We start from the raw sequence: 87,713 nt of genomic DNA on the forward strand, positions 1-87,713 counted from the left end.
GGCAGACCGGTGGTGCTCTTCGGCCACTCCCGAGGAAGGGGACGGCTCCTGGTGGATCCGACCCTGGTCGGCGCTGGGTCGGCGTCGTGGCCCGCGGTGGGGCGGCAACCGGGGGTACCGGCCGGTACTCGCTGTGCGCGGTCGCGTTGCGACTGGTTGATCCCAGATACCGGAATGCCCGGATACCTCCGAAAGAGTGAACGGGTTCCGGGAACCCTGGGCCGTTCGGGTCCGTTGGCTGGATATGCGGGCGAACGCGGAACAGGTCCAGAGCCTCTTGGCTCAGCCGTGGACGCCGGTCGCCGGATCGCGACGCACCGCTGCTCGTCCGGTCGGATTGCGCCGTCGGGATGAACCGCGACGCGGACGATCGGGCGCGCCGTACCGGGCATGGCCCTGCGTGACCGCTGGGTTGTCGCTCGGTGTCACTCTGGGTCGCGAACGGATGTCGCCCGCCCCGGGGGCTGTTGTTCGAACCGAACCCGGGCTAGCGTTCTGCGCTATCACCGTTCCCGGTTGGCAGGGAGGAGGCGAGGAGCCCATGACCCTGGTGCCGGTGGAGCGCTGACCCGGCGGGGAATCCCCCGAGGTCACGTCCTGTCCTGGACTTGGAATCCAGACCAGCCCGGCGCCGAGGCTTCACATGTTGCGGAACCAGTACTCGCCGACAGCGAGGGAGGTCGTGTATGGACATCGTGGTTAAGGGCCGAAACGTGGAGGTTCCGGAGCACTACCGGATTCACGTCGAGGAGAAGCTGAGCCGTCTGGAGCGCTACGACCGCAAGGTCATCCGCTTCGACGTCGAGCTCTTCCATGAGCCCAACCGCAGGCAGTCGAAGAACTGCCAGCGGGTCGAGATCACCGGCATGGGCAAGGGTCCGGCGGTGCGCGCCGAGGCGTGCGCGGGCGACTTCTACGCCGCGCTGGACCTGGCGGTGACCAAGCTGGAGAACCGGCTGCGCAGGGTGCACGACCGCAGGCGCGTGCACCACGGACGCCGGACCCCGGCCTCGGTCGGCCAAGCGATATCCGCCGCGGCGGGCGGCGACCGCCGCACCGCGCTGACCACCGTGCTCGAAGCCCCCGACGCCGCCGACCTCGCCCACGACGGCGAGCTCAACGGCAGCAGCAGACTCCGCAACGGCAACGGGCACAACGGAAACCAGTACAACGGAAGCGAACTCGACGGCGACTTCGGCAGCGTGCGGCTGCCCGAGCAGCGGTGGGAGGAGGCCGAAGGGGACAGTGACAGCGACCTCCCGGGCCGTGTGGTGCGCCAGAAGGAGCACCCGGCCAAACCCATGACCGTCGACCAGGCCCTCTACGAGATGGAGCTCGTGGGCCACGACTTCTACCTGTTCGCCGACGCCGACACCGGCATCCCCAGCGTCGTCTACCGCCGCCGGGCCTTCGACTACGGCGTCATCAAACTCGTCTGACCGTCACCCGACCAACCCTTCCCCGGGCCCGCCCCCACGGCACCCGGGCACCAACCGACGACCAGCCCCGGAGGCCCAACGCCTCCGGGGCATCGTCCTGCCCGCCTGAGCCCCACGCACCTCGCGCGGCTCCGCTTCCCGCCTCCACTGCGTGATAGCCGAGCCGCCGCGCGTGTCATCTATGCCTACTGTCGGGGCATTGGTCTTGCCTGGCCTCGCCAGGTCGTCCGGCCCATCTCGCCCTGAGCCCGCGCGCCTCGCGCGGCTTCGCCTCCCATCCCCATTGCGGGCGGCCGCTGCCCCTGCCCCGCTACGCCCGAGTCACTGGCGCGAGCGACCACGCTGGGGGACCGGTGCTCGACGGTCGACGAAGGACGCGCCCGGCTCCGCGCAAGCGGTGGGCGCCACCTGGGAGCCCTGGTGGTCCGCGAGTGGTGGGCGCGGTGGTAGGCAGCGGGCGGGCGGAGGTGGAGCTGTCCGGGTCTGAACCACAGACGTCGAGTCGGCGACCGTCGCCCGATCGGGGGGATGCCGACCGGGACCGGCGCCCGCCCCGAACAGCCGGTCCCGCCTGGTCAGGGCACATCGAACCGCACCCGGTCCGGGGTCGGCGGACCCGCGACCTCGAGCGTTCCCATTTGCCAGGTCGGCCAAGGGCGGAACCCCACGCCACCGTGAACCGTTGACGCTGAGGTGTGGGTCACCCGGGTAGCCTGCGCGGCGCCCCAGGCGAGCGTCGGTGCACGGCGCGCGCCGGGTTGCCTACGATGACCTACAGGAGCGCCCGTGGCGGGTGCACGACTATCAGCTAGCGAGGTCGACTCGGATGGTGCTGTCCCGGATCCTGCGCGCGGGCGAGGGCAAGATGCTCAAGCGACTGCGCAACATCGCAGCGCACATCAACTCGCTGGAGGACGATGTCGTCGGGCTCAGCGACGAGGACCTGCGCGGCAAGACCGAAGAGTTCAAGAAGCGCTACGCCGGGGGCGAGTCCCTCGACGAGCTGCTCCCCGAGGCGTTCGCGGTGGCCCGCGAGGGCGCCAAGCGGGTGCTCGGCCAGCGGCACTTCGACGTCCAGCTGATGGGTGGCGCCGCGCTGCACCTCGGGCAGGTCGCCGAGATGCGCACCGGTGAGGGCAAGACGCTGACCGGTGTGCTGCCCGCCTACCTCAACGCCCTCTCCGGTGACGGCGTGCACGTCATCACCACCAACGACTACCTCGCCAAGCGCGACGCGGAGTGGATGGGGCGCATCCACCGCTTCCTCGGCCTGACCGTCGGCGTGATCCTGGCCGACATGACCCCGGCCCAGCGCCGCGAGGCCTACGCCTGCGACATCACGCACGGCACGAACAACGAGTTCGGCTTCGACTACCTGCGCGACAACATGGCCTGGTCGCTCGACGACATGGTGCAGCGCGGCCACAACTTCGCCGTGGTCGACGAGGTCGACTCCATCCTGATCGACGAGGCCCGCACGCCGCTGATCATCTCCGGCCCGGCCGACCAGTCGTCGCGCTGGTACCAGGAGTTCGCCCGGCTCTCCCCGATGCTGCGCCGCGACACCCACTACGAGGTCGACGAGCGCAAGCGGACGGTCGGCGTCACCGAGAAGGGCGTCGCGCTGGTCGAGGACCAGCTCGGCATCGAGAACCTGTACGAGGCGGCCAACACCCCGCTCGTCGGCTACCTCAACAACGCGCTCAAGGCCAAGGAGCTGTACAAGCGCGACAAGGACTACATCGTCCGCAACGGCGAGGTCCTGATCGTCGACGAGTTCACCGGTCGCGTGCTCTCCGGTCGCCGCTACAACGAGGGCATGCACCAGGCCATCGAGGCCAAGGAGAACGTGGAGATCAAGGCCGAGAACCAGACGCTGGCCACGATCACCCTGCAGAACTACTTCCGCCTCTACACCAAGCTCGCGGGCATGACCGGTACCGCGGAGACCGAGGCCGCGGAGTTCCACAACACCTACAAGCTCGGCGTCGTGCCCATCCCGACGAACCGGGACATGGTCCGCAAGGACCAGGCCGACCTGATCTACAAGACGGAGGAGGCGAAGTTCCTCGCCGTCGCCGAGGACATCGCCGAGCGGCACGAGGCGGGCCAGCCGGTGCTGGTCGGCACGACCAGCGTCGAGCGGTCGGAGTACCTGTCGAAGCTGCTGGTCAAGGCGGGCGTGCCGCACAACGTGCTCAACGCCAAGCACCACGAGAAGGAAGCCGCGATCATCGCGGGCGCCGGGCACAAGGGCGCGGTCACCGTGGCGACCAACATGGCCGGCCGCGGTACCGACATCGTGCTCGGCGGCAACCCGGAGCACATCGCCGAGGAGGTGCTGCGCGAGCGCGGCCTCGACCCGGAGGAGACCCCCGAGGAGTGGCGCGCCGCGCTGCCCGCCGCGCTGGAGAAGGCGCAGGAGGCGGTCAAGGCCGAGAAGATCGAGGTGCAGGCCGCGGGCGGGCTGTACGTGCTGGGCACCGAGCGGCACGAGTCGCGGCGCATCGACAACCAGCTGCGCGGTCGCTCCGGCCGCCAGGGCGACCCCGGCGAGTCGCGGTTCTACCTGTCGCTGGGCGACGAGCTGATGCGGCGGTTCAACGCGGGCATGGTCGAGCGGGTCATGACCGTGATGAACGTGCCCGAGGACCAGCCGATCGAGGCCAAGATGGTCACCCGCGCGATCAAGAGCGCGCAGACCCAGGTCGAGCAGCAGAACTACGAGATCCGCAAGAACGTCCTCAAGTACGACGAGGTCATGAACAAGCAGCGCCAGGTCATCTACGGCGAGCGCAGGCGCGTGCTCGAGGGCGAGGACCTCAGCGAGCAGATCCAGCACATGATCACCGACGTGGTCTCGGCGTACGTGGTCGGCGCCACCGCGGGCGGCTACGCCGAGGACTGGGACCACGTCAAGCTGTGGACCGCGCTCAAGACGCTGTACCCGATCTCCCTGGACTGGGAGCGCCTGGTCGAGGAGGCCGAGGCCGAGGGCAGCGACATGGACCACGAGTACCTGCACAGGGCCATCACCGATGACGCCCTCGCCGCCTACCAGGCGCGCGAGGCGGAGATCGACGGCCGGGTCGGCGAAGGCGCGATGCGGCAGGTGGAGCGGCAGGTCATGCTGTCGGTCCTGGACCGCAAGTGGCGCGAGCACCTCTACGAGATGGACTACCTCAAGGAGGGCATCGGCCTGCGCGCCATGGCCCAGCGCGACCCGCTGATCGAGTACCAGAAGGAAGGCTTCGACATGTTCGGCGCGATGCTCGACGCGCTGAAGGAGGAGACCGTCGGGTACCTGTTCAACGTGCCGGTCGAGCCCGCCGAGCCCGCGCCGCCGGTCCAGCTCGCGGCCCAGCCGACGGCGCTGCCGTCGGTGAGCGGGCCGAGCCCGGAGGAGCAGGCCAGGCAGGCCGAGTTGCGGGCCCGCCAGGCGCGCGCCGCCGAGCACCAGCGGCGCGCCCAGGCCGAGGAGGCCGCGGCCACCAACGCGGGGGAGAAGCTGCCGCCCGCGCTGCGCAGCAAGGGCTTCGGCGCGCCGCCGCAGCAGCCGCTGAGCTACACCGGCCCCGCCGAGGGCGGCGGCGTCGAGTCCCACTCCGAGTCCGCCGCCGACGGCGACGCGGGCAGCGGCACCCGTCGCGAGCGCAGGCAGCAGGCCCGCGACCAGGCCAAGAAGGGCCGCAAGGGCCCGCGCCGCTGACCCACCGAGTACGACTCCACTGGCCCGCGAGTACCCACTCGCGGGCCAGTGTCGTGTTTGGATCCTCCCGGTGCCCGGTGCCCGGTGCCCGGTGCCCGGTGCCCGGTGCCCGGTGCCCGGTGCCCGGTGCCCGGTGCCCGGTGCCCGGTGCCCGGTGCCCGGTGCCCGGTGCCCGGTGCCCGGTGCCCGGTGTGTGGCCTGTAGCCGGCATGGCATCCGGCAGCTGGCATCCGAAAGCTTGGCGGCCGGGCAGCCTGTGCGGCTCGTGGCCAGTGGCCTGCTGCCCAGCGGCGGCCCGTGGGCGTGGGCCGGATGATCATGGGCGGCCTCCGGCCCCCGGAATCGAGTTCACCGGCGGGGGCTGACAAAACCGGGGCCGTGAGTGGTGGGCTGTGGACAACTTGGTCGGGGCTGTGCACAACTCGGGCCAGGGAAGGGCCCCGGGTCGTGCGGTTTGCGGTCCACGGTCCCGCAGTCGGGTGGACGCGGAGCCGTGGGCTGCCTGCCCCGCGCCGGCCTGCCCGGCGAGTTCGGTGTGCGGCCGGTGGTCCGTGCCCGGTGCAGGGCACGTCAGAAGCCGACCGGGCGGAGGAGGGTGCAGATCCAGGTGCCGGAGGTTTGTTCCAGGCGGCCTGCCAGGGCTTGGAGGCGCCATTTCGTTGTTCGGTCCAGGGGGTGGACGCGGATGGTGGCTGCTATTTCGACGATGCCCGGTGCCGGTTCGAAGGTGTGCAGGGTGGAGAGGCGGTGGTGGGTGCGGGGGTTGTGGGTTCTGGTCAGCATGGCCTCGTACACCTGCGGCGCCAGCGACGCGTGCAGGTGGGCCAGGGGGCGTCTGCCGTCCAACGCCTCCAGGAGCATGGTCAGCATCCGCCAGGTGGTGTGGCGGGTGGGGGTGGCTATGGTCCAGCGCGGGCCCGGCACCCAGGCCGGGGGTGTGGTCCACCGCTCCTCGAAGGCCTCGGGGACGGGGGTGTCGTAGTCGGGGACGGGCTCGATCCGCAACCTGGGCTCCTTCCTGGGGTCACCAGGTCAGGGCGCCCGGGGGCGGCGGCTCGCGACAGCGCGCACCTCATGTGGTGAACGGTGTCCGGGTGCGGGGACAATCGGCGCTCGTGGAGTACGAAGCACTGGTGGTCGACTACGCCGGGGTGTTCACCGAGGCGGGTATCCCCGAGCTCGTGGCGCGGGTGCGGGCGTCGGGCAGGCGCACGGCGTTGTTGTCCAATGCGGACTCCGTGCCGCGCGGGCTGCCGGACGTCTTCGACGCCGTGGTCGTCTCCGGGGTCGTCGGCGTCGCCAAACCCGACCCCGGGATCTACCGCCGCGCCGCCGAAGCGCTCGGTGTCGAGCCCGGGGTCTGCGTCTTCGTCGACGACGTGGCGGCCTACGTGCGCGGGGCCGCCGCGGTCGGGATGACCGGGGTGCACCACATCAGTACTGAGTCCACAGTGGACGAGGTGGGCATCCTCCTCGGACTCAGCTGACCCGGCGGCGGACCAGTTCGAAGCACAGCACCGCCGCGGCCGAGGCCACGTTCAGCGACTCCACGCCGCCCGCCATCGGGATCGACACCCACCGGTTGACGTGGGCGCGCACGCCCTCGCTCACCCCGTCCGACTCGCTGCCCAGCACGAACGCCACCCGCTCCGGGACGTCCGCGTCGAACACCGACTTGCGGGCGCCCGCGTCCATCGCGTACAGCGGGTACCCGGCCGCGCGCAGCTCCGCCGCCGCCTCCTCCGCCGTCGCGCACCGCAGCACCGGGGCGGTGAACGCCACCCCGGCCGACGCCTTCACCACCAGCGGATCGATGCCCGCCACCCCGCGCCGGGGCACCACGATGCCGCCGATGCCCGCCGCCGTCGCGGTGCGCAGGATCATGCCGACGTTGGCCGGGGTGGTGATCCCGTCCAGCAGCAGCACGGTCGAAGGGCGCTTGCCCGCCAGCGCGTCGGTCAGCCTGCGCATCCGGGGCGCGACCACGTCGGCGAGCACGCCCTGGTCCTGCTTCCCGTTGCCCGCCAACACCTTCACCCGGTGCGGCGTGGCCCGCTGCACCGGCACCCCGCGGGCCCGCGCGGCGTCGAGGATCTCCCGGGCGGCCGGGCCGTGCGCGTTGTCGGCGAGCACCACCTTGTCCACCGACAGTCGGGTATCCGCCAAGGCCTCCAGGACGGGCTTGCGGCCGTATACCGTGACGAACCGGTCCTTGGGCGAGTCGGACCGGGGAGGGGCGAGGGGCTCACGTGACACGACACGCAGCATCCCACGTCCACCGGTCGCCCCCACCCGCTCACCCGTTCCGGGTGGCCCGCGTGTGCCAGGATCGGGCCATGCCCGACCGCCTGTCCGCCCTCGACGCCTCCTTCCTCTACCTGGAGGACCAGGCGACGCCGATGCACGTCGGCGGGGTCGCGGTGTTCCGCAGGCCGAAGGCGGGCTTCGACTACGACGGCCTGGTCGCGCTCATCGAGCAGCGCCTGCCGCTGGTCCCGCGCTACCGGCAGCGGGTTGCCCAGGTCCCCGGGCGGCTGGCCCGGCCGGTCTGGGTGGACGACCCGGGCTTCGACGTCACCTACCACGTCCGCCGCTCCGCGCTGCCCCGCCCGGGCAGCGACAGCCAGTTGTACGACCTGGTCGCGCGCCTGCTGGCCCGGCCGCTGGACCAGACCCGGCCGCTGTGGGAGGCGTACCTGGTCGAGGGCCTGGCGGGCGGGCACGTCGCGCTGATCACCAAGACCCACCTGGCCCTGGTCGACGGCATCCGCACGATCGACTTCGGCCAGGTCATCCTGGAACCCGACCCGCACCCCACCGAGCCGGACCCGGACGAGGAGCCGTGGGTGCCGCGCAGGCTCCCCGGGCCCACCCGGCTGCTGCTCGACGCGGTCACCGAGACCGTGCACCGGCCCGCCGAGGTGGTGGAGAACGTCCGGGCCGCCATCGCCGACGCCACGGCCACCACCCGCAAGGTCACCGGCGTGCTGGGCACCCTGGTATCCGCGATCGGGGTGGCCACCCGGCCCGCGCCCGCCGGGCCGCTCAGCGCCACCGTGGGCAAGGCCCGCCGCTACGCCGTGGCCCGGGCCCGGCTCGACGACCTGCGGGGCGTGCGCGCCCGGCACGGCGGCACGGTCAACGACGTGGTGCTGGCCGTGGTCTCCGGCGCCCTGCGGGCCTGGCTGCTGTCCCGGGGCGAGCAGCTGACCTCGGCCACCACCGTGCGCGCGCTGGTCCCGCTGGCGGTGCGCGACGGCGGCGCCGACGGCACCGTGCCCGGCATGCTCGGCAACCAGGTCAGCCCGCAGCTGGTCGACTTACCCGTGGGCGAACCCAACCCGTTCGTGCGGTTGCAGCACATCAGCCACGCGCTGCGCCCGCACGGTGACTCGGGCCGGTCGGTGGCCGCGTCGGCGCTGCTGCGGGTCGGTGGGTTCGCCCCGCCGACGCTGCACTCGCTGGGCGCGCGGGCCGCCGCCTCCGTCGCCGGGCGGATCTTCACCGTGGTGGTCACCAACGTGCCCGGCCCGCAGGTCCCGCTGTACGCGGGCACCGCGCGGATGACCGCGATGTTCCCCGCCATGCCGCTGACCAAGAACCAGGCGCTGGCCATCGGGGTCACCTCCTACGACGGCGGGGTGTTCTTCGGCCTGACCGGCGACCGCGCCGCGATGTCCGACGTGGACGCGCTGGCGCGGATGCTGGAAGAGTCCGTCGAGGAACTGCTGGCGGCGGTGAAGGCGTGACGGGCCCGGTGGCTGTGGGACCGTTGTCCAGGCGTGATGAGTTCGTCGACCGTGGGAACGTGATGAGTCCCATGACTGTGAGAGCGTGATGAGTTGAGGGTGTACATACCGGCCACGGTGGCCATGCTGCGCGAGCTGAGCGCCAACGGCGAGCTCGCCGCGATCGGCGGCACCGCGTTCGCGCTGACCCCGGCCCTGCGCGAGTCCTACGCGACCGGGGGCGACGAGGAGTTGGAGTACGCGGCCATGCTCGACGCCGCGCGGGCGTCGCTGCGCCTGCTGGGCGCCGAGCTGGAGCGCGACCCGGAGGCGCTGATGCGCCGCGCGGTGGTCTCCGCCGACGTCGACGGCGCCGAGCTGCGCTCCGACCTGGACTACGCGGTGGTGAAGCTGGCGGGCCCGGTGCAGCTCAAGGTGGTCGCCGCGATCCACCTGGACACCGAGGAGGCCCAGGACGCGGTGCGCGACGCCGTGGCCGCGGTGGACGCCGCCGACCTCGGCGACCCCGACGCGGAGTTCGTGCTCGGCGAGGCCGAGGACCACGAGCTGGCCTGGTACGCCGCCCAAGAGCTGCCGTTCGTGCTGGAGCTGCTGTAACCGCAGTTCATCCCATGACAGGATGTAGGCGAGTGCGTTGGCCACGAGCACGCCACCCGCCAGAGTGATCGACACCCCACCTCTTCCACACAGGAGGCGAGCCACACGATGGACGCCGTTTCGTCCGTTCCCGACCCGACCAACGAGCCGATCAACTCCTACGCGCCGGGCACCCCGGCCCGGGAGTCGTTGCGGCGCCGGATCGCGGAGCTGGAGGCCGAGCAGGCCGAGCTGACCATGACCATCGGCGGCGTCCAGCGGTTCGCGGGCGGTGACCGCGTGCACGTGGTCCAGCCGCACGACCACCAGCACGTCCTCGGTGTCACCGCGCAGGCCACCGCGGCCGACGTGACCGACGCCGTCGCCGCGGCCAAGTCCGCCGCCCCGGCCTGGCGCGAGCTGCCCTTCGACGAGCGCGCCGCGGTCCTGCTGCGCGCCGCCGACCTGCTCGCGGGCCCCTGGCGCGACACGATCAACGCCGCGACCGTCCTCGGCCAGTCCAAGTCGGCCCAGCAGGCGGAGATCGACAGCGCCTGCGAGCTGATCGACTTCTGGCGCTACAACGTGTCCTTCGCGCGCCGGTTGATCGAGGAGCAGCCCGCGTCGTCCCCGGGCATGTGGAACCGCTTCGACCACCGGCCGCTGGACGGGTTCGTCACCGCGATCACGCCGTTCAACTTCACCGCCATCGCGGGCAACCTGCCCACTGCCCCGGCGCTGATGGGCAACACGGTCGTGTGGAAGCCGTCGCCGACCCAGCAGCTCGCCGCGCACTACACGCTGCGCCTGCTCGAGGCCGCGGGCCTGCCCCCCGGTGTGATCAACATGGTCACCGGCGACGGCCAGGCGCTCTCCGAGGTCGCGCTGACCGACCCGGACTTCGCCGGCCTGCACTTCACCGGCTCGACCCGCACCTTCAAGCACCTGTGGCGGACCATCGGGGACAACCTCGACACGTACCGCTCGTACCCGCGCATCGTCGGCGAGACCGGCGGCAAGGACTTCGTCGTCGCGCACGCCTCCGCCGACCCGGCGGCCGTCGCCATCGGCCTGGTCCGCGGCGCGTTCGAGTACCAGGGCCAGAAGTGCTCGGCCGCGTCCCGCGCCTACATCGCCCGGTCCGTCTGGGAGGGCGGCGTCCGCGACCAGCTGGTCGACGTGACCAAGTCGCTGTCCTACGGCGACGTCACCGACTTCGACCACTTCGGCGGCGCGGTCATCGACGCCCGGGCCTTCGCCAAGCACAAGGACGCGCTGGCCGCCGCCGCGGCGAACTCGTCGATCGAGGTGCTCGCGGGCGGCACGGCCGACGACTCGGTGGGCTACTTCGTCCAGCCGACCGTCCTGCTCGGCAGCGACCCCCTCCAGGACGTGTTCACCACCGAGTACTTCGGCCCGATCCTCGCCGTGCACGTGTACGAGGACGCCGAGTACGCCAAGGTCCTGGAACTGGTCGACTCCTCGTCGCCCTACGCCCTCACCGGCGCCGTGTTCGCCACCGACCGCACCGCCGTCGAGCAGGCCCACAAGGCCCTGCGCTTCGCCGCGGGCAACTTCTACGTCAACGACAAGCCCACCGGCGCCGTCGTCGGCCAGCAGCCCTTCGGCGGCAGCCGCGCCTCCGGCACCAACGACAAGGCGGGCTCGATCTACAACCTCCAGCGGTGGGTGAGCCCCCGGTCGATCAAGGAGACCTTCGTCCCCCCGACCGACCACCGCTACCCGCACATGGGCTGATCAAGTGGACCTCGGGGGCCCGCCGACCCGTCGGCGGGCCCCCGAGCCGTTCCGGCCCGAACCGCGCCAAGGCTCCCCGCCGCGCACCACCGCGCCCGCGCCGTCGCCGTGCCGAACTGCTCTCGCCCCGAGTCGTTCCTGCCCTGAGGCGCTCCACCGCCCGCGCCAGCCCCGAGTCGTTCCTGCCCGAGGCGCTCCGCCGCCCGCGCCAGCCGCGAGTTGTGCACAGCCCCGGCCCGGGTTGTCCACAGCCCACCGCTCACGGCCCCGGTTTTGTCGGCCCCCGCCGGTAAACTCGATTCCGGGGGCCGGAGGCCGCCCATGATCACCCGAGGGTGGTCAGAGCCGAACCGCCGTGCCCGTGATGTGGATCCCCGAGGCGGGGTCCGACGGGATCGACACCGTGATCACTCCCGGCCGCCCCATGTCGTCGCCCTGGTGGATCGTCAGCGCCGCGGGCAGTTCGACCAGCCCCAGTTCCCGCAGGTACCCGCCCAGCGCCGCGGCGGACGCGCCCGTCGCCGGGTCCTCCACGACACCACCCGGCGGGAACGGGTTGCGGGAGTGGAAGACCACGTCGGACTCGCGGTGCACCAGCTGGATCGTCGTCCACTCCTCCCGCGCCATCAGCTCGCTCAGCGCGGCGAAGTCGTAGGCCAGGTCCGCCAAGCGCGCGCGGGTCCGGGTGACCAGGACCGGGTGCCAGGCACCGGCGTACGCCGCGCGCGGCGGGTAGTCCGGGTGCAGGTCGTCGGCCGACCAGCGCAGCGCGGCCAGCAGCTCGTCGAGCGCGCGCAGCTCCCCGGTCCGCGGCGCGACGCTGACCAGGGTCGCGGTGAAGACCTCCGGCTCGACCTCGGTCGTGGCGACCTCCACCAGCCCGGCGCGCGTGTGCAGCCGCAGCGGGCCCGGGCCGTGCGCGGCGGCGTGCGCGATCGTGGCGGCGATGGTGGCGTGGCCGCAGAACGGGATCTCGACCAGCGGGCTGAAGTAGCGCACGTCCAGGTCGCCGTCGGCGCGGGGCAGCAGGAACGCCGTCTCCGAGTAGCCGACGCGGGCCGCCGCTGCCTGCATCTCCTCGTCGGTCTCGCCGGTGGCGTCGAGGACGACACCGGCGGGGTTGCCGCCGTCGGGGTGGTCGGTGAAGGCGGTGTACCTGAGGATCTCCACGCCGCCATCATGTCATTCGTCGGCGCCCGCCTTCGACACCAACAGCCTGCGCAAGGACTCCAGCCGCCCCGCTGTGGCCTCGCCGCCCTCGACCACCGTGTCCAGGTAGCAGCCCGGGTCCTCCGGCGCCCCGAGGTGGCCGCAGCCCGGCGGGCACTCCTCGGCGGCGGCCACGAACTCCTCGAACGCGGCCACGATGTCGCCCGGTTCGATGTGCGCCAACCCGAACGAGCGGATCCCGGGCGTGTCCACCACCCACCCGCCGCCCGGCAGCGGCAGCGCCACGGCCGAGGTCGACGTGTGCCTGCCCTTGCCGACCCCGCTCACCGCGCCGATCGCCCGCGCCGCGTCCGGCACCAGCCGGTTGACCAAAGTGGACTTCCCCACCCCGGAGTGGCCGACCAGCGCCGAGACCCGGTCGGCGAGGTGCTCGCGCAGCACGTCCGGCTCCACGTCGTGCCGGGTGACCACGGCGGGCAGGTCCAGTTCCGCGTACCGGGCCAGCAGCGGCGCCGGGTCGGCCAGGTCCGCCTTGGTCAGGCACAGCAGCGGCGCCAGCCCACCCGCGAACGCCGCCACCAGGCAGCGGTCGATGAACCCCGTGCGCGGCTGCGGGTCGGCCAGCGCGCAGACGATCAGCAGCTGCTCGGCGTTGGCCACCACGACGCGCTCGAACGCGTCGGTGTCGTCGGCGGTGCGGCGCAGGACGCTGGTGCGGTCGGCCACCCGGACGATCCGCGCCAGCGTGTCCGACGCGCCGGTGGTGTCGCCGACGAGGTCGACCTGGTCGCCGACGACCACCGGCGTGCGGCCCAGTTCCCGCGCCCGCATCGCCACCACCAGGTGGCCCGGGTCGCGGTCGACCGCGCACGTCCAGCGGCCCCGGTCCTTGCCCACCACCATCGCGCCGACCGCGTCGGCGTGCTCCGGGCGGCGTTTGCTGCGCGGCCTGCTGCCCTTGCCGGGGCGGACGCGGACATCGGCCTCGTCGAGCCTGCTCCAGTCCCCGCGCCTGCCCGCCACGTCAGTTGCCTTCCGCGCCCGCCAGCATTCGCGACCACATCCCCGGGAAGTCCGGCATGGTCTTGGCCGTCGTGGCGATGTCGTCGACGGCGACACCGTCCACGACCAGGCCCACGATCGCGCCCGCGGTCGCCATCCGGTGGTCGGCGTAGGCCTTCCACGGGCCGCCGCGCAGCGCGGCGGGGCGGATCTCGATGCCGTCCGCGGTCTCGTTGGCGTCCCCGCCCAGCCCGGTGATCTCCGCGACCAGCGCGGCGAGCCGGTCGGTCTCGTGGCCGCGCAGGTGCGCGATGCCCCGCAGCCGCGACGGGCTGTCGGCCAGCGCGGCCAGCGCGGCGACCGTCGGGGTCAGCTCGCCGACGTCGCGCAGGTCGATGTCCACACCGGACAGCCTGCCCGGTCCGCGCACGGTCAGCGCGCCGTCGGCCAGCACGGCCTCGGCGCCCATCCGGGTGAGGATGTCCCGGATCGCGTCGCCGGGCTGGGTCGTCGCGGACGGCCACCCGGTGACGGTCACCTCGCCGCCGGTCACCGCCGCGGCGGCCAGGAACGGGGTGGCGTTGGACAGGTCCGGCTCGACCACCCAGTCGACCGCGCCGACCGGCCCCGGCTCGACCCGCCAGGTGTTCGGCTCGCTGTCGTCGACCACCACGCCCGCCCGGCGCAGCAGCTCGACGGTCATATCGATGTGCGGCATCGACGGCACGGGCGCGCCGTCGTGGTGCAGGGTGAGTCCCTTGTCGTAGCGGGCGCCGGAGAGCAGCAGCCCGGAGACGAACTGGGAGGAGGCCGAGGCGTCGATGGTGATCACGCCGCCCGGCAGCGCGCCGGTGCCCGCCAGGGTGAACGGCAGCGCGTCGCCCGCCACGTCCGCGCCGAGCGCGCGCAGGGCGCCCAGGATGGTGCCCATCGGCCGCTCCCGGGCCCGCGGGTCGCCGTCGAAGCGGACCTCGCCGTCGGCCAGCACCGCCGCGGGCGGCACGAACCGCATGACCGTGCCCGCGAGACCGCAGTCGATCTCGCCGCCGCCGCGGAAGCCGTCGTGCGCCCCCACCCGGACCGTCGAGCCGTCCGCCTCGACCGGCACGCCGAGCGCGCGCAGGGCCGCGACCATCAGCTCCGCGTCCCGCCCCTCGACCGCCCCGGTCACCGTGCTCGCGCGGCCGCTGAGCGCGGCCAGCACCAGCACGCGGTTGGTGATCGACTTGGATCCGGGGACGGTGACGGTGGCGTGCACGGGCGTGGCGGCGAGGGGCGCTGACCATGGCTGCGGCATGCGGCAATCCTCCCGCACCCACCGCCCGCGCGGGTTACCGGCTCGCACCTGTCAGTCTGGCATGTCACGATGCGCCCACGCCCTGGGCGCGGAGAGGGGAGGTGGATCGGCCGTGTGTGGAAGGTACGCGTCGGCCAAGGACCCCGCCACGCTCGCCGCGGAGTTCGACGCGGTCGACGCCATGGGGGACCAGGCGCCGGATCTGGACTACAACGTCGCCCCGACGAAGAACGTCGTCGCCGTCGTGCAGCGGCACCCCCGCGCGGAGGACGGCACGGTCGACGACTCCACCACCGAGCGCACCTTGCGGGTGATGAAGTGGGGTCTGGTGCCCGCGTGGTCCAAGGACGCGTCCGGCGGCGCCCGCATGATCAACGCCAGGTCGGAGAGCGCGGCCGAGAAGCCCGCCTTCAAGAAGTCCCTCGCCCAGCGCCGCTGCCTCATCCCCGCCGACGGCTGGTACGAGTGGCGCCGGGACAGGTCGGCCAAGCAGCCGTTCTACACCACCACCCGCGACGGCAGCAGCCTGGCGATGGCGGGCCTGTGGACCACCTGGCGGGACAAGACCGACCCGGCCGCCCCGGTGCTGATCACCTGCGCGGTGCTCACCACCGACGCCGTCGGCCCGATCGCCGAGATCCACGACCGGATGCCGCTGCTGCTCGGCCGCGACGCCTGGCCGGGCTGGCTGGACCCGGACGCCACCGAGGTGGCCGAGCTGCTGGCGCCGCCGTCGTGGGACATCGTGGACGCGCTGGAGATCCGGCCCGTGTCGCGGGCGGTCAACAGCGTGCGCAACAACGGCCCGGAGCTGCTCGCCCCGCTGGCCACCGACCTCGACCAAGCCGAACCCGACCTGTTCGAGGCCTGATGAACCGCACCGAGCTGGCGACCCCCCACGGCCCCGCGGTCGCCGAACTGCACTGCGCGCCGGAGGGCCGTGCGGGTCTGCTGCTCGGGCACGGCGCGGGTGGCGGCGTCGACGCCCCCGACCTGGTCGCGGCCACCCGCGGTGCCACCGCTGCGGGGGTGCACGTGGCGCTGGTGGAGCAGCCGTACCGGGTGGCCGGTCGGCGCGCGCCCGCCCCGGCCCGGCAGCTGGACACCGCCTGGCTGTCGGTGGTCGAGCAGCTGTCCACGCTGTGGTTCGACGGGTTGCCGCTGGTCTTCGGCGGTCGCTCGTCCGGCGCCCGGGTGGCCTGCCGCACCGCCGAGGCCGGGGAGGCCGTCGGTGTCGTGTGCCTGGCGTTCCCCGTGCACCCGCCGGGCAAGCCGGAGAAGACCCGGCAGCCGGAGTTGGACGCGGTGCGGGTGCCTACACTGGTCGTGCAAGGCTTGGCCGACCCGTTCGGCCAACCCGGCGCCGCGCACCTGCGCGACGTCGTGGGGTTGCCCGGCGACCACGCGCTGAAGCGGGACCTGCCCGCCGTCTCGCGGGCCGTCGAGGAGTGGCTGCACCGGGTCCTGCGGCCGCTCGACCAGCTCGACTGAAGCGATCTAGCCACGTCGATGCCGAGCTGAGACCTGGGGAACAGAACCGCGTCACGTAATGATGCGTCTATAGGTGCGTCGATACGTCAAAGCGCACCTGAATCATCTTCTGAGGGGAAGAAAACTTCATGGGCTTCACCAAGACGAAGCTGCTGGTCGCGGTCACCGCGTCCGCGCTCGTGCTCACCGCGTGCTCCGACTCGAACTCCGGTGGCGCGGGCGGGCTCGGCGCGGGCCCGGGTCTGGGGTCGGGCTCCGGCGCGGGCGCGCCCACGCCGGGCAAGGCGGGTGGCACCAACTCGCTCAAGGGCCTCGCCGACACGGTGAAGGACAAGAGCGCGGTCAAGCCCAGCGTCCACATGGAATACACCGTGAACGCCCAGGGCATGGAGATCACGGGCGAGGGCGACATGGACCTCGGGTCCGAGCTCGCCATGCAGATGAAGATGGACATGCCCACGGGCAGCGTCGAGGTCCGCCTGGTCGACCGCGTGATGTACGTCAAGATCCCGCAGGCCGCGCAGACCGGCAAGCCGTGGGTGAAGGTCGACCTCGACGGCACCAGCGCGACCGCCAAGCAGCTCTCGGGCATACTCGACAGCTCGCAGCAGACCAACCCGACCAAGATCCTCGAGCAGCTCGGCGACGCGGGCGAGATCACCTCCACCAAGGAGGAGACCGTCGACGGCGTGCAGACCACCCGCTACTCGATCACCGTGCAGGTGTCGAAGCTCAAGGACAAGGCCATGGGCATGAGCGAGGACGCGCTGTCCCAGCTCCAGGCCTCCGGCGTCAAGGAGCTGCCGGTCGACGTCTGGATCGACCAGGACGGCCTGCCGGTCAAGTACCAGGTCGAGATGACCATCGCCGGGCAGAAGGTCAAGACCGTCGCCACCTACAAGGACTGGGGCAAGCCGGTCACCATCAAGGCGCCGCCCGCCTCCCAGGTCGGCGAGCTGCCGGGCAGCTGACGCCCGCGCCAGGCTCGTGGAGCGCCCCCGCAGGGATGACCTGTGGGGGCGCTCCGCCGTTCGGGGGTGCATGATCTCGGCTGGGCCGCCCCACCCGGGGTGGTCGGAGGTGGAGGAGCGCGGTGGACGACGAGGACGAGGAAGACGAGCTGGACGAGGTCCCGGGCCGGTTGCAGACGATCTGCCCGTACTGCGGGGGTGGCGGCATGGTCGCCGACCCGAAGCTGACCATCGTCGGCGGTAGCCCGCGCACGGTGGACAACGGCCGGTCCTGCGGGCACTGCAAGACCGTGGGGCACTTCCCGGGGATCGTGCCCCCGCTCTAGCCGGGATGGTCGCTACCGCGCGGCGATGGCGGCCACGGTCGCGTCCGCCAAGGCGACCAGGTCGGCGGCGGCCAGTTCGATCTCCAGCCCGCGGCGCCCGCCGGAGCAGAACATCGTCGGGTGTTCCTGCGCCGAGGCGTCGACCACGGTGCGCAAGCGCTTGCGCTGGCCGAGTGGGGAGATGCCGCCCGCGACGTACCCGGTGGTCCGCTCCGCCAGCGCCACCTCGGCCATCTTGGCCTTCTTCCCGCCCACCGCGGCGGCAAGCGCCTTCAGGTCGAGCTGCGCGTCCACCGGTACGACCCCCACGGTGAGCACCCCGTCGACCTCGGCGAGCAGCGTCTTGAACACCCGCTCCGGGGCGACGCCCAGGGCCGCGGCGGCCTCCAGGCCGTAGGACTCGCGGGGGTCGTGCTCGTAGGAGTGCAGCTTGTGGGCGATCTTGCGCTTGGCCAGCAGCACGGTCGCCGGCGTTCCCTGTCCTGCCACCCGGGCAGCGTAGATGCCCCCCAACACACCCTTGGGAATGCCGCGCGGGCCGCGCGCGTTCTCCCGGGTGTGCTCACCCAGGAACTCCCCGAAGCGCGTCCGGCGGCGGCCCGTCCGGGTCGCGGCAGGGCCCGCTCGGGCCGCGTAAGCTCGACTACGACTTATGCGCACCCGAAGACGGGTGCGCGAGCACCTGGAAGGAGTGCGGTGCCCCGCAGCGGAACCCATGCGCCGGACGCGCCGGAGACCCCGGCCTCGCGGGCGGCGCGGTTCGAGCGCGACGCCATGCCGCTGCTCGACCAGCTGTACTCCGCGGCACTGCGGATGACGCGCAACCCGGCCGACGCCGAGGACCTGGTCCAGGAGACCTACCTGAAGGCCTTCGCCGCCTTCGAGTCCTTCTCGGCCGGGACCAACCTCAAGGCGTGGTTGTACCGCATCCTCACCAACACCTACATCAACTCGTACCGCAAGAAGCAGCGGCAGCCCGTGCAGGCGCCGACGGACGAGATCACCGACTGGCAGCTCGCGAAGGCCGAGAGCCACACCTCCACCGGGCTGCGCTCGGCCGAGGCGGAGGCCATGGACGCGCTGCCCGACGACGACGTCAAGCACGCGCTGCAACAGCTCCCGGAGGACTTCCGGCTCGCGGTGTACCTCGCCGACGTCGAGGGATTCGCCTACAAGGAGATCGCCGAGATCATGGGCACGCCGATCGGCACCGTGATGTCGCGCCTGCACCGCGGCAGGCGCCAGCTGCGCGAACTGCTCGCCGACGTCGCCCGCGACCGCGGGTTCGCCCGGGAGGTGACGGGTTCGTGAGCTGCGAGGGCAACCACGAGACCGACTGCTCGGACGTGCTCGCCGAGGTCTGGAGCTTCCTCGACCGCGAGTGCGACGTCGACCGCAGGGTGGCGCTGCAGCGCCACCTCGACGAGTGCAGCCCCTGCCTGGAGCAGTACGGGCTGGAGGAGCACCTGAAGCTGCTGCTGGCCCGCAAGTGCGGCGGCGACCAGGCACCGGACGAGTTCCGGGAGCGGCTGCGCGCCTCGATCCGGCAGACGGTCATCCAGCACCGCGGTGTCGAGATCGAGCTCACCCGCGCCACGGTCGAGCGCGGCGAGAACTGAGCCCGGTCGCCCACCGCCCGACCACGCCAAGAGGCCCCGGTACCCGTCAAGCGGGTCCACCGGGGCCTCTCTTCGTCGCTGATCGCTCAGGCGTTGGGGCGCTTGCCGTGGTTCGCGCCACCCTTCTTGCGGTCACGACGCTTGCGGGCGCGCTTCGACATCGGTGCCTCCTGTAGAGCGTTTGGCTTGAGCTGCTGATTTTGCCACGTCCGGGTTGTGGTCCCGACCTGGCCCGTGGTGCTCCGGCCGGTCGGGCCGCGCCGTGGGGGAGGATGGGGTTTCGAACCCGTCAACCGCAGCCCGGAGTGGAGTCGCGTGTCCACGCTCTCTGACCTGCTCGCCGAGCACACCGGTGTCTCCGGTGGCGCCGTCGACCACCTGCAGACCGTGGTGGCCGAGTGGCAGATGCTCTCCGACCTGTCCTTCGCCGACTTCCTGCTGTGGGTGCCCGAGGCCGCCGGGCACGACGCGCCGCCCGCGCCGGGCACCGAGGCGCGCTTCATCTGCGTCGCGCAGGCCCGCCCGACCACCGGGCCGACCGCGCACCCCGAGGACGTGGTGGCCAGCCACACGAGCGCCGAGGAGCACCCGCAGCTGCGCCGGGCGATCGTCGAGCGGCGGATCTGCCGCGAGGAGGATCCGCGCTGGTACCTGGGGGTACCGGTGCGCCGGGAGGCCATCCCGGTCAAGTTCGGCGGCGAGGTCGTCGCCGTGCTCTCGCGCGAGACGAACCTGGCCGTGCCGCGGGTGCCGAGCGCGCTGGAGATCGCGTACCTGGGCATCGCGGGCGACCTGTGCCAGATGGTGGCCGACGGCACGTTCCCGACCACCGAGCCGTCACCGGACGTGCACACCAGCCCGCGCGTCGGCGACGGCCTGATCCGGCTCGACACCTCGGGCGCGGTCGTGTTCGCCAGCCCGAACGCGCTGTCGGCCTACCACCGCATGGGCCACGCCTCGGACCTGGTCGGGGTGCGGCTGGCCCCGCTGACCCGGTCGCTGATCGCGGACCCGTTCGACGCGACCGAGGTGGCGCAGCGGATCCTGTCCGCGCTCGAGGGCCAGCCGGGCATGCGCACGGAGGCCGAGTCGCGGCGCGGCGCGGCGGTGCTGTTCCGCGCGCTGCCGCTGCGGCCCGGTGGGAAGGCGGCGGGCGCGCTGGTGCTGTGCCGCGACGTCACCGAGGTGCGTCGGCGCGACCGCGCGCTGCTGTCCAAGGACGCGACGATCCGCGAGATCCACCACCGGGTCAAGAACAACCTGCAGACCGTGGCCGCGCTGCTGCGGTTGCAGTCGCGGCGCACGAGCAGCCCCGAGGCCAAGGAGGCGCTGGCCGAATCGGTGCGCCGGGTGGCCGCCATCGCCATGGTGCACGAGACGCTGTCCACGGCGGTAGACGAACGCGTGGACCTGGATTCCTTGGTGGACAAGGTAATCCCGGTCGTGGGTGACGTCGCGGTGGCGGAGAGCCACGTGAAGGTCCGCAAGAGCGGGCAGTTCGGGGTGGTCGCCGCCGAGACCGCGACGCCGCTGGTGATGGTGCTGACGGAGCTGATCCAGAACGCCGTGGAGCACGCGTTCCCGCCGGGCAGCTCGGGCGAGGTGGTGGTCTCCGCCACCCGCTCGGCGCGCTGGCTCGACGTCGTGGTGGCCGACGACGGCCGCGGCCTGCCGAGCGGCTTCTCCCTCGAGCGGGCCAACGGCCTCGGCCTGCAGATCGTCCGCACGCTGGTCGAGTCGGAGCTGCGCGGCACGCTCTCGCTGCGCAGGCGCGAGCACACCGGTACCGAGGCGGTCCTGCGCGTACCGCTTTCGCACCGGCGGTAATCGCCGGAATTGGACAGTTTGCCGGTCACTGGCGAATTCCCATTGACGGGTGCTGCCCGAGAGGTTAACGGGAAAAGAACAAGGGCCCGTCGGCGCTTTCGCGCGACAGGCCCTTGTCCGGGTCGTTCCAGGCGATTTACGCGTTGCTGCGTGCCCGGGTACGCGCGTTGCGGCGCTTGAGCGCGCGACGCTCGTCCTCACTCATTCCGCCCCAAACGCCAGCGTCCTGGCCGCTCTCGAGTGCCCAGGACAGGCAGTTGGCAGCGACGGGGCAGCGGTGGCAAACGGCTTTCGCCTCGGAGACCTGCAGGATCGCCGGACCACTCGTTCCCACGGGGAAGAACAGTTCCGGGTCCTCGTCACGGCAGGCCGCGCGGTGGCGCCAGTCCATTTCTACTTGCTCCTCGCTCGGGCGCGGGTGGACGCGCCTCTAGTAGTCATCCGGTCGTCGGGGTGCTTGTGAATGCTTTCACGAACTGGGGAGATGTCAAGGGTTCTTCTCCACCCGGTGAGTGAACTCACCCGAAAGTGGCTGGTCAGCGACCTGTGCGCGCGGAGCGCAACGATTTGATCACGGACGTATCCGGATCATGTCGACCAGTCGGGCGCAGTCCCCTCACCCGTCGCGGCGCCGGTGTGACCGGGAGTGGAACTCGGGCAGCGGTGGGGGTCACACAGCACCGTCACCCACACGCGGGATCCGACCACGTGTCGGCGACACGTGACGGTTTCCCGCTCCGCTCTCCGTCAAACCCCCGGTGCACCGGATCGTCACCGGGCCGGTGTCACACCGCGACGGTGAGCGCGGACGGCACGGACGTGAACTCGACGCGCGTCCGCTCCCCGATGAGGTCGCCGTCGCACTGCAGGCGCACGGGTTCCGGCGCGCTGACCACGATCCGGGCCGCGTCGTCGCGGCGCACCAGCTTGCGCCCGCGCCGCACGCCGCGCTCGCCCATCGCCTGGCGGAGGTGCCGCAGCACCGTCGGCACGGCCAGTGAGCGCAGCGCGAACAGCCCGAGGCCGGATTCGAAGGTGCAGCCGGGGTTGAGGTGGATCGGCCGCGCGCCGAGGTAGGTCCACGGGTCCGTGTTGGACACGAACGCCAGCCGCAGCCCGGTGATCGGCTCCTCGCCGGGCAGTTCCACGGTCAGGTCCGGGCGACCGCGGCCCGGTCGGGCGTAGCGGGCGATGGCCGATCGCGCGTACAGCGACGGCCCGGTTCGCTTGCCGCGCTTGCGGTCCACGTCGGCGACCACGTCCGCGTCCCAGCCGAGGCCCGCGTTGAAGGTGAACCAGCGGTGACCGCCCGGCGCCGCGCTCGCGGCGGCCCCGGCCGGTTCGACCCGACCCAGTCCGACCCGCCGCGACCGCCCCTCCTCGATGGCGCGCAGCAGCACGTGCGTCGCCTCGACCGGGTTGCGCGGCAGGCCGAGCGCGCGGGCGAACACGTTCGCCGAGCCGCCGGGCACCACGCCGAGCATCGGTGTCGCCCCGGAGGGGCCGCGGGCCAGCAGGCCGTTGACCACCTCGTTGACCGTGCCGTCGCCGCCGTGCGCGACCACCAGGTCGGCACCGTCGACAGCGGCCTCCGCCGCCGCCGACGTGGCGTGGCCGCGGTAGTCGGTCTCCACCACGTCCAACTTCACCTGGCTGGCCAGGGCGTGGGCCAACACGTCCCGGCCCGCGGGGGTGGTGGCGGTTGCCTGCGGGTTAACCACGAGGACAGCGCGCATTACCCGAGGGTAAGCCGGCGCACGCGGTGCTCCGGTACCCCGAGCCCGGGATCGGGGCTCATCCGGTCGTGACAACGGCCACAGGCCGTCGTCTTCGTGGGTCGTCCGAAGTCGGTCTCCCTCCGCCTACGACCCCGCCGCGACAGGTGCACCCAGACGACCGTCTGTCCCGTCGATCCGCGAGGAACTGCCTAAGGCAGATCTTGCCCGCACACCTCGCCCGGCACGACCGGCCGTCCGGGTGGCATACGATCGGCGGTGTGCACGGAGGGTCATCGTGCGCTAAGTCCGGCCGCTCACGCGCCATGTCGACTTCCCGGGAAGGCCACCGTGCGTTTCACCTCAACCGCTCCGCGCACCGTGCTGGCCGCGGGCGCCCTGGTCGGCGTCCAGGGGCTCACCGCACTCGTGTTCACGGTGATGCTGCTGGTCAGGGGCTTGTCGGGGGAGTCGGAGCTGGGCAACAACGTCTTCGGCGAGGCCGCCTACTTCGCCGTGCTGGCCGCCGGGGTGCTCGCTTGCGCGGGCGGGCTGCTGATCGGCAAGACGTGGGCGCGCAGCCCTTCCGTCGTCGTGCAGCTGCTGCTCCTCGGCGTCGCCTGGTACGCCATCGGCCCGTCCGGTCGGCCCGAGTACGGCGTGCCGGTCGCGGTGCTGTGCGTGATCGTGCTCGTGCTGCTCTTCCGCTCCAGCACCACAGTGTGGGCGCAGGGCGGGGACGAGGACGTCGCGGAGTGAGCCCGGTCATCCGGCTCGCGGAACCGGGGGACTGGGCGCGGATCTGGCCGCTGTGGCACCGGGTTGTCGCGGCGGGCGAGACGTACATGTGGGACCCCGCCACCGACCGCGACACCGCCGAGCGCCTGTGGATGGCGGGCGAGGTGTTCGTCGTCGAGGACGGCGCGGACGTGGTCGCCACCGCGCTGCTCAAGCCGAACCAGCCCGGGTTGGGCGACCACATCGCCAACGCGGGTTTCATGGTCGACCCCGACCACGCGGGCCGCGGCATCGGCAGGCAGCTCGCGGTGGCGGTCGTCGAGCACGCGCGGGCGGCGGGCTACCGGGGCATGCAGTTCAACGCGGTGATCTCGACCAACACCGGCGCGGTCGCGCTGTGGACGTCGCTCGGGTTCGAGGTCGTCGCCACGATCCCCGACGCGTTCCGGCACCCGCGGCTCGGGCCGGTGCCGGTCCACATCATGTACCGGCGACTTTGAGCAGCGACTCGTCGGCGAGGCGGTACATGTACCAACCGCCGACCTGGTGCGCGCCCATGGCGTCGTAGAAGTCGATGGCGGGCTTGTTCCAGTCCAGGACGCCCCACTCGAGGCGCTGGTAGCCCTTGTCCGCGCACTCCCGCGCCAGCGTGACCAGCAGCGCGCGCCCCAGGCCGCTGCCGCGGTGGTCGGGGCGGACGTAGAGGTCTTCCAGGTGGATGCCGTGGGTGCCGCGCCAGGTGGAGAAGTTCAGGAACCACAGCGCGCAGCCGACGACCTCGCCGTCGACCTCGGCGACGTGGCAGAACAGCGCCGGGTCGGGGCAGAACAGCGCCTGCCGCAACTGCTCGGCGGTCATCCGGCTCTCGTGCAGCGCCTGCTCGTACTCGGCCAGGTCGCGCACGAGCTGGACGATGGTGTCCACATCGGACTCTTCGGCGCGGCGCACGCGGGGGTCGGGCACGCGGGGCTCCCTCAGCTCAGGTTCAGGTGGACCACCTGGGGGACGCCCCGCTCGAAGTCCAGCACGGTGACGCCACCCGGGGACAGTGCGAAGTGGACACCGAAGGCGGCCCCCTGCCCTATCCACGCCGAGATTACCGCGCGGCCGAAGTGCCCGTGCCCGACCAGGACGACGTCGCGGTCGCGGAACCGCTCGGTGACCGCCTTGGCGCGCACCGTCACCTGCTCGGCGCTCTCGCCGCCGGGGCACGGGTGGGTCCACACTGTCCACCCGGGGACGGTCTCCCGGATCTGCGGGGTGGTCAGGCCCTCGTAGTCGCCGTAGTCCCACTCGGCGAGGTCCTCGGTGATCTCCTCGACCTCAAGCCCGGCGAGTTCCGCGGTGCGCAGCGCGCGTTGCCGGGGACTGGAAACGGCCGGGGGCGGGTCGCCGACGAGTGTCCGCAACACGCCCCCGGCCCGCACGGCCTTGGCCTCGCCCGCCGCGGTGAGCGGGATGTCGGTGCGTCCGGTGTGCCGCCCGTTCTCGGACCACTCGGTGGTGCCGTGGCGCAGCAGGTACACGGTCATACCGCGGATCCTAGGCGCGCCACGGCTTTGCCACCGGGTCGGTGATCCAGTGCGTTAGGTCAACGGGCCTTCGTAGATCACCTTTTCGCTGTTGTCGCGCACCCGGAGCGTCATGGCACGCGGGTCGATGTTCGACTCCAGCAGCGCGGCGTAGGTGCCGCGCGCGGTGTTGGCCTGGATCGTGCCGCCGCCGGGGAGGATCAACTCGGCGCTCCTGCCACCGAGCGGGATCACGCCGGTCAGCAGGGGCTTGCCGCCGATGGACGGGATGATGCCCAACAGCATCGGCCTGCGCTCGGGTTCCGGCATCGCGTAGAAGTCCGTGTACGACTGCTGCTCGACGCAGGCGGCCACGCCACCGGAGTTGGTGGCCAGGATGATGCGGTCACCCCCGGCCCGCACCGTGGCGGCCGCGTCCCAGGAGTCGCTGTCGACGACGGTGGTCGAGTCCGTCGCCTTGCGCGCGCACTCGGTCAGTTCTGGCGAGGGGTAGCGGGCCTGGGAGGTGATCGAGAAGCCGGGGTCGGGCGGGTAGGGGACGGGGAGTGCGAGGCCGTCCGGTGTGGGTTGCACGGTGATGGTGCTGTTGATGGTGGACAACGCCGACCGGAAGATGAACAGGCCGTCCTTGTGCTTCACCGCTTCCCTTATGGTGTTCTTGCTGCGGGACGTCACGGAGAGGTAGGGATCGGCCCAGGTCGGGTCGAGCACACCCGCGATCGTGCCGTTGGGGGAGACCAGCAACGTCCCGGTGCCCGTGCCGGTGACCATCGACGGCTGCGCGTCGAGCTTGCTCAGGCGCACCCCCTTGGGCGTGGTCTCGCAGAAGATCGGCTTCCCGTCGACCCGCGCGGCGACGACGTTGACCTGCAACTGGCTGACGCGCAAGACCGGCACCACCCGCTCGCGCGGTGGCAGTTGCCCCGCGAACGGGGTTCCGCGCAACCCGGACCAACAGCGGTCCAGGTCCGCGTTGGCCGCGTCCGCCTCCGACGGTGCCGCGGGCTGCGCGGTCTCCCGCTTGCCGCTCGCGGGGGTGGTGCCGGAGTCCGACCCGACCACCGCGACCAACCCCACCGCCAGCGCGGCGGCCACCACGCCCGCTGCCACCGGCAGCGCGTACCGCCGCTTGGGGGGCTCCTGGATTTGCCGGAACACCTGGACGTGCACCCGGGCCCGCACGACGTCCGGGACCTCTCGGGCCGCCGGGATCTCGATGTCGTCCATCACTGCTCTCCCACCATCGTCCGCAGCCGGGCACGCGCCCGGGAAAGGTTGACCCGCACGGTCGTTTCGCTGACCCCCAACAACTCCGCCGCGGCGGCCGTGTCCACCTCGCCGACCAGGCACAGCTCGCTCACCCGCCGCAGCGCGGCCGGGAGCTTCCCGATCGCCTGGGCCACCGCGGCCACCCGGGCCCGCGCGTCCAGCCGCGCCACCACGTCGTCGGCGTGGTCGTCGACGCTGGTCGGCAACTGGGCCACGCGCCGGTGCACCCGCCCCCGCCGCCACAGGCTCCGCCGCTCCTCGCGGACCAGGTTGCCGACCACCGTCAACAGCCAGGGGACAACGCTGTCCCCCACCACGACCGCCGACTCCCGGCGCCGCCAGGCCACGAGGAACGCCCCCGAGGCCAAGTCCTCCGCCGCGTCCCAGGACCCGGTCAGCCGGTACCCGTGGTTCCAGACCACCCCCAGATGCCTCTGGAACAACACTTCGAAGGCCGCTTGATCACCCCCGACGACCCGTCCCCACAACTCCCGGTCCGACGCCCCCACTCGAGGATCCCCCCGACTCTCAAAACCCAGGTTCGCTGTCACAACAACCAATGGCCACGATCCCGGGGTTCGTTGCAGTGCGCTGCTGTTACCGTGGTCGATCTCGCGGACGGTGGGTAGGGGGCTGGGTGAGAGCTGGCCGGGCGTTGGCCGTGGTGATCGAGGTGGCCCTCGTGTTCGCCACCGGTCTGGTGATCAACGCGGCCAGCGAGCACCTGCCGTCGTGGCTGGGCGACCCGTGGCTCGTCTGGCCCGTGCTGGTGGCCTTGCTGGCGTTCACCATCGGTTTCACGCTCTGGATCGGCTCGTCACCATCGTCTGAACCCGGGTCGCGGGTGTGGAACGTGCCAGGCGCGAACCCCAACTTCACCGGTCGATACCAAGACCTCGCCAACCTGGCCAAGCTGCTGCGGTCCCGTTCACGGGTCGCGGTGCACGCCGTGCGCGGCATGGGCGGCGTCGGCAAAACCCAACTGGTTCTGGAGTTCTGCCACCGCCACCACAAGAAGTACGACGTCGTGTGGTGGGTAGCGGCCGAGAACCCGACCTTGGTCCCCGACCAGCTACGCGCGTTGGGTCGCGCACTCCAGGTGGACCTGCCGCAGGACGCCGGCGAGGCTGTGCGGGTCTTGCTGTCCCACCCCCTCAGCTCGTCGCGTTGGCTCCTCGTGTTCGACAACGCCGAATCGGCGGCCGACCTCAACCCTTTCCTCCCGTCGGGGGCCGGGCAGGTCCTGATCACCACCCGCCGGGCGGGCTTCGACGCCGTGGGCGGCGTGCTGGACCTGGACACCATGTCCCGCCGGGAATCGGTGGCCCTGCTGGCCCGACGAGCGCCGAAGCTCGGTGCCCGCGCCGATGAACTGGCCGAGCTGCTGGGCGACCTCCCCCTGGGGCTGGAACAGGCAGCCGCCTACCTCACCCAGTCGGCGATGCGACCGGACGAGTACCTGCACCTGTTGCGCACCAGCCCGGATTCGTTGGCGGACAAGGGCGAGGACGCCCACCGGCGCTCACCCGACAGGTCACTGCGCACGCTGTGGGACCTGAGCCTGAGCAGGCTCGACGAACACCACCCGGAGGCGGCCCGCCTACTGGCGACCTGCGCCTACCTGGCCCCGGACGCCATCCCGCTTGACCTGTTCACCCCCACTAGGGAAGCCACCGCCCTGAGTCACCAGGTCGGGGTGCTCGTCGACCACTCCCTGGTGAAGCGGGACGACGACCACATCGTTGCCCATCGCCTTGTGCAACTCGCCGTACGCGGCCACACCGACACCGAGAACGCGCCGACAAGTGCCGACGCGCTTACCGACGCCGTCAATGTGCTGCGGTATGGCGTTCCGGCGGAGGTGTTCAAAAATCCTGCGGTGTGGCCGCGCTGCAGGCAGCTGCTACCGCACGTCTTGGCGGTCGCCGTGCACGAGGACAGACTTCACGAACTCGCCCCGGACACCCTTGCCTGGTTGCTGGACCGCGCAGGCGCTTTCCTGCGTGAAACCGGTCTCCCGAACCAGGCCCGCCCGTTGCTGGAGCGCGCCCTCCGGATCGTCGAGGTGGCTTGTGGGCCGGAGCACCCCATCCTCGCCGGATATCTGAACAGCCTCGCCATGCTGTTGAAGGACCTGGATTCGCTCGACGCGGCTCGCTCTCTGCTGGAGCGTGCCGTGCGCATCGATGAGGCGGCCTACGGGCCGGACCACCCGGCTGTCACCATCCGCTTGAACAACCTCGCCATGGTCGCGCGAGACCGGGGGACTCGACCTGTCCCGCTCCCTGCTGGAACGCGTCCTGGCAGGCGACGAGGCGAATTACGGGCCCGACCACCCTGCCGTCGCACACAGCTTGAACAACCTCGGCGTGGTGCTGCAAGGACCTGGGCTCGCCCGGACCGGCCAAACAGCTGATGGAGCGAGCCCTCCACATCTTTGAGGCGACCTACGCACCGGACCATCCCCTGATCGTCACCCAGCAGGGGAACCTTGAGTCCGTGCAGCGCGACCTGGACGCTCTCGACGACAAACGGCGCTGACCTGCGGAATTGTCTCCGCTGGTCAGCGCCGCCCCGAGCGTCGCTAGCTTACGCCTTCTTGGTCTCCCAGAAGATCTTGTCGATCTCCGCGATCAGGTCCAGCAGCGCCTGGCCGGTGGCCGGGTCCATCGAGCCCTTCGTGCCGCTGGCCCCCGCCGCCTTCGTCGCCTGGTTGAACAGGTCGTGCAGGTTCGGGTACTTCTCGAAGTGCGGCGGCTTGAAGTAGTCGGTCCACAGCACCCACAGGTGGTGCTTGACGAGTTCGCTGCGCTGCTCGGCGATGAGGATCGCGCGGGTGCGGAACTCGGGGTCCTCGTTCGCCTGGTACTTCTCCTGGACTGCCTTCACCGACTCGGCCTCGATGCGCGCCTGGGCCGGGTCGTAGACGCCACAGGGGAGGTCGCAGTGCGCGGTGGCCTCCAACCTCGGGGCGAAGAAACGCGACAGCAGTCGCATGGGTCCTCCATGGGTACAGCGGGATGCTCCGACGAAATCGACCCTACTCCGGGGGTACCTTGTGGGCAGGCGGGAGGTGATCGTGCTCGGGTGGCTGCCCCTGCGGCGGGTGCGGGTGCGCGGTGGCTCGATGGCGCCCGCGCTAAGCGACGGTGACGTGGTGGTGGCCGTGCGGCGGCGGCCACGTGTGGGTGACGTCGTCCTGGTGACGTGGGACGCCCGGCCCGGGCAGCTGTCGGTCAAGCGGGCGGTGCTGCGCGGCCCGGACGGCTGGCACGTGGAGGGCGACAACCGGGCGGCCTCCACCGACTCCCGGGTACTGGGGCAGGCACGGGTGCACGCGGTGATCCCGTGGCGGTTGTGGCCGTCTCCCGGGCGGGTCTAGCTTTGCGCGGCCCCGAACCGCGCAAAGCGAGGCCGGGTCAGACGCCGCGCAGCGTTTCGTACCAGGCGGTGCACGCCCCGTAGGTGGGCAGCAGGCCGCTGCTGACCGCCTCCTTCAGCGACGGGGCCGCCTTGTCCTTGTCGGACAGCAGCGGCTCCAGCCCGTCCGCCCACGGCAGGGCGATGTCCGGGTCCATGGGGTTGATCCCGTGCTCGGCGGCCGGGTTGTAGCCCGTGGAGCACAGGTACGACACCACCGTGTCGTCCTCCAGCGCCACGAACCCGTGCCCGACGCCCTCCGCCACGTAGACGGCCCGGAACTCCACAGTGTCCAGCCGCACGACGTCCCACTTGCCGAAGGTGGGGGAGCCGACGCGGATGTCGACCACGTAGTCCAGCACCGCCCCCTGCGCGCAGTAGACGTACTTCGCCTGCCCCGGCGGCACGTCGGCGAAGTGGATGCCGCGGATGGCGCCGCGGCGGGACACGCTGTGGTTGGTCTGGGCGATGGTCAGCGGGTGGCCGACCGCCTTGGTGAGCGCCTCCGCCTGGAACGGGGAGACGAACAGGCCTCGCGAGTCGGGGAAGGTGCGCGGGGTGAACTCGAAGACGTCGGGGACGTCCAGCTCTCTTGCGTGCATGCGAAAAGGGTAGGGGCCCCGGGGGCCCGCGCCTACGGAGCGTAGGGGGATCCCCAGCTCGGAGGTGAGCCCCGCTCACTTTGCCGGTTGCGCAGCGAAAATGTTAGTCAGCGCTAGCACGCGCTTAGAAAACCGGACGGACGTCTTGGGAAACCGCCTCTGACCTGCGGAAAAAGGTGTCCGGGATGTGATCCCTGCCGCAGACACGATCGTGGGTTGCCGGCAGACTGTCGGCACCGAAGTGCTCCGGGCCACACCCGCACCCCAGGGGTGTGGCCGCCAACCCCCGCCCGGCGGCGCGCGCCACGCGTCACCGGAGTTCCCCGCGGCAGGCCACGTGTCAACACCGTGGCCGCTTTCCCGCACCCGCTCCGCGCCAAGCCCTGCGTCGAGCGTGCCCCGCGCGATCCAGGAGGACGACGCCATGACCGCACTCAACGAGCAGACCGCCGCCGGTCCCGTCACCGACGAGGAGATCTTCACCGCCCACCTGGGCGGCAAGCTCGGCGTCGGCGTGACCAAGCCGCTGGCCGACCCGCGCGCCCTGGCCATCGCCTACACGCCGGGCGTGGCCAAGGTCAGCCGCGCGATCGCCGAGGACGCCGCGCTCGCCGCCCGCTACACCTGGGCCTCCCGGCTGGTCGCGGTCGTCTCCGACGGCACCGCCGTGCTCGGCCTCGGCGACATCGGCGCCGCCGCCTCGCTGCCGGTCATGGAGGGCAAGGCGGCGCTGTTCAAGACCTTCGGCGGCCTCGACTCGATCCCCCTGGTGCTCGACACCACCGACGTCGACGAGATCGTCGAGACCCTGGTGCGGCTGCGGCCCTCGTTCGGCGCGGTCAACCTCGAGGACGTCTCCGCGCCCCGCTGCTTCGAGCTGGAGGCCCGGCTCATCGAGGCGCTGGACTGCCCGGTCATGCACGACGACCAGCACGGCACCGCGATCGTGCTGCTCGCCGCCCTGCGCGGGGCGAACAAGGTGCTCGACAAGGCGCTCGCCGACCAGCGCGTGGTCATCGCGGGCGCGGGCGCGGCGGGCATCGCCTGCGCGAAGATCCTGGTGGCCGCGGGCGTCGGCGACGTGACCCTGCTGGACTCGCGCGGCATCATCCACGCGGGCCGGGCGAACCTGAACCCGGTCAAGGAGCAGATGGCCGAGGTGACCAACGGGGCCGGGCTGCGCGGCGGCCAGGTCGAGGCGCTCCGCGACGCGGATGTGTTCGTCGGGCTCTCCGCGGGCACCCTCCCGGAAGAGGTCGTCGCGACCATGGCCGACAACGCCATCGTGTTCGCGCTGTCGAACCCGGATCCGGAGATTCACCCGGACGTGGCGGCGCGGCACGCGGCGATCGTGGCCACCGGCCGCAGCGACTTCCCCAACCAGATCAACAACGTGCTGGCGTTCCCGGGCATCTTCCGGGGCGCGCTGGACGCGGGAGCCCGGCGGATCACCGAGGCGATGAAGCTCGCCGCGGCCGACGCGATCGCCGCGGTGGCCGAGGACGACCTGGCCGCCGACCGGATCGTGCCGAGCGCGCTGGACCCGCGGGTGGCGCCCGAGGTGGCCGCGGCGGTAGCACGGGCGGCGGAAGCGGACGGGGTAGCCTGAGATCCGGCGGGATGCTCGGCAGCGGTGCCCCACCCGCCTGGAGTCAAGGGTGGAGGGAACGCGCCGTGGCCGAGCATGTCGTGCGCGCCGGACTACCCCGGGTCGGGTTGCCCCCCGGCGGGATCGAGCTGGACGCGGGCCGCGTGCTGGCCCCGGATCTGACCGGTGGCCCGGACGTGGTCGGGTTCGACGACGACCCGTCGGCCGAGCGCGCCCTGCTGCTGGAGGCCCAGCGCATCGCCCGGATGGGCAGCTGGACGCTGGACGTGCGCACCGGTCAGGCGTACCTGTCCGACGGGCTGCGCAGGCTCTGCGGGATCCCGGCGCGCAGCACCCTGACCGACCTGCTCGCCCTCGTGCACCCCGAGGACCTGCCGGTGCTCGACGACTTCCAGCTCCGGCTGCGCGCGCAGCGCTCGTCGCAGCCGCTGGAGCTGGAGGTGCGCGACGAGACCGGTGAGCGCACGTACCTGGTCCGCGCGCGGCCGGAGTTCGAGCCGGGCTGGCGGGTCGCCCGGGTGCACGGCACGGTGCAGGACTTCACCCGGTTCCGCGCGCTGGAGCGGCAGCTCAGCCAGGACGGCAGGCTCTTCCGCGAGGCCCAGCGGGTCGCGCGGCTGGGCACGTGGGAGTGGAACGTGGCCACCGGCGAGTGCCTGTGGTCGTCGATGCTCTACGAGCTGTTCGGCATCGAGCAGGGCACCCGCATCACCTACGGCGACTACCTGCAGATGGTCCACCCGGACGACCGCGGCTGGGTGGACCAGCGGTGGCAGGAGCTGGCGGGCACGCGCCGCCCGGTCGAGTGCGAGCACCGCGTCATCCGGCCCGACGGCAAGCGCCGGGTGTTCCGGGTGCGCGGGGAGGCGGCCGGGCCGGACAGCGACCGCGACATCATGATCGGCACGGCGCAGGACGTCACCGAGCAGCGGTCCACCGAGACCCGGATGCAGCGCTCCAGCAAGCGGTTCACCGACCTGGTCGCGATCACCCCGGTCGGCATCGCGCTGTTCGACGACGCCGAGCGGCTCGTCGACGCGAACGACGCGCTGTGCTCGCTGCTGGACATGGACCTGGAGCGGTTGCGCGGCAAGACGGCCGAGCAGCTGACGCACCCGGACGACCGGGAGGGCCGCCGCTGCCGCGAGCCGCACTCCTTCCACAGCGGGCAACGGGTTCTGGCGACCGCGACCGGGAAACCGGTCTACTGCGAGCTGAACGCGACGGTGTCGGTCGCCGACGACGGCCAGCGGTTCTGGCTGGTGGTCTTCTCCGACGTGACGGATCGCCGCAAGGCCCAGGAGCGGCTGCGCTACCAGGCCACGCACGACGAGCTGACCGGCCTGCCGGGGCGCGCCGCGGTCAAGGAGCTGCTGGGCACCCTGCTCGGCGGCCGCGACTACGCGCGGATCGCGCTGCTGTTCTGCGACGTCGACAACTTCAAGCGGGTCAACGACTCCCTCGGCCACGACGTCGGCGACGAGCTGATCACCGCGCTGGCCAGGAGACTCGAACGCGGATTGCCGCCGAGCTGCACCGTGGCGCGGATGTCCGGCGACGAGTACGTGATCATCTGCTCGGACGTGGACGAGGCGGGCGGCGTCGAGGCGCTGGCCAACCAGGCCGCCAGCCTGCTGCGCACCGCGGTCCCGGTCCGCGACCAGCTGTTGCGCGTCTCGGCCTGCATCGGCGCCGCGGTGCCCAGCGGCCCGGAGACCACCGGCGCCGACCTGCTGCGCTACGCCGACGCGGCCATGTTCGCCGCGAAGGAACGCGGCACGGGCCGCGTGTCGCTGGCCAGCGACAAGCTCATCGCGTCGGCCAACAGCCAGATGCTGCTGGAAGGCCAGCTGCGCGAGGCCATCTCCAACGACCAACTCGTCCTCCACTACCAGCCGGTCGTCGGCCCGGACGGCACCGTGCTGTCGGCGGAGGCCTTGGTCCGCTGGCCGCACCCGGAACGGGGATTGCTGAACCCGGGCGACTTCCTGCCGGTCGCCGAACAGGGCGACATGCTCGGCGAACTCGACCGCTGGGTGCTGCGCACGGCGTTCACGGAGGCCTCCGAGTGGCCGCAGCTGTGCGGCGGGATCATCGGCGCGGGCGTGGGCATCGCGGTCAACCTGTCGGGCCTGGTGCCGGGCGACCCGGAGTTCGTCGACGTCGTGTCGGCGACGGTCGCGGCCACGGGCCTGGCGTGGGACCGGGTCGTGCTGGAGCTCGTGGAGACCAGCCTGATCGACCTCCCGTCCCGCAGCCGGGAGGCCATGGCGGAACTGGTGGAACGCGGCGTCCGCTTCGCCGTCGACGACTTCGGCACCGGCTACTCCTCCCTCGCCCGCCTCAAGGAACTCCCCGCCCAGATCATCAAGATCGACCGCCGCTTCGTCTCCGGCGTGGCCACCGACGCCTCGGACTTCGCCGTGGCCCGCGCCCTGGTCGACATGGCACGGGCGATGGGCCGCAGCTGCGTCGCGGAAGGTGTGGAGAACGCGACCCAGTTCCACGTGCTTCGAGGCGTCGGGGTGGACGCCTACCAGGGGTGGCTGCTGTCGAAGCCGCTCCCCGCGAAGGAATTCCGCGAAATCCTCAAACTAGGCCCAGTCCACATCCCCAGTGGCGCGTGACCTCCACGCGGTACCCAGCATACTTGATCATGCTCGGGTGGGGATCAACCCATCCCCGCGAGGCGGTGGTTGAGTTCTTTCGCGGCAGGCGAAGGGTTTGCGCGGGTAGCGGTGCGCAGGAGTTGCAAGTGTTCGGTCAGCTTGCGGGATCGGATGGTTGCAGCCATGCAGACAACCTGGTGCCCGATGTGGATTCCGGTGGCCGAATCGCCCCCGTGCAGGTGGCAGGTGGCCAACTCCGTGAGGGCGAACGCGCGGCGCTTGGCCCGACCGGAGGCGAGTTGGGCCGTTGACGCCGTCAGGGTGTCGATGGCCTGGGAGGCATAGATCGGGCTCTGGGTCGTGAGGATGGTGTACACGCGGCCCGCCTCGCTGGCGAAAAGAGTGCGGTCGAACCCGGTGGGTTCTGCGGCGGTGTCGGTCGAGGACAGGGCGTCTTCGGCGCGGGCGAGGTAGGTGACCGCCTGGTCGGGTGTGCGGGCTTGGGCGGCGGCGCGGGCCTGGCTGGTCAGCAGGAGGGCGTTGAGGCCGCTGGACCGGGTCCGATCGGCGGTGACCATGGCGAGGTTGAGCACATCCCGTGCCTGGCCGCTGTTGCCGTCGCGGGTGTGGATCCGGCCGATCTGGCCCAGCGCCAGGGCAGCGCGAACGGGCTCGCCCACTTCCTGGGCCATCGCGACCGCTTGGCCGAGGTAGCGCAGGGCCGTGCCGGTGAGGCCGACGTCGGAGGAAGCCCTCCCGGCCAAGGCGAGTAGATCGGAAACGACACCGCGCAACTCCCGACCGACACGGTCGGTGGCGCCTGCCTCAAGCAGCCCTCGCGCCCACCCCAGTTGGGCGATGACCGCCTCGCGCACCGCACCACCGCCGAGTTGCTTCTCTTGGACCCAGAGCACCTTCGTCAGGTCGGCGAGTTGCCCGACTTCAGTGGCCCCGACTCGCGCGGGTGTGGGTGTGGCCACCGCAGGCGTGCTCAGCAATGCGAGGTCAGCCCCGGTCAGGGCGGCGCCCATCGTGACCTTCGCCAGGATCCCCATGAACTCGCGCCGATCTGACACGGTCGGCGTCCCTTAAGCGAGGGTTGTGATCCGGTGATGGAGTTCCTTCGCGTCCGCGGCGGGATTGGCGCGGGTGGCGGCGCGGAGGAGTTGGAGGTGTTCGGTGAGCCGCTTGGAGCGGATGGTGGCGGCCATGTCGAGGACCTCGTGGCCGATTCGGATGCCGGTCGCCGTGTCACCTCCGTGGAGGTGGGTGGTGGCCAGTTCGGTGAGGCGGAACGCCAAGCGCTTGGTGTGGATGGTGTTCGCTTGGGACGCGAAGGTCGAGAGGGTGGCGATTGCCTGGTCGGCGTAGTGGGGTTCCTTGACGGCGAGGGTTGTGTAGAGGCGGCCACGGTCGCTGGTCAGGTGGGCTTCGTTGAAGCCGCGCGGGTCGGGGATCGTGGGGGTGTCGATGCGCGCGAGGGAATCCTCGGCTCGGGTCATGTAGTCGAGGGCTTGGGTGGGGTGGCCCAGCGTGGCGTAGGCGCGGGCCTGGCTCGACAGCAGCATCGCCGTGGCGTCGGTGGACCGGGCTCGCTCGGCGGTGAGGGTGCCAAGAGCGAACACCTCGCGCGCCTCTTCCAGGTTGCCGGAGTGGAGGTAGGTGCGGCCGATCTGCTCCAGGGCAAGCGCTGCCCGGATGGGGTCTGCCGCCTCCTGCGCCACCGCCAGTGCTTGGCCGGTGTAGCGGAGCGCGGCGCCGGTCAGGCCGACGTCGTAGGAAGCCCAGCCCGCCAGCGCCAACAGGTCCGACAGGACGACCCGCAATTCCCGCCCCTGCTCGTCGGTGTGGTTGGCGCCCAACATCGCCTGTGCCCACCTGAGCTGCGCGATGACCGCGTCGCGGACCGCACCACCACCCAGGCGTTTCTCCTGGGTCCAGAGCACCCGGGTCAGCTCGCGCAGCTGCCCGACCTCGGTCGCGCCTACGCTCCGAGGAGTCGGAGTGGCCACCGCCGGGCTGCTCAGCAGTGCGAGGTCGGCGCCGGTGAGCGCCGCGCCCATCGTGATCTTCGCCAGGATTCCCATGAACTCGCGCCGGTCGGGCACAGTCGTCACCACCTCATCTGTCGCGGGCCGAACCTGTCCCCCATAGGCCAGGCCCATGTAGCCCCGCGGTACGCCCAAGCCGTCGGCGATGCGTGAGAGGACGTCGTAGGTCTGTACCTGGCGGCCTCGGGCGATGGCGGAGATCTCGGGCTGGGCCTGGCCGGTCAGCATGCTGATCCGCCGTTGGGAGACACCTCTGCCGCGCAGCAGTCGGTAGACCTGGGTGATGTCCCGCGCCGACAGGGCCGCGCGCATGTCCGGGTGCTCCCAGACCTCGGCGGCCGGGCGCTCGTGGGGGTCGCCCCAGGTGCTCATCCGGGCTCCTGTCGAGTAGCGGAACAGGCACCCACGGTAACAATTCCAGACCAAGGTCGGTAGCCGCGAGAGCATCGCTATATATGCCCGGCTTATCACCCCCGGTTTGCCGGTCGAGTGGGCGATGATCTCGCTTGCGGCGCGAAGCGCGGGCCAGGCTGCTCAGCCATGACAACGTTCCACTTCACCTGCGACGACTGCGGCACCACCGCCGACCAGGGCGAGCCCGCCGACCTCGGATTCCGCTACATGCAGTGGGACTTCGACATCCGTTCCCGGCAGAAGGCGACCGAACAGGCGAAGACCCTCCGAGCCTTCGCCGAGCAGTTCGACGCCCTCCCCGGCTTCGGTCAGCCCTACCGGGAATGGGGCGCCGAAATGGCGAACCTGTGCCGCCGAATGGCTCGGTCGGCTGTGGGGCTGGCCAACCCGCCCTTCGGGTCAGCCCGCGGCGGCCAGGACGGCTCTGATTCGGTTCAGGGGTAGGTCGATCAGGCGGAGTTCGAGGTCGTCCTCGGCCGGGGCCGAGGCGGCGACGCGTTCGCGGGCTTCGCGTTTGGTGAGGGTGCCGCCGGAGTCGGCGATCAGGGCCTCTCGCCAGACGTTGGCGAGTTTGCCGTGGACTCGGGAGAGGAGGGTGGCTTGGACGCTGGGGGTGGTGACCGGGGTGGCGACCACGACGGTGTGCTTCCCGTCGGCGATGCTCCGGTGGTAGGTGAGGTGGTATTTGGCTGCCAGTAGGGACTTCAGGTCGGTCTGGCCCTGTTGGTTGGCGACGTCCGGGTGCGAGTTCGGCACCAGGGCCGCGATCTTCGCGAGGGGGCCGGCGAGCAGGGTCCGGGCCAGCCAAGGGCCGGGGTCGGCGGTCAGGTCGTAGGCGAGGGGGCCGGGCAGGCGCACCGGGTCCGTCCAGCCGGGGGGTGCGACCGCCGCCGCCTCGCTCAGGCGGAGGAGTTCGGCCAGCGCCCCGGTGGGGGCGCCGGTGGACTCGATCGACTGGGGGCCGTGGGTGTAGATGCCCGAGGCGACCTCGCGGACCGCCGCCTCCGCCAGGCGGGACGAGCGGCCGGTCTGCTGGAGCACGTACAGGTCGCTCGCGCTGCCCACCGCTTGGGCGCCGTGGTAGCGGTTGAAGTTGGGCAGCACGGCCTCGAACACCAGCCCCAGGCGGGAGATCTCCTGCTGCACCTTGAAACCCAGCGCGGGTGTCCGTTCGCTGTAGCCGTACGCGACGACGGCCCGGCCGTCGGGGTCGCGGAGGGACTCGATGGCGCGGGCGAGGAACAGGCGGATCCCCTCGGGGGTGTACGGCGGGTCGGTGAACACCAGGTCGGCGCTGCCCACCACGCTCGGCGGCAGGGCGAAGCGGAAGTCGGCGTGCAGGCACTGGATGTCGAGCCCGCGCGCGCGGGCGACGCCGTCGATGTAACCCAGCAGGCGGTCGTCGACGTCGACGACCGTGGCCCGCAGGTCCGGTCGACGGGTGCACGCCGCCAGCGACGTCAGGTCGTGGTCGCCCACGCACACCATGTGCGCGCCCGGCAGGTCGTAGGTCTCGTCCAGCCACCTGGCGCGGCGCAGCATCGTGTCGACGTCGGCCTGCACGTGGTCCAGCGCGCGCAGGGGCTGGGGGACGCCCGTGACGTACGCCTCGAAAACCGGTCGCAGCTCCTCGTCCGGGGTGTCCGGGAGCGGGGCCACCGCCGCGGCGTAGGTGTCCACGCTGGACGGTCGCACCCGCCAGGAATCGGCTTCGCGTTCGGCGTCGGCGCCCAGCGCGGCGAGCAGTTCCTCGATCGTCCTGCGCGGCACCGCGGTGGCTCTGACCAGGTCTTCCAGTGGGATCCAGCCCGCGCGCAGCAACGCTACGGCGGTGCGCAGGGGGCGGGCTCGCACGCCGCGGGTGGTCAGGAATTCGGTCACGGAAACGGCCACAAACCGTAGAGCCTAGGAGAACGCTCGGTGTCCGGGTGACCCGGCCAGGTGAGCGGCGGGTTCGCGCCAGCATCCGGTCGGCGCCGGCCACATGCTGGAACGGCCTGCCACTGTCAGCCGTTCGGGTTAGGGTCGATCGATCACACGGCTGGCAAGGAGCCGTCACTACCCGAGGGGCCCGAGTGATCGAGTTCCAGGCCGTGACCAAGCGGTACGACGACGGCACGGTGGCGGTGGACCACCTCGACCTGACCATCGACGACGGTCGCATCACCGTGCTGGTCGGCCCGTCCGGCTGCGGCAAGACCACCTCGCTGCGCATGATCAACCGGATGGTGGAGGCCACCTCCGGCACCATCCTCGTCGACGGCGAGGACATCCGCTCGCAGCCCGCCGCCGCCCTGCGCCGCGGCATCGGGTACGTCATCCAGAACGCGGGCCTGTTCCCGCACCGCACGGTCCTGGACAACGTCGCGACCGTGCCGATGCTGCTGGGCACCAAGAAGGCGGTCGCTCGCAAGCGCGCCGAGGAACTCCTCGCCACCGTCGGCCTGCCGCCCGAACTGGCCCGCCGCTACCCGTCGCAGCTCTCCGGCGGGCAGCAGCAGCGCGTCGGCGTGGCCCGCGCGCTCGCCGCCGACCCGCCGGTGCTGCTGATGGACGAGCCGTTCAGCGCCGTTGACCCGATCGTCCGCGACGACCTGCAGGACGAGTTGCTGCGCCTGCAGTCGGAACTGGGCAAGACGATCGTGTTCGTCACCCACGACATCGACGAGGCGATCAAGCTCGGCGACCGGGTCGCGGTGCTGCGGGTGGGCGGCAAGCTCGCCCAGTACGCCTCCCCGGCCGAGTTGCTGGCCAACCCGGTCGACGACTTCGTCGCCTCCTTCGTCGGCCGCGACCGCGGCTACCGCGCGCTCGGGTTCCTGTCCGCGCACGGCGTCGAGGTCAACCCGGTGCCCACGGTCGCCGTCGGCACCCCGGTCGCGGACGCCCGCGAACGCCTGGAGGGCGGCTGGGCCGCGGTCGTCGACGACGCGGGCAGGCCGCTCGGCTGGGTGTCCGAAGTGGTCTTGTCCACACTGGACAAAGCGGTCACCGCCACCGACGTCGTCTCCGGCGGTTCCCTCTACCCCGTCGACACCGGGGGCCGCGCCGGTTCGCTGCGCGCCGCGCTCGACGCCGCCCTCTCCTCGCCCGCCGCGCTCGGCGTCGCGGTCGACGGCGACGGCGCGGTGGTCGGCGCGGTCACCGCCGAGTCGGTGCTCAAGGCGCTCGCCGACGCGCGCAGGGCCGGTGAGGTGCCGTCGTGAACTGGGTCTCCGATCACCTCGACGACCTGCTCGCGGTGAGCCTGGACCACCTCGGGCTCGCGCTGCTGCCGGTGCTCGCGGGCCTGCTCATCTCGCTGCCCCTCGGCTGGGTCGCCAGCCGCTGGCGGCTCGCGCGGCGGATCCTCGTGCCGGTCACCGGGATCCTCTACGCGATCCCGTCGCTGGCGCTGTTCGTGATGATGCCGCTGCTCATCGGCACGCAGATCCTGGACCCGGTCAACGTCCAGGCCGTGCTGACCATCTACACCGTGTCGCTGCTGGTCCGCTCGATCGCCGACACCCTCGACGCGGTGCCGGAATCGGTGCTGGCCGCCGCGTCCGCGCTCGGCTACCGACCGATCGGCCGGTTCTTCGCCGTCGAGCTGCCGCTGGCCGTCCCGGTGCTGATCGCCGGGCTGCGGGTGGCGGCGGTGATGAACATGAGCCTGGTCGCGGTCGGCCAGCTGATCGGCGTCGGCGGCCTCGGGTTCTTCCTCATCGACGGCGTGCAGCGCGGCAACTACGCCTCGATCGTCTCCGGCATCGTCGCGATCGTCGTGCTGGCGCTGGTGGTCGACCGGCTGCTGGCCCTGGCGGGCTGGTCGCTGACGCCCTGGGCCCGGACCGGGAAGGGGGCCCGGCGGTGAACGTCTTCGAGTCCGTCTACGAGTGGCTGACCAACCCCGACAACTGGAAGACCACGCTCGGCATCGTCGGCATCCCGCAGCGGCTGGCCGAGCACCTGGACTACAGCTGGCCCCCGGTGCTGATCGCGGTGCTGCTCGCCATCCCGCTCGGCGCGCTCATCGGGCACACGGGACGCGGCGGCGGTGTGGTCGTCAGCGCGGTCAACGTGTTCCGCGCGCTGCCCGAACTCGGCCTGCTCGTGCTCCTCGTGCTGTCGATGGGTCTGCTGCTGGCGACCAGCGCGCTGACGATCGTGCTCGTCGCCGTGGCCACGCCGACGGTGCTGGCGGGCACGTACGCGGGTGTGCGCAACGTCGACCGCGCGGTGGTCGACGCCGCGCGCGGCATGGGCATGCGCGAGTGGGAGATCCTGCTCAAGGTGGAGCTGCCGAACGCGCTCCCGCTGATCCTCGGCTCCCTGCGGGCCGCGGCGCTGCAGGTGATCTCCACCGCCAGCATCGCCGCGGTCGTCGCGCTGGGCGGCCTCGGCCGGTTCGTGGTCGACGGCTTCGCCTTCCGCGAGTACGACCAGATGGCCGGTGGCGCGGTGCTGATCGCCGTGCTGGCCATCGCGGTGGAACTCGTGCTCTCCGGTGTGCAGTGGCTCGTCGTGTCACCGGGGCTGCGCAAGAAGAACGCACGCGGCCGTTCCCGTGTGCGGTAAGAAGAAAACGAAAATGAGGAGACTCCCTCGATGAAACGCGTACTCACCGGGCTGGCGGGTGTCGTCGCCGCCGCACTGACCCTGACCGCGTGCGGGGGCTCGTCCGACCCGCTCGCCCAGCCGCAGCCCACCACCGGCGCGGCCACGACGACCACGGGCGCCCCGGCGTCGACGGACACCGTGGTGATCGGCTCGGCCAACTTCCCGGAGAGCACCCTGATCGCCGAGATCTACGCGGGCGCGCTGGAGGCCAAGGGCGTCAAGGTCAGCAAGAAGCTCAACATCGGCAGCCGGGAGACCTACTACCTGGGTCTGCAGGACGGCTCGATCGACCTGATCCCGGAGTACACCGGCGTCCTGCTCACCCACGTGGACAAGACGGCCAAGGCCACCGAGGCCGACGAGGTCTACGCGGCGCTGCAGAAGGCGCTGCCGGAGAAGCTGACCGTCCTGGAGAAGTCCGACGCCGAGGACAAGGACGCGGTCGTGGTCACCAAGCAGACCGCGGACTCCTTGAAGCTCAAGACGATCGAGGACCTGGCCAAGGCGGGCCCGGTCGTGATCGGTGGCCCGCCGGAGTTCCAGAAGCGCGCGGACGGCCTGCCGGGGCTGAAGGAGACCTACAACCTGGAGGCCAAGGAGTTCAAGCCGCTGGACGTGGGTGGCCCGCTGACCGTCGACGCGCTCAAGACCGGCGCGGTCCAGGCGGCCGACCTGTTCACCACCGACCCGGCGATCGCCGCGAACGACTTCGTGGTGCTGGAAGACCCCAAGTCCAACTTCGCCGCGCAGAACGTGGTCCCGCTGATCAACAAGGCCAAGGCGACCGACACCGTCAAGCAGGTGCTCAACGCCGTCGCGGCCAAGCTGACCACCGAGACGCTGATCGAGCTGAACGGCAAGCTCAGCGCGCCGGACAAGCCGGACGCCGCCAAGGTCGCCAAGGAGTGGCTGGCCAAGGCCGGTATCTGACGTACTTGACGCCGAGTGCCCCCTGGGTTCCCAGGGGGCACTCGGCGTTTACCTGCCCAGTCCCGCGCCGCCGTTGACCTGGACGATCTGCGCGGTGACGTGTCCGGCACCGGGGGAGAGCAGCCAGGAAACGGTGTCGGCGACGTCGCTCGGCGTGCCGACGCGCTTGTTCGAGGTCTGCGCGATCAGGGTCTGCTCGCGCTCGGTGGTGAGGGTGTCGCCGAAGAACTCCGTCTCGGCGATGTAGCCGGGCGCCACCACGTTGACGGTGATTCCCTTCGGCCCCAAGGCGGAGGCCAAGTCGTAGGCGTACGGGTGCAGGGCGGCCTTGGCGCCCGCGTAGGAACCCGAGCCGGACCCGCGGTGGGCGGCGATCGAGCTGACCAGCACCACGCGACCGTTGTCGGCGATGTGCTCGCGCAGGCCCTCGACGAGCAGCGCGGCGGTGAGGGTGTTGAGGCGGAAGTTCTCGGTCCAGGTCCAGGCGACGCCCGCCAACCCCTCGGGCGGGGTGTGCTGCCGCAGCGCGTTGCCGCCCGCGGCGGCCACGATCCCGTCGACCCGCTCGTAGCGCCGCGCGATCTCCGCGCTCAGCCGCGTCACCTCGTCCGGCTCCGCCAGGTCCGCCGCGATGGCCTCCGCCCCGATCTCCTCCGCCGCCGCGGCCAGCACCTCCGGCCGCCGCCCGACGATCACCGCCCGGTCACCCGTCGCGACAACCCGTTCGGCCACCGCCCGCCCGATCCCCGTACCCCCACCACTGACAACCACGGTGCGCATGCCGCCAACCTATCCAGTCGGCCCCCACCGCGGGCGAACCATTTCAAGCCCCGGTGAAGCCCCGGGCGCCGAGCCTGCCGCCGAGTTCCGCGGCGGCCTGGGAGGTCGCCGCGGCCAGGTCTGCCCACAACTCCCCGCACTCCACCGCGCACTCGTGGCGGAACGTCGAGCTGATCGCGGCCACCGGGTGGCCGACGTGGTTGGGCACCACCACCGCGACCGAGGCGAGACCGGGCGTCACGTAGCCGTCCTCCACCGCCCACCCCCGGCGCTTCTCCTTGGCCAGCAGCCCGCGCAGCGCGGGCAGGTGCGCGGGCCCGCGGCCGGTCCGGTCGATGAACGACTCCCGGTTCGGGAACAGCGCCCGCACCTGGGCGGCGGGCAGGTGCGCCAGCATCGCCCGACCCGACGCGGGCAGGTGCGCGGGCAGCCGCACGCCGACGTCCGTCACGGTGTCCGCGAAGCCGGGGTGCTCCCGCAGCAGGTACAGCGCCTCCCGCCCGTGCAGCACGCCGAGGTGCGCGGTGTGCCCGGTCCGCTGGACCAGCCGCTTGAGGATCGGCCGGGCCAGCCGCTCCAGCGGGTCGTGGCGCAGGTACGCCGACCCCAGCTCGAACGCCGCCACCCCCAGGGCGTAGCGGCGGTCCTCGGGCAGGTGCGTGACGAAACCGGCGTCGGCCAGCTCCGACAGCAGGTGGTAGACGGTGGAGCGCGGCAGGTCCAGTTCGCGGGCGACGGCCGCCGCCGCCACCGGCCCGGCCTTCCCGGCGAGCAGGCGCAGCACGGCCAGTCCCCGGCGCAGTGCCGGGACGTCGCTGCTGTCACCCATATGTCGCAGCGTACGGACTCAACAAGCGGCCGTCCGGGCGCGTTGAAGGGGCGGCACGAGAAGGGGGTGTCGTGGGTGGACAGGCTGGGGGTCTCGCCCACCCGCGACACCTACCGGGCGCGCGTCGTCCGTCGAGCGGCAGGGGGCAGGCCATAGACACCGCCGATCCGCACGCCCCGGTGCGCTGCGCCGAGCGGCCCCGGGGGCGGCCGATGGCGTTCGAGGAGTTCCTGGCCGAGCGGTTGGCACCACTGCTGCGCTACGCCACCACCCTGACCTGCGACCCGCACCAGGCCCAGGACATCGTGCAGGACGTGCTGCTGCGCGCCCAGCAGCGGTGGACCGAGATCGCCCGCCTCGACCTGCCGTCGGCGTACGTGAAGCGGATGGTGACCAACGAGTTCCTGTCGTGGCGCCGCCGCCGTTGGACGCGGGACGTGTCGGTGCCGCACGGGGTCATGGTCGACCTGGTCGCCGCGTCCGCCGATCCGACTACGGCCGTGGACGACCGGGCGGTGCTGCTCGCGGGCATCGCGCGGCTGCCGCGCAAGCAACGCGCGGCGATCGTGCTGCGCTACTACGACAACCGCACCGACGCCGAGATCGCCGACGAACTGCGGTGCTCGGAGGGCACGGTGCGCAGCCACATCTCCCGGGCGGTGGACCGGCTGCGCGCCGACCTGGCCGCCGGGGCGTGCCGTGAGGAGGTGCGATGACCAAGGACGAGTTCGAGCGGTTCCTGCGCGAGACCCTGGCGCACCAGGCCGACCTCGCCCCGCGGCCGGACCGGGTGCTGGCCGGGTTCGCCTGCCGCCGCGCGCGCCCGGTGCAGCGCTGGCTGCCGCTGGTGGCCGCGGTGGCCGCCGTCGTGGTGCTGGCGCTGCTGGTCACCGCGCCGACGTGGACGGGCAGCCAGCCGGTGCCACCCGCGCACCAGGCCCCGGCGTCCACCGAGGTGGGGTGGGCGGACCCGCAGTGGCTACCGGAGGGCATGGCGGAGGTCGACCGGTCGCAGCGGGTGGACCGCGCGGTCGTGACCCGGGTGTGGCGGCGGGGCCCGGACTCGCCGACCGCGCCCCGGATCTCCCTGGTGATCAGCCGGGAAGGTGCCCCGAACGTGCTGCCCGAGCGGCACCGCACGGTCCAGTCCACACTGGTCGACGGGGTCTTCGTGGAGCACATCACGGGCGAGGACACGCCGGTCGAGGCGATCCGCTGGCACGGCTCGGGGCAACCGGTCTACCACCTGCTCGGGGTTGGTCTGGACAAGCCGTTGGCGACGCTGCTGAAGGTGTACCGGGGCCTGCGCTACGGCCCGCAGCCCGAGCTGTCCGCCGCGAGCCCGATCGGCACGCTGCCCGACGAGTACGTGCTGGAGACCCGCGGTGTGCGCGGCAGCGTCCCGGACGCGGTCGAGCCGTACGTCGTCGCGCGCCTGTTCGGGTCCGACGCGCTGGAGGTCGAGCGGCGGCGGTCACCGGCGTTCACCGACGGCGTGGAGCTGGGTCTGTCCGGCCGGTACCGCGCGCACACGGCGGGCGAGCACACGGTCGAGGAAGTCTCGTTGCCCGTCCCCGTCGGGTACGTGTACGTGCGGTACGAGACGGACCTGGGGCCGCTGGGCCAGGAGCGGTTGTTCCAGGTCGCCATGTGCGCGGAGATCCGCGGGCGCGAGCCGCGACCGTGGATCGGCAACTAGGGACGCCACAAACCCGGGCCCCCGCGCGTTGTCTGTCCGGAGGGGGCACATGCCGGACAGCTTCGAGGACTTCGCGCGGGCGCGCACCGGGGTCCTGTTGCGCTACGCCACGGCGCTGACCTGCGACCCGCACCAGGCGCAGGACGTCGTGCAGAACGTGCTGCTGCGCGCCCAGCAGCGGTGGGCGTCGATCTCCCGGCTGGAGGCACCGGTCGCCTACGTCAACCGGATGGTGACCAACGAGTTCCTGTCCTGGCGCCGCCGCCGGGCCGCGTCCGACGTGATGGTCCCGCACGGCGGCATGGAGGGGTTGAGCCCGCCGCTGGCCGACCCGACCCCGGCGGTCGACGAGCGGCAGGCGGTGTTCTCCGGCATCGCCCGGCTGCCCCGCAAGCAGCGGGCGGCGATCGTGCTGCGCTACTACGCCAACCAGACCTTCGCCGAGATCGCCGACGAACTCGGCTGCTCCGAGGCGACCGCGCGCAGCCACGTCTCCCGCGCCCTGGCCGCCCTGCGCGCCGACGCCGCCCGACTGGACCACGTCATGGAGACGCTGTGAGGACCGAAGAGTTCGAGGAACTGGTGCGCGACGCCGTGATCGAACACGCCGACCGCGCCCCGGACCCCGAGGCCACGGTGCGCCGCGTGCTGCGCGTCCGGCGGCGCAGGCCGGTCCTGGTGGCGGCGTCGGCCCTGGTGGTGGTGACCCTGGTGGTCGGCGCGCTGGCCTGGCGGGCGGCGGGCGGCGCGCGGACCTCGGTGGACCTGGCGGCGCCGCCGGGGCGGGGCTGGGCGGTGTCGTGGGGCCTGGCTTGGCTGCCCTCGGGGTTCGTCGAGGACAACCGCTCGGTGACCGTCGACGGGCGGACGGTCAGCCGGAACTGGGTGTCGGGGGAGGCGCGGCTGTCGCTGCGGGTCTCCGTGGTCGACGGCACCGAGACCGACCACGTGGAACCGGGCAGCGACGACCAGGTCGACGTCAACGGCCGACCGGGTCTCCGCGACGGCGACGACACCCGCGCCAAGGTCGTCTGGTTCCACGACGCCACGACGAGGTTCGAGGTGCTCGCGTCCCACCTGGAGCGGCCCCGCGACGTCGTGGTCCGCGTCGCCCGGTCGGTGGTGCCGCAGCCGCAGGACCCGCTCGTGGTGGCGGCGGAGTTCGGCACCCTCCCGGCGGGGGCTGGTCCGGTCGCGCTGGGGGTCGGCCGGACCAGCGCGGGCCCGTCGACCTTCCTGACCGCGGTCCTCCCGGGCGACGGATTCCTGGACGTGGAGCTGACCCCGGCGAAACCGGACCTCGACGGCGAACGGGTGTTGGTGTTGGGCGTCCCGGGAACGTACTCGAAGGAGAAAGGCACCCTCACAGTCCCAGCCAACGGGCGGTGGCTGGAGGTGTACGCGGAGGGCGAAATCAGCCTGCCCGACCTCGTCGCGGTCGCCGAAACCGTCCGCATCGCCCCCGCCGACGCCCGCTGGGCCGAGTGAGTGGCCAGGCGGCTCGCTCATTTTAGATTGTTTTCGAAAAACCTTTCAAGATCGATGCTCAGTCGCTTCTTGTCGACCATGTCCATCAGAGCGCGGCGGCCGGTTTGGGTGGCCCTGAGGAGGTCGCTACCCGAGCCCGCCTTCCGCTCGCACAGGTCCAGGCCGAGCAGGAAGGAGACGAACTTCTTCGCCAGCGGGATGTTCTTTCCCGCGGTTCCCCGTTGTTCGACACCTCGACGTTGCCGCCAGCTCTCGTCCAGCAGGACTCGGCCGATTTTGAGGCAGACTTCAAACCCGGAGTGGCCGCAGTACAGGTAGTAGGGGTCGACGGTGTCTGTGGCGGCCCCCAGCATCTTCAGGTAGCCGATCAACTCGAAGCCTTCCAGGATGCGGATGTCGCCGGTGATCCGCACGATTCCCGTGGAGTCGAGGTCCAGGTCGCGGAAGTCCGCGTCCGCGCAGGTGATCCCCGTGAGGTCGCAGTCGAGCAGGAGGGCCTTTTCGAAGCGTGTGTCGGTGAGGTTCGAGTTCGCGAAGATGCAACCGTCGAAGGCGGCGTCCGTGAAGTTGCTCCCGGTGAGGTCGACATCCGAGAAGTCGACCTCGACGAACTCGGCCCGGCTCGCGTTGAGCGCGTAGCGAGAATCGCCGACCTCGCTGTGGAAACTCATGTTGGAGATCGCGCTGCCTGCCATATCGAGTCCGGTGCCGATCAGGTGGGATAGGTGCCCAGCTGATCCTTCGGTCGGGCGTCGCACTATTGACGCCCACAGTAGGGGGAGCATCCGGTCCAGCCCGGGCGTCGTTGCTCGCGCGGGCCACAACGACGAGAATCTCGCTGTGGCGGCTTCCAGTGTTTTAGGGGGAATTGAGCGGGCGAACAGGATCATCGAATCCGTGATCTGAACTCTCCTGCTTTCGATCTTTCCAGAGATGAGAGAGTCTACTAGTTGTCGAAGCAGCAAGAACTCGCGAAGCGAGTTGTGGGAGAATTGCCAGCCGTACTGGTCGCCATCTTCGGAGCGGGTCAGGGTCGATGACGACCTCAGATCCTCGAACAATAGGTCTTCGGCATCCGTGATACCTTCGGCGCGCTTCTTCGCGAGCTTGCTTTCGAACATTTTTCGGACAAGCTTCCGGAAGGTATCTTCGTTCAATGATTTCGCCTGGATGACGGTCGACTCGATTGCCAGCGCCTGTAAGAACTCTCGCCGTTCGATGGTCATGAGTTCTGGTGTGCGAGCGAGGTCGCGGTTCATCAACTTTTCCACGATCAGTGTGTAGATATCCCACTCGGTCAATTCGAGGTGGGAGTCCAGGTCATCGCTCTTCTTCAGTTCATCCACGACTTCGAGCAGGTAGGTTACGATCACGGGCTTGCCGGATAGTGATACCGACCGACCCTCCTCGGTCCGGGAAACTCGCTTGAGAATGCTGACAACCGCTTCCGCGCCGCGCGGGTCTTCCGAGAGTCGACGATTGACCAATTCGATCGTTTGCTCTTCGCTGAGATCTCTGAGATGCCGCTCTGTGCGGTTGAATACGAATTGTTGAAGAAGGCGATCCACAACCCGCTCGCTTTCCATCGCATCTCGATCGGCGGGTGCCAAGACGATGGACTGCGTGGATATCCTCTTGTAGAGTACTTCGAAAACGCGCAGTTCCTCGGCCTCGGTGAAGTAGTTCGGGCGGCTGGTGATTATTCCCCGGGCGCCTGCGCTGGCCAGGTCGGCAAGAGCTTCCAGGCATGCCCGGCGTTCTCGGACATTCAAGAACTGGGCCATTTCGTCGTACCCGTCGAGTAGCAGTATCACGCGACCGTCCGCGATCATGCTCTCCACGAAGGAGACGGACAGGTGGCCAAGTTCATTTCTGTCCAGAAAGTGGTGCAGCAGGCCGCGCGCATCGAACTGCTTGACGAACGACTTCAACTCAATTCTGAATGGAATCCGAGTCTTGCCGCCTTGTCGGTAGCTTTCTGTCCACCGCCGTTGCAGTACCTTGGTGAGCGCGGTCTTTCCGGTTCCGTATTCTCCCACCAGGATTGTCCACCTCGACTTGGGTGTCTCTTCCATCAACCAGGAGGTGAGGTACTCGGTGGCAAAGTCCCTGCCGTGCTCGTCTTCGAAATGTGGCTCTTCGTACACCGCGTCCAGTTCGCGCAGCTCTTTGGCGAGCCTTGACCCGTTGAGCACGTGCTCCAAATAGGGGTCAGTGCGTTCGAATTTGCGCAGCAATTCTTCGTAGGTAAGGGTCAGGATGCCGATCTCTTGGGCTCGTTCGCGAACGCCTGCGGTGAATCCGGTCGCCGACACGATCAGGCGTTGCGCCCCGGGTGACGTGAACATGGATAGTTTGGTCAGGTCTTTCCCGTACTTGGTCACATCGACGTGCTGAATCGTGGCTTCGATGTACACTTTCTGTTCGGAAAAACCGGACAATTGTGTCGCTATGAGGTCCACCTCGGCGCCGTGAATCTCAACGGGACCGGTTACGGAATATCCGTTAGCTTCAAACAGCCACCTGACGGCATTGGGGAAGGTGTGTTCGGTGAAGGCGTTGTTCATGTGAGGTTGCCCCTTCATGCAGCGGCGTCGCGGTGTGCATGGGAGTCGTTCGGAGAACCGGGTTTGTTTCGCGCTCTCGTGTCGATTCGCCAGTTCCCGACAGCGAGTGCCGTAGGTGCGGCGAGCCCTGGGGTGGGCCACACGAGGCACGTCGCTCACCGGGGTGAACACGGAGCGGGACAGTCGTCTGGAACCCCAGACACCATCACCCGATCCCGGCTCGTGCGCTTGCCCTCCGCGAGGTGGGATGTGCACATGGAACCAGTACCCATCGACGGGGGGCCGCTGACCCGTGAGCAGGTAGTCGCGGTAGCGCGCGATGGCGCCGACGTAACCCTCACCGCGGCCGCGCTCGCCGGCGTGGCCGAGACGCGGGCGCACATCGAGCGCCTGGCCGACGCCGTCGAACCGACCTACGGGGTGTCCACCGGCTTCGGCGCCCTCGCCGTCCGCCACATCCCGGTCGAGAGCCGCGCCGCCTTGCAGCGATCCCTGATCCGGTCGCACGCCGCGGGCGCGGGCCCCGAGGTCGAGCCCGAAGTGGTGCGCGCGCTCATGCTCCTGCGCCTGCGCACCCTGGCCACCGGTCGCACCGGCGTCCGGCAGTCCACTGTGGAAACCCTGGCCGCCGTCCTCAACGCGGGCATCCTCCCGGTCGTGCACGAGTACGGTTCCCTCGGCTGCTCCGGCGACCTGGCTCCCCTCTCCGCCATCGCGCTGGCGCTCATGGGCGAGGGCCAGGTCCGGGTCAAGGGCCAGCTCAAGCCCGCCGCCGAGGCGCTGGCCGACGAGGGCGTCACCCCCGTCGAACTGGTCGAGAAAGAGGGCCTGGCCCTCATCAACGGCACCGACGGCATGCTCGGCATGCTGGTCCTCGCCCTGCGCGACCTGCGCGCCCTCCTCGACGTCGCCGACCTCACCGCCGCGATGAGCGTCGAAGCGCTCCTGGGCACCGACCGCGTCTTCAAACCCGAGCTGCACGCCCTGCGCCCGCACCCCGGCCAGGCCGAGTCCGCCGCCCGGATCGCCCGGTTCCTCGACGGCTCGGAGATCGTCGCCAGCCACCAGGGGCCGGAGTGCTCGCGCGTGCAGGACGCCTACTCGCTGCGCTGCGCGCCCCAGGTGCACGGCGCCGCCCGCGACACCGTCGGCTACGTCGAGACCGTCGCCGACCGCGAGCTGGCGTCGGCCATCGACAACCCCGTGGTCCTGCCCGACGGCCGGGTCGAGTCCAACGGCAACTTCCACGGCGCGCCCGTCGCATACGCCTTGGACTTCCTCGCCATCCCGGTCGCGGACGTGGCGAGCATGGCCGAGCGGCGCACCGACCGGATGCTCGACGTGGCCCGCTCCGACGGCCTGCCGCCGTTCCTCGCGCACGACCCCGGCGTCGACTCCGGGCACATGATCGCCCAGTACACCCAGGCCGCCGTGGTCTCGGAGCTCAAGCGGCTGGCCGTGCCCGCGTCGGTCGACTCCATCCCCAGCTCGGCCATGCAGGAGGACCACGTCTCCATGGGCTGGTCGGCCGCGCGCAAGCTGCGCAAGGCGGTCGACGGGCTCACCACGGTCCTCGCCGTCGAACTGCTCACCGCCGCCCGCGCGCTCGACCTGCGGGCACCGCTGACCCCGGCCCCCGCGACCGCCGCCGCCGTGGCCGCGCTGCGCGCGCACGTGCCCGGTCCCGGACCCGACCGGCACCTCGCGCCCGAGATCGCGGCGGCGGAAGAGCTCATCCGATCCGGCGCGCTGCTGGCCGCCGTGGACAGGAGGACCCCATGAGCACCCCCGGACCCCGGCCCGTGCGCGCCGCCCGCGGCAACACCCTCACCGCGCGGAACTGGCAGACCGAGGCCGCGCTGCGGATGTTCCACAACAACCTCGACGCCGAGGTCGCCGAGCGGCCCGACGACCTGGTCGTCTACGGCGGCACCGGCAAGGCCGCGCGCAACTGGGCCAGCTTCGACGCGATCACCCGCGAGCTGACCGACCTCAGCGAGGACGAGACGCTGCTGGTGCAGTCCGGCAAGCCGGTCGGCGTGGTGCGCACGCACGAGTGGGCACCCCGGGTGCTGATCGCGAACTCCAACCTGGTCGGCGACTGGGCCACCTGGCCCGAGTTCCGCCGCCTGGAAGCCGCGGGCCTCACCATGTACGGGCAGATGACCGCCGGTTCGTGGATCTACATCGGCACCCAGGGCATCCTCCAGGGCACCTACGAGACCTTCGCCGCCGTCGCCGCCAAGCGCTTCGGCGGCACCCTGCGCGGCACCCTCACCCTCACCGCCGGGCTCGGCGGCATGGGCGGCGCGCAGCCGCTCGCGGTCACCATGAACGACGGTGTCGCGCTGTGCGTCGAGGTCGACCCGGTCCGCGCCCGCCGCCGCGTCGAGACCCGCTACCTCGACGAGCTCGCCGACGACCTGGACGACGCCATCGCCCGCGTCGAACGCGCCAAGCGCGAGGGCGAGGCGCTCTCGGTCGGCGTCATCGGCAACGCCGCCGAGGTCGTGCCCGAGCTGCTGCGGCGCGGCGTCGAGATCGACATCGTCACCGACCAGACGTCCGCGCACGACCCGCTGGCGTATCTCCCGCGCGGCGTCGACCTCGACGACTGGGCGGACTACGCGGCCAAGAAGCCCGACGAGTTCACCGACCGCTCCCGCGACTCGATGGCCGAGCACGTCGAGGCCATGGTCGGCTTCCTCGACGCGGGCGCCGAGGTCTTCGACTACGGCAACTCCATCCGCGGCGAGGCCAAGCTGGGCGGCTACGACCGCGCCTTCGACTTCCCCGGCTTCGTCCCCGCCTACATCCGGCCGCTGTTCTGCGAGGGCAAGGGCCCGTTCCGCTGGGCCGCGCTCTCCGGCGACCCCGCGGACATCGCCGCGACCGACCGGGCGATCCTGGACCTGTTCCCGGAGAACGAATCCCTCGCCCGCTGGATCCGCATGGCGCGCGACCGCGTTGCCTTCCAAGGACTCCCCGCGCGCATCTGCTGGCTCGGCTACGGCGAGCGGCACCTGGCGGGTCTGCGGTTCAACGAGATGGTCGCCAACGGTGAGATCTCCGCACCGGTCGTGATCGGCCGCGACCACCTCGACTGCGGCTCGGTCGCCTCCCCCTACCGGGAGACCGAGTCGATGGCCGACGGCTCCGACGCGATCGCCGACTGGCCGCTGCTCAACGCCCTGGTCAACACCGCGTCCGGGGCCAGCTGGGTGTCCATCCACCACGGCGGCGGTGTCGGCATCGGTCGCTCCATCCACGCGGGCCAGGTCACCGTGGCCGACGGCACCGCGCTGGCCGGGCAGAAGATCGAGCGGGTGCTCACCAACGACCCGGGCATGGGCGTGTTCCGGCACGTCGACGCCGGGTACGAGCGCGCGGACGAGGTCGCCGCCGAGCGCGGCGTCCGGATCCCGATGGCCCGCCCGTGACCGGCCTCGGCGACATCGCGGCGGTCGGCGCCGACCTGCGCCGCGGCGGCTTCTCCCGGCACGGTTACGACCGCGCCGAGCTGGAGCTGCGCGAGTGGTTCACGGCCGAGGCCGGGCGGCGCGGGCTGGACGTGGAGTGCGACGGCAACGGCAACCTGTGGGCCTGGTGGGGCGCGCCCGGCGACGGCGCGGTCATCACCGGCAGCCACCTGGACTCCGTGCCGGGCGGCGGCGCGTTCGACGGCCCGCTCGGTGTCGTGTCCGCGCTGGAGGCCGTGGATGTCCTGCGGGCCAAGGGGTTCACGCCCGGCAAGCCGTTCGCTGTCGTGGTGTTCGCCGAGGAGGAGGGCGGCCGGTTCGGCGTGGCCTGCCTGGGGTCGCGGCTGCTCACCGGGGCGATCACCCCGGAGGCCGCGCTTCGACTGTCCGATTCGGACGGTGTGACGCTGGCCGAGGCGATGCGCGCCGCGGGCTTGGACCCGGCGCGGGTCGGTCCGGACCAGCGGGCGCTGCGCCGGATCGGCACGTTCGTCGAACTGCACGTCGAGCAGGGCCGGGGGCTGGTCGACCTGGGTGCGCTGGTCGGTGTCGCGCGGTCGATCCTGGCGCACGGGCGGTGGCGGGTCACCGTGACCGGTGAGGGCAACCACGCGGGTGCCACGCTCATGGTCGACCGGCGCGACCCCATGGTGGCCGCCGCGCAGGTCGTGCTGGCCGCGCGCCGGGCCGGGTCGGCGGTCGAGGGGGCGCGCGCCACGGTCGGCAGGCTCGTGCCGAATCCCGGCGGCACCAACGTGATCCCGTCCAGCGTCGACCTCTGGCTGGACGCGCGGGCCGACGACGACGCCCGCACCCGCGCGGTCGTCGCCGAGATCACCGCCGCCGCCCAGGCCGCTGCGGCGGACGAGGGCTGCGCGGTCACGGTCACCGAAGAGTCCTATGGGGACACAGTGGTCTTCGACGCCGCGCTGCGGGACTCCGTGGCCGGGGTGCTCGGCGGCGTACCCGCGCTGCCGACCGGCGCGGGCCACGACGCGGGGATCCTCGCCGCGCACGTACCCACCGCCATGCTCTTCGTACGCAACCCGACCGGCATCAGTCACGCCCCCGCCGAGTTCGCCGAACCCGACGACTGCGCCGCGGGCACGCGCGCCTTGGCCGACGTGCTGGAGGAGCTGGCCCGATGAGCACTTCCCGGCGGGCGCCAGTCGATGTATCGGAGGCCCGATGACCGCGTACTGGTGCGCGTCCGCCTGGCTGCCTGCGGGCCTTGCCTCCGGTGTGCTCGTCGAGGTCGTCGGCGGCACAATCCAAAGTGTGTCCACTGTGGATCGACCGGCGGGCGCGGTGACGTTGCCCGGGGTCGTGTTCCCGGGCTTCGCCAACGCGCACTCGCACGCCTTCCACCGGGCGCTGCGGGGCCGCACCCACGGCGACGGCGGCACGTTCTGGACCTGGCGCACGCGGATGTACGAGCTGGCCGGGCGGCTCGACCCCGACTCGTACTTCCGCCTCGCCCGCGCCGCCTACGCCGAGATGGCCCTGGCCGGTATCACCTGCGTGGGCGAGTTCCACTACCTGCACCACACCCCCGGCGGCAAGCGCTACGCCGACCCGAACGCCATGGGACACGCGCTCGCCGAGGCCGCGCGCGAGGCGGGCATCCGGCTGACCCTGCTGGACACCTGCTACCTCGCGGGCGGCATCGGCGAACCCGTGTCCGGCGAGCAGGTCCGCTTCTCCGACGGCGACGTGTTGTCCTGGGCTGCCCGGGTGGCCGACCTGCGCCCGGGCCCGGGATTCCGCGTCGGCGCGGCGATCCACTCCGTGCGCGCGGTGCCCAGGGAGGCGCTGCCCGTGGTGGCCGGGTTCGACGGACCGGTCCACGCGCACCTGTCCGAGCAGCCCGCCGAGAACGAGGCGTGCCTGGCCGCTTACGGCCGCACACCGACCCAGCTCCTCGCCGACGCCGGTGCGCTGGGCGAGCGCCTCACCGCCGTGCACGCCACCCACCTGACCCCCGAGGACATCGCGCTCCTCGGCGGTTCCCGCACCGGCGCCTGCCTGTGCCCCACCACCGAGGCCGACCTGGCCGACGGCATCGGCCCGGCCCGCGAACTCGCCGACGCCGGGTCGCCGCTGTCGCTGGGCAGCGACCAGCACGCCGTGGTGGACATGCTGCTGGAGGCCCGCGCCCTCGAGCACGGCGAGCGCCTGCGCACCGGTCAGCGCGGCCGGTTCACCCCGGCTGAGCTGGTCGCGACCATGACCGCGCACGCGGCCATCGGCTGGCCGGAAGCGGGCCGGATCGAACCCGGCGCCCCCGCCGACCTGGTCGCCGTCCGACTCGACTCCCCCCGCACCGCGGGGAGCCTGCCCGAGCAGGCACTGCTCACCGCCACAGCGTCCGATGTGGACACAGTGGTGGTCGGTGGGCGGGTTGTGGTCAGCGGCGGCGCGCACGTCCTGGGCGATGTGGGCGCGTTGCTGGCGGCGGCCGTCGGATGATCTGGGAATCGGGTGATGCACCAGACCAGGTGTATTTCCCGCCCCTCGGGGTCCCGGGCGGATACCGTTCGTCTTGGACCGGTGGTGCGTGGAGCGGAGGCGTGGATGAGCGTGTTGGTGGCCAATGTCGGCGAGCTGACCACCAATGACGACGAGCTCGGGGTCCTGACCGACGCGGCGTTAGTGCTGGAGGGCGACCGCGTCGCCTGGGTCGGCCCCGCGGCGTTCGCACCCCCGACCGACACCCGCGTCGACGCGGGCGGTCGAGCGGCGCTGCCGGGGTGGGTGGACAGCCACACCCACCTGGTGTTCGCGGGCGACCGCACGGAGGAGTTCGGCGCCCGCATGGCGGGCAAGCCCTACCGCGCGGGCGGCATCGCCACCACGGTCTCCGCCACCCGGGCGGCAACCGACGACGACCTGCGCGAGGTGCTCCGCCGCCACGTGGCCGAAGCGGTGTCGATGGGGACGACGTACCTGGAGACCAAGACGGGCTACGGCCTGACGGTCGAGGACGAGGTTCGCTCGGCCCGCATAGCGGCGGAGTTCGTGGACGAGGTGACCTACCTCGGCGCACACCTGGTGCCCCCGGGCGCCGACCCCGACGAGTACGTCGAGTTGGCGTCGGGGGAGATGCTGGAGGCGGTGGCCCCACTGGTCCGCTGGGCGGACGTCTTCTGCGAGACGGGCGCGTTCGACGAGGCCCAGTCGCGGAAGGTCCTGGGCAGCGCCCGCAAACTCGGTCTTGGGCTACGCGTGCACGGCAACCAGCTGGGCCCCGGCCCGGGTGTGCGGCTGGCCGTGGAGATGGGTGCGGCGAGCGTGGACCACTGCACGTACCTGACGGACTCCGATGTGGACGCCCTGGCCAACTCCGACACGGTCGCCACCCTCCTCCCGGCCTGCGACCTCTCCACTCGCCAGCCCCTCCCCGACGCCAGGGCCCTCATCGACGCGGGCGCCACGATCGCGTTGGCGAGCAACTGCAACCCAGGCTCGTCGTACACGTCGTCCATGGCCTTCTGCGTAACCACGGCAGTACTGCAAATGCGCCTCTCCGTAGCCGAAGCCGTCCGCGCCGCCACCCTCGGCGGAGCCCGCGCCCTCCGCCGCGACGACATCGGGGTCCTGCGCGTCGGAGCCCGCGCGGACCTCCAGCTGCTCAACGCGCCGTCGGTCACCCACCTGGCCTACCGCCCGGGAATCCCGCTCACCTGGGCGGTGTGGAGGGCAGGCTCCCCGGTCCATCTACCGCGAGGATGAGCATCTCGGCGGGCGAGTTCCACCGCCGTTCGAGGTGGGTGATCCCGGCCGCGATCTCCCGAAGGTGGCTGCGGTGCAGCTCGGTCGGCGCGTCAGCGGCCATGGTCAAGGCCAAGAGCCGGATCCGCGCCGCCAACTCGGGTGATACCGGTTGTCCGGCGCACGGTCCGTCCAGGAGTCGCGACAACCTGTTGAACCAGTTCACACTGGCTTCCATCGAGGGGAACTCCGGTGATGGCGCGACGGCGGCCACCAGGGTGGGCATTCGTGTGACGGCGGTCCACGCCTCGGTGCGCCATACGGATCGGTCTGGCCTGACCAGCGCCTCGCCCGGTGTGCGCCACGGCCAGCCGTCGAGGCCGTCCGCCATCTCCGCGTTCCACGGCCCCTGCTCCGGGCGCCAGAACGGGGAGGTGTTGATGACTCGGCCCACCGGGCCAAGAAGCAGGTCCCGGATGTTCGGCTCGGTCCGGTTGGACACGAGACAACCGGAGTGGGGTCCGGGAACCCGGTACTGGACGAACACGCCTTGCGACGCCGTATCGGCTTGGCGGTAGCGGGTCCAGGCCCGGATGTACGGTGCCAGGTACCTGTTGAAGTCCTCCGTTACTCGCAGGGCCAACTCCTCGGCGGTGACCAGCGCGGGGTCGGCGGACTCCGGGTGGACACGGAACCGGTGGCTGTCCGGAGCCGAGGTCCAGAGTGCGGAGTCGCGCACTGCCGGTGGCATCGCCGGGTCGTCCAACTCGGCTGCGGTCGGCAGGCGCAGCGCGGTGTCGCAGATCTCGGAAAGCCACTCCGCGAAGGCCTCGCCACCCGCGCCCGACACGCCGCGCGCGGGTTCCTCGCCGCGACCGGCGATGTACTCCCAACGTCCCGTGTCGGCGAGGAAGAGCCGGTAGAGGTTGGCCGGGACCGGGCGCCGCCACAGCGTTGCCCCCGAGGCCGTGCGCACGCCCTCGCGGTCCAGGCGCGCGGTCAGCGCCCGCGCGATGATCTGCCGCCGCAGTCCGGCGTTCGGGTCGCGCGCGGCCGAGTCGACCAGTTCGCTCAGCTCCGCGCGCAGGTCCGCGGCCAGGTCCACACCTTCGGCCAGGCAGTCGAAAGCCAGGGCCAAGGCGTTGACCGACTGGGCCGCCAGGCACGCGGTGATGATCGGGTCCGCCTCCGACGACGCCGTGTAGAGCAAGATCGTCTCGCGCCACCACGGGTCGTCCACTTTGTACACCAGGACCGAGTCGACCAGGTTCTTCTCGCGGATGTGCGCGGCGGCCAGGTATTCCTGGAAGGTCAGGTGGGCGAAGGCGTACTGGTTCCGCTCCCACTCCACCAGGAGACCGTCCGAGATGACTTCACGGAAGTAGTCCTCGGCGCTGATCGGGGTCGACAGCCTGCGCAGTGATTCGGTGAACCTCGCGACAACGACCTGGTGGGGGAGTTGGCGGATGCCCTCGGACATCATCTTGAACGCGATGTCCCGCAGCAGCACCAACTTGTACGTGCTGTACCGGCCGACCGGGAGGCTCTTCGCCTTCTGCCGCTGCCACAGCATGACCTCGCAGATCTCCTGGTACAGATCCGCCCGCGACCCCGGCAGCGCGCCGCGGAAGCGGTGCACGGTGGCGATCATGGTGAGCAGCAGCGGGTTGACCGTGAGGTCGGTCAGGGACGGGGCCGCGTCGAGGCGCGAGAGGAGATCGGTGGCGTCGGCGTCGGCGCGAGCGCGCGCCTGGCTCGCCGTCTCGCCGTCGCCGGGTTGGATGAGGGCGGCGTACCAGCCGTGGACGAACGCGCGCACCTGGTCGGCGGTGAACGGGCGGACCTGGAGGACCTTGGCGCCGTCGACCGGCCCGTCGAGGTAGCCGAGCGGGCGGGAGGTGAGGACGAAGTCGTTCCCGGGGTACTGCCGGACCTGGCTGTCCACCCACGCCGACACCCGCACCCGGTCCTCGGACCGGGCCACCTCGTCCAGACCGTCGAACATGACCACGCAGCGGCCCGCGGCCAACTGCTTGTCGAACCACCCATCGGGCTCGCTCTCGGCCAGGGCACCCAGGCGGCCGCGAACCAACTCCGGCAGGTCGGTCCCCGCCAGCAGGTCCTTGACGTGGTCACGCAGGTAGAGCAGCACCGGGACCGGGCGGAATCGCCCCTTGGACCGGCAGATGTCCCGCGCGGTCTTGCGCAGCAGGGTCGTCTTGCCGCTGCCCGGGCCACCGAGGACCGCGAGGATCCGAGGCCGTTTCCCGTCGAGGAAGTTGTCGAAGGGGTGTCGATCGCCCGTCGGGACCCCGGCCACCAAGGCCGTGCCGACCTGCTGGGGCGCTCGGACCGTGACGCTGACGTCGATGTACCCGTCGTCGAAACCGATGCCGGAGTGGCCGAGCGTCTGCAGACCCTTGAGGTCGATGTAGCGCAGCGTGGTGAGCACGAACTCCCGGTACCGGAACTCGAACCCGCGCGGCGCGCGCTTGCGAGGGCGCACGACCCTCACGAGCATGGCGATGCCCGTGCCCGCGCCCAAAACGCCCACCGCGGCCACCAACACCTCGGCAATGCCCGCCACTCCGGCTCCGTTCGTTGATCTCCCCGGGGGTGTCGGTCGGGGCGGCGCCACCGTTTCTCCCCCTGAGCTGGAGCGACTCCGGGGTTAGGTTGGAGCCATGGAGTACACCCACCTCGGCCGCAGCGGCCTGTCGGTTTCCCGGCTGGTCCTCGGCACGATGAACTTCGGTCCGCACACGACCGAACCGGACAGCCACGCCATCATGGACCGGGCGCTGGAGCTCGGCCTGAACTTCTTCGACTCGGCCAACGTCTACGGCTGGCAGCAGGGGGAGGGGATCACCGAGCAGATCATCGGCCGGTGGTTCGCCCAGGGGGGTGGGCGGCGGGAGAAGACGGTCCTGGCCACCAAGCTCTACGGCAGCATGGGGGACTGGCCCAACCAGAACCTGCTCTCCGCCCTCAACATCCGCAACGCGGTCGAGGGGTCCCTCAAGCGCCTGAAGACCGACTACATCGACCTCTACCAGATGCACCACATCGACCGCGCGACGCCGTGGGAGGAGATCTGGGAGGCGTTCACCGTCCTGCGCCAGCAGGGCAAGGTGCTCTACTTCGGGTCGTCCAACTTCGCGGGCTGGCACATCGCGCAGGCGCAGGAGGCGGCGCGGGACCGGCACTTCCTCGGGTTGGTGTCCGAGCAGTCCATCTACAACCTGCTGACCCGGTGGGTCGAGCTGGAGGTGCTGCCCGCCGCCAAGCACTACGGGCTCGGGGTCATCCCGTGGTCGCCGCTGCACGGCGGGTTGTTGGGCGGGGTTCTGCGCAAGCAGCGGGAAGGTGGTGCGGCGCGCGGGACGACCGGTCGTTCGGCCGACGCCCTCGAAGCGCACCGCGGCACCATCGAGGCCTACGAGAAGTTCTGCGCCGACCTCGGTGAGGACCCGGCGCACGTGGGGTTGGCCTGGCTGCTGGCCCAGGACGGCGTCACCGCCCCGATCATCGGGCCGCGCACGGCCGAGCAGCTCGACGGTTCCCTGCGGGCACTGGAGATCACGCTCGACGCGGACACCCTCGCCCGCCTGGACGAGCTGTTCCCCGCCCCCGGCCCCAACGGCGCCAAGCCCGCCCCGGAGGCCTACGCCTGGTAGTCCAGGACTGGAATCCCCCGATCCCGCACCGGGATCGGGGGATTCTCTTTGCGGTCCTCAAGGGACTGTGGGTAAGATTCGGCTAAATAGCGCCACTATCTCGTCAGGAATGGTCAAAGGGTCCGATCATCGGACCGGCGCGTTCCCATCATGCGGACCTGACAACAACCCTCTGCCGCCTCGGTGTCACCCCCGGTGACCGATCGGCCGGGCGCGCGACCAGCGCCGGGAGTCCGGTAATTCGGCAAAAAGGACATCCGCCTTGGGCGTTCCGAGACGCATTGTCACTTTGTGTTTAAACGCGAATACTGTCCACTTGACGGTGGTTCCGGCGTGCCGACATGATCGGTAAGTTCCTGCGCGCCAACGGCGGCGCATTCTGCGAATGGTCGAACTATTCGCGAGAGCTCTTTTGCGAGGGGGGTTGGTCAGCGTGCGCGCGCTCCGGGCACCCGCCATCCTCCTGTTCGCCGCCGTCGCCGTCCTGCTCGGCAGCAGCCCCGCGTTCGCCAACGCGGCCCACCACCACGCCGCGGCCGCCGAGCACACCGCCGCGACCCAGCACCCCGCGCTCCGCTGCGCCCAGACGGTCGCGGTCGAGCAGGAGCAGAACCCCCACCACGACCTCGTTCCGCCCGCCGAGAGCGACCCGTCCCGGTCACCGGGAGTGCGGGTCGCGGCCGGTCCGATGGCCATCCCGGCCGAACCGGACGGCGCGGCCTGGGGCGCGAGGGGACCACCCCGCACGCGCTGAACCCCGCGCGTCACCCCCTGCCCAACCCCGCCGCGCCGTCTGCGGCGAGGTGGTCCCGCCGTGCCCGAAAAAGGAAGATCGACATGTCGGAGCAAATCGACCAATCGGTTCGCAGACCGCTCGACCCACCCGCGAAGCGCTTTCCGGTCGGCGATCTCAAGTCCGGTTTCCTGGTCTCGCTGATCGCACTCCCGCTGTGCCTGGGTATCGCCCTGGCCAGCGGCTTCCCACCCGTTGCCGGCGTGCTCACCGCCATTGTCGGCGGCATTCTCGGCGGCCTGCTCGGCGGCGCCCCGCTGACCATCAAGGGCCCGGCCGCCGGTCTGATCGTGATCGCCGTCGGCGCGGTGCACGACCTCGGGCAGGGCGACCTGGCGGCGGGCTACCGGCGAGCGCTGGCCGTCGGCGTGGTCGCCGCCGTGATCCAGATCCTGTTCGCCCTGGTCCGCGCGGCGGGCATCGGCGTGGCCATGTCCCCGTCGGTCGTGCACGGCATGCTGGCCGCCATCGGCGTGATCATCATCGCCAAGCAGGCGCACGTGGTGCTCGGCGTGAAACCCAAGGCGGAGTCCCCGCTCGGCCTGCTCGCCGAGATCCCGCACAGCGTCGCGCACGCCAACCCGCTGGTCGTGGTCATCGGCGTGCTCGCGCTGCTCATCCTGTTCGGGCTGCCGCTGGTCAAGGCCCGGTGGAGCAAGGTCGTGCCCGCGCCGCTGATCGTGCTGGCCGTGGCCGTGCCGATCGGGCTGTGGCTGCACCTGTCGAGCCCGCACGACTACCGCTTCGCCGAGTCGACCTTCCACCTCGGCCCCGAGTTCCTGGTCAAGCTGCCCGGCTCGCTGCTCGACGCGGTCACCTTCCCCGACTTCTCCCAGGTCTTCAGCGGCACGTCGCTGCAGTACGTGGCGATGTTCGCGCTGATCGGCACCATCGAGTCGACGCTGACCGTGCTCGCCGTCGACTCCATGGACCCGGCCAAGAAGCCCTCGGACCTCAACCGCGACCTGTTCGCCATCGGCGCGGGCAACCTCACCTCGGCGTTCATCGGCGGCCTGCCGATGATCTCCGAGATCGTGCGCAGCAAGGCGAACCTGGACGCGGGCGCCAAGAGCCGCTGGTCCAACGTCTGCCACGGCGCCATCCTGCTGCTCTGCGTCGCGCTGATCCCCGGCCTGGTGCAGACGATCCCGCTCGCCGCGCTGGCCGCCATGCTGGTGTACACCGGTTTCCGGCTGGCGTCGCCGAAGGAGCTCGTGCACGTAGGCAAGCTCGGCTGGGACCAGCTCCTGCTGTTCCTGACCACCCTGCTGGTCACCCTGGCCACCGACCTGCTCATGGGCGTCGCCGCCGGTCTGGTCCTCAAGATCGCACTGCACCTGGCCCGGGGCGTGCCGCCGCTGGCGCTGCTGCGACCCCGGCCTCAGGTCACCCGCGACGGCGACGTGCTGCGGCTGCGCGTCCCCGGTGCCGCCGTGTTCCCCGCGCTGCTCCCGTTGCGCCGCGCCATCGCCAAGGCCGGGGACGGCGTCACGGAGGTGGTCGTCGACGTCCGCGACGCCGCGGTGGTCGACCACACCTTCCTCGCTCGCCTCGACCAACTGGCCAAGGAACTCCCCGACGCCACGCTGCGCGTGGAGGGACTCGAGGACTTGACCGCGGTGTCGAGCGACCCGCAATCGCTGCGCAGACGGCGGCGGTCATGAACGAACGCATCGCCGAACTGCTCGAGGAAGCCGCGCACCTGCTCCCCGAACAGGGACCGCTGCAGACTTTCGTGCACCACAACACCTTGCACGCCTTCGAACACCTGCCGTTCGCCGACGCGGTGGTGCGGGCGGGCGCGCTCTTCGGCGCCGAACCGTTCCCGTCCGAGGACGAACTGCACGGGTACGTCGTCGAGGGCCGCATCGCCCCGGCCGACCTGGACGCCGTGGTGGCCGCCGAGGTCGCCGACGACGGCGTGCCGGTCGTGCCGGGTGGTCCGACCCGCCGCCAGTTCCACGCGCGGCGGCTGCGGCACCTGGTCGTCGTGCCGCGCGGTCCCGCGCTGCGCTGGTTGTTGGCCGAATCCGGGGACCTGGGGCCGGTGTGGGCGGCGCTGCTGGCCGCCGCGCCGCGCGTCGTCCCGGCGGCCGACCCGACCCCGCGCCCCCGGGACCGGGTGCTGGCCGAGACCGGCGTCGACACCGACCGGCTCACGCACCCGGTGCTCACCCGGCTCGCCGCCGCTTTCCTCGACCAGGGCGTGGCCTACTGGCCGATGCACAACCGGGACAAGGGTTTCCTGGACGCCTTCCGCGGTCTCTACGGCCGCGCGGGCGGCCCGCCGGACCGGTTCCTGCGCGGGCTCGGGGACTGCCTGCGCGCGCAGTCCGATTGGGACGCCGAGCGCGTGATCGCGTGGGCGCTCACCGAACTGGACGTGCCGGAGCCGGAGTGGGGCGACGCCGTCCTCGCCACGCTGCTGTCCCTGCGCGGCTGGGCGGGCATGGTGCGGCAGTTCGAGACGCGGCCCGACCGCGCTCCGGTCGCCGCGCACCCGGCCCGGCTGGCCGACTACCTCGCCGTGCAGCTGACCCTGGACCTGTTCGCGCTCCGGCGCGTGCTGGCGAACACCACCCGGCACCTGGTCGTCGAGGTCACCGCGCGGCCGGACGTCGAGCTGGCGTACGAGGCGTTCGTGCTGGCCGAGCTGATGGGGGTCGACCCCACGCCCGCCCCGGCCGCCTGGCTGTCCCTGGTCGGCGGCTGCGACGAGGTCGAGCGCAGGCGGCTGCTGCACGCCGCCTACGAGCGCAGGCACCGCATCGGCGTGCTCGACGGGCTCGCCGCGCACCAGAACGTGTCCACACCGGACACGCCGCCGGTCCGGTTCCAGGCCGTGTTCTGCATCGACGAGCGCGAGGAGTCGCTGCGGCGGCACCTGGAGGAACACCACCCCGGCGCGGAGACCTTCGGGTTCGCGGGGTTCTTCGGCGTCGCGATGAACTACCAGGGCCTGCACGACGTCCGGCCGCGTCCACTGTGTCCGGTCGTGGTCACGCCGAACCACGACGTCCGGGAGCGGGCCGTCGCTCCGGCGCGGACGTTCGTGCGCCGCGCCCACGCGGGCTGGACCCACCACGTCGCCGTCGGCAGCCGCACCCTGGCGCGCGGCGGTGTGCTGAGCGTGGCCATGGGGGTGGCGGGGCTGTGCTCGCTCGTCACCCGCTGCCTGTTCCCCCGGCACGCCCACCGCTGGGCGCACCGGCTGGCGGGTCGGCACCCGGTGACCCGGCTGGAACTGGGCTACACCACCGACGAGATGGCGGGCATCGTCGGGACCGTGCTGCGCACCACCGGTGTGCTGGCCGCGCCCGCGCCGGTCGTGGTCCTGGTCGGGCACGGTTCGTCCAGCATGAACAACCCGCACGAGTCCGCGCACGACTGCGGCGCCACCGGCGGTGGCCGCGGCGGTCCCAACGCCCGCGCGTTCGCCGCCATGGCCAACCACCCGGAAGTCCGAAGTAGACTCGGTTTGCCGGAGGGTACCTGGTTCGTCGGCGCCTACCACAACACGTGCGACGACACCATGACCTACTTCGACGAGGACCTGGTCCCCGAACGGTTCCGCGCCGACCTGGCGCGCGCCCAGGACGCGCTGGCCGACGCCTGCGTGCTGGCCGCGCACGAGCGCTGCCGCCGCTTCGAGACCGCCGCGCCGGACCTGTCACTCGCCGACGCGCTCGCGCACGCCGAGACCCACGCCGTGGACCTCGGCCAGCCGCGACCGGAGTACGGGCACGCCACCAACGCCGTGTGCGTCGTCGGTCGCCGCTCCCGCACCCGGGGCCTCTACCTCGACCGACGCGCGTTCCTGGTCTCCTACGACCCCGCCGCCGACCCCGACGACGCGCTGCTCACGTCGCTGCTGCTCGCCGTCGGCCCGGTCTGCGCCGGGATCAACCTGGAGTACTACTTCAGCTACGTCGACCCGGCCCGCTACGGCTGCGGCACCAAGCTGCCGCACAACATCACCGGCCTGCTCGGCGTGATGGACGGGCACTCGTCCGATCTGCGCACCGGTTTGCCTTGGCAGATGGTCGAAATCCACGAGCCCGTGCGGCTGCTGCTGGTCGTGGAGGCCACCCCGGAGCGGTTGTCGGCGATCCTGGCCGCGCACGCGAACCTGGCCCGGCTGGTCGGCAACGGCTGGATCCAGCTCGTCGCGTGGACCGAGGGCAACGACATGCACCTCTACCAGGACGGCGCTTTCCAGCCGTACACGCCGGAAACGGCGGAGTTCCCGGTGGTGGAGCGCTCGTCCCAGGTCTACGCGGGCCACCGCGGCCACCTCGGCCCCGCGCACGTGCTGCCGGGCGCCCCGATCCCGGTCCCGGCGCTCGACTTCGTGCCGGGTTTCCCGCAGGAGGTCCGGTGACCGCGCTGCTCCTGGCGGCGGCGGGCGCACCGCTGCTGGCCTTCCTGGGACTGGGCGCGGTGATGTGGTCCGGTCGCGTGCTTCCGGAGTCCACTGTGTCCGGTGTGGTGATCGGCGCCTCGGTGCTGTCCGCCTCGGCCGGGACCGCGCTGGCCGTGCTGTGCGCCGTGCGCGGACCGGCCACGGTGGCGCTGGGTTCCTGGTTCCCGGGTTTCCCGTTGCTGCTCACCGCCGACCGGCTGTCGATCCCGATCGCCATCCTGGGCGCCCTGCTCGGCTGCCTGATCGGCGCGTTCTCGCAGCGGTACCTGCACCGCGACCCCGGCTACCGCCGCTTCTACCTGCTGCTCGCGCTGTTCGTCGCGGCGGTGGAACTGGTCGTGCTCGCCGGGACGCTGGACCTGCTGGTCGTCGGCTGGGAGCTGGCGGGCCTCGCCTCCGCGCTGCTGATCGCCTACTTCCACCACCGGCCGGGCCCGGTCGCGCACGGGCTCCGGGCCTTCATCACCTACCGGGTCAGCGACATCGGGCTCGTCGCGGCCGTCGCCGTGCACCACAGCGGCGGCAGCCCCGCCCTCGTCGGGTTGTTGTTGCTGTGGGCGGCCATGGGCAAGGCAGCGCAGCTCCCGTTCAGCGGCTGGCTACCGCGCGCGATGGAGGGACCGACGCCGTCCAGCGCGATCTGCTACGGCGCGGTGTCGGTCAGCCTCGGGCCGTACCTGTTGCTGCGCAACGGTGTGACCGGGCCCGCGGTGGTCGCGGTCGGTGTCGTCACCGCCGTCTACGCGACGCTCGCGGGACGGGTGCAGACCGACATCAAGAGCACCCTCGCCTACGCGTCGATGACCCAGATCGCCTTGGTCTTCGTGGAAGTCGGGCTCGGCTGGGACACCGTCGCCGTGGTCCACCTGATCACCCACGCGGTCCTGCGCAGCGGCCAGATCCTGCGGTCCCCGAGCCTGCTGCACGACCACCACCACCTGGAACAGGCCCTCGGCGGCCCCCTGCCGCGCACCGGCAGGCACTTCGAGCGCGTCGTACCGGAACCGCTCCGCGCTTGGCTGTACCGGTTCGCCCTGGAACGCGCCTACGTGGACGCGTTCCTGCTCGACCGCGTGATCGGCCCGCTGACCCGCGTCGGCCAACGCGCCGCCGCGGCCGACGACCACCTGGCGCGGAGGATGAGCGCCACCCGGCCGCCGGTCCACGCTGCGAACTGATCCCGCCGCACCGACCCACCTGGAAGAGACCTCGATGATCGCCCTGGTTCCCCTGGCCGCGGCCGCCCTGTGGCTGGCGGCCGCCGCCGTCGCGGGCCGCGCCCCGGACACCCGGTCGTCCCGCCGCGCCGCCACCCGCGTCGGCTCCGCCGCCGTCGCCACGTCGGTGCTGGGGCTGCTCCTCCCCGACACCGTGTCGACGTGGCAGGTGACGGCGTCGACGGTCGCGGTGAGCCTGGCCGGGCTCATGGTCGCCGCCATGAGCCCGGTCGCCACCCACACCCCCGCGGTGCTGGCGCGGGCGTTGGCGGTCGTGTCCATCTCTTGTGGACTATTGGCGTTCCGGGTCGACGGCGTCGACGTCCTGCTGTGGGCGGTATCGGCCTGGCTTGTGTGGTCGGCGCTACGGGGCCGCGCGGACGGCCTGGACCGGCTTTTCGTCGTCTACCAGGCCCCCGCGGTCCTGCTGCTCGGGCTGGGGGAGGTTCTGCCGGGCGCGCTGGGCGACGTCGTCACCACAATCGCCGTCGTGACGAGGCTGGCGGTCATCCCCCTGCACGGCTGGCTGCCCCGGTTCGTCGACCGTGCGCCGGTGGGTTTGGTTGTCGCCTTCGTGGTCACGCCGGTACCCGTACCGTCCGCTGTGGTCGGAATGTGGTTGGGCGCGGCGACCGCCCTGCTTGGCGCGCTCGTCGCCGTATCCCTGGCGGACGCACGGAAAGCCTTGGGATACCTGCTGATCAGCGTGCACGGACTCTTACTCGTCGGCGCCTCCCAGGCGGTGGTCGCGGTCAGCGCAGCGGCACTGACAATGACCGTCGGCGCCGTCGCGGCCCGCCGGGACGGCCTCCTCTACGGCACCCCCGGCGGCGACCTCGCCCGCACCCCCCGGCTGGCCTTCGCCTACCTGGTCTTCGGCCTAGCGCTCGCGGGCTTCCCCCTGCTCCCCGGCTTCGCCGACGAGCACCACTACCTGAACGCCGCACCCCCGCTCGTAGTGGCCTGCGCGATCGCTGCCATGGCCCTGGTAGGCATCACCGCCATGCGCGGCTTCCTCGGCCTGTTCACCCACGCCAAGGCCGTGACCGGCGAACGCGACCTGACCCCGCTGGAGAACTACGCCGTCGCCTTGGCGCTGGCGGTCCTGGCGCTGACCGGCATCGCCCCCGGCCTCCTGCCGAGCACACACGTAGAGGTCACCGCCGAGCGCTAGGCAACGCTTTCCCTGTGTGCTCCGATGACTACAAGGAGCACACAGGGAGGACGCCATCAGCGGTATCGAGGCAGCGGCGCTCAAGGTTGGGGCTCAGGTCGCGAGTCAGGGCGCGCGGTTCTGGTTGGGGCGGCGGCGCAAGGTGACCGAGCGCGAGTCCAGTCTGGCCGACCTGGTCGCCGCCGAGGTCGCCGGGCCGTTGGACCGGGTCAAGGCGGCGAGTCTGGTCGAGCGGATCGGATACGGCGTGGCCGAGCAGTTGGCGCCCCTGGTCGAGCAGCGGTTCGGCACGCTGCCGCCCAACGAGGTCGAGGCCGCGACCCTGGCCGTGATCGATGTGCTCGACGACGTCGACCTCTCCGACGACGGCCTGCTCGCCGCCGACGCGGACGCCGAGGCCCTGGCCAAGCAGGTGCGCGCCCAGTTCCCCGACCACGCGCGGGCTGCGGGCCTGTCCGAGGCGGCCCGCCCGCTGTACGAGCTCGCGCTGGACCAGGCCTGCCGCTACCTCGTGCAGGTCCTGCGCCACCTGCCGACCTTCCAGCCCCGCGCACTCTCGGCCGTGCTGGGACGGCTCTCCACGGTCACCGAGCAGCTCGACCTGGTCCTCGGCCGCATCCCGACCACCAGCCTCTACGCCCCGCGCGGCACGGACCTCGACGCGGACTTCGAGGCCGAGTACCTCCGCGTCCTGGCTACCACCCTCGACCGGCTCGAGCTGCTCGGCCTCCCCGGCGACGAGCAGCCCACCCTCGCGCTGACCGTCGCCTACCTGAGCCTGAGCGTCTCGGACGAGTTCGGCCGCCCGCGCCGCCGCCGCCGGGATAGCACCCCGCTGAGGTTCGACCACCTGGGCGGCGTCCCGGACCAGACCGACGGCATCCCGGTCGAGTCCGCCATCGGCAAGCACGACCGGGTCCTGCTGCGCGGCGACGCGGGCTCCGGCAAGACGACCCTGCTGAGCTGGCTCGCGGTCCGCGCCGCCCGGCGGGAGCTCGGCGGCGCCCTGGCCGAGTGGAACGGCCGCGTCCCGTTCTTGATCCGCCTGCGCAGCCACGCCACCGGCCGACTGCCCGGCCCGGAGGACTTCGCGCGGGACGCGGCGCCCGGGCTCGCGGCGGTCATGCCGGAGGGCTGGGCGCACCGCCTGCTGCTGTCCGGCCGCGCGGTCCTGCTGGTGGACGGCGTCGACGAGGTCCTGCCCAGCCGCCGCCGGGCGGTGAAGAACTGGCTGCGCGACGACGTCCTCGCCGCCTATCCGCGGGCCCGCGTGGTGATCACCGCGCGCACCGCCGCCGCCGACCGCCGGTGGTTGGCCGCCGAGGGCTTCACCACGGTCACCCTCGAGTCGATGAGCCCCGCCAACGTCATCGCCTTCACCGACCGCTGGCACCGCGCCGCCGAGGCCACCGGCACCCACCTCGACATCACGGCCGCCGAGTGCCGCCTGCGCACCCAGCTGGAACGCAGCCACCTGCGAGAGCTGGCCGCGACCCCGCTGCTCTGCGCGATGCTGTGCGCGCTGAACCTGGCGCACCGCGCGGAACTGCCGCGCAACCGCATGGACCTCTATGCCAAGGCCCTGTCCATGCTCCTGCACTTCCGCGACGCCGAACGCGGCATCGCGGGCCTGCTGTCCGACACCGAGAAGCGCGTCCTGCTCCGCGACCTGGCCTGGCGCCTGACCCTGGCGAACCGCATCGAGTTCACCACCGAGCGGGCCTTGGAGCACCTGTCCACCAAGGTGCGCGCCATGCCGAACGTGTCCGAGGCCCCGGCCGCGCTGCTGGAGCACCTGGTGGAGCGCAGCGGGGTCCTGCGCTCCCCGGCCCCGGGCCAGGTGGACTTCGTGCACCGCACCTTCCAGGAGTACCTCGCCGCCGACGAGGCGATCCAGCAGCACCACGTGGACACCCTGATCGGCAACGCGCACCTGGACACCTGGTGGGACACGGTGATCATGGCCTGCGGCCACGCCACCGCCAAGCAGGCCGACGACCTGGTCACCGGCATCCTCGACCACGCGGAAGCCGAGGCGGAGCACTCCCGGCACCTGCGCCTGCTGGCCGCCGCCTGCCTGGAGACCATCCAGGACATCGCCAGCGAGACCCGCGACCGGGTCGACACGATGATCCGGCGCACGCTGGTCCCGCCAAAGGACCTGCGCGAGACGAAATCCCTGGCCGCCATCGGCCACCGCCTCCTGGGCTACCTGCCCAGGTCCCTGGACGAGTTCCCGGAGGCCACCGCCGCCGCCGTCGTCCGCGCGGCCGCGCTGACCGGTGCCAAGGAGGCGCTGCCCCGGCTGGCGGGCTACGCCGGGGACCCGAGGTACCAGGTCCAGCAGGAGGTCACCGCCGCGTGGAAGTTCTTCGACCCGGCCGCCTACGCGGATGAGGTCCTCGCCGAAGCCCCCCTGTTCGACGGGTGGATCAGCGTCACCTACCGCAGGCACCTGCCCCACCTGCACCGGCTCCGCAAGCTCACCAGCGTGGACGTCCGCCTGGACCTCAACCAGGGCCTGGAGAGCCTGCACGACCTCCAGGACGTCCGCCTGCTGAACCGGCTGTGGCTGCGCCTGCCCGCGCGGGCCACCTGCGACCTCGAACTGCTCACCGGGCACACCGGGCTGGAAAGCCTGCTGATCTGGGGGAAAGCCGAGGTCGTGGGCGTGCGGGCGCTGGCGGAGCTGGCCGGCATCGAGGACATCGGCGTCGCGGGGTGGCCCGCGCCCCTGTCGGCGTTCGGGTGCCTGCCCAGGCTGCAAACCCTGCGGTTGCTGGGCCGCCAGCGCTACGACCTGGCGCTGGAGCCGCTTCCCGGCGTGGTCCAACTGATGATCAACAGAAACCTGGCGGGCTGGATGGACCTGGACCTGCGCGCGCACTTCCCGGACTTGCGGCACCTGAGCCTGGTCGGCCTGCGCGCGCCCGCGCTCGACCGGCTGGCGGCGGTGGACCTCGTCAGCCTCAACCTGCACGGCTGCCGCGACATCGCCCTCGCGCCACTGCGCGAACACCCGACCCTCGAGTCGCTCGGTCTCACCGGGCTCAAGACCGTCGTCGACCTGACCGCGCTGGCGGGCCTCGACTGGGAGTTCCTCCTCGACCGCCAAGGCGAGTTCAAGGGACGCGAGGGCCTCGGCCCCCGCGTCCGGCTCTCGACGGCCTACTACTAGACCGGGCGTAGGGTCGGCACGTGGTGGGGGCACTGGTGTTCGGGTCGCGAGCCGGGTTCGGCGTGGAGTTCCACGTCGACCGGGACCCGGACCTGCTGTGCGTGGACCTCTTCGTCGGCGGGATCCACGTGGACGCGCGGGACAACGCGTTCTACCCGCCGCTGTTGGTCAAGAAGCTCAAGGACGAGCTCGGCCGTTTCCGCGCCCCGACCGCGCGGCCCGCGGACCTCACCTCGTCGCCGTTGGCGGCGTTCCGCATCGCTGAGGACTGGACGTACGACGACACCAAGGCCGGGGTGGAACTCGCGGCGCACCGATTCCTGGAGTGGGGCGAGTGCACCGATGACGTGCTCGCTTTCGCCTTCCCCGACGGGGACCGGATCCACCTCACCTGCCGGGTGTACGGCGACGAAGACCCGCGGGCGTCGACGGTGAGCCGAGCGTCGCTCGTCGAGACGCTGGAGCACAGTCTTGTTGTCGCCGAACGCGAATGGTCCGCGCGGCTCGCCATCCGCCTGCGGGCCAACGACACCCCGTAGCGCCGGTCAGTCCTCGAAATCGTCGTCGTCGCGGGCCAGGAAGGTGGCCAGGCGCTCGACGGCGGTCTCGAACTCCGGGTTGTTGTCGACGAAGGCGCGCATGCGGTCGGCCAGCCACGCGAGGCTGACCTGGTCCTCGCCGCGTCGCTCTTCCAGTTCTTCGATGCCGCGGTCGGTGAAGTACACCGGGTTCTCCTGGTAAACGGGGCGGGGCCGCCGGACGAGGTGTCCAGCGGCCCCGGCCGTGCGTGCGTGGTTACTCGAAGGCCTTCTCGATCAGCGAGCGCTGCTCCAGCTCGTGCACCTTGCTCGACCCCGCGGACGGGGCCGACATCGGGCGGCGGGAGACGCGGGTGATCCGGGTCAGCCGGTCGGGGAACAGCTCCGGCAGCGCCAGGCCGTAGAACGGCCACGAGCCCTGGTTGGCCGGTTCCTCCTGCACCCAGCGGATGTCGGCGGCGTTCGGGTAGCGGTCGAAGATCGCGCCGATCTTCTTCTGCGGCACCGGGTACAGCTGCTCGATCCGCACGATCGCGGTATCGGTCTGGCCGCGCTTCTCCTTCTCGGCGGCGAGCTCGTAGTAGAGCTTGCCCGAGACGAACAGGATCCGGGTGACACCGGCGGGGTTCGGGCCGGTCGGGTCGTCGATGACCGACTGGAACCGGGTGTCGTCGATGAAGTCCTCGACCGGGCTGGTCGCGGCCTTGTTGCGCAGCATCGACTTCGGCGTGAACACCACCAGCGGCCGCTGCACGCCGTCGAGGGCGTGCCTGCGCAGCAGGTGGAAGTAGTTCGCCGGGGTCGAGGGCACCGACACCGTCATCGAACCCTCGGCGCACAGCTGCAGCCAGCGCTCGATGCGGCCCGAGGTGTGGTCCGGGCCCTGGCCCTCGTGCCCGTGCGGCAGCAGCACGACCACGTCGGACACCTGGCCCCACTTGGCCTCGCTGGAGGAGATGTACTCGTCGATCACCGACTGGGCGCCGTTGACGAAGTCGCCGAACTGCGCCTCCCACAGCACCAGCGCGTCCGGGTTGGCCACCGAGTAGCCGTACTCGAAGCCCAGCGCCGCGTACTCCGAGAGCGCCGAGTCGTAGACCATGAACTTGCCCTGGTCCTCGGACAGGTTCTGCAGCGGCAGGTACTCCCGGCCGGTCTTGCGGTCGATGACCGCCGCGTGCCGCTGGGTGAACGTGCCGCGCCGCGAGTCCTGGCCCGCCAGGCGGACCGAGCGGCCCTCCAGGGTCAGCGACCCGAACGCCAGCAGCTCGCCGTAGGCCCAGTCGATGCCGCCCTCGCGGACCATCTTCGCCCGCCGCTCCAGCACCGGCTTGACCCGCGGGTGCGCGGTGAAGCCCTCCGGCAGGTTGACGTGCGCGTCGGCGATGCGCTCCAGCACCGAACGGGGGACACCGGTGGACAGCTTCGTCGGGACCTGCTGCTCGCCCTCCACCGACGGGCTCGGCGAGATCGGGTGCTTCTCCAGCTCCCGCACCTCGTTGAACACGTGCTCGAGCTGGCTGGAGAAGTCCCGCAGCGCCTTCTCGGCCTCCTCGACGGAGATGTCGCCGCGGCCGATCAGCGCCTCGGTGTAGCCCTTCCGCACGCTGCGCTTGGTGTCGATGATGTCGTACATGCCCGGCTGGGTCATCGACGGGTCGTCGCCCTCGTTGTGCCCGCGGCGGCGGTAGCAGACCAGGTCGATCACGACGTCCTTGTTGAAGGACTGCCGGTAGTCCATGGCCAGCCGCGCCACCCAGTAGCAGGCCTCCGGGTCGTCGCCGTTCACGTGGAACACCGGCGCCTGGATCATCTTCGCCACGTCCGTCGCGTACTGCGACGACCGCGAGTGCTCCGGCGCGGTGGTGAACCCGACCTGGTTGTTGATGACCACGTGCACGGTGCCGCCGGTGCGGTAGCCGCGCAGCAGCGCCAGGTTCAGCGTCTCGGCGACCACGCCCTGACCGGCGAACGCGGCGTCGCCGTGCAGCGCGACCGGCAGCACCGAGAAGCCGATGCCGCTGGCGTCGCCCTTGTTGAGCAGGTCCTGCTTGGCCCGGACGATGCCCTCCAGCACCGGGTCCACGGTCTCCAGGTGCGACGGGTTCGCGGTCAGCGAGACCTTGGTCTCGCCGTCGCCGAACATCCGGAAGTACTTGCCCTCGGCGCCGAGGTGGTACTTCACGTCACCGGAGCCGTGCGCCTGGCCCGGGTCCAGGTTGCCCTCGAACTCCTGGAAGATCTGCGAGATCGGCTTGCCGACGATGTTGGCCAGCACGTTGAGCCGACCGCGGTGCGGCATGCCGATGACGACCTCGTCGAGCTCGTACTCGGCGGCCTTGTCCAGCAGCGTGTCCAGCAGCGGGATGACCGACTCGCCGCCCTCCAGCGAGAACCGCTTCTGCCCGACGTACTTGGTCTGCAGGAAGGTCTCGAACGCCTCGGCGGCGTTGAGCTTGGAGAGCACGTACTTCTGCACCGCCGCCGGGGGCTTCTCGTGCGCGACCTCCACCCGCTCCTGGATCCAGCGGCGCTCGGCCGGGTCGAGGATGTAGGTGTACTCGACGCCGACCGTGCGGCAGTAGGAGTCGCGCAGCACGCCGAGCACGTCGCGCAGCTTCATCCGCTCCTTGCCCGCGAACCCGCCGGTCGGGAACTCGCGGTCGAGGTCCCACAGCGTCAGGCCGTGCGAGAGGACGTCGAGGTCCTCGTGCTTGCGCTGGCGGTAGTTGAGCGGGTCGGTGTCGGCCATCAGGTGGCCGCGGGTGCGGTAGGCGTCGATCAGGCCGATGACCCGCGCGGTCTTGTCGACCGGGCCCTCGGCGAAGTCCTCCATCCAGCGGATCGGCTCGTAGGGGATCCGCAGGGAGGTGAAGATGTCGTCGTAGAAGCCGTCCTCGCCCAGCAGCAGGCGGTGGATCTCGCGCAGGAACTCGCCGGACTCGGCGCCCTGGATGATCCGGTGGTCGTAGGTGGACGTCAGCGTGATGATCTTGCTGATGCCCATCTCGATCAGCGTCTTCTCGCTGGCCCCCTGGAACGGCGCGGGGAACTCCATCGCGCCGACGCCCAGGATGGTGCCCTGGCCGATGGACAGCCGCGGCACCGAGTGGTTGGTGCCGATGCCGCCCGGGTTGGTCAGCGAGATCGTGGTGCCCGCGAAGTCGTCGGTGGTCAGCGCGCCACCCCTGGCCTTGCGGATCAGGTCCTCGTAGGCCTGCCAGAACTGCTGGAAGGACATGCCCTCGCAGCCCTTGATGGAGGCCACCACCAGGTTGCGGCTGCCGTCCTTGCCGGGCAGGTCGATGGCCAGGCCCAGGTTCACGTGCTCGGGGGTGACCGCGAACGCCTTGCTGTCGGCCTCGGCGTAGTGCCGGTTCATGTTCGGGTACGCCTCGAGCGCCCGAACCATCGCGTAGCCGATCAGGTGGGTGAAGGAGACCTTGCCGCCGCGGGTCCGCTTCAGGTGGTTGTTGATCACGATGCGGTTGTCCGCGAGCAGCTTCGCGGGCACCGACCGCACGCTGGTCGCCGTCGGCAGCGACAGCGACGCGTTCATGTTCTTCGCGATCGCCGCCGCCGCGCCGCGCAGCGGCTTGCGCTCCTCGCCACCGGCCTTCGCCGGGGTCGCGGGCTTGGCGGGCGCCTTGTTGTTGGCGGGGGCCACCGGCTCGGCGGACTTCGCGGGTGCGGCCGAGGCCGTCGCGGGGGCGGTGACCGCCGGGGCCGTCGTCGCCTTCACCGCGGCGGGCTTGCCGTTGCCGCTGCCCGCGGCCGCGCCACCGGTCGAGGTGCCGCCCGCGGACTGGGCGGTCTTGCTCGTGGTCTGGCTGGGCTTGCTCGTGGCGGACTGGGCGCTCGCCGTGGCCGTGCCGCCCTTGGCCCCCGCCTTGTCACCGGCGGCGGTCTTCGCCTGCGCCGCTCCCTGGGTGGCGGCCCGTGGTGTGGGCTTGTAGTCCGCGAAGAAGTCGTGCCACGCGGGGTCTACCGACGACGGGTCGGCGAGGAACTGCTCGTACATCTCCTCGACGAGCCACTCGTTTGCACCGAACTGGGACGCAGGACTGCTGGACACGGCCGACTCTCGCCTCTATCCATCTCGATCTCGTGGTGAACACACTCAACGTCAGGCTAGTCCCCCGGTCAGGACGTTGGTTACTCAACCAACCGGCCGTGTTCGAGGTCATGTGTGCCGCTGGTTACTGTACCGATCGAGGAACCGATCATGTGCGCTAAGCGCGCGCCCCGCAGCCTCGCGGAACCCGCTCGTACGCCCCGGGTTCCGCGGGAATTCACCCACCTCGGTGATCGCCGAACGGTCGCCCAAAGGTCGCCGCCCGAACGCCCAACCGCGAGGAACGGCCGCCGAGCGGCACCCGCCTCGCCCGTCGAGACACCCGCCCCGCCGAGCGGTCCCGCCCGAACCCCCGCGCACGGGTTTCCCACGGCCCCAACACCCTTCCGCTCGACGCCGTCACCATCGACGGTCCGTACCGGCATTTACGCATTGTGCGCAAGACACCGACCGTGAGCACTTCCGGACCCGCGCTCACCGGTGCGCGATTTGTTGGTTACCCATCGGGAGAAAGGGCATGCGGATCTCTCGACGGCTTTCATAACTCGCCCGGCGAAACCCCGGCCCTGGGCGCTTGGTCGACGGTCTCACCGGCGAGGTCCCGCGGCGCCGGGTCCATGGTTCCCAACTCCCACAGGCGCGCGTAGCGACCCCGGGCCGCCAACAGCTCGTCGTGGGTGCCCTGTTCCACGACGCGCCCCTGGTCGAGCACCAGGATCCGGTCCGCCCGGGCGGCCGTGGCCAGCCGGTGGGCCACGACGAACGTGGTGCGCGCGCCCGCCAGGTGCGCGCTGGCGCGCAGCACCGCGGACTCCGTCGCCGGGTCCAGCGCCGCCGTGGCCTCGTCCAGCAGCAGGATGTCCGGGGCCACCAGCTCCGCCCGCGCCAACGCCACCAACTGCCGCTGCCCGGCGGACAGCCCCTGCCCGCGCTCGCCCACCGGGTGCCGGAACCCGTGCGCCAGCGTCGCGACCATCGGCAGCGCCCCCACGGCCCGCACCGCCGACTCCACCTCGGCGGGTGTCGCCCCCGGCGCGCCGTAGGCGACGTTGCGGGCCAGGTCGCCGGTGAACAGGTGCGCCTCCTGCGGCACCACGCCCAACCGGCCCCGGTAGCCCGTCGGGTCGTACTCGCGCAGGTCGACGCCGTCGACGAGGACCGCACCCGAGGTGGGGTCGTAGAAGCGGGCGATCAGCTTCACCACCGTGGACTTGCCCGCCCCCGTCGCCCCGACCAGGGCCACCGTCTCGCCCGCGCGGACCCGCACCGAGAGCCCGGACACGGCGGGCTCCGTCGAGCCCGCGTACGTGAACCCGACGTCCCGCAGCTCCACCTCGCCCCGCAGGTGCGCGGGCACCGCCACCGGCGCCCCCGGCGGCGGCACCGACGTCGGCGTGCGCAGCAGCTCGGAGATCCGCAGCAGACCGACCCTGGCTTGCTGGTAGCCGTCGAACACCCCGGACAGCTGCTGCACCGGTGCGAAGAACAGCCCCAGGTACAACAGGAACGCCAGCAGCACGCCCGGGCTCAGGTCGCCATCGGCCACCCGGTTCGCGCCCACCACCAGCACCGCCGCCTGGCCCAGACCCGACAGCATCGACACGAACGGGAAGTACGTGGCGATGTAGCGCTGCGCCCGCAGCCGGGTGCGCCGGTAGGAGTCGCTGCGCTCGGCGAAGCGCCGCGCCGAGACGTCCTCCCGCGTGTACGCCTGCGCCACCCGCAGCCCGGACACGTTCTCCTGCATGTCCGCGTTGACCGCGCTCACCTGCTCGCGGGCCTCCGCGTAGGCCACCGACGACAGCCGCTGGAAGATCACCGTCGCGACCAGCAGCACCGGCAGCACGGCCAGCGCCACCAGCCCCAGCGACAGGTCGGTGGCCAGCAGCGCGACCGTGACCGCCAGCACCGTCAGCACGCTGGCGATCGCCGTGGTGAGCCCGGTTTGCAGGAACGTGGACAGCGCGTCCACGTCCGTGGTCATCCTGGTCATGATCCGACCGGCCATCTCGCGCTCGTAGTAGTCGAGCCCGAGCCGCTGCAGGTGGGCGTAGCTGCGGACGCGCAGCAGGTACAGCAGCCGCTCACCCACCCGCGCCGTCAGCACGGTGGTCGCCGCCGTGTTCAGCCACATCACCACGACCAGCACGGCCGCCACCACCGTCGCGGTGACCAGCGCGGCCCCCGACCCGGTCAGCACCCCGGAGTCCACCCCGTGCCGGAACAGCGCGGGCAGCGCCACCGAGGTCACCGAGTCGAGCACCACCAACCCCAGCACGAGGGCCAGCGCCCACCGCGCGGGCCGCAGCAGCCCCCGCAGCCGGAACCCCGGGTCCGGCGCCGTCGGGTCCTCGCCGTGCAGGTCCGGCACCTCCCGCGCGGGCGGCAGCGCCCGCACCCGCGCCAGCAGGTCCTCGGTCGGCGGGAGGCCGCCCAGCGCGTCGCTCGTGCCACCGCCCATCCGCCCGCCGCCACCGGCACCCGTCATCCGGCCGCCGATCGAGCCCGCCACCCGCGCCGTGGCCGCCGTCGGCTCCGGCTCCACCTCGGCGGGCCACAGCGCGGCGGTCACCCCGTCCGGCCCCGGCACCAGCTCGGCGGCCGAGCGGGCGCCCGGTTCCTCGATCGCCTCGCCCGGCCCCGACAGCAGCGACCGGAACAGCGCGCACCGCGCGTTCAGCTCCGCGTGCGTGCCCACGTCCACGACCCGGCCGCCGTCGAGCACCGCGATCCGGTCGGCCAGGGCCAGGGTGGACCGGCGGTGCGCGATCAGCAGCGTGGTGCGCTCGGCGGTGACCGCGCGCAGCGTCTCGTGGATGGCCGACTCCGTGGCCGTGTCCACCGCCGAGGTCGCGTCGTCGAGCACCAGCACCCGGGGGTCCGACAGCAGCGCCCTGGCCAGCGCCACCCGCTGCCGCTGCCCGCCGGACAGCGTCAACCCGCGCTCACCGACCACCGCGCCGTAGCCGCCGGGCAGGGCCGCGATGAACTCGTGCGCCTGCGCCGCCCGCGCCGCCGCCTCCACCTCGGCGTCGGTCGCCCCCGGACGGCCGTAGGCGATGTTCGCCCGGACGCTGTCGGAGAACAGGAACGCCTCCTCGAACACCACCCCGACCGCGCCGCGCAGCGACGCCATCCGCAGGTCGCGCACGTCGACACCGCCGACCCGGACCACGCCGGACTGCACGTCGTAGAAGCGCGGCAGCAGCAGCGACACCGTCGACTTGCCCGACCCGGCCGTGCCCACCAGCGCCAGCGTCTCGCCCGGCGACACCCGCAGGCTCACCCCGTCCAGCACCGGCTCGCTGCGCGTGTACCCGAACCGGATGTCGTCGAACTCCACCGACACCGGCCCGGCGGGCACGTCCACCGCGTCCGGCTTGTCGGTGACGTCGGGTTGTGAGTCGACCAGCTCGTACACCCGCTCCACCCCGGCCCGCGCCAGCTGGGCGTTGACCAGCAACCCGGCCAGCAGCCGGGTCGGCCCGACCAGGTTCGCCACGTACCCGGCGAAGGCCAGGAACGTGCCCAGCGTGACCTGGCCGTTGAGCGCCAGGTAGCCGCCTAGGGCCAGCACCCCCACCTGACCGGCGGCGGGCATGGCCACCAGCGTCGCCGCCGGTCGTGAGGTGAGCGCCGCGGCGCGCATCCGCTCGGCGAAGAGCTTGCGCGCCGCCCGCTCCAGCCGGGTGATCTCCCGCGCCTCCTGGCCGAACCCCTTGACCACGCGCACGCCCGTGACCGTCTCCTCGACCCGCTGCGCCACGTCCGCCGCGCTCTGCTGCGCCGCCCACGTCGCCGGGAAGAGCCGGTTCCGGCTGCGACTGGCCACCACCGCCACCACGGGCGTCACCACCAGCGCCACCACCGTCAGCAGCGGCGAGAGCCACAGCATCGCCGCCAGCGCCATGAGCGCGAACACGACCGTGCCCACCGACAGCGGCACCATCATCAGCAGGCCCTGCACCAGTTGCAGGTCGGTGATCGACCGGGACACCACCTGCCCGGTGCGCAGCGCGTCCTGCTTGCCGCCGTCGAGCCGCTGCACCGCGCCGAACACCGCTTGGCGCAGGTCGTGCTGCACGTCCAGGGCCAGCCTGCCGCCCAGGTACCGGCGCAGGAACGCGCTGCCGAAGGTCAGCACCTCCAGCCCGGCCAGCGCCACCACCAGCCAGCCCAGCCGGTCGGTGCGGCCCGCGACCGCGTCGTCCACCACGAACTTGACCAGCAGCGGGCCCGCCGCCTGGAAGCCGACGCCGACGACCGAGGCGACCAGCGAGAGCAGCACCAACGAGCGGTGCCGCCAGCACGCGGCGCCGAGTCGGCGGATCCAGCCGGGAGAGCCGGGAGAGGAAGTCACGTGGTTCAGGTTAAGCACGGGGTGGTGGGCGCGGGCAAATCATCCGCGCCCTGTGGACAACTCGGGCCTATGTGGATGGATTCGCCCGAAAACGCCTGTTCCGCCCGCGAACGGGCCGCGCCCGGTCCGGAAACGGGTCCGGACCGGGCGCGGTCCACTCTGGTCGCGCGCCGCGATCAGGTGATGTCGCGGTTGCGGTTGCGCAGCACGCCCGTGCCGAAGAACAGCAGCGTCCAGCCCGCGAACACCAGCGCGCTGAGCCCGAGCGACAGCGCGCCCGGCGTGCCCGCGGCCCACCGGATCGCCTCCTCGATCTCGTCCAGCCTGGTCGAGCCGATGCTCGGCAGGCTGCCGCCCGCGTTCAGCACCGCGGACTTCACCTGCGAGACGAGCGCGGAGGCGGCGGTGGCGCCGGTGAACCCGCTCGCCGAGCCGTTGGGCAGCAGGCCGGGCAGGTGCGAGCCGTCGGTCTGCGCGAACAGGATCAGCTCGCCGACCGGGCCGACGACCAGCGCGTAGACCAGCAGCACCACGAGCGCGCCGACCGACGAGCCGATCAGCGCGCCGACCCCGAGGCCGAGCAGCGTCCACAGCACGGTCGCGCCGATGCCCGCCAGCGCGATGAGCGCCAGCTGGCCGAACTCCGGCATGAACCGGGGGTCCGAGCTGATCGCCGCGCCCAGGCACGACGACGCCACGATCGCCACGCCGAAGACCGCGCCCCACACCGCGTAGGCGATCGCCTTGGCGGAGAGCACCGCGCCGCGCGAGGAGCCGGTCAGGAACGAGGTGGTGATGGTGCGGTGGTTGAGCTCGGCGGAGATGGCCAGCGCGCCGAAGATCATCGGGAAGATCGTGGTCAGGTTGATGCTGCGGGTGACCGCGATGGCCGACCAGGAGACCTGCTCCATCTGCACCTGCAGGCCGAGGAACGCGCGCTCGCCGGTCAGGGCGTCGAACGTGTCGCTGGTGAACGCGGCCCAGCCGAGCGCGGTGAGCGTGGCGAGCGCGACGGTGGGGATCAGCAGCGCCCACCACAGCCGGGTGCTGGTGATCTTGCGGAACTCGGCCTTGATGAGGGAGCCCATCACGCGTTGCCTCCCTGTCCGGTCGTGTCGGTGCCGGTGCTCGGCGGCGGGGTCACCGGGGGCAGCTCCGCGACCTGGGGCGGTGGCGGTGGCGCGGTGTCCGGTTGGGACGGAACGGGCGGCTGGTAGGGCGTTTCCGGCTGGTACGGCGAGGCTTGCTGGTACGGCTGAGCCTGCTGGTACGGCTGCTGGTAGCCCTGGGGCGCCTGGTAGGGCTGGTGTTGGTACGGGTGCTGGTAGGGCTGCTGCTGGTAACCGGCGGGCGGGTACTGGCCGGGAACCTGGTAGCCGGGCGCGGGTTGCTGGTACGGCGTGACCGGCTGCGCGTAGCCCTGCGGCTGGCCGTAACCGGGAACCGCGTAGCCGCCGGGCTGCCCGTACGCCTGGCCCGACCACTGTCCACTCGTGAGCTGGAGGAACAGCTGCTCCAGATCGGCCGTCTCCTCCTGCACCCCGTACAGCGACACACCGGCCTTGGTGGCGATGTCGCCGACCTGCTGCACGGTCGCGTCCACCACCGCCAGCCTGCCCTCGGGCAGCGCCGTCACGTCGTGGATGCCCGCCTCCGTCAGCGCGGTGGTCAACGCGGCGGGGTCGGACGGCTGCACGAGCACCCGCGACTTCCGCGACCGGCGCAGGTCCTCCAGACCGCCGTTGTAGACGGTCTGGCCGCGGCTGACGATCACCAACCGGTCGATGGTCTGCTCGACCTCGGCCAGGATGTGGCTGGAGATCAGCACCGTGCGCCCGGACGCGGCGTACGCCTTGAGGAACGTGCGCAGCCACGCGATGCCCTCGGGGTCCAGGCCGTTCGCGGGCTCGTCGAGCACCAGCACCTGCGGGTCGCCCAGCAGTGCCGTGGCCAGCGCCAGCCGCTGCTTCATGCCCAGCGAGAACTGGCCCGCCGAGCGGTGCTCCGCCGCGCTCAGGCCGACGAGCTGCAGCACCTGGTAGGCGCGCTCGTCGGGCAGGCCCATCGCCGCCGCGTACACCTTGAGGTGGTTGATCGCGGTCCGCCGCGGGTGGAAGCCCTGGGCCTCCAGCACGGCGCCGACGACCCGCGCGGGGTTGCCCAGCCGCTCGAAGGGCTGGCCGTTGATCGTGGCCGTGCCCGCTGTCGGCCGCACCAAGCCGAGCAACATGCGCAGCGTGGTGGTCTTCCCCGCCCCGTTGGGCCCGAGGAAGCCGGTGACCGAGCCCGGCTCCACCTGGAAACTCAGGTTCTGCACCGCGGCGACCGGACCGAAGGTCTTGGTCAGGTTGCGCACCTCGATGCGACCGCTACCGTCCTGCACACGCTCCTCCAGCTCCGCGGGCCGTGTCGTGGCGGCCATCTTGCACTATCCAGGCCACGGCTTGTGAGAGATGGTCACGCGCGAGACAACACGATCGTCTTAACGGGGCACGTCAAACCGGGGATGCGCTTACCCAGCGTCAGGAATTCCCGGGTTCGACTCACCCGTTGGAGGGCCGACGATCACCGGCAACTCCGCGGTGATCTCGGCGGGCTGCTCCCGCGGCACCAACCGGGCCTGCCGGGAGAACGGATTGCGCAGCGGGCGCTTCCGCTCGCGGTGCGGCACACCCTCACCGATCAGGTGCTCGTGCGCCATCCGCCACACCTGGCACGGCCACCGGCGCCTGCGCCGCCCACCGAACCCGACCGGACACGCCTGGCAACGGCCGTCCTCATCGGGCTGGTGCACCGTGAGCAGCAACCGCCACCCGTCGGCCAACCGGCTGATCTCCGTACGGGCCAGGGGCAACAGCGTGGACGGATCGGCCGAACCGGCGGCCTCGTCGAGCGACGCCAACCGGCGCAACACCGCCGACCGCAGCGGGTCCTCCCCGCCCAGCGCGCTCACCCGGCCTCGACGTCGTGCGCCCGCCCCGCCGCCTGGTCCAACACCAACCCCAACGACCGGGTCTGCTGCGCCGACAGCACCGCCGACGCCCCCGGAGGCGGCACCAACACCACCCGCCCGCCCTCGACCAACACCGTCAACGCGCGATCCCTGCCGAACGGGTCGTGGCAACCGACACACCACCGAGGCTCAGTCACCGAACCAACATCGGCCCACCGTGCGCCACACCCAAGCCAAAGTCCCAGGATTCACCCCATTGCCAGGTTTCTCACCCATTGGGGGTGCGGAGTGGTGGAGAAGTAATCACCAACAAAACCCACCCCGATGCAGCGCGCTCGATCGAATAGGCATAAGCTTGCCCTGGCGGCCCGCTCCCAGTGACCCCCAGGCTGGTTGAGCGGGCTGCCCCTACCTAGGCCTACCTAGCTCGCGGAGAGCGCTCGCGGGGGTAGGGGCGGTTGAACTGGGGGCCGAGCCCCCAGACCCCCACGGTGCGAGCGGTGGCTGAACCAGCGTGGTGCGGAAAAGGTGTAGCCAGCGGAGCTGGCGGAACCAGCGGAACCGATGGAACCAGCGAAGCTGGTGGATGCGGTGTAGTGGGTAGCCGACGGGGACTGGTGGAGCCAGCGGAGCTGGTGGAACCGGTGCAGCGGAGCTGGTGGAGCTTGTGGAACTGGCGAAGCGGGTGGGTTGGTGGGACTGGTGGGTCTGTGTAGTGGGCGGGGCCGGCCTGGTTGTGGTTGGGCTGGTGGAACCAGCGTGGTGCTGGTGAGCATCACTGGGTGTTGGTGGGCCGCAGCGGCTCTCAAAGTCTTATATGACAACGCGCTCGGCCCTGGGTGGGGCGAGCGCGTTGGGTGGTTGTGGTTGTGGTTGTGGTGGGGGCGGCGTACCGGCTCCTTGGTCCCTGCAGTGCAAGGAGCCGGCACGCCTCGCGGGCCTGCGAGGTGGGGTGGGATGGCACCCCGGCCTCGCGTGGGCCGGTGGCCCTGTGGCCTGTGGTCTTTGGCCGGTTAGCCGGCCAGGATGGTTTCCAGGGGGGTGCTGGGGAGGCTGTGGGCCTCGGCGACGGAGGCGTTGGTGAGGTGGCCCTGGTGGGTGTTGAGGCCCAGGGCGAGCGCCTTGTCGTTGGTCAGGGCGGTGTGCCAGCCCTGGGCGGCGAGGGCCACGGTGTAGGGGAGCGTCACGTTGGTGAGCGCGTAGGTCGAGGTCCGGGGCACGGCGCCCGGCATGTTGGCCACGCAGTAGAAGATCGAGTCGTGCACCGGGTAGGTGGGCTCGGCGTGCGTGGTCGGGCGCGAGTCCTCGAAGCAGCCGCCCTGGTCGATGGCGATGTCCACCAGCACCGAACCCGGCTTCATCTCCGCCACCAGCGCGTTGCTGATCAGCTTCGGGGCCTTCGCGCCCGGCACCAGCACGGCGCCGATCACCAGGTCGGCGGCCTTGGCGGCCTCCTCGACGGCGAGCCGGTTCGAGGTGATGGTGCGGACCCGGCCGCCGAACTGCGCGTCGATCTGGCGCAGGCGGTCCACATTGGTGTCCAGCACGACGACGTCGGCGCCCATGCCCAGGGCGATGGTCGCGGAGTTGATGCCCGCTACACCGCCGCCGATCACCACGACCCGCGCCGGGGCGACCCCGGGCACGCCGCCGGGCAGCACGCCGCGGCCACCGGAGGGCTTCATCAGGGCGAACGCGCCGACCTGCGGGGCGAGCCTGCCCGCGACCTCCGACATCGGCGCCAGCAGCGGCAGCGCGCCGTTGGCGGTCTGCACGGTCTCGTAGGCGATCGCGGTGGTGCCCGAGGCCAGCAGCGCCTTGGTCAGCGGCTCGTCGGCGGCCAGGTGCAGGTAGGTGAACAGGGTCTGGCCCGCGCGCAGCCGCGGGTACTCGACCGCGATGGGCTCCTTGACCTTGAGCACCAGGTCGCCCTCGGCCCACACCTCGTCGGCGGTGGCCAGCACCTTGGCGCCCGCCGCCAGGTACTCGTCGTCGGTGATGGCCGAGCCGAGGCCCGCGCCCGCCTCGACGAACACGTCGTGCCCGCGGGAGGTGAGCTCGTGCGCACCAGCCGGGGTCAGGGCCACCCGGTACTCGTGGTTCTTGATCTCACGGGGAACGGCGATCTGCACCGGGGCGGTCCTCTCGGGTACTGGCTGCGTGGGCCATCTGGGGTGTCCTGTACCACGGTCGTGCAGCACTTGAGGGCTGTCATCGTTCTGTGAGACCGAGAGTAATCGTGCCTGGTTGTGCTCGCAGCACAGTCAGCCCCAGCGCAATGCCACCAACTGGGTAAGCAGTGCCAACCGAGTGTCAGGATCGCCCAGATCGACCTCCAGCGCCGCGGTGACCCGGGACATCCGGTACCGCAGCGTGTTGGGGTGGATGCTCAGGGCCGCCGCGGCGGCCCGCGGGTCACCCGGGTGGCGCAGCCACTCGTACAGGGTGTCGAGGTACCAGGACGCGTCGCCGCGGGCGCGGAGGTGGGTGAGCGGGCCGACGTGCGCGACGCCCGCGCCGGTGGAGGCGACGGCGGTGCGGTGCAGCACGAGCACGGTCCACACCTCGTCGTGCACCGCGAGCGGCCCCGGGACCAGCCCGGCGCGCAGCAGGCTCAGCGCCTCGTCGGCCTCGGCCCGCGACCGGGCCAGCTCGCCGACGCGCACGGGGGTGCCCGCGGCGACCAGCGGGCCCGCCAGCTCGGTCAGCGCGGTGCGCAGCTCGGGCCAGCCGCCGGGGCCGGGCGTGTCGGGCACGATCGCGTAGAGGAGGCCGTGCAGGTCGGCGACGGCCGGGCGGCGGCCGACCCCGGCGCTGAGCCGTTCCAGCAGCGCCAGCCGCACGCCCTCGGCCAGCTTCTCGGCGGCCTGGGTGTCGATGGCGACGACGCGGTGGTGGTCGTCGGAGAGGTCCAGTTCGGCGGCGCCCAGCCGGGCGCTGCCGGTGCCGTCGAGCACCGAGCGCACCAGCTCGGCGGACCGCCTGCGGTCGGAGTCCTCGCGCGCCCGGCGGCGCAGCAGGTGCAGCGCGACCACGGGGGCCGCGTCGGCGAACGCGGCGGCCCGCTCGTCGGAGACCGGACCGGCGACGACGGCCCACATGGAACCGAGGAGTTCGCCGCCCATCCGCACGGGGACGATCAGGCGGGGCAGCGTGCCGTCCTTCTGCGCGGGCACGAAGATCGCGGTGCGGCCCCGGCTCAGCTCGCGGAAGACGCCGCGCGAGCGGAACCGCGCGAGCACGTCGTCGGGCACCCGGCGGCCCATGATGGTCGAGACCCGCGCCGGGTCGGTGCGGTCCTGGCGCGCGGAGTAGGCGAGCACCCGAGAGTTGGCGTCCTCGATCGTGACGGGCGCGTCGACGACGGCGGCCGCGGCGTCGGCCAACCGGAAGAGGTCGCCGAACGGCCCGGCCCCCGAGTTGAGCTCGTTGGCCGCCTCGTCCGCGGCCGCGTCGAGGACCGAGCGCAGCAACCACACCAACTGCGCCCAAGCCGTCGCCCCCCGCACCTCGACGAGCCCGGTCCCCACCCGCCCGGCCACCGCCTTCACCGCGTGCCGCCCCGCGTGCGGCGGCTTGAGGAGCACGGCGGCGGCCCCCTGCTCCCCGCACTGCCGGACGAGCTCGACGGCCTCGGCGGTGGACTGCACGGCGATACCGAGGACGAGATCCCCGGACGACACCGGCGTCCGCTTGCCGGACTCGGCGATGACCACGTCCCCGACCAGCGGCGCCCGCTCGTCGGCGTGGACCGTGCGTAACAGCGTGGGCCCCATCCGATCCACCACGCCCTGCACGGTGATCACGCCGCCCACCCCCTCCACACCACCGCTTGACCGGCCGCCCCACCCGGCCCCACCGCCACGGTAGCGCCCAACCGTCCCAACTGGACCCCCACCACCCGCGGCAGGTGATCCCGGGGGGTATGCCTCCGGCCCCCGGTATCCATTCTAGTTGGCGGCACAGACGATACCGGTTGGTAGCGATCAAGCCTGTGAGGGTTATTCAGCGGCGTAGAAGTGGAGGCCGATGACCGCGGAGATTGTGTTGATGGGGCGCCGGTGGTCGGTGTGGGGAACGCGCCGGGTTTCGTGTTGGGCGACGGCGCGTTCGACCACGACACGGGTGCAGTCGTGGTGTCGGTTGAACTCCCGTTCCCGGTCGGGTCGCTCCCGGTCTCCGGGTCTTCTGATAGGGGTCAGGACTCCGCCGCCGACGCAGCCCTCGTCGCCGAGCCAGGCGCCGGCATCCCGTCCCTCGAGAACGTGCGAGACCTCCAGGCCGACGATGTCGTTCCGAGGTCACGGCACCGGATCCGACACCCACCTCACACACCCGCCCAGCAACAG

Annotated in this window: 73 protein-coding genes and 1 pseudogene; 43 read left to right on the forward strand and 31 right to left on the reverse strand. The window is 71.6% G+C overall.

The features are described from left to right. The first annotated feature begins 686 nt into the window (after positions 1-686). The gene (hpf, locus tag CLV40_RS08240; protein ID WP_104478225.1) at positions 687-1,439 is read left to right on the forward strand and encodes a ribosome hibernation-promoting factor, HPF/YfiA family; all 753 of its coding nucleotides are present in this window, start codon (positions 687-689) and stop codon (positions 1,437-1,439) included. Between the two features lie 826 nt (positions 1,440-2,265). Next, entirely contained in the window at positions 2,266-5,148 is a 2,883-nt protein-coding gene (gene secA, locus CLV40_RS08245) for a preprotein translocase subunit SecA (RefSeq protein ID WP_104478226.1), read from the forward strand. A 570-nt stretch (positions 5,149-5,718) separates the two neighbouring features. Here secA and CLV40_RS08250 read toward each other — a convergent pair. Next, a complete protein-coding gene (locus CLV40_RS08250; RefSeq protein ID WP_104478227.1) occupies positions 5,719-6,153 on the reverse strand; it encodes an Rv3235 family protein in 435 nt (144 codons plus the stop codon). Positions 6,154-6,263: 110 nt separating this feature from the next. Here CLV40_RS08250 and CLV40_RS08255 point away from each other — a divergent pair, with 110 nt between their 5' ends. Beyond that, positions 6,264-6,635 carry an HAD-IA family hydrolase gene (locus CLV40_RS08255; RefSeq protein ID WP_104478228.1) on the forward strand — a complete coding sequence of 124 codons (372 nt, stop codon included), beginning with the start codon at positions 6,264-6,266 and terminating at the stop codon, positions 6,633-6,635. Here CLV40_RS08255 and CLV40_RS08260 read toward each other — a convergent pair. Continuing rightward, positions 6,628-7,416, reverse strand: coding sequence for a TrmH family RNA methyltransferase (locus tag CLV40_RS08260; protein ID WP_104478229.1), 789 nt, complete (start codon positions 7,414-7,416; stop codon positions 6,628-6,630). The two genes, CLV40_RS08255 and CLV40_RS08260, sit on opposite strands and share 8 nt — an antisense overlap. Positions 7,417-7,484: 68 nt before the next feature. Between CLV40_RS08260 and CLV40_RS08265 the strand changes: the two genes are divergently transcribed. The 3 genes from CLV40_RS08265 (at position 7,485) to pruA (ending at position 11,231) form a co-directional block, all read left to right on the forward strand. Beyond that, positions 7,485-8,897 (forward strand): WS/DGAT/MGAT family O-acyltransferase, encoded by a 1,413-nt coding sequence (locus tag CLV40_RS08265; RefSeq protein WP_104478230.1) that lies wholly within the window; start codon positions 7,485-7,487, stop codon positions 8,895-8,897. 93 nt (positions 8,898-8,990) lie between these two features. Beyond that, positions 8,991-9,494, forward strand: a complete 504-nt coding sequence (locus CLV40_RS08270) for a DUF6912 family protein (RefSeq protein ID WP_104478231.1) — start codon at positions 8,991-8,993, stop codon at positions 9,492-9,494. Between the two features lie 108 nt (positions 9,495-9,602). Further along, positions 9,603-11,231 (forward strand): L-glutamate gamma-semialdehyde dehydrogenase, encoded by a 1,629-nt coding sequence (pruA, locus tag CLV40_RS08275; RefSeq protein WP_104478232.1) that lies wholly within the window; start codon positions 9,603-9,605, stop codon positions 11,229-11,231. A gap of 339 nt (positions 11,232-11,570) precedes the next feature. Here pruA and CLV40_RS08280 read toward each other — a convergent pair whose 3' ends face one another. From CLV40_RS08280 to aroA, 3 genes are read right to left on the reverse strand one after another with little or no spacing between them, the layout of a single operon-like run. Then, on the reverse strand, positions 11,571-12,401 hold the full coding sequence (locus tag CLV40_RS08280) for a PhzF family phenazine biosynthesis protein (protein ID WP_104478233.1): 831 nt from the start codon (positions 12,399-12,401) through the stop codon (positions 11,571-11,573). Between the two features lie 12 nt (positions 12,402-12,413). Next, the gene (gene rsgA, locus CLV40_RS08285) at positions 12,414-13,424 is read right to left on the reverse strand and encodes a ribosome small subunit-dependent GTPase A (protein WP_104478234.1); all 1,011 of its coding nucleotides are present in this window, start codon (positions 13,422-13,424) and stop codon (positions 12,414-12,416) included. Position 13,425: 1 nt separating this feature from the next. After that, positions 13,426-14,700, reverse strand: coding sequence for a 3-phosphoshikimate 1-carboxyvinyltransferase (aroA, locus tag CLV40_RS08290; RefSeq protein WP_104478235.1), 1,275 nt, complete (start codon positions 14,698-14,700; stop codon positions 13,426-13,428). A 112-nt stretch (positions 14,701-14,812) separates the two neighbouring features. Here aroA and CLV40_RS08295 point away from each other — a divergent pair, with 112 nt between their 5' ends. The 4 genes from CLV40_RS08295 (at position 14,813) to CLV40_RS08310 (ending at position 17,488) form a co-directional block, all read left to right on the forward strand. Then, positions 14,813-15,571, forward strand: a complete 759-nt coding sequence (locus CLV40_RS08295; protein WP_104478236.1) for an SOS response-associated peptidase — start codon at positions 14,813-14,815, stop codon at positions 15,569-15,571. After that, on the forward strand, positions 15,571-16,191 hold the full coding sequence (locus CLV40_RS08300; protein ID WP_104478237.1) for an alpha/beta hydrolase family protein: 621 nt from the start codon (positions 15,571-15,573) through the stop codon (positions 16,189-16,191). The genes CLV40_RS08295 and CLV40_RS08300 overlap by 1 nt, the downstream gene beginning before the upstream one ends. Before the next feature lie 128 nt (positions 16,192-16,319). Beyond that, positions 16,320-17,162: an SCO4651 family lipoprotein gene (locus CLV40_RS08305; protein ID WP_104478238.1), complete on the forward strand. Its 843-nt coding sequence runs from the start codon at positions 16,320-16,322 to the stop codon at positions 17,160-17,162. 122 nt (positions 17,163-17,284) lie between these two features. After that, positions 17,285-17,488, forward strand: a complete 204-nt coding sequence (locus CLV40_RS08310) for a hypothetical protein (protein WP_104478239.1) — start codon at positions 17,285-17,287, stop codon at positions 17,486-17,488. Positions 17,489-17,500: 12 nt separating this feature from the next. Here CLV40_RS08310 and ybaK read toward each other — a convergent pair whose 3' ends face one another. After that, positions 17,501-17,977 (reverse strand): Cys-tRNA(Pro) deacylase, encoded by a 477-nt coding sequence (gene ybaK, locus CLV40_RS08315; protein ID WP_104478335.1) that lies wholly within the window; start codon positions 17,975-17,977, stop codon positions 17,501-17,503. 207 nt (positions 17,978-18,184) lie between these two features. Here ybaK and CLV40_RS08320 point away from each other — a divergent pair, with 207 nt between their 5' ends. Beyond that, positions 18,185-18,799, forward strand: a complete 615-nt coding sequence (locus CLV40_RS08320) for a sigma-70 family RNA polymerase sigma factor (protein WP_104478240.1) — start codon at positions 18,185-18,187, stop codon at positions 18,797-18,799. Further along, positions 18,796-19,107: a mycothiol system anti-sigma-R factor gene (rsrA, locus tag CLV40_RS08325; protein ID WP_104478241.1), complete on the forward strand. Its 312-nt coding sequence runs from the start codon at positions 18,796-18,798 to the stop codon at positions 19,105-19,107. Before CLV40_RS08320 ends, rsrA begins: the two co-directional genes overlap by 4 nt. Before the next feature lie 86 nt (positions 19,108-19,193). Here rsrA and CLV40_RS40705 read toward each other — a convergent pair whose 3' ends face one another. Next, complete coding sequence (locus tag CLV40_RS40705; RefSeq protein WP_096498094.1) at positions 19,194-19,268, reverse strand: 50S ribosomal protein bL37; 75 nt, start codon at positions 19,266-19,268, stop codon at positions 19,194-19,196. A gap of 154 nt (positions 19,269-19,422) precedes the next feature. Here CLV40_RS40705 and CLV40_RS08335 point away from each other — a divergent pair, with 154 nt between their 5' ends. Continuing rightward, positions 19,423-20,934 (forward strand): sensor histidine kinase, encoded by a 1,512-nt coding sequence (locus CLV40_RS08335; RefSeq protein WP_104478242.1) that lies wholly within the window; start codon positions 19,423-19,425, stop codon positions 20,932-20,934. A 136-nt stretch (positions 20,935-21,070) separates the two neighbouring features. Here CLV40_RS08335 and CLV40_RS08340 read toward each other — a convergent pair whose 3' ends face one another. Together CLV40_RS08340 and CLV40_RS08345 are read right to left on the reverse strand one after the other, a co-directional pair. Next, the gene (locus tag CLV40_RS08340; protein ID WP_018682293.1) at positions 21,071-21,325 is read right to left on the reverse strand and encodes a WhiB family transcriptional regulator; all 255 of its coding nucleotides are present in this window, start codon (positions 21,323-21,325) and stop codon (positions 21,071-21,073) included. A 394-nt stretch (positions 21,326-21,719) separates the two neighbouring features. Continuing rightward, positions 21,720-22,670 (reverse strand): diacylglycerol/lipid kinase family protein, encoded by a 951-nt coding sequence (locus CLV40_RS08345; RefSeq protein WP_104478243.1) that lies wholly within the window; start codon positions 22,668-22,670, stop codon positions 21,720-21,722. A 330-nt stretch (positions 22,671-23,000) separates the two neighbouring features. Between CLV40_RS08345 and CLV40_RS08350 the strand changes: the two genes are divergently transcribed. Beyond that, positions 23,001-23,408, forward strand: coding sequence for a hypothetical protein (locus CLV40_RS08350; protein WP_104478244.1), 408 nt, complete (start codon positions 23,001-23,003; stop codon positions 23,406-23,408). Then, positions 23,405-23,887 carry a GNAT family N-acetyltransferase gene (locus tag CLV40_RS08355; RefSeq protein ID WP_181043373.1) on the forward strand — a complete coding sequence of 161 codons (483 nt, stop codon included), beginning with the start codon at positions 23,405-23,407 and terminating at the stop codon, positions 23,885-23,887. Before CLV40_RS08350 ends, CLV40_RS08355 begins: the two co-directional genes overlap by 4 nt. On the opposite strand, the gene CLV40_RS08360 is transcribed toward CLV40_RS08355, so the two are convergent. From CLV40_RS08360 to CLV40_RS08375, 4 genes are read right to left on the reverse strand one after another with little or no spacing between them, the layout of a single operon-like run. Then, positions 23,868-24,350, reverse strand: a complete 483-nt coding sequence (locus CLV40_RS08360; protein WP_104478245.1) for a GNAT family N-acetyltransferase — start codon at positions 24,348-24,350, stop codon at positions 23,868-23,870. The genes CLV40_RS08355 and CLV40_RS08360 overlap by 20 nt on opposite strands. A gap of 11 nt (positions 24,351-24,361) precedes the next feature. Further along, complete coding sequence (locus CLV40_RS08365; protein WP_104478246.1) at positions 24,362-24,919, reverse strand: acid phosphatase; 558 nt, start codon at positions 24,917-24,919, stop codon at positions 24,362-24,364. 54 nt (positions 24,920-24,973) lie between these two features. Next, positions 24,974-26,146, reverse strand: a complete 1,173-nt coding sequence (locus CLV40_RS08370; RefSeq protein WP_104478247.1) for a hypothetical protein — start codon at positions 26,144-26,146, stop codon at positions 24,974-24,976. Further along, on the reverse strand, positions 26,146-26,739 hold the full coding sequence (locus CLV40_RS08375; RefSeq protein WP_342752251.1) for an RNA polymerase sigma factor: 594 nt from the start codon (positions 26,737-26,739) through the stop codon (positions 26,146-26,148). The genes CLV40_RS08370 and CLV40_RS08375 overlap by 1 nt, the downstream gene beginning before the upstream one ends. A gap of 8 nt (positions 26,740-26,747) precedes the next feature. On the opposite strand from CLV40_RS08375, the pseudogene fxsT reads away from it, so the two are divergent. Together fxsT and CLV40_RS40710 are read left to right on the forward strand one after the other, a co-directional pair. Beyond that, positions 26,748-28,442: pseudogene (gene fxsT, locus CLV40_RS08380) on the forward strand (FxSxx-COOH system tetratricopeptide repeat protein); the annotation flags it as partial. 46 nt (positions 28,443-28,488) lie between these two features. Then, positions 28,489-28,629 (forward strand): hypothetical protein, encoded by a 141-nt coding sequence (locus CLV40_RS40710; RefSeq protein ID WP_425428228.1) that lies wholly within the window; start codon positions 28,489-28,491, stop codon positions 28,627-28,629. Between the two features lie 148 nt (positions 28,630-28,777). On the opposite strand, the gene sodN is transcribed toward CLV40_RS40710, so the two are convergent. Further along, positions 28,778-29,185: a superoxide dismutase, Ni gene (gene sodN, locus CLV40_RS08385; RefSeq protein WP_104478249.1), complete on the reverse strand. Its 408-nt coding sequence runs from the start codon at positions 29,183-29,185 to the stop codon at positions 28,778-28,780. Between the two features lie 61 nt (positions 29,186-29,246). On the opposite strand from sodN, the gene CLV40_RS08390 reads away from it, so the two are divergent. Further along, positions 29,247-29,570: a S26 family signal peptidase gene (locus tag CLV40_RS08390; protein WP_245931164.1), complete on the forward strand. Its 324-nt coding sequence runs from the start codon at positions 29,247-29,249 to the stop codon at positions 29,568-29,570. 37 nt (positions 29,571-29,607) lie between these two features. On the opposite strand, the gene CLV40_RS08395 is transcribed toward CLV40_RS08390, so the two are convergent. Next, positions 29,608-30,210: a dTDP-4-dehydrorhamnose 3,5-epimerase family protein gene (locus CLV40_RS08395; RefSeq protein ID WP_104478250.1), complete on the reverse strand. Its 603-nt coding sequence runs from the start codon at positions 30,208-30,210 to the stop codon at positions 29,608-29,610. A 424-nt stretch (positions 30,211-30,634) separates the two neighbouring features. On the opposite strand from CLV40_RS08395, the gene CLV40_RS08400 reads away from it, so the two are divergent. Together CLV40_RS08400 and CLV40_RS08405 are read left to right on the forward strand one after the other, a co-directional pair. Beyond that, positions 30,635-31,819, forward strand: a complete 1,185-nt coding sequence (locus tag CLV40_RS08400) for an NAD(P)-dependent malic enzyme (protein WP_104478339.1) — start codon at positions 30,635-30,637, stop codon at positions 31,817-31,819. A 65-nt stretch (positions 31,820-31,884) separates the two neighbouring features. Then, entirely contained in the window at positions 31,885-34,446 is a 2,562-nt protein-coding gene (locus CLV40_RS08405) for a sensor domain-containing protein (RefSeq protein ID WP_104478251.1), read from the forward strand. Between the two features lie 44 nt (positions 34,447-34,490). Here the strand turns inward: CLV40_RS08405 and CLV40_RS08410 are convergent, their stop codons facing one another. Together CLV40_RS08410 and CLV40_RS08415 are read right to left on the reverse strand one after the other, a co-directional pair. Further along, a complete protein-coding gene (locus CLV40_RS08410) occupies positions 34,491-35,504 on the reverse strand; it encodes an NsdA family TPR-like regulatory protein (protein WP_104478252.1) in 1,014 nt (337 codons plus the stop codon). Between the two features lie 12 nt (positions 35,505-35,516). Continuing rightward, positions 35,517-36,851 carry an NsdA family TPR-like regulatory protein gene (locus CLV40_RS08415; RefSeq protein ID WP_104478253.1) on the reverse strand — a complete coding sequence of 445 codons (1,335 nt, stop codon included), beginning with the start codon at positions 36,849-36,851 and terminating at the stop codon, positions 35,517-35,519. Positions 36,852-37,019: 168 nt separating this feature from the next. Between CLV40_RS08415 and CLV40_RS08420 the strand changes: the two genes are divergently transcribed. After that, on the forward strand, positions 37,020-37,337 hold the full coding sequence (locus CLV40_RS08420) for a hypothetical protein (protein WP_104478254.1): 318 nt from the start codon (positions 37,020-37,022) through the stop codon (positions 37,335-37,337). Here the strand turns inward: CLV40_RS08420 and CLV40_RS08425 are convergent. Further along, a complete protein-coding gene (locus CLV40_RS08425) occupies positions 37,293-38,774 on the reverse strand; it encodes a bis-aminopropyl spermidine synthase family protein (RefSeq protein WP_181043376.1) in 1,482 nt (493 codons plus the stop codon). The two genes, CLV40_RS08420 and CLV40_RS08425, sit on opposite strands and share 45 nt — an antisense overlap. Positions 38,775-38,968: 194 nt before the next feature. On the opposite strand from CLV40_RS08425, the gene CLV40_RS08430 reads away from it, so the two are divergent. From CLV40_RS08430 to CLV40_RS08445, 4 genes are read left to right on the forward strand one after another with little or no spacing between them, the layout of a single operon-like run. Then, a complete protein-coding gene (locus tag CLV40_RS08430) occupies positions 38,969-40,099 on the forward strand; it encodes an ATP-binding cassette domain-containing protein (RefSeq protein WP_104478256.1) in 1,131 nt (376 codons plus the stop codon). Further along, positions 40,096-40,746, forward strand: a complete 651-nt coding sequence (locus CLV40_RS08435; RefSeq protein WP_104478257.1) for an ABC transporter permease — start codon at positions 40,096-40,098, stop codon at positions 40,744-40,746. The genes CLV40_RS08430 and CLV40_RS08435 overlap by 4 nt, the downstream gene beginning before the upstream one ends. After that, positions 40,743-41,450 carry an ABC transporter permease gene (locus CLV40_RS08440; RefSeq protein ID WP_104478258.1) on the forward strand — a complete coding sequence of 236 codons (708 nt, stop codon included), beginning with the start codon at positions 40,743-40,745 and terminating at the stop codon, positions 41,448-41,450. The genes CLV40_RS08435 and CLV40_RS08440 overlap by 4 nt, the downstream gene beginning before the upstream one ends. A 30-nt stretch (positions 41,451-41,480) precedes the next feature. Next, positions 41,481-42,422 (forward strand): ABC transporter substrate-binding protein, encoded by a 942-nt coding sequence (locus tag CLV40_RS08445; protein ID WP_104478259.1) that lies wholly within the window; start codon positions 41,481-41,483, stop codon positions 42,420-42,422. A 48-nt stretch (positions 42,423-42,470) separates the two neighbouring features. Here CLV40_RS08445 and CLV40_RS08450 read toward each other — a convergent pair whose 3' ends face one another. Together CLV40_RS08450 and CLV40_RS08455 are read right to left on the reverse strand one after the other, a co-directional pair. Beyond that, a complete protein-coding gene (locus tag CLV40_RS08450; RefSeq protein WP_104478260.1) occupies positions 42,471-43,202 on the reverse strand; it encodes an SDR family NAD(P)-dependent oxidoreductase in 732 nt (243 codons plus the stop codon). Between the two features lie 43 nt (positions 43,203-43,245). After that, complete coding sequence (locus CLV40_RS08455; protein WP_104478261.1) at positions 43,246-44,031, reverse strand: IclR family transcriptional regulator; 786 nt, start codon at positions 44,029-44,031, stop codon at positions 43,246-43,248. A gap of 212 nt (positions 44,032-44,243) precedes the next feature. Here CLV40_RS08455 and CLV40_RS08460 point away from each other — a divergent pair, with 212 nt between their 5' ends. The 4 genes from CLV40_RS08460 to CLV40_RS08475 are packed head-to-tail and all read left to right on the forward strand — an operon-like array spanning position 44,244 to position 47,218. Continuing rightward, on the forward strand, positions 44,244-44,747 hold the full coding sequence (locus CLV40_RS08460) for a SigE family RNA polymerase sigma factor (protein WP_104478262.1): 504 nt from the start codon (positions 44,244-44,246) through the stop codon (positions 44,745-44,747). Further along, entirely contained in the window at positions 44,744-45,730 is a 987-nt protein-coding gene (locus tag CLV40_RS08465; RefSeq protein ID WP_104478263.1) for a hypothetical protein, read from the forward strand. The genes CLV40_RS08460 and CLV40_RS08465 overlap by 4 nt, the downstream gene beginning before the upstream one ends. A 49-nt stretch (positions 45,731-45,779) precedes the next feature. Further along, positions 45,780-46,289 (forward strand): SigE family RNA polymerase sigma factor, encoded by a 510-nt coding sequence (locus CLV40_RS08470; RefSeq protein ID WP_104478264.1) that lies wholly within the window; start codon positions 45,780-45,782, stop codon positions 46,287-46,289. Next, a complete protein-coding gene (locus CLV40_RS08475; protein ID WP_104478265.1) occupies positions 46,286-47,218 on the forward strand; it encodes a hypothetical protein in 933 nt (310 codons plus the stop codon). The genes CLV40_RS08470 and CLV40_RS08475 overlap by 4 nt, the downstream gene beginning before the upstream one ends. Before the next feature lie 17 nt (positions 47,219-47,235). Here the strand turns inward: CLV40_RS08475 and CLV40_RS08480 are convergent, their stop codons facing one another. Further along, positions 47,236-49,785 carry an NACHT domain-containing protein gene (locus CLV40_RS08480; RefSeq protein ID WP_181043377.1) on the reverse strand — a complete coding sequence of 850 codons (2,550 nt, stop codon included), beginning with the start codon at positions 49,783-49,785 and terminating at the stop codon, positions 47,236-47,238. Positions 49,786-50,040: 255 nt separating this feature from the next. Here CLV40_RS08480 and hutH point away from each other — a divergent pair, with 255 nt between their 5' ends. From hutH to hutI, 5 genes are all read left to right on the forward strand, one after another. Further along, a complete protein-coding gene (gene hutH / locus CLV40_RS08485) occupies positions 50,041-51,567 on the forward strand; it encodes a histidine ammonia-lyase (RefSeq protein ID WP_104478267.1) in 1,527 nt (508 codons plus the stop codon). Continuing rightward, positions 51,564-53,225, forward strand: coding sequence for a urocanate hydratase (gene hutU, locus CLV40_RS08490; RefSeq protein ID WP_104478268.1), 1,662 nt, complete (start codon positions 51,564-51,566; stop codon positions 53,223-53,225). Before hutH ends, hutU begins: the two co-directional genes overlap by 4 nt. Beyond that, positions 53,222-54,412 carry an allantoate amidohydrolase gene (locus CLV40_RS08495; protein WP_104478269.1) on the forward strand — a complete coding sequence of 397 codons (1,191 nt, stop codon included), beginning with the start codon at positions 53,222-53,224 and terminating at the stop codon, positions 54,410-54,412. The genes hutU and CLV40_RS08495 overlap by 4 nt, the downstream gene beginning before the upstream one ends. 40 nt (positions 54,413-54,452) lie before the next feature. Next, positions 54,453-55,733, forward strand: coding sequence for a formimidoylglutamate deiminase (locus CLV40_RS08500; RefSeq protein ID WP_104478270.1), 1,281 nt, complete (start codon positions 54,453-54,455; stop codon positions 55,731-55,733). A 105-nt stretch (positions 55,734-55,838) separates the two neighbouring features. Further along, on the forward strand, positions 55,839-56,996 hold the full coding sequence (gene hutI / locus CLV40_RS08505; protein ID WP_104478271.1) for an imidazolonepropionase: 1,158 nt from the start codon (positions 55,839-55,841) through the stop codon (positions 56,994-56,996). On the opposite strand, the gene CLV40_RS08510 is transcribed toward hutI, so the two are convergent. Further along, positions 56,944-59,562, reverse strand: a complete 2,619-nt coding sequence (locus CLV40_RS08510; RefSeq protein WP_104478272.1) for an NACHT domain-containing protein — start codon at positions 59,560-59,562, stop codon at positions 56,944-56,946. The two genes, hutI and CLV40_RS08510, sit on opposite strands and share 53 nt — an antisense overlap. 97 nt (positions 59,563-59,659) lie before the next feature. Here CLV40_RS08510 and CLV40_RS08515 point away from each other — a divergent pair, with 97 nt between their 5' ends. The 8 genes from CLV40_RS08515 to CLV40_RS08550 all read left to right on the forward strand — a co-directional run bounded on the left by CLV40_RS08515 (position 59,660) and on the right by CLV40_RS08550 (position 71,976). Continuing rightward, the gene (locus tag CLV40_RS08515; protein ID WP_104478273.1) at positions 59,660-60,652 is read left to right on the forward strand and encodes an aldo/keto reductase; all 993 of its coding nucleotides are present in this window, start codon (positions 59,660-59,662) and stop codon (positions 60,650-60,652) included. 433 nt (positions 60,653-61,085) lie between these two features. After that, entirely contained in the window at positions 61,086-61,406 is a 321-nt protein-coding gene (locus CLV40_RS08520) for a hypothetical protein (RefSeq protein WP_146107966.1), read from the forward strand. A gap of 83 nt (positions 61,407-61,489) precedes the next feature. Continuing rightward, on the forward strand, positions 61,490-63,109 hold the full coding sequence (locus CLV40_RS08525) for a SulP family inorganic anion transporter (RefSeq protein ID WP_104478275.1): 1,620 nt from the start codon (positions 61,490-61,492) through the stop codon (positions 63,107-63,109). Then, on the forward strand, positions 63,106-65,826 hold the full coding sequence (locus CLV40_RS08530) for a YbcC family protein (protein WP_104478276.1): 2,721 nt from the start codon (positions 63,106-63,108) through the stop codon (positions 65,824-65,826). Before CLV40_RS08525 ends, CLV40_RS08530 begins: the two co-directional genes overlap by 4 nt. Further along, the gene (locus tag CLV40_RS08535; RefSeq protein ID WP_245931165.1) at positions 65,823-67,046 is read left to right on the forward strand and encodes a proton-conducting transporter transmembrane domain-containing protein; all 1,224 of its coding nucleotides are present in this window, start codon (positions 65,823-65,825) and stop codon (positions 67,044-67,046) included. The genes CLV40_RS08530 and CLV40_RS08535 overlap by 4 nt, the downstream gene beginning before the upstream one ends. Positions 67,047-67,080: 34 nt before the next feature. Next, positions 67,081-68,259, forward strand: coding sequence for a hypothetical protein (locus CLV40_RS08540; RefSeq protein ID WP_104478277.1), 1,179 nt, complete (start codon positions 67,081-67,083; stop codon positions 68,257-68,259). A 64-nt stretch (positions 68,260-68,323) separates the two neighbouring features. Then, positions 68,324-71,437, forward strand: coding sequence for an NACHT domain-containing protein (locus CLV40_RS08545; RefSeq protein WP_425428229.1), 3,114 nt, complete (start codon positions 68,324-68,326; stop codon positions 71,435-71,437). 20 nt (positions 71,438-71,457) lie between these two features. After that, on the forward strand, positions 71,458-71,976 hold the full coding sequence (locus CLV40_RS08550; RefSeq protein ID WP_245931166.1) for a hypothetical protein: 519 nt from the start codon (positions 71,458-71,460) through the stop codon (positions 71,974-71,976). A 6-nt stretch (positions 71,977-71,982) separates the two neighbouring features. Here CLV40_RS08550 and CLV40_RS08555 read toward each other — a convergent pair whose 3' ends face one another. The 9 genes from CLV40_RS08555 to CLV40_RS08595 all read right to left on the reverse strand — a co-directional run bounded on the left by CLV40_RS08555 (position 71,983) and on the right by CLV40_RS08595 (position 87,170). After that, positions 71,983-72,162, reverse strand: a complete 180-nt coding sequence (locus tag CLV40_RS08555) for a DUF6104 family protein (RefSeq protein ID WP_104478279.1) — start codon at positions 72,160-72,162, stop codon at positions 71,983-71,985. Positions 72,163-72,232: 70 nt separating this feature from the next. Continuing rightward, positions 72,233-75,997: a multifunctional oxoglutarate decarboxylase/oxoglutarate dehydrogenase thiamine pyrophosphate-binding subunit/dihydrolipoyllysine-residue succinyltransferase subunit gene (locus CLV40_RS08560; protein ID WP_245931167.1), complete on the reverse strand. Its 3,765-nt coding sequence runs from the start codon at positions 75,995-75,997 to the stop codon at positions 72,233-72,235. Between the two features lie 592 nt (positions 75,998-76,589). Continuing rightward, the gene (locus tag CLV40_RS08565) at positions 76,590-80,411 is read right to left on the reverse strand and encodes an ABC transporter ATP-binding protein (protein ID WP_104478342.1); all 3,822 of its coding nucleotides are present in this window, start codon (positions 80,409-80,411) and stop codon (positions 76,590-76,592) included. A gap of 176 nt (positions 80,412-80,587) precedes the next feature. Continuing rightward, a complete protein-coding gene (locus tag CLV40_RS08570; protein WP_146107967.1) occupies positions 80,588-81,502 on the reverse strand; it encodes an ABC-2 transporter permease in 915 nt (304 codons plus the stop codon). After that, positions 81,499-82,794 carry an ABC transporter ATP-binding protein gene (locus CLV40_RS08575; RefSeq protein WP_104478343.1) on the reverse strand — a complete coding sequence of 432 codons (1,296 nt, stop codon included), beginning with the start codon at positions 82,792-82,794 and terminating at the stop codon, positions 81,499-81,501. Before CLV40_RS08575 ends, CLV40_RS08570 begins: the two co-directional genes overlap by 4 nt. A 129-nt stretch (positions 82,795-82,923) precedes the next feature. Next, complete coding sequence (locus tag CLV40_RS08580; RefSeq protein ID WP_245931168.1) at positions 82,924-83,364, reverse strand: hypothetical protein; 441 nt, start codon at positions 83,362-83,364, stop codon at positions 82,924-82,926. Beyond that, positions 83,361-83,504 carry a hypothetical protein gene (locus CLV40_RS08585; RefSeq protein WP_181043378.1) on the reverse strand — a complete coding sequence of 48 codons (144 nt, stop codon included), beginning with the start codon at positions 83,502-83,504 and terminating at the stop codon, positions 83,361-83,363. Before CLV40_RS08585 ends, CLV40_RS08580 begins: the two co-directional genes overlap by 4 nt. Positions 83,505-84,377: 873 nt before the next feature. After that, on the reverse strand, positions 84,378-85,496 hold the full coding sequence (gene ald, locus CLV40_RS08590; RefSeq protein ID WP_104478283.1) for an alanine dehydrogenase: 1,119 nt from the start codon (positions 85,494-85,496) through the stop codon (positions 84,378-84,380). Positions 85,497-85,628: 132 nt separating this feature from the next. After that, entirely contained in the window at positions 85,629-87,170 is a 1,542-nt protein-coding gene (locus CLV40_RS08595) for a PucR family transcriptional regulator (protein WP_104478345.1), read from the reverse strand. A 255-nt stretch (positions 87,171-87,425) separates the two neighbouring features. Between CLV40_RS08595 and CLV40_RS38760 the strand changes: the two genes are divergently transcribed. Beyond that, the coding region (locus CLV40_RS38760) for a hypothetical protein (protein ID WP_219823927.1) at positions 87,426-87,713 on the forward strand (288 nt) is incomplete at its 3' end.

Source organism: Actinokineospora auranticolor (assembly GCF_002934265.1).
In the GTDB taxonomy this organism is placed as follows: domain Bacteria; phylum Actinomycetota; class Actinomycetes; order Mycobacteriales; family Pseudonocardiaceae; genus Actinokineospora; species Actinokineospora auranticolor.

Excerpts from the sequence above, each read along its gene's own strand:
- hpf (WP_104478225.1), top strand. The coding sequence starts at position 687 with ATGGACATCGTGGTTAAGGGCCGAAACGTGGAGGTTCCGGAGCACTAC.
- secA (WP_104478226.1), top strand. The coding sequence starts at position 2,266 with ATGGTGCTGTCCCGGATCCTGCGCGCGGGCGAGGGCAAGATGCTCAAG.
- CLV40_RS08260 (WP_104478229.1), bottom strand. The coding sequence starts at position 7,416 with ATGCTGCGTGTCGTGTCACGTGAGCCCCTCGCCCCTCCCCGGTCCGAC.
- CLV40_RS08265 (WP_104478230.1), top strand. The coding sequence starts at position 7,485 with ATGCCCGACCGCCTGTCCGCCCTCGACGCCTCCTTCCTCTACCTGGAG.
- pruA (WP_104478232.1), top strand. The coding sequence starts at position 9,603 with ATGGACGCCGTTTCGTCCGTTCCCGACCCGACCAACGAGCCGATCAAC.
- aroA (WP_104478235.1), bottom strand. The coding sequence starts at position 14,700 with ATGCCGCAGCCATGGTCAGCGCCCCTCGCCGCCACGCCCGTGCACGCC.
- CLV40_RS08300 (WP_104478237.1), top strand. The coding sequence starts at position 15,571 with ATGAACCGCACCGAGCTGGCGACCCCCCACGGCCCCGCGGTCGCCGAA.
- CLV40_RS08305 (WP_104478238.1), top strand. The coding sequence starts at position 16,320 with ATGGGCTTCACCAAGACGAAGCTGCTGGTCGCGGTCACCGCGTCCGCG.
- CLV40_RS08340 (WP_018682293.1), bottom strand. The coding sequence starts at position 21,325 with ATGGACTGGCGCCACCGCGCGGCCTGCCGTGACGAGGACCCGGAACTG.
- CLV40_RS08345 (WP_104478243.1), bottom strand. The coding sequence starts at position 22,670 with ATGCGCGCTGTCCTCGTGGTTAACCCGCAGGCAACCGCCACCACCCCC.
- CLV40_RS08365 (WP_104478246.1), bottom strand. The coding sequence starts at position 24,919 with ATGACCGTGTACCTGCTGCGCCACGGCACCACCGAGTGGTCCGAGAAC.
- CLV40_RS08370 (WP_104478247.1), bottom strand. The coding sequence starts at position 26,146 with ATGGACGACATCGAGATCCCGGCGGCCCGAGAGGTCCCGGACGTCGTG.
- sodN (WP_104478249.1), bottom strand. The coding sequence starts at position 29,185 with ATGCGACTGCTGTCGCGTTTCTTCGCCCCGAGGTTGGAGGCCACCGCG.
- CLV40_RS08395 (WP_104478250.1), bottom strand. The coding sequence starts at position 30,210 with ATGCACGCAAGAGAGCTGGACGTCCCCGACGTCTTCGAGTTCACCCCG.
- CLV40_RS08400 (WP_104478339.1), top strand. The coding sequence starts at position 30,635 with ATGACCGCACTCAACGAGCAGACCGCCGCCGGTCCCGTCACCGACGAG.
- CLV40_RS08415 (WP_104478253.1), bottom strand. The coding sequence starts at position 36,851 with ATGAGCACCTGGGGCGACCCCCACGAGCGCCCGGCCGCCGAGGTCTGG.
- CLV40_RS08420 (WP_104478254.1), top strand. The coding sequence starts at position 37,020 with ATGACAACGTTCCACTTCACCTGCGACGACTGCGGCACCACCGCCGAC.
- CLV40_RS08445 (WP_104478259.1), top strand. The coding sequence starts at position 41,481 with ATGAAACGCGTACTCACCGGGCTGGCGGGTGTCGTCGCCGCCGCACTG.
- CLV40_RS08450 (WP_104478260.1), bottom strand. The coding sequence starts at position 43,202 with ATGCGCACCGTGGTTGTCAGTGGTGGGGGTACGGGGATCGGGCGGGCG.
- CLV40_RS08455 (WP_104478261.1), bottom strand. The coding sequence starts at position 44,031 with ATGGGTGACAGCAGCGACGTCCCGGCACTGCGCCGGGGACTGGCCGTG.
- CLV40_RS08460 (WP_104478262.1), top strand. The coding sequence starts at position 44,244 with ATGGCGTTCGAGGAGTTCCTGGCCGAGCGGTTGGCACCACTGCTGCGC.
- CLV40_RS08465 (WP_104478263.1), top strand. The coding sequence starts at position 44,744 with ATGACCAAGGACGAGTTCGAGCGGTTCCTGCGCGAGACCCTGGCGCAC.
- CLV40_RS08470 (WP_104478264.1), top strand. The coding sequence starts at position 45,780 with ATGCCGGACAGCTTCGAGGACTTCGCGCGGGCGCGCACCGGGGTCCTG.
- CLV40_RS08480 (WP_181043377.1), bottom strand. The coding sequence starts at position 49,785 with ATGAACAACGCCTTCACCGAACACACCTTCCCCAATGCCGTCAGGTGG.
- hutH (WP_104478267.1), top strand. The coding sequence starts at position 50,041 with ATGGAACCAGTACCCATCGACGGGGGGCCGCTGACCCGTGAGCAGGTA.
- hutU (WP_104478268.1), top strand. The coding sequence starts at position 51,564 with ATGAGCACCCCCGGACCCCGGCCCGTGCGCGCCGCCCGCGGCAACACC.
- CLV40_RS08500 (WP_104478270.1), top strand. The coding sequence starts at position 54,453 with ATGACCGCGTACTGGTGCGCGTCCGCCTGGCTGCCTGCGGGCCTTGCC.
- hutI (WP_104478271.1), top strand. The coding sequence starts at position 55,839 with ATGAGCGTGTTGGTGGCCAATGTCGGCGAGCTGACCACCAATGACGAC.
- CLV40_RS08515 (WP_104478273.1), top strand. The coding sequence starts at position 59,660 with ATGGAGTACACCCACCTCGGCCGCAGCGGCCTGTCGGTTTCCCGGCTG.
- CLV40_RS08525 (WP_104478275.1), top strand. The coding sequence starts at position 61,490 with ATGTCGGAGCAAATCGACCAATCGGTTCGCAGACCGCTCGACCCACCC.
- CLV40_RS08530 (WP_104478276.1), top strand. The coding sequence starts at position 63,106 with ATGAACGAACGCATCGCCGAACTGCTCGAGGAAGCCGCGCACCTGCTC.
- CLV40_RS08540 (WP_104478277.1), top strand. The coding sequence starts at position 67,081 with ATGATCGCCCTGGTTCCCCTGGCCGCGGCCGCCCTGTGGCTGGCGGCC.
- CLV40_RS08560 (WP_245931167.1), bottom strand. The coding sequence starts at position 75,997 with ATGTACGAGCAGTTCCTCGCCGACCCGTCGTCGGTAGACCCCGCGTGG.